Source organism: Allobosea sp. Root381 (genome assembly GCF_001429395.1).
Lineage (GTDB): Bacteria > Pseudomonadota > Alphaproteobacteria > Rhizobiales > Beijerinckiaceae > Allobosea.
Genome location: NZ_LMJT01000001.1, coordinates 110737 through 224131, shown reverse-complemented (window position 1 = coordinate 224131; position 113395 = coordinate 110737). Strand labels below are relative to the sequence as shown.

At 67.7% G+C, this 113395-nt stretch carries 106 protein-coding genes and 1 pseudogene (1 of these 107 cut by a window edge); 68 read left to right on the top strand and 39 right to left on the bottom strand.

Features of this window, described 5'->3' with window-relative positions; genetic code table 11:
- Positions 1-191: 191 nt before the first annotated feature.
- The 7 genes from ASE63_RS01080 to ASE63_RS01050 form a co-directional block, all read right to left on the bottom strand.
- The gene (locus ASE63_RS01080; RefSeq protein ID WP_056795195.1) at positions 192-1274 is read right to left on the bottom strand and encodes a BMP family ABC transporter substrate-binding protein; all 1083 of its coding nucleotides are present in this window, start codon (positions 1272-1274) and stop codon (positions 192-194) included.
- Positions 1275-1304: 30 nt separating this feature from the next.
- Entirely contained in the window at positions 1305-2216 is a 912-nt protein-coding gene (locus ASE63_RS01075) for an ABC transporter permease (protein WP_200962518.1), read from the bottom strand.
- A 268-nt stretch (positions 2217-2484) separates the two neighbouring features.
- Positions 2485-3549, bottom strand: a complete 1065-nt coding sequence (locus ASE63_RS01070; RefSeq protein ID WP_056796508.1) for an ABC transporter permease — start codon at positions 3547-3549, stop codon at positions 2485-2487.
- Entirely contained in the window at positions 3542-5101 is a 1560-nt protein-coding gene (locus ASE63_RS01065) for an ABC transporter ATP-binding protein (protein WP_056795191.1), read from the bottom strand. The genes ASE63_RS01070 and ASE63_RS01065 overlap by 8 nt, the downstream gene beginning before the upstream one ends.
- Positions 5085-5927: a xanthine dehydrogenase accessory protein XdhC gene (gene xdhC / locus ASE63_RS01060; protein ID WP_056795188.1), complete on the bottom strand. Its 843-nt coding sequence runs from the start codon at positions 5925-5927 to the stop codon at positions 5085-5087. The genes ASE63_RS01065 and xdhC overlap by 17 nt, the downstream gene beginning before the upstream one ends.
- 229 nt (positions 5928-6156) lie before the next feature.
- Positions 6157-8499: a xanthine dehydrogenase molybdopterin binding subunit gene (xdhB, locus tag ASE63_RS01055; protein ID WP_056795187.1), complete on the bottom strand. Its 2343-nt coding sequence runs from the start codon at positions 8497-8499 to the stop codon at positions 6157-6159.
- Entirely contained in the window at positions 8492-10069 is a 1578-nt protein-coding gene (locus tag ASE63_RS01050) for a xanthine dehydrogenase small subunit (RefSeq protein WP_200962516.1), read from the bottom strand. Before ASE63_RS01050 ends, xdhB begins: the two co-directional genes overlap by 8 nt.
- Positions 10070-10172: 103 nt before the next feature.
- Here ASE63_RS01050 and guaD point away from each other — a divergent pair, with 103 nt between their 5' ends.
- On the top strand, positions 10173-11498 hold the full coding sequence (gene guaD, locus ASE63_RS01045) for a guanine deaminase (protein WP_082609546.1): 1326 nt from the start codon (positions 10173-10175) through the stop codon (positions 11496-11498).
- A 60-nt stretch (positions 11499-11558) separates the two neighbouring features.
- Here guaD and ASE63_RS01040 read toward each other — a convergent pair whose 3' ends face one another.
- The 4 genes from ASE63_RS01040 to ASE63_RS01025 form a co-directional block, all read right to left on the bottom strand.
- Positions 11559-12416 (bottom strand): D-amino-acid transaminase, encoded by an 858-nt coding sequence (locus ASE63_RS01040; RefSeq protein ID WP_056795184.1) that lies wholly within the window; start codon positions 12414-12416, stop codon positions 11559-11561.
- 129 nt (positions 12417-12545) lie between these two features.
- A complete protein-coding gene (locus ASE63_RS01035; protein WP_056795182.1) occupies positions 12546-14837 on the bottom strand; it encodes an NADP-dependent malic enzyme in 2292 nt (763 codons plus the stop codon).
- 270 nt (positions 14838-15107) lie between these two features.
- Positions 15108-15344: an Lrp/AsnC ligand binding domain-containing protein gene (locus tag ASE63_RS01030; protein WP_056795177.1), complete on the bottom strand. Its 237-nt coding sequence runs from the start codon at positions 15342-15344 to the stop codon at positions 15108-15110.
- Between the two features lie 105 nt (positions 15345-15449).
- On the bottom strand, positions 15450-16274 hold the full coding sequence (locus tag ASE63_RS01025) for an alpha/beta hydrolase (RefSeq protein ID WP_056795174.1): 825 nt from the start codon (positions 16272-16274) through the stop codon (positions 15450-15452).
- 157 nt (positions 16275-16431) lie between these two features.
- Here ASE63_RS01025 and ASE63_RS01020 point away from each other — a divergent pair, with 157 nt between their 5' ends.
- Complete coding sequence (locus tag ASE63_RS01020; RefSeq protein ID WP_056796499.1) at positions 16432-17430, top strand: asparaginase; 999 nt, start codon at positions 16432-16434, stop codon at positions 17428-17430.
- A gap of 3 nt (positions 17431-17433) precedes the next feature.
- Here the strand turns inward: ASE63_RS01020 and ASE63_RS01015 are convergent, their stop codons facing one another.
- The 3 genes from ASE63_RS01015 to meaB all read right to left on the bottom strand — a co-directional run bounded on the left by ASE63_RS01015 (position 17434) and on the right by meaB (position 20501).
- Positions 17434-18807 carry a TIGR03808 family TAT-translocated repetitive protein gene (locus tag ASE63_RS01015; protein WP_162261699.1) on the bottom strand — a complete coding sequence of 458 codons (1374 nt, stop codon included), beginning with the start codon at positions 18805-18807 and terminating at the stop codon, positions 17434-17436.
- 69 nt (positions 18808-18876) lie between these two features.
- Positions 18877-19497 carry a hypothetical protein gene (locus ASE63_RS01010; protein WP_056795166.1) on the bottom strand — a complete coding sequence of 207 codons (621 nt, stop codon included), beginning with the start codon at positions 19495-19497 and terminating at the stop codon, positions 18877-18879.
- 17 nt (positions 19498-19514) lie between these two features.
- Positions 19515-20501 (bottom strand): methylmalonyl Co-A mutase-associated GTPase MeaB, encoded by a 987-nt coding sequence (gene meaB, locus ASE63_RS01005; protein WP_056795161.1) that lies wholly within the window; start codon positions 20499-20501, stop codon positions 19515-19517.
- Between the two features lie 145 nt (positions 20502-20646).
- Between meaB and ASE63_RS01000 the strand changes: the two genes are divergently transcribed.
- The 3 genes from ASE63_RS01000 (at position 20647) to ASE63_RS00990 (ending at position 23914) form a co-directional block, all read left to right on the top strand.
- Complete coding sequence (locus ASE63_RS01000; RefSeq protein WP_082609545.1) at positions 20647-21801, top strand: alpha/beta hydrolase; 1155 nt, start codon at positions 20647-20649, stop codon at positions 21799-21801.
- A 121-nt stretch (positions 21802-21922) separates the two neighbouring features.
- Positions 21923-22924, top strand: a complete 1002-nt coding sequence (locus tag ASE63_RS00995) for an alpha/beta hydrolase (RefSeq protein WP_056795155.1) — start codon at positions 21923-21925, stop codon at positions 22922-22924.
- A 96-nt stretch (positions 22925-23020) separates the two neighbouring features.
- Positions 23021-23914: a hypothetical protein gene (locus ASE63_RS00990; protein WP_056795153.1), complete on the top strand. Its 894-nt coding sequence runs from the start codon at positions 23021-23023 to the stop codon at positions 23912-23914.
- A gap of 4 nt (positions 23915-23918) precedes the next feature.
- On the opposite strand, the gene ASE63_RS00985 is transcribed toward ASE63_RS00990, so the two are convergent.
- On the bottom strand, positions 23919-24377 hold the full coding sequence (locus ASE63_RS00985; protein ID WP_056795150.1) for an Lrp/AsnC family transcriptional regulator: 459 nt from the start codon (positions 24375-24377) through the stop codon (positions 23919-23921).
- Between the two features lie 155 nt (positions 24378-24532).
- Between ASE63_RS00985 and ASE63_RS00980 the strand changes: the two genes are divergently transcribed.
- Entirely contained in the window at positions 24533-25816 is a 1284-nt protein-coding gene (locus tag ASE63_RS00980) for a cystathionine gamma-synthase family protein (RefSeq protein ID WP_056795147.1), read from the top strand.
- Positions 25813-26652, top strand: coding sequence for a lytic transglycosylase domain-containing protein (locus tag ASE63_RS00975; protein WP_156410132.1), 840 nt, complete (start codon positions 25813-25815; stop codon positions 26650-26652). Before ASE63_RS00980 ends, ASE63_RS00975 begins: the two co-directional genes overlap by 4 nt.
- A 70-nt stretch (positions 26653-26722) precedes the next feature.
- Here the strand turns inward: ASE63_RS00975 and ASE63_RS00970 are convergent, their stop codons facing one another.
- A complete protein-coding gene (locus ASE63_RS00970) occupies positions 26723-27484 on the bottom strand; it encodes a DUF3750 domain-containing protein (protein ID WP_056795144.1) in 762 nt (253 codons plus the stop codon).
- A 194-nt stretch (positions 27485-27678) separates the two neighbouring features.
- On the opposite strand from ASE63_RS00970, the gene ASE63_RS00965 reads away from it, so the two are divergent.
- From ASE63_RS00965 to ASE63_RS00945, 5 genes are all read left to right on the top strand, one after another.
- On the top strand, positions 27679-28791 hold the full coding sequence (locus ASE63_RS00965; RefSeq protein WP_056795141.1) for a polyamine ABC transporter substrate-binding protein: 1113 nt from the start codon (positions 27679-27681) through the stop codon (positions 28789-28791).
- A 37-nt stretch (positions 28792-28828) separates the two neighbouring features.
- Entirely contained in the window at positions 28829-29983 is a 1155-nt protein-coding gene (locus ASE63_RS00960; protein ID WP_056795139.1) for an ABC transporter ATP-binding protein, read from the top strand.
- Positions 29980-30882, top strand: coding sequence for an ABC transporter permease subunit (locus ASE63_RS00955; RefSeq protein WP_056795136.1), 903 nt, complete (start codon positions 29980-29982; stop codon positions 30880-30882). The genes ASE63_RS00960 and ASE63_RS00955 overlap by 4 nt, the downstream gene beginning before the upstream one ends.
- On the top strand, positions 30879-31667 hold the full coding sequence (locus ASE63_RS00950) for an ABC transporter permease subunit (protein WP_056795135.1): 789 nt from the start codon (positions 30879-30881) through the stop codon (positions 31665-31667). The genes ASE63_RS00955 and ASE63_RS00950 overlap by 4 nt, the downstream gene beginning before the upstream one ends.
- Positions 31668-31767: 100 nt before the next feature.
- The gene (locus tag ASE63_RS00945; RefSeq protein ID WP_056795134.1) at positions 31768-32037 is read left to right on the top strand and encodes a hypothetical protein; all 270 of its coding nucleotides are present in this window, start codon (positions 31768-31770) and stop codon (positions 32035-32037) included.
- 59 nt (positions 32038-32096) lie between these two features.
- Here ASE63_RS00945 and scpA read toward each other — a convergent pair whose 3' ends face one another.
- From scpA to ASE63_RS00930, 3 genes are read right to left on the bottom strand one after another with little or no spacing between them, the layout of a single operon-like run.
- Complete coding sequence (gene scpA / locus ASE63_RS00940) at positions 32097-34262, bottom strand: methylmalonyl-CoA mutase (protein WP_056795131.1); 2166 nt, start codon at positions 34260-34262, stop codon at positions 32097-32099.
- Complete coding sequence (thiD, locus tag ASE63_RS00935) at positions 34259-35083, bottom strand: bifunctional hydroxymethylpyrimidine kinase/phosphomethylpyrimidine kinase (RefSeq protein WP_056795127.1); 825 nt, start codon at positions 35081-35083, stop codon at positions 34259-34261. The genes scpA and thiD overlap by 4 nt, the downstream gene beginning before the upstream one ends.
- 13 nt (positions 35084-35096) lie before the next feature.
- The gene (locus ASE63_RS00930; protein ID WP_056795124.1) at positions 35097-37076 is read right to left on the bottom strand and encodes a methylmalonyl-CoA mutase family protein; all 1980 of its coding nucleotides are present in this window, start codon (positions 37074-37076) and stop codon (positions 35097-35099) included.
- Positions 37077-37281: 205 nt separating this feature from the next.
- Here ASE63_RS00930 and ASE63_RS00925 point away from each other — a divergent pair, with 205 nt between their 5' ends.
- A complete protein-coding gene (locus ASE63_RS00925; protein ID WP_056795121.1) occupies positions 37282-38055 on the top strand; it encodes an SDR family oxidoreductase in 774 nt (257 codons plus the stop codon).
- A gap of 15 nt (positions 38056-38070) precedes the next feature.
- Here the strand turns inward: ASE63_RS00925 and ASE63_RS00920 are convergent, their stop codons facing one another.
- Positions 38071-38349 carry an I78 family peptidase inhibitor gene (locus ASE63_RS00920; RefSeq protein WP_056795120.1) on the bottom strand — a complete coding sequence of 93 codons (279 nt, stop codon included), beginning with the start codon at positions 38347-38349 and terminating at the stop codon, positions 38071-38073.
- Between the two features lie 137 nt (positions 38350-38486).
- Positions 38487-38873, bottom strand: a complete 387-nt coding sequence (locus tag ASE63_RS00915) for a hypothetical protein (RefSeq protein WP_056796492.1) — start codon at positions 38871-38873, stop codon at positions 38487-38489.
- Positions 38874-39029: 156 nt separating this feature from the next.
- Between ASE63_RS00915 and ASE63_RS00910 the strand changes: the two genes are divergently transcribed.
- The 10 genes from ASE63_RS00910 to ASE63_RS00870 all read left to right on the top strand — a co-directional run bounded on the left by ASE63_RS00910 (position 39030) and on the right by ASE63_RS00870 (position 47984).
- Positions 39030-40568, top strand: coding sequence for a helicase HerA-like domain-containing protein (locus ASE63_RS00910; protein ID WP_056795117.1), 1539 nt, complete (start codon positions 39030-39032; stop codon positions 40566-40568).
- A 122-nt stretch (positions 40569-40690) separates the two neighbouring features.
- Complete coding sequence (locus ASE63_RS00905; protein ID WP_056795114.1) at positions 40691-42088, top strand: dipeptidase; 1398 nt, start codon at positions 40691-40693, stop codon at positions 42086-42088.
- Positions 42085-42666, top strand: a complete 582-nt coding sequence (locus tag ASE63_RS00900) for a TIGR00730 family Rossman fold protein (protein ID WP_056795112.1) — start codon at positions 42085-42087, stop codon at positions 42664-42666. Before ASE63_RS00905 ends, ASE63_RS00900 begins: the two co-directional genes overlap by 4 nt.
- Positions 42667-42825: 159 nt before the next feature.
- Complete coding sequence (locus ASE63_RS00895) at positions 42826-43230, top strand: hypothetical protein (protein ID WP_056795110.1); 405 nt, start codon at positions 42826-42828, stop codon at positions 43228-43230.
- Between the two features lie 43 nt (positions 43231-43273).
- Complete coding sequence (locus tag ASE63_RS00890; protein ID WP_244491261.1) at positions 43274-44476, top strand: terminase family protein; 1203 nt, start codon at positions 43274-43276, stop codon at positions 44474-44476.
- A 133-nt stretch (positions 44477-44609) separates the two neighbouring features.
- Complete coding sequence (locus ASE63_RS00885) at positions 44610-45794, top strand: phage portal protein (RefSeq protein WP_082609616.1); 1185 nt, start codon at positions 44610-44612, stop codon at positions 45792-45794.
- Complete coding sequence (locus ASE63_RS00880; RefSeq protein ID WP_056795107.1) at positions 45791-45991, top strand: hypothetical protein; 201 nt, start codon at positions 45791-45793, stop codon at positions 45989-45991. The genes ASE63_RS00885 and ASE63_RS00880 overlap by 4 nt, the downstream gene beginning before the upstream one ends.
- A gap of 56 nt (positions 45992-46047) precedes the next feature.
- Entirely contained in the window at positions 46048-46182 is a 135-nt protein-coding gene (locus ASE63_RS28690; protein ID WP_280137429.1) for a hypothetical protein, read from the top strand.
- Positions 46179-46715: an HK97 family phage prohead protease gene (locus ASE63_RS00875; protein ID WP_056795104.1), complete on the top strand. Its 537-nt coding sequence runs from the start codon at positions 46179-46181 to the stop codon at positions 46713-46715. Before ASE63_RS28690 ends, ASE63_RS00875 begins: the two co-directional genes overlap by 4 nt.
- A 24-nt stretch (positions 46716-46739) precedes the next feature.
- Positions 46740-47984, top strand: coding sequence for a phage major capsid protein (locus tag ASE63_RS00870; protein WP_056795101.1), 1245 nt, complete (start codon positions 46740-46742; stop codon positions 47982-47984).
- A 54-nt stretch (positions 47985-48038) separates the two neighbouring features.
- Here the strand turns inward: ASE63_RS00870 and ASE63_RS00865 are convergent, their stop codons facing one another.
- A complete protein-coding gene (locus tag ASE63_RS00865; RefSeq protein ID WP_082609543.1) occupies positions 48039-48887 on the bottom strand; it encodes a trypsin-like serine protease in 849 nt (282 codons plus the stop codon).
- A 72-nt stretch (positions 48888-48959) separates the two neighbouring features.
- Positions 48960-49733, bottom strand: a complete 774-nt coding sequence (locus tag ASE63_RS00860; protein ID WP_056795098.1) for a trypsin-like serine protease — start codon at positions 49731-49733, stop codon at positions 48960-48962.
- 71 nt (positions 49734-49804) lie between these two features.
- On the opposite strand from ASE63_RS00860, the gene ASE63_RS00855 reads away from it, so the two are divergent.
- From ASE63_RS00855 to ASE63_RS00750, 22 genes and pseudogenes are all read left to right on the top strand, one after another.
- The gene (locus ASE63_RS00855) at positions 49805-50374 is read left to right on the top strand and encodes a hypothetical protein (protein ID WP_056795095.1); all 570 of its coding nucleotides are present in this window, start codon (positions 49805-49807) and stop codon (positions 50372-50374) included.
- A 1-nt stretch (position 50375) separates the two neighbouring features.
- Positions 50376-50720: a phage head closure protein gene (locus ASE63_RS00850; RefSeq protein WP_056795092.1), complete on the top strand. Its 345-nt coding sequence runs from the start codon at positions 50376-50378 to the stop codon at positions 50718-50720.
- Complete coding sequence (locus ASE63_RS00845; RefSeq protein WP_056795088.1) at positions 50717-51127, top strand: DUF3168 domain-containing protein; 411 nt, start codon at positions 50717-50719, stop codon at positions 51125-51127. The genes ASE63_RS00850 and ASE63_RS00845 overlap by 4 nt, the downstream gene beginning before the upstream one ends.
- A 30-nt stretch (positions 51128-51157) precedes the next feature.
- Entirely contained in the window at positions 51158-51568 is a 411-nt protein-coding gene (locus ASE63_RS00840; protein WP_056795085.1) for a phage major tail protein, TP901-1 family, read from the top strand.
- A gap of 9 nt (positions 51569-51577) precedes the next feature.
- Positions 51578-51937 carry a gene transfer agent family protein gene (locus ASE63_RS00835; protein WP_056795082.1) on the top strand — a complete coding sequence of 120 codons (360 nt, stop codon included), beginning with the start codon at positions 51578-51580 and terminating at the stop codon, positions 51935-51937.
- Entirely contained in the window at positions 51934-52143 is a 210-nt protein-coding gene (locus ASE63_RS00830; RefSeq protein ID WP_056795077.1) for a phage tail assembly chaperone, read from the top strand. The genes ASE63_RS00835 and ASE63_RS00830 overlap by 4 nt, the downstream gene beginning before the upstream one ends.
- A gap of 38 nt (positions 52144-52181) precedes the next feature.
- A complete protein-coding gene (locus ASE63_RS00825) occupies positions 52182-52778 on the top strand; it encodes a phage tail tape measure protein (RefSeq protein ID WP_056795074.1) in 597 nt (198 codons plus the stop codon).
- Between the two features lie 12 nt (positions 52779-52790).
- Complete coding sequence (locus tag ASE63_RS00820; RefSeq protein WP_056795070.1) at positions 52791-53432, top strand: DUF2460 domain-containing protein; 642 nt, start codon at positions 52791-52793, stop codon at positions 53430-53432.
- Positions 53433-53442: 10 nt separating this feature from the next.
- On the top strand, positions 53443-54324 hold the full coding sequence (locus ASE63_RS00815) for a DUF2163 domain-containing protein (protein WP_056795068.1): 882 nt from the start codon (positions 53443-53445) through the stop codon (positions 54322-54324).
- Positions 54321-54764 (top strand): NlpC/P60 family protein, encoded by a 444-nt coding sequence (locus ASE63_RS00810; protein ID WP_056795065.1) that lies wholly within the window; start codon positions 54321-54323, stop codon positions 54762-54764. Before ASE63_RS00815 ends, ASE63_RS00810 begins: the two co-directional genes overlap by 4 nt.
- A complete protein-coding gene (locus ASE63_RS00805) occupies positions 54764-58681 on the top strand; it encodes a glycoside hydrolase TIM-barrel-like domain-containing protein (protein ID WP_056795063.1) in 3918 nt (1305 codons plus the stop codon). The genes ASE63_RS00810 and ASE63_RS00805 overlap by 1 nt, the downstream gene beginning before the upstream one ends.
- Positions 58682-58737: 56 nt before the next feature.
- Positions 58738-59058, top strand: coding sequence for a hypothetical protein (locus ASE63_RS00800; RefSeq protein WP_056795060.1), 321 nt, complete (start codon positions 58738-58740; stop codon positions 59056-59058).
- A gap of 42 nt (positions 59059-59100) precedes the next feature.
- Positions 59101-59769 (top strand): response regulator transcription factor, encoded by a 669-nt coding sequence (locus ASE63_RS00795; protein WP_056795057.1) that lies wholly within the window; start codon positions 59101-59103, stop codon positions 59767-59769.
- A gap of 9 nt (positions 59770-59778) precedes the next feature.
- Positions 59779-61152, top strand: a complete 1374-nt coding sequence (locus tag ASE63_RS00790) for a sensor histidine kinase (RefSeq protein WP_056795054.1) — start codon at positions 59779-59781, stop codon at positions 61150-61152.
- 77 nt (positions 61153-61229) lie between these two features.
- Complete coding sequence (gene ccmI, locus ASE63_RS00785; protein WP_056795051.1) at positions 61230-62333, top strand: c-type cytochrome biogenesis protein CcmI; 1104 nt, start codon at positions 61230-61232, stop codon at positions 62331-62333.
- A complete protein-coding gene (gene ccmE / locus ASE63_RS00780; protein WP_056795048.1) occupies positions 62330-62842 on the top strand; it encodes a cytochrome c maturation protein CcmE in 513 nt (170 codons plus the stop codon). Before ccmI ends, ccmE begins: the two co-directional genes overlap by 4 nt.
- Before the next feature lie 7 nt (positions 62843-62849).
- Positions 62850-64832, top strand: a complete 1983-nt coding sequence (locus tag ASE63_RS00775) for a heme lyase CcmF/NrfE family subunit (protein WP_056795046.1) — start codon at positions 62850-62852, stop codon at positions 64830-64832.
- A 5-nt stretch (positions 64833-64837) separates the two neighbouring features.
- A complete protein-coding gene (locus ASE63_RS00770; protein WP_056795043.1) occupies positions 64838-65317 on the top strand; it encodes a cytochrome c-type biogenesis protein in 480 nt (159 codons plus the stop codon).
- 152 nt (positions 65318-65469) lie between these two features.
- Positions 65470-66618, top strand: a pseudogene (locus ASE63_RS00765) (trypsin-like peptidase domain-containing protein); the annotation flags it as partial.
- Positions 66619-66781: 163 nt separating this feature from the next.
- Positions 66782-67465: a response regulator transcription factor gene (locus tag ASE63_RS00760; protein WP_056795037.1), complete on the top strand. Its 684-nt coding sequence runs from the start codon at positions 66782-66784 to the stop codon at positions 67463-67465.
- A gap of 40 nt (positions 67466-67505) precedes the next feature.
- Positions 67506-68963 carry a HAMP domain-containing sensor histidine kinase gene (locus tag ASE63_RS00755; RefSeq protein ID WP_082609613.1) on the top strand — a complete coding sequence of 486 codons (1458 nt, stop codon included), beginning with the start codon at positions 67506-67508 and terminating at the stop codon, positions 68961-68963.
- A gap of 46 nt (positions 68964-69009) precedes the next feature.
- Positions 69010-71964 (top strand): bifunctional [glutamine synthetase] adenylyltransferase/[glutamine synthetase]-adenylyl-L-tyrosine phosphorylase, encoded by a 2955-nt coding sequence (locus ASE63_RS00750; RefSeq protein ID WP_056796481.1) that lies wholly within the window; start codon positions 69010-69012, stop codon positions 71962-71964.
- 137 nt (positions 71965-72101) lie between these two features.
- On the opposite strand, the gene ASE63_RS00745 is transcribed toward ASE63_RS00750, so the two are convergent.
- The 3 genes from ASE63_RS00745 to ASE63_RS00735 all read right to left on the bottom strand — a co-directional run bounded on the left by ASE63_RS00745 (position 72102) and on the right by ASE63_RS00735 (position 78994).
- Positions 72102-74396, bottom strand: coding sequence for a PAS domain-containing sensor histidine kinase (locus ASE63_RS00745; protein ID WP_056795035.1), 2295 nt, complete (start codon positions 74394-74396; stop codon positions 72102-72104).
- A gap of 204 nt (positions 74397-74600) precedes the next feature.
- Positions 74601-77255, bottom strand: coding sequence for an aminopeptidase N (gene pepN / locus ASE63_RS00740; protein ID WP_056795033.1), 2655 nt, complete (start codon positions 77253-77255; stop codon positions 74601-74603).
- 293 nt (positions 77256-77548) lie between these two features.
- Positions 77549-78994 carry a cation diffusion facilitator family transporter gene (locus ASE63_RS00735; protein ID WP_056795031.1) on the bottom strand — a complete coding sequence of 482 codons (1446 nt, stop codon included), beginning with the start codon at positions 78992-78994 and terminating at the stop codon, positions 77549-77551.
- Between the two features lie 149 nt (positions 78995-79143).
- On the opposite strand from ASE63_RS00735, the gene ASE63_RS00730 reads away from it, so the two are divergent.
- The 14 genes from ASE63_RS00730 to ureG all read left to right on the top strand — a co-directional run bounded on the left by ASE63_RS00730 (position 79144) and on the right by ureG (position 89050).
- Complete coding sequence (locus ASE63_RS00730) at positions 79144-79593, top strand: VOC family protein (RefSeq protein ID WP_056795029.1); 450 nt, start codon at positions 79144-79146, stop codon at positions 79591-79593.
- A gap of 70 nt (positions 79594-79663) precedes the next feature.
- The gene (locus tag ASE63_RS00725; RefSeq protein ID WP_056795026.1) at positions 79664-79909 is read left to right on the top strand and encodes a type II toxin-antitoxin system VapB family antitoxin; all 246 of its coding nucleotides are present in this window, start codon (positions 79664-79666) and stop codon (positions 79907-79909) included.
- On the top strand, positions 79909-80340 hold the full coding sequence (locus ASE63_RS00720) for a type II toxin-antitoxin system VapC family toxin (RefSeq protein WP_056795023.1): 432 nt from the start codon (positions 79909-79911) through the stop codon (positions 80338-80340). Before ASE63_RS00725 ends, ASE63_RS00720 begins: the two co-directional genes overlap by 1 nt.
- Positions 80337-81230: a sugar kinase gene (locus tag ASE63_RS00715; RefSeq protein ID WP_056795020.1), complete on the top strand. Its 894-nt coding sequence runs from the start codon at positions 80337-80339 to the stop codon at positions 81228-81230. Before ASE63_RS00720 ends, ASE63_RS00715 begins: the two co-directional genes overlap by 4 nt.
- A 123-nt stretch (positions 81231-81353) precedes the next feature.
- Positions 81354-82208, top strand: coding sequence for an urease accessory protein UreD (locus ASE63_RS00710; protein WP_056795017.1), 855 nt, complete (start codon positions 81354-81356; stop codon positions 82206-82208).
- 10 nt (positions 82209-82218) lie between these two features.
- The gene (locus tag ASE63_RS00705; RefSeq protein ID WP_156410131.1) at positions 82219-82536 is read left to right on the top strand and encodes a hypothetical protein; all 318 of its coding nucleotides are present in this window, start codon (positions 82219-82221) and stop codon (positions 82534-82536) included.
- The gene (locus ASE63_RS00700) at positions 82533-83153 is read left to right on the top strand and encodes an urease subunit gamma (protein WP_082609540.1); all 621 of its coding nucleotides are present in this window, start codon (positions 82533-82535) and stop codon (positions 83151-83153) included. The genes ASE63_RS00705 and ASE63_RS00700 overlap by 4 nt, the downstream gene beginning before the upstream one ends.
- Positions 83154-83176: 23 nt before the next feature.
- Entirely contained in the window at positions 83177-84913 is a 1737-nt protein-coding gene (gene ureC, locus ASE63_RS00695; RefSeq protein WP_056795012.1) for an urease subunit alpha, read from the top strand.
- Between the two features lie 71 nt (positions 84914-84984).
- Positions 84985-85242, top strand: coding sequence for a hypothetical protein (locus tag ASE63_RS00690; RefSeq protein ID WP_056795009.1), 258 nt, complete (start codon positions 84985-84987; stop codon positions 85240-85242).
- Positions 85243-85317: 75 nt separating this feature from the next.
- Positions 85318-86358, top strand: coding sequence for an ABC transporter substrate-binding protein (locus tag ASE63_RS00685; protein ID WP_056795007.1), 1041 nt, complete (start codon positions 85318-85320; stop codon positions 86356-86358).
- A gap of 115 nt (positions 86359-86473) precedes the next feature.
- Positions 86474-86782: a putative quinol monooxygenase gene (locus ASE63_RS00680; RefSeq protein ID WP_056795005.1), complete on the top strand. Its 309-nt coding sequence runs from the start codon at positions 86474-86476 to the stop codon at positions 86780-86782.
- Positions 86783-86808: 26 nt separating this feature from the next.
- A complete protein-coding gene (locus tag ASE63_RS00675) occupies positions 86809-87642 on the top strand; it encodes an urease accessory protein UreE (protein WP_056795003.1) in 834 nt (277 codons plus the stop codon).
- An 11-nt stretch (positions 87643-87653) separates the two neighbouring features.
- A complete protein-coding gene (locus tag ASE63_RS00670; protein ID WP_056795002.1) occupies positions 87654-88328 on the top strand; it encodes an urease accessory UreF family protein in 675 nt (224 codons plus the stop codon).
- 89 nt (positions 88329-88417) lie between these two features.
- Complete coding sequence (gene ureG, locus ASE63_RS00665; protein WP_056795000.1) at positions 88418-89050, top strand: urease accessory protein UreG; 633 nt, start codon at positions 88418-88420, stop codon at positions 89048-89050.
- 125 nt (positions 89051-89175) lie between these two features.
- On the opposite strand, the gene uxuA is transcribed toward ureG, so the two are convergent.
- Both uxuA and ASE63_RS00655 read right to left on the bottom strand, forming a co-directional pair.
- A complete protein-coding gene (uxuA, locus tag ASE63_RS00660; RefSeq protein ID WP_056794998.1) occupies positions 89176-90372 on the bottom strand; it encodes a mannonate dehydratase in 1197 nt (398 codons plus the stop codon).
- Between the two features lie 78 nt (positions 90373-90450).
- Positions 90451-91146: a GntR family transcriptional regulator gene (locus ASE63_RS00655; RefSeq protein WP_056794995.1), complete on the bottom strand. Its 696-nt coding sequence runs from the start codon at positions 91144-91146 to the stop codon at positions 90451-90453.
- A gap of 153 nt (positions 91147-91299) precedes the next feature.
- Between ASE63_RS00655 and ASE63_RS00650 the strand changes: the two genes are divergently transcribed.
- The 5 genes from ASE63_RS00650 to ASE63_RS00630 all read left to right on the top strand — a co-directional run bounded on the left by ASE63_RS00650 (position 91300) and on the right by ASE63_RS00630 (position 96524).
- A complete protein-coding gene (locus tag ASE63_RS00650) occupies positions 91300-92487 on the top strand; it encodes an extracellular solute-binding protein (protein WP_056794993.1) in 1188 nt (395 codons plus the stop codon).
- An 89-nt stretch (positions 92488-92576) separates the two neighbouring features.
- On the top strand, positions 92577-93644 hold the full coding sequence (locus ASE63_RS00645) for an ABC transporter ATP-binding protein (RefSeq protein ID WP_056796478.1): 1068 nt from the start codon (positions 92577-92579) through the stop codon (positions 93642-93644).
- The gene (locus ASE63_RS00640) at positions 93641-94531 is read left to right on the top strand and encodes a sugar ABC transporter permease (RefSeq protein WP_056794990.1); all 891 of its coding nucleotides are present in this window, start codon (positions 93641-93643) and stop codon (positions 94529-94531) included. Before ASE63_RS00645 ends, ASE63_RS00640 begins: the two co-directional genes overlap by 4 nt.
- 4 nt (positions 94532-94535) lie before the next feature.
- Positions 94536-95366, top strand: coding sequence for an ABC transporter permease subunit (locus tag ASE63_RS00635; protein WP_056794989.1), 831 nt, complete (start codon positions 94536-94538; stop codon positions 95364-95366).
- A 123-nt stretch (positions 95367-95489) separates the two neighbouring features.
- On the top strand, positions 95490-96524 hold the full coding sequence (locus ASE63_RS00630; RefSeq protein ID WP_056794986.1) for a DNA topoisomerase IB: 1035 nt from the start codon (positions 95490-95492) through the stop codon (positions 96522-96524).
- Between the two features lie 16 nt (positions 96525-96540).
- Here ASE63_RS00630 and ASE63_RS00625 read toward each other — a convergent pair whose 3' ends face one another.
- Positions 96541-97860, bottom strand: a complete 1320-nt coding sequence (locus ASE63_RS00625; protein ID WP_056794984.1) for an NAD(P)/FAD-dependent oxidoreductase — start codon at positions 97858-97860, stop codon at positions 96541-96543.
- 136 nt (positions 97861-97996) lie between these two features.
- On the opposite strand from ASE63_RS00625, the gene dusA reads away from it, so the two are divergent.
- Both dusA and fdhD read left to right on the top strand, forming a co-directional pair.
- Complete coding sequence (gene dusA / locus ASE63_RS00620; protein ID WP_082609538.1) at positions 97997-99001, top strand: tRNA dihydrouridine(20/20a) synthase DusA; 1005 nt, start codon at positions 97997-97999, stop codon at positions 98999-99001.
- A 314-nt stretch (positions 99002-99315) separates the two neighbouring features.
- Positions 99316-100056 (top strand): formate dehydrogenase accessory sulfurtransferase FdhD, encoded by a 741-nt coding sequence (fdhD, locus tag ASE63_RS00615; protein ID WP_056794982.1) that lies wholly within the window; start codon positions 99316-99318, stop codon positions 100054-100056.
- A 136-nt stretch (positions 100057-100192) separates the two neighbouring features.
- On the opposite strand, the gene ASE63_RS00610 is transcribed toward fdhD, so the two are convergent.
- From ASE63_RS00610 to coxB, 5 genes are all read right to left on the bottom strand, one after another.
- Positions 100193-101008, bottom strand: a complete 816-nt coding sequence (locus ASE63_RS00610) for a formate/nitrite transporter family protein (RefSeq protein WP_082609536.1) — start codon at positions 101006-101008, stop codon at positions 100193-100195.
- A gap of 15 nt (positions 101009-101023) precedes the next feature.
- The gene (locus ASE63_RS00605) at positions 101024-103306 is read right to left on the bottom strand and encodes an FdhF/YdeP family oxidoreductase (RefSeq protein ID WP_056794981.1); all 2283 of its coding nucleotides are present in this window, start codon (positions 103304-103306) and stop codon (positions 101024-101026) included.
- A gap of 280 nt (positions 103307-103586) precedes the next feature.
- Positions 103587-103913: a hypothetical protein gene (locus tag ASE63_RS00600; protein ID WP_056794978.1), complete on the bottom strand. Its 327-nt coding sequence runs from the start codon at positions 103911-103913 to the stop codon at positions 103587-103589.
- Positions 103901-106402 (bottom strand): cytochrome c oxidase subunit I, encoded by a 2502-nt coding sequence (gene ctaD / locus ASE63_RS00595; RefSeq protein WP_056794976.1) that lies wholly within the window; start codon positions 106400-106402, stop codon positions 103901-103903. Before ctaD ends, ASE63_RS00600 begins: the two co-directional genes overlap by 13 nt.
- Positions 106399-107115 carry a cytochrome c oxidase subunit II gene (gene coxB, locus ASE63_RS00590; RefSeq protein WP_082609612.1) on the bottom strand — a complete coding sequence of 239 codons (717 nt, stop codon included), beginning with the start codon at positions 107113-107115 and terminating at the stop codon, positions 106399-106401. The genes ctaD and coxB overlap by 4 nt, the downstream gene beginning before the upstream one ends.
- On the opposite strand from coxB, the gene ASE63_RS00585 reads away from it, so the two are divergent.
- Positions 107062-107580: a DUF2231 domain-containing protein gene (locus tag ASE63_RS00585; protein ID WP_056794972.1), complete on the top strand. Its 519-nt coding sequence runs from the start codon at positions 107062-107064 to the stop codon at positions 107578-107580. The two genes, coxB and ASE63_RS00585, sit on opposite strands and share 54 nt — an antisense overlap.
- Here ASE63_RS00585 and ASE63_RS00580 read toward each other — a convergent pair.
- The 3 genes from ASE63_RS00580 to ASE63_RS00570 all read right to left on the bottom strand — a co-directional run bounded on the left by ASE63_RS00580 (position 107547) and on the right by ASE63_RS00570 (position 109886).
- The gene (locus tag ASE63_RS00580) at positions 107547-108041 is read right to left on the bottom strand and encodes a CopD family protein (protein WP_056794971.1); all 495 of its coding nucleotides are present in this window, start codon (positions 108039-108041) and stop codon (positions 107547-107549) included. The genes ASE63_RS00585 and ASE63_RS00580 overlap by 34 nt on opposite strands.
- Positions 108038-108676, bottom strand: coding sequence for a cytochrome c oxidase assembly protein (locus ASE63_RS00575; protein WP_200962507.1), 639 nt, complete (start codon positions 108674-108676; stop codon positions 108038-108040). Before ASE63_RS00575 ends, ASE63_RS00580 begins: the two co-directional genes overlap by 4 nt.
- A gap of 691 nt (positions 108677-109367) precedes the next feature.
- Positions 109368-109886 (bottom strand): hypothetical protein, encoded by a 519-nt coding sequence (locus ASE63_RS00570; protein ID WP_156410130.1) that lies wholly within the window; start codon positions 109884-109886, stop codon positions 109368-109370.
- 304 nt (positions 109887-110190) lie between these two features.
- Between ASE63_RS00570 and ASE63_RS00565 the strand changes: the two genes are divergently transcribed.
- On the top strand, positions 110191-111720 hold the full coding sequence (locus ASE63_RS00565; protein WP_082609534.1) for a PAS domain-containing protein: 1530 nt from the start codon (positions 110191-110193) through the stop codon (positions 111718-111720).
- A 30-nt stretch (positions 111721-111750) separates the two neighbouring features.
- On the opposite strand, the gene ASE63_RS00560 is transcribed toward ASE63_RS00565, so the two are convergent.
- Positions 111751-111996 (bottom strand): hypothetical protein, encoded by a 246-nt coding sequence (locus tag ASE63_RS00560; RefSeq protein ID WP_056794965.1) that lies wholly within the window; start codon positions 111994-111996, stop codon positions 111751-111753.
- 82 nt (positions 111997-112078) lie between these two features.
- A protein-coding gene (locus ASE63_RS00555; RefSeq protein WP_082609533.1) for a glucan biosynthesis protein crosses the window boundary here: on the bottom strand, positions 112079-113395 show its 3' portion. 291 nt of this gene lie beyond the right edge of the window; the window shows 1317 of its 1608 coding nt (coding positions 292-1608); its start codon lies off the right edge, out of view — the gene reads right to left on this strand; it ends in the stop codon at positions 112079-112081.

The following is a 113395-nucleotide window of genomic DNA, read 5'->3' as shown; positions in this document are numbered from 1 at the left end:
CTCCTTGACCGCGCGATGGGGCATATTGTTTCAAGCTTAAAATATCTGCAAGGGGCTTTGCGAGAATACGAGACGTCGAGAAAAGCGCGTCATTCTCGGGCGTAGCGAAGCGCAGACCCGAGAATCTCCTGACCGGAAGGCACTGGATCCGAGATGGTCGGGTCAAGCCCGACCATGACGCTCTTGCGACCTCAGGCCTGCACGCCATCCACATACCAGTCCATCTTGGACAGCATCTCGTCGGAAGCCGTCTCCCCGGCCTTGAGGCGCACCACGCCCTTCTGGTCCTTGAGTTCGCCGGTGAAGGGGTGGAGCGTGCCGGCCACAATGCCCTTCTGGACCTCGTCGGCCGCGGCGCGGGCCGCCGGCGTCACCGCGTCGTTGTAGGGCGCGATCTTGACCATACCGTCCTTGATGCCGCCCCAGACGTCGCCGGACTTCCAGCTGCCGTCCATGACCTCCTTGACGCGCTTGATGTAGTAACCCGACCAGTCGTCGACGATCGCGGTCAGATGCGCCTTGGGCGCGAAGGCCTTCATGTCGGAGGCCTGCCCGAAGGCGAAGACGCCGCGCTGCTCGGCCGCCTGCAGAGCGGCGGGGCTGTCGGTGTGCTGGGTGATCACGTCCGCCCCCTGGTCGATCAGCGCCTTGGCCGCGTCGGCCTCCTTGGCCGGATCGTACCAGGTCGAGGCCCAGATCACCTTGGTCTTGAAGTTGGGGTTCACCTTGCGGGCGGCCAGCGTGAAGGCGTTGATGCCCATCACCACTTCCGGGATCGGGAAGGAGGCGATGTAGCCGGCCTGGCCCGATTTCGACATGTGCCCGGCGATGGTGCCGATCACGGCGCGGCCCTCATAGAAGCGGGCATTGTAGGTCGCGAGGTTCTCGGCGCGCTGATAGCCGGTCGCATGCTCGAATTTGAGCTTCGGGAATTGCTTGGCGACCTGCACGGCCGAGTTCATGAAGCCAAAGGAGGTCGCGAAGATCAGCTGGTTGTTCGCCTGCGCCAGCTGGCGCAGCGCGCGCGCGGCGTCGGGGCCCTCGGCGACGTTCTCGATGAAGCTGGTCTTGACCTTGGCGCCGAATTCCTTCTCCAGCGCCAGCCGGCCCTGGTCATGGGTCCAGCTCCAGCCATGGTCGCCGACCGGGCCGACATAGATGAAGCCGACGCCCAGCGGCGCCTGGGCGCGCGCGCCGCTGCCGATCAGCGGCAGTGTGGCGGCCGCGGCACCGGCGCCGAAATTGAACCTGCGGCGCGTGATGATGGAGGTCATGTCGTCTCTCTCCCGCTTGCGTGGCCGGCGTCAGGACGCCGAGAAGGGTTTGCCGAGGCAGGCAGGCGCATCGGGCCGGCCGGTCCTTCGTCCTAGCGACATCATGGTCAGAACCGCAATCGTCGCAAGGTAGGGGGTCATCGCCAGGAACTCGGGCGCGAGCCAGGTCACGCCGGCGGCCTTGGCCTGAAGTTCCAGTGTCATCACGGCACCGAAGAGATAGGCGCCGAGCAGCAGCCGCCCGGGCCGCCAAGCGGCGAAGACGACGAGGGCGAGCGCGATCCAGCCGCGCCCGGCGGTGAGCCTGTCGGCCCACATCGGCGTCAGCGCCAGCGAGAAATAGGCCCCGCCGAGCCCGGCGAGCGCCCCGCCGAAGGCGACCGCGGCATAGCGGATGGCGAGCACCGGATAGCCGATCGCATGGGCCGAAGCCGCATTCTCGCCGACCGCGCGCAGGATCAGGCCGGGACGGCTGCGCCGCAGGAACAGGCTGACGGCGAGCACCAGCGCGAGCGACAGATAAACGACGATGTCGTGTCCGAAGATCGCCTTCAGGAGAGGATGCTCCGAAAGCCCTGCCGGAAACACCGGGCCGAGCCGCTCGATGGTGCGGCCGACGAAGCCGGCGCCGATCAGCGAGGAGGTCCCGATGCCGAAGATCGTCAGAGCAAGGCCCGTCGCGACCTGGTTGGCGGTGAGCGACAGCGTCAGCACGGCGAAGATCATCGCCGTCGCCACCCCGGCGGCGATCGCGGCGAGGAGGCCCAGCCCGACGCTGCCGCTGCTGAAGGCAACCGCGAAGCCCGCGACCGCGCCGCACAGCATCATGCCCTCGACGCCGAGATTGAGAACGCCGGACTTCTCGACGACGAGTTCGCCCAGCGCCGCCAGCAGCAGCGGCGTCGAGGCGGCGACGAGCGTCATGAAGATCGAGACGAGCATCTCGGGGGTCATGGGGCGCCCCCTGCCATTCCGGGGCTTCGCGAAGCGAAGAACCCGGAAGCCACGACTGGGGGAGCCCATTGCTCCTGCGTCATTCTCGCCCTTGTGGCGAGAATCCACGTCTTGAACACCGAACTGCTCAGGAGGAGGCGTGGATGGTCGGGACAAGCCCGACCATGACGGGTTTTCCGTTCCGCCCGGTCGTGGGGTCCGGGTTCGCCGCTGCGCAGCGCCCCGGAATGACAAGGCTGGGCAATCGAACGTGCTCTCATGCCGCGCGCGCCTTCCAGACGATGCGGTACTTCACCAGCACGTCGGTCGCGAGCAGCATGAACAGCAGCAGGGCCTGGAACATGCCGGTCGCGGCCTGCGGCAGCCGGACGGTCGATTGCGCGATCTCGCCGCCGACATAGGTCGCTGCCAGCACGATGCCGCCGAGCACGATGCCGAGCGGGTGCAGCCGGCCGAGGAAGGCGACGATGATCGCGGTGAAGCCGTAGCCGACCGGAAACTGCGGCGTCAGCTGGCCGAACGGGCCTGCGGCCTCGAAAAGGCCGGCGAGGCCGGCGAGCCCGCCGCTCGCGAGCAGCGTCGCCCAGGTCACCGTCCCGGCGCTAAAGCCGCCATGGCGCGCCGCGGCCGGCGCGAGGCCGACGACCTTGACGGCGTAGCCCGCGGTCGTCCGCTCCAGGACCAGCCAGGCGACGAGGGCGATCAGCAGCGCCACGGGGATGCCGAGATGGACGAGCGAGCCCTCCATCATAGCTGGCAAGGTCTGGTCGGCGGTGAACATCCGCGTCTGCGGGAAATTGAAGCCGTCCGGGTCCTTCCACGGTCCGCGGACGAGGAAATACAGCACCTGCACCGCGACATAGGTCAGCATCAGGCTGGTCAGGATCTCGCTGACCTGGAGCCGCACGCGTAGCAGGGCCGGGATCGCGGCCCAGGCCATGCCGCCGAGGACGCCGGCCAGCGCCATGGCGGGCAGGATCCACCAGCCGGTCATCTCATAGGTCGCGAGCGCGACGCCGGTGCCGGCGATCGCCCCCATGATGTACTGCCCCTCGGCACCAATGTTCCAGACATTGGCGCGGAAGCCGATGGCGAGGCCGAGCGCGATCATCACCAGCGGCGCGGCCTTCACCCCGAGATCGGCCCAGCGTTGCGGCTCCAGGAACGGCCTGAGGAAGATGCTCTCGACGCCGTGGAAGCCGTCATAGCCCATGGCGGTGAAGACGATCATGCCGAGCAGCATGGTCAGCGCAATGGCGATCACCGGGCTGAGCCAGAGCATCGCGGAAGAGGGCTCGCGGCGCCGGCGCCATTCAAGCATGGGCGGCTCCCGCAGCCGGGCCGGCTTCGCCATGGATGCCGCCCATCATCAGCCCGATCTCGTCGATGCCGTAGCTTGCCACTGCGCGCGGCGGCGAGAGGCGTCCCTCATTGATGATGCAGAGCCGGTCGGAAAGCTCGAGCAGCTCGTCGAGATCCTGCGAGATCACGACGACGGCCGAGCCCTTGGCGGCGAGGTCGACCAGCTCCTGCCGGATCGCCGCGGCCGCGCCCGCATCGACGCCCCAGGTCGGCTGGCAGACGACGAGCACGCCCGGCTCCTGGCCGATTTCGCGGCCCATGATGAATTTCTGCAGGTTGCCGCCGGAGAGGGACTGAGCCGGCGCGGCTGGGCTCGTGGTGCGGACGTCGAAGCGCTTGATGATGGCGTCGGTGAAGCGCAGCACGTCGCGGCCGCTGATCACGCCGAGTGGCGCCAGCGGCAGGCGGTGGCGCGCGGTCAGCACGGTGTTCTCGGCGAGGGAAAAATCCGGCACCGCGGCATGGCCGTTGCGCTCCTCTGGCACGCAGGCGAGGCCGAGCGCCCGGCGCGGGCCTGCGCCGAGCTGCCCGACTGGTTTGCCGTCGAGCAGGATCGCCTCCGACCGCTCCGCCAGCCGCTCGCCTGAGAGGGCCGTCAGCAGCTCCGACTGGCCGTTGCCGGCGACGCCTGCGATGCCGAGGATCTCGCCGGCGCGCGCTTCGAAGGACAATCCTTCGAGATCGGTGCCGAAGGGCGGCTCGCCGGGCAGCGAAAGGCCGGCGACGGCGAGGCGTGCCGCTCCTGCCCGGTCGCCCGCCGCGCGCTCAAGCTGGCGCAGTTCCGCGCCGATCATCAGCTCGGCCATGCGTCGCGTGGTCTCAGTTCGCGGATCGCAGCTCGCGACGACCCGGCCGCCGCGCAGGATCGTCGCGGTCTCGCAGAGCGCTTTGATCTCGTCGAGCTTGTGCGAGATGTAGAGGATGGCGCAGCCCTCGGCGGCGATCTGGCGCAAGGTGCCGAACAGCTTCTCGACCTCCTGCGGCGTCAGCACCGAGGTCGGCTCGTCCATGATCAGGAGTTTTGGCTTCTGCAGCAGGCAGCGCACGATTTCGATGCGCTGGCGCTCGCCGACCGAAAGCGTATGAACCTCGCGCTCGGGATCGAGCGGCAGCGAATAGCTGTCCAGGATTGCGGCGACGCGGGCCTTCAGCACGTCACGGTCCACGGCTTCGTCGAGGCCGAGCGCGATGTTCTCGATCACCGTCATCGCGTCGAACAGCGAGAAGTGCTGGAATACCATGCCGATGCCGAGTTGCCGCGCGGCTTTCGGGGAGGGGATCGAGACAATCTCGCCGTCCCAGGCGATCGAGCCCTCATCGGCCTGCTGGACGCCGTAGAGGATCTTGACGAGTGTCGACTTGCCGGCGCCGTTCTCGCCGAGCAGGGCGTGGATCTCGCCGCGCCCGACGCTCAGGCTGACGTCGTCATTGGCCTTCACGCCGGGAAAGCTCTTCGAGATATGGGCGAGCGCCAGCCGCGGCGGCACCTTCTGCTCATGCGGCTGGTTCATCTCGGGTCCGTCTCGACTTTGTCCGCTGCCGGATTACAAGCAAGCAACGCACCAGCTCGGCTGCCGTCAAGGCCGCGATCACCTCGGGGCGCTTGTCGTCCACATCGGAACCGCCGATCGGGCAGGTTAGGCGCTCCAGCGTCTCCGTGCGGCCGCCGGCGCGCAGGTAAGCGCTCTCGAAACGGGCGCGCTTGGTGGCGGAGCCGATCATTCCGACGTAAGCCGCATCGCCCCGTGCCAGCGCCGCCTCGGCAAGGCGGTAGTCGAGCGCGTGGCTGTGGGAGAGGACGACGAAGGCAGCGGAAGACGGTGCGGCGTCCACCGCCTCGACCGGATCGGCCATGCGGATGCATGTGATGCCGGCCGGCAAGCCAGCAAGCACATCGTCGCGGTCGTCGATCAGGCTGACCGCGAAGGGCAGGGCGGCCAGCGCCTGCGCGAGGGCGCGGCCCGTATGGCCGGCACCGAAGATCATGACGACGGGTCGCGCCGCGGCCACGGCTTTCTCCCGCGCCGCGATCATCGAGAGATCGGCGGCGGTGGCGCGACGGAGCGAGATGGCGACGCGCCCCCCGCAGCACTGGCCCATCTGCGGGCCGAGCGGAATATCGAGCGCACGCTCCCTCGCGCGCCCAGCCAGCATCTCGCGGGCGACGTCGATGCAGTGGAACTCGAGTTGCCCGCCGCCGATGGTGCCGGCGGTCGCTCTGGAGGTTACGGCCATACAGGCGCCGGTCTCCCGCGGCGTGGAGCCTTGCGCCGTCTCGATGCGGACGAGGATGACGCCCTCGTGCCGGTGCGTTTCGAGGAAGGGGGCGAGGCTCATGGCCACCTCCCGCGGCTTCTCCCCCCAGAGCGCGCGGAACCCCTCTCCTGTAAGGAGAGGGGCAGGGGTGATGTGTCGGCCCCTGGACCAGCGGCGCGCATGCCTTTCAGCGAAGCGTCGGCCAGGCCTCGCCCAAATCGTCGAACGGCCGACCCCTCACCCTGCCCTCTCCCTACGGGAGAGGGTTCCCCGCGCCCTGTTCGGGGGAAGAATGTGCTGGGGCAGCCAATCATCTCCCCGCCTCCTTCCGCACCCGCTCGACCGCCACCAGCACCCGCTCCGGGGTCGCGGGGGCGTCGAGGCGGGGGCAGACCCGATGTCCGCCGACGCTCGCCACCGCATCGGACAGGGCGTGCAAGACGGAAATCGCCAGCATCAGCGGCGGCTCCCCGACCGCCTTGGAACGATGGATCGTCGCCTCGCGATTGGGCGCGTCCTGCAGCAAGGTGACGTTGAAGATGCGCGGCCGGTCGGAGGCGACCGGGATCTTGTAGGTCGAGGGCGCATGGGTCCGCAGCCGGCCCTTCTCGTCCCAGACCAGTTCCTCGGTGGTCAGCCAGCCCATGCCCTGGATGAAGCCGCCCTCGATCTGACCCCGGTCGATCGCCGGGTTCAGCGAAGTGCCGCAATCATGCAGTATATCGACCCGTTCGATCTTGTATTCGCCGGTCAGCGTGTCGATCGCGACCTCGGCGGCAGCAGCGCCATAAGCGAAATAGTAGAACGGATGGCCGCGCCCGGCCTTGCGGTCCCAGTGGATTTTTGGCGTCGCGTAGAAGCCCGTCGCCGAAAGCTGGACGCGGCCCATATAGGCGGCTTTCACCAGCTCCGCGAAGGCGATCTCGCGTGCGCCGATTTGCACGAAGCCCTGCCGGAAGGCGATGTCCTCCGGGCGCTCCTGCCATTGCCGCGCGGCGAAGGCGACGAGCCTCGCCTTGATCGTCTCGCAGGCGTCGAGCGCCGCCATGCCGTTGAGGTCCGAGCCCGAGGAGGCGGCCGTCGCGGAAGTGTTCGGCACCTTTCCGGTGGTGGTGGCGGTGATCTTGACCTGGTCGAGCCCGATGCCGAAGGCCTGAGCCGCGACCTGCGCGACCTTGGTGTGCAGGCCCTGGCCCATTTCGGTGCCGCCATGGTTCAGCATCACCGTGCCGTCCGTATAAACATGCACCAGCGCGCCGGCCTGATTGTACCAGGTCGCGGTGAAGGAGATGCCGAACTTCACCGGCGTCAGCGCGATGCCGCGCTTGATGATCGGGCTTTCCACATTGGCCTGTCGGATCGCGGCTTGCCGCGCGCGATAGTCGCAAGCCTGCTCCAGCCGCGCGATTACCTCGACGGCGATATTGTCCTCCACGGTCTGGTGATAGGGCGTGACGTCGCGGCCGGCCTCGCCATAGAGATTGCGTCGCCGCACCTCGAGCGGATCGAGCCCCGTCGCGAAGGCGACCTCCTCGATGAAGCGCTCGGCGCCGACCATGCCCTGCGGCCCGCCGAATCCGCGAAAGGCGGTGTTCGAGACGGTATGGGTGCGCAGCGGCTCGGAGCGGGCCCGCACCGCCGGGTAGAAATAGCAGTTGTCCATGTGGAACAGGGCGCGATCGGTGACCGGGCCGGAGAGATCGGCATTCCAGCCGCAGCGCGCCGCATAGACCGCGTCGACCGCATGGATATGGCCGTCATCGTCGAAGCCGATCTCGTAATCGACGACGAAGTCGTGGCGCTTGCCGGTAACCATCATGTCGTCGTCGCGGTCCGGCCTGAGCTTCACCGGACGCTTCAGCTTGCGGGCGCAGAGCGCGGCTACGCAGGCGAACAGATTGGCCTGCGTTTCCTTGCCGCCGAAGCCGCCGCCCATGCGCCGGACCTCGACCGTTACCGCATGCGAGCCGACGCCGAGCACCTGCGCCACCATGTGCTGCACCTCACTCGGATGCTGCGTCGAGGAGAGGACCTGCATCTCCTCCTCCTCGCCGGGGATGGCGAGCGCGATCTGCCCCTCGAGATAGAAATGGTCCTGCCCGCCGATTTCCATCGAGCCCTTCAGCCGGCGCGGGCTGGCGGCGAGCGCGGCAGTGACGTCGCCGCGCTCCAGCTTGAGCGGGTCGGTGATCAACTCGCCGCCAGCAGCGCGCGCCGCAGTGACGTCGAGCAGCGGGGGGGCTTCCTCGTATTGCGCCTCGGCCAGCAGCGCCGCGCGCCGTGCCGCATCGCGCGTCTCGGCTACGACGGCGAAGAGCGGCTGGCCGTGATGCAGGATCGCGTCCGTCGCGAAGACCGGCTCGTCATGCCGATGCGTCGAGGAGATGTCGTTGATGCCGGGAATGTCGGCGGCGGTCAGCACGGCCATCACACCGGGAGCGGCCCGCACGGGATCGAGATCCAGCGAAAGCACACGGCCATGCGCGACTTCGCTGAGGCCAAGATAGGCATGCAGCAGGCCTTCGGGCGCAGCGATGTCGTCGATATAGACCGCTTCGCCCGCGACATGGCGGGCGGCGGAATCATGGCTGCGCGCCGCGCCGACCGGGCCGGCGGCGGTCTCGATGTCCAGCCGCTTGCGTGCATCAGCCATGAGCGGCCTCCGCCAGCAGGCCGGCGACGCGGGACGCGAGCTGCGGCTGCGTCGTCTCGATCAGGAAGCGTCGCAGCAGGTTGCCGGCAACCGTCAGCCGATAGCCGGCCGAGGCGCGCATGTCGCTGAGCGGCGTGAAGTCACCCGGCAGGGCGGCGATGGCGGCGGCGACCGCAGCCTCGTCCCAGACCCGCCCGACCAGCGCGGCCTCGCCCGCTGCCGCGCGCTTCGGGATGCCGGCCATGCCACCATAGGCGAGCCGCGCCTCGGCGATGCGGCCGTCCTCGCCGAGCCGGAGCAGGAAGGCGCCGCAGACGGCCGAGATGTCCTCGTCGAAGCGCTTCGAGATCTTCGAGACATGGAACAGCGCGCCATCGGGCAGCTTAGGCACGATTACGGCCTCGACGAACTCGCCTTCGCGCCGGTCCTGCTTGCGGTAGTCGAGGAAGAAGGCTTCGAGCGAGAGGGAGCGGCGTGAAAGCCCATCCCCGTTATTGCGAGCGGAGCGAAGCAATCCAGGGGCAACGGGCTCGCCCCTCTGGGTTGCGTCGTCGCTGCGCTCTTCGCAATGACGGGACCGCGCCAGCACCAGCCGCGCGCCGAGCGCAATCAGAGCCGGCGGCAGGTCGCCGATCGGCGAGCCGTTGGCGATGTTGCCGCCGATCGTCCCTACGTTGCGGACCTGCTCCCCGCCGAAGCGGCGCATCATCTCGTCGAGCTGCGGCGACAGCGCGGCGAGTGCGGTCCGGACGTCGACATGCGTCGCCATGGCGCCGATCCGCAAATGGTCGCCGCCATTCTCTATCTCCCGCAGTGCCTCGATCCGGCCGAGATGGATCACGGGGTCGAGCCGGCGCATACCCTTGGTGACCCACAATCCGACATCGGTCGCGCCTGCGACCAGAGTGGCATTCGGGTGGGCGAGCATGAGATCGGCCAGCGCCTCGACCGTCGCCGGGGCGAAGAAGCGGCCCGCGGGGCCCGCCAGCGAGAGCGTCTCGCCGCCCGCCAGGCTGCGCAGCCGCTCCGCGACAGCTTTGCGACGACCAGTGAAGCGGTCCGTGGCCTGCGGGCGATACATCCGCCGGCCCGCCGCGACGATCGGCTCATAGCCGGTGCAGCGGCAGAGATTGCCCGCCAGCGCATCCTCGATCCGCGCAACCGAGGGCGCAGGCTCGTTGAGCCAGAGCGCGAACAGGGACATCGCGATGCCCGGCGTGCAGAAGCCGCATTGCGAGCCGTGGCAGTCGACGAGCGCCTGCTGGACGGGATGAAGCGCGCCGTCGCTGCCCTTCAGATGCTCGACGGTCAGAAGCTGGCAGCCATCGAGCGTCGGCAGGAAGCGGATGCAGGCATTGATCGCCTCATAGCGCAGCCGGCCCCGGTCGAGCCTGCCGACGACGACCGTGCAGGCGCCGCAATCGCCTTCGGCGCAGCCTTCCTTGCTGCCGGTCATCCGGCGTTCCAGACGCAGCCAGTCGAGAACCGTCAGCGTCGGATCGCAGGAGGCGATCTCGATCAACTCGTCGTCGAGGAGGAAGCGAAGCACGTCGCGCATCCGGCCTGCCATATCGTGGAACACACCTCTTGCCGCGAGATTAGGCATGTCCCTGCTTGGCCGAAAGCTTTGATTTGGTGCAGATGTGATCTGAATTTCAGCCGGAGTGCCGCCGTTGAGCGAAGCGAAACCCATTCGCGCCCTGCGTGGCCGCCTGCTCTGGTTCGTCGCGGATCCGGAGGAGGCCGGCGAGAACGCTCATCGCTATGTCGAGGACGGGCTGGTCGTCATCGAAGGCGGCTTCATCCATGCCGCCGGCGAGGCGAAAGACCTGCTCACGAGCCTGCCGGCCACGGCCGATATCGTCGATCACCGCCCGCATCTGATCATGCCCGGCTTCATCGACGCGCATCTGCACATGCCGCAAACACAGGTGATCGCCTCCTATGGCGCCCAGCTGATGGACTGGCTCAACCGCTACACCTTCGTCGAGGAGCAGAAGCAGGCGCAGCAGGGCCATCCCGAGAAGCTCGCGCATTTCCTGCTCGACGAACTCCTCGCCAGCGGCACCACCACGGCGGTGATCTACTGCTCCGTCCACCCGCAATCGGCCGAGGCGCTGTTTCGCGAATCGGAGAGGCGCAACACCCGCATGATCGCGGGCAAGGTGATGATGGACCGCAATGCGCCGGACGCGCTGACCGACACCGCGGCGAGCGGCTATGCCGACAGCAAGGCCCTGATCGAGCGCTGGCACGGCAACGGCCGGCAGCTCTACGCCATAAGCCCGCGCTTCGCCGTGACCTCGACGCCGGAACAGCTGGCGGCGGCGGGATGCCTCGCCGCGGAGCATCCCGGTTGCCATGTCCAGACCCATATCAACGAGAACCGGGCCGAGATCGCCTTAGCCAACAAACTGCATCCCGAGCCCGGCGACTATGCCGGCATCTACCAGCATCACGGCCTGCTGGGTTCGCGGAGCCTCCTCGGCCACTGCATCCACATGACCGACCGCGAATGGCGGCGCTTCGCCGAGACGGGCGCGGTCGCGGTGTTCTGCCCGACTTCGAATCTCTTTCTGGGCTCCGGGCTGTTCGACTGGGCCCGCGCGCGGGCCGAGGGCGTGCCCGTCGCGGTCGCGACCGATATCGGCGGCGGCACCTCCTATTCGATGCTGCGGACGATGTCGGAAGCCTACAAGGTGCTGCAGCTTCAGGGCCAGTCGCTCTCCGCCTTCGCGGCGCTTCACGCGATCACGCTCGGCAATGCCAGGGCGCTGAAGCTCGACCATCTGATCGGTTCGTTCGAAGCGGGGAGGGAAGCTGACATCGTCGTGCTCGACCCCGGCGCGCAGCGGGCGATGGCGCACCGGCTGGAGACGGCGCGCGACCTCCCCGAGGAGCTCTTCGTGCTGGTCACGCTCGGCGACGAGCGCAATGTCGTCGCCACCTATGTGATGGGGGAGCCGGTGGTCAAACCGTCATTCTCGGGCGGAGCGTAGCGCAGACCCGAGAATCTCCGGCAAGAGATGCTCGGGCCTTCGCCCGAGCATGACGCGCGTTCAGCCGAGCGCGCCGCCCTTGCGGGCGAAATCGACATAGATCTCGCGCAGGCGCAGCGTCGCCGGCCCGGGCGCTCCGTTGTGGATGCTGTGGCCATCGATCGTCGTCACCGGCATGACGAGGCTGGTGGCGGAGGTGATGAAGGCCTCTTCCGCGTCGAGCGCTTCCTGCAGTGTGAATTCGCGCTCCTCGAAGGTGAAGCCCGCCTCGGCGATGAAAGCCAGCACGGCCTTGCGGGTGATTCCGGGCAGGACCTTGTTCGACAGGGGCCGCGAAATCAGCGTCTTGCCCTTGACGATCCAGGCGGTGGAGGAGGCGCCCTCGGTCACGACGCCGTCCTCGATCAGCCAGGCTTCCTGCGCGCCGCTTTCGGCGGCGAACTGCTTGGCGAGGACAGGCGCCAGCAGGTTGACGCTCTTGATGTCGCGGCGGGCCCAGCGCAGGTCGGGCGTGGAGACGACCTTGATGCCGGTCTTGGCCGTGGGGGCGTCGACGAAGTTGCGGGCCTGCGTGAACATGACGAGTGTCGGGGCCACGTCCTTGGGGAAGGCGAAGTCGCGATCGGCAGCGCCACGCGAGACCTGCAGGTAGATGCCGCCCTCGTCGAGCTTGTTGCGCTCGATCAGCTCCTCATGGATCGCGACCAGCTCCGCGTTGGACCAGGGCAGGGCCAGCCTGATCTCGCCGCAGGAGCGCTCGAGCCGCGCCAGATGCGCCTCGCAATCGACGAGCTTGCCGGCGATGACCGCGGAAACCTCGTAGATGCCATCGCCGAAGATGAAACCGCGGTCGAAGATCGAGATCTTCGCGTCCTCTTCCGGCAGGTAGGCGCCATTCACATAGACAATGCGGCTCATCGGTCTCGTCTCTATCGGAAGGTTGCAGGCGCTCCTTACTAGCGAAGACGCCGCAGGCGCGCGAGCGTCACTGCCGCATGGCGGAGCCCGACGCGACGCTGGAGCGCGCGGTTCCCGGCCGGCGTAGGCTCAGCCCGCCGCCGCGCGCTCCTGAGCCTCGACCACGGCGACCGCGGTCATGTTGACGACGCCGCGCGCCGTCACCGAGCCGGTCAGGATGTGCACGGGCTTGGCCGCGCCGATCAGGATCGGGCCGACCGGCAGCGCATCGGCCAGCACCTTGGCGAACTGGTAGGCGATATTGGCGGCGTCCAGATTCGGGAAGATCAGGACATTCGCCACGCCTTTCAGCGTCGAGGAGGGCAGAACGCGCTCGCGCACAAGCGGCAACAGGGCGGTGTCGGCCTCCATCTCGCCGTCGCATTCCAACTCGGGCGCCCGTTCGCGGATCAGGGCGAGCGCCTTGCGCATCTTGAGCGCGGAGGGCGTGTCGGCCGCGCCGAAATCCGAATGCGAGAGCAGGGCGATCTTGGGCTCGATGCCGAAGCGCGCGACATGGCTCGCCGCCAGCACCGTCATATCCGCGATCTCCTCGGAGGTCGGGTTGTCCTTGATATGGGTATCGGCGAGGAAGAAGGCGCCTTTGTTGGTGATGATGAGGGTCATCGCCGAGACATCCGAGACACCCGGCGCCAGTCCGATGATGTCCTTGACGTGCCGCAGCCGCGACATGAAGCGGCCTTCCAGCCCGGTGATCATCGCATCCGCCTCGCCGCGTGCCACGGCGAGCGCCGCGATGACCGTGTTGTTGGTGCGCACCAGCGCGCGCGCCGCCTCGGGCGTGACGCCGCGCCGGCCGGCGATGTCGAGATAGGTCTGGACGTAGTCGCGATAGCGCGGGTCGTCCTCGGGGTTGATCACCTCGAAATCGACGCCGGGCCTGAGCGACAGGCCGAAGCGCTTGACGCGGGTCTCGATCACGCTCGGGCGGCCGATCAGGATCGGTGTCGCGAGACCCTCTTCCAGCGCGACCTGGGCGGCGCGCAGCACGCGCTCGTCCTCGCCCTCGGCGTAGATCACGCGCTTCGGGTCGGCCTTCGCCTGGGCGAAGAGCGGCTTCATGATGAAGCCGGAGCGGAAGACGAAGCGCGACAATTCCTCGCGATAGGCCTCGATGTCGGCGAGCGGCCTGCGGGCGACACCGGTCGCCATCGCGGCTTCCGCCACGGCCGATGCGATGCGGATGATCAGGCGCGGGTCGAAGGGGTTCGGGATCAGCGAGGTCGCGCCGAAGGTCGAGGCCTCGCCGCCATAGGCGCGGGCCGCGATGTCGGAGGTTGCCTCGCGTGCCAAAGCCGCGATCGCGCGCACCGCGGCGAGCTTCATCGCCTCGTTGATCGTCGTCGCCTGCACGTCGAGCGCGCCGCGGAAGATGTAGGGGAAGCACAGGACGTTGTTGACCTGGTTCGGATAGTCCGACCGGCCGGTGCAGATCATCGCGTCGGGCCGCGCTGCGAGCGCATCCTCAGGCGTGATCTCGGGGTTCGGGTTGGCGAGCGCCAGGATCAGCGGCTTCGGCCCCATCTGCCTGGCCATCTCGGGCTTGAGCACGCCGGCCGCCGAGAGGCCGAGGAAGACGTCCGCCCCGCCGATGACCTCGGCCAGCGTGCGCGCATCGGTCTCCTGCGCGAAGACCTCCTTCCAGCGGTCCATCAGGGTGTTGCGGCCCTTGTGGACGACGCCTTCGAGGTCCGTGACCCAGATGTTCTCGCGCTTGGCGCCGAGCTCGACCAGGAGGTTGAGGCAGGCCAGCGCGGCGGCGCCGGCACCGGAGACGACGATCTTGACCTCGCCGATATGCTTGCCCGCGAGGTCGAGCCCGTTGAGGATCGCCGCCGAGACGATGATCGCGGTGCCGTGCTGGTCGTCATGGAAGACCGGGATGTTCATCCGGGCCTTGAGCTGCTCCTCGATCTCGAAGCATTCCGGGCCCTTGATGTCCTCGAGGTTGATGCCGCCGAAGGTCGGCTCCAGCGCTGCGACGACCTCGACGAACTTCTCGATGTTCTTCTGCTCGACCTCGATGTCGAAGCAGTCGATCCCGGCGAATTTCTTGAAGAGGACGGCCTTGCCCTCCATCACCGGCTTGGAGGCGAGCGGGCCGATGTCGCCGAGCCCAAGCACGGCGGTGCCGTTGGTGACGACGGCGACGAGGTTCTGCCGGGAGGTCAGCTCCGCCGCCTCGGACGGATCGTCGACGATCGCCTCGCAGGCGGCAGCGACGCCGGGCGAATAGGCCAGCGCCAGGTCGCGCTGGTTGCCGAGCGGCTTGGTTGCCTGAATCTCGATCTTACCGGGGCGGGGCAGGCGGTGATAGACGAGCGCGCCCGAGCGGAGATCGGAAGACAGGTTGCTCTTCATCGCGGCAGCTCCAGCGGCGTCGGCTCGAAATCAGGAGCTGCCGAGGTCGCGCGAATAAGGGGAGGTCGTCAAGCGCGGAACATGCATCAATCGGCCGGCATGATGCCGCTGGCGCAGGCGTGTGGCCCGGGAACTGCCGGGCGGCCCGTTGAAGCGATGCGAGAAGGCGCGGAATCGGCCTCTCAGCAAAGGCCGGCAAGTGATTCAGGCAAATCGCGAATCCGCCGGCGCGCCTGGCGGCTCTCGGCTGTGGGCGGGCAGGGTTCCCGCTCAGAACGCCTTGAAGGTGATGATCGTGTGGGTGTCGGCGATCTCGGGGATCGACTGCACCTTCTGCGCGACGAAATGGCCGATATCGACATCGCTCGCTACGTGGAACTTGGCCAGGATGTCGTAGTTGCCCGCGGTCGAATAGATCTCCGAGGCGATCTCCCGGTCGGCCAGTTCGCTGGCGACCTCATAGGTCTTGCCGAGCTTGCATTTGATCTCGACGAAGAAGGTCTGCATCGGAGGCTCCGGGTTCGTTCGCCGTCATCGGTCCTCCCGATGACGGCAGGCTCCGGTTCAGGCTGATGCTCAGGCGCTCTGGATAGAGTGTCCTGCGCGACAAGATCAAGCGCCGGCGAGCGCCGCGATCCGGCGGGGCATGGTGTTGTCGGGGTCCGCCAGTCCGGCGATCACCGTGAAATGGTTTGCGCCCTCGATCTCCTCATAGCGCGTACGCACACCTTCCAGTCCCCAGACATCCGTGATCCGGCGGCTCTGCTTGAGATATTCGTCGCTCTCCGCGCCACCGACGACGGCGTCCATGGTGAGGCGTGCCGGCGCCGGCCAGAACAGCGGGCTCTCGCGTTCGGCGGCATCCATATCGAGCTTCAGCGCGCCGTTGATGCTGGTCTCCGTCAGGGGTTTGAGATTGAAGAGGCCGGAGATGCCGTAGGCGGCCGGCACGAGTTGGTCCGGCAGTTCCGGGTCGACGTTTTTCCAGTCGGTGGCGAGCGCGCAGGCCGAAAGATGGCCGCCCGCCGAATGGCCCGTCGCGATCACGGGGAGGCGGAAGCGTTGCCAGAGCGCCGCGGCAGCCTGCTGGATCTCCCAGACGATATGGCCGAGCTCGACCTGCGGGCAGAGATCGTAACCCACCACCGCGACCGGGACGCCGAGCCGGTTCAACCCGCGCGCCATATGCGAGAAGAAGCTCGGATCGAGCGCCTGCCAGTAGCCGCCATGGACGAACATGACGAGGCTCTCGGTCCTGGCCGTCTCGGGCTTGAACAGGTCGTAGGTCTGGCGTTCGCCCGCGCCATAGCGCACGCCGAGCTCGCAGGGGGCCTGCGCACGGTAGGCGGCGGCGTCGCGCGCCCAGCCGCCGATGATCTCTGGATGCTCCGGCACGCGGGCGCGGTTATTGTACTCTGTCTCGTAGTCGGGCGACATGGCAGGCTCCAGCTGAGAACACCGGACGGCGATCTAGCGCTTGGCCGGCAGCCTTGCATGACAGTTCAGGATTGCGCCATGGCTTTTGACAGGGCGCCTTTCCGGCGCCAAAAGGCGGCGCATTTCGCGCATGGCGCAGCGCTTCCGGGAGAAGACGATGGACAACCCGATCCTTGCCGAGGTTACGCGCGGCGATACCGTCGAATCGCGCCATCGCGGCGCGGCTGTCGTCGTCGATGCGGACGGGGCCGTGGTGTTCTCGGCGGGCGATGTCGAGCGGCCGGTCTTTCCGCGCTCGGCGGTGAAGGCGATCCAGGCGCTGCCGCTGCTCGAGAGCGGTGCGGCCGATCGGTATGGGCTCACCGAGGCGGAGATCGCGCTCGCGGTGTCCTCGCATTCGGGCGAGCCGCTCCATGCCGAGACCTCGCTCGCGATGCTGAAGAAAGCGGGGCGCGAGGCGGGCTGCCTCGAATGCGGGGCGCATTGGCCGATGAACGAGGCTGCGGCGCGCGCCATCGCCAAGGCTGGCCGGGAGCCCAGCGCGCTCAACAATAACTGTTCTGGCAAGCATGCCGGCTTCGTCTGCCTAGCCTGCGGGCTCGACGAGGACCCGGCGGGCTATGTCAAACCCGGCCACGCCGTGCAGCAGGCCGTGCGCGGCGCGCTTGAAGAGGTCACGGGCGCCGTGCACTCGGCCGACCATATGGGCACGGATGGCTGCTCGATCCCGACCTATGCCGTGCCGCTGAAAGCGCTGGCGCTGGGCTTTGCCCGCGTCGGCACCGGACAGGGCTTCGGGCCCGAGCGCGCCAAGGCCGCCGCCCGTATCCGCAAGGCCGCCGCTGCCCATCCTTTCATGGTCGCAGGCACCGGGCGCTTCGATACGCGTGCGATGGAGCTGCTGCGGGAGCGCATCTTCATCAAGACCGGCGCCGAGGGCGTCTATTGCGGCTCCCTGCCTGAACTCGGCTACGGCATCGCCCTGAAATGCGACGACGGCGCCGGAAGGGCTGCCGAGGTGGCGATGGCGGCGCTGATCGCGCGCTTCGTGCCTATGAGCGAAGCCGAGCAGCGCGCATTCGCCCCGCTGCGCGAGAGCGTGATGAAGAACTGGAACGGTATCGAAGTGGGGCGGGTCAGGGCGGCGGCAGGCTGAACCTCAGCCTACCGCATTGTTCTCGATCCTGATGCCGGTGGCCCGCGCATCGGGGGCTCGCGTCAGGTCGCCGGTGACGACCTTGTCATACTCCATGCCGACGACCGCGCCGCGCGACGCCTCGGAGATGAGGTTGTTCGCGATCAGCGCGTTGCGCTGCTTCGGCACCAGCGAGACCGAGATGCCGATGCCGGTCCTGCGCACCACATTGCCGGTGGCGGCGAGGTTGCGCATGCCCCAGGACCAGCCGAGCGCGATGCCGATATCGCTCGTGCCCTCGATGACGTTGCCGGTGACGGCTGCCTCGGCCTCCACATGGACACCGGAGCCGCCCACCGGCTCCGTGACCCCAGGATAGAGCGACCTGCGGACATTGCGGATGAGGTTGTTGGCGCAGACCGCGAGCCGGCCGCCATGGTCGAAATTCGTGATGCTGATACCCTGAGCGCAATCCTCGAGCAGGTTGTTCGCGATGACTGCGCCCTCGAAGGCGAATTCGGAAAATAGCGCGGTCTCGCCGCAGCGCCGGCCCTGATTGCCGAGGATCTGCACGCCCGAGCCGGAATTGTTGCGGATGAAGGTCAGGGCGCAGTCGCGCAACTGGTTGCCCTCGACGATGACGCCACCGGCCTTGAACAAGCTGATGCCGTTGCCATTTGGGCCGTCGCCGCCGGCATCGGCGCGGATGCGGTCGAGATGGTTGCCCCTGACGATCGAGCGGTCGTCTCCGGGCGCGCCGCGCCAGAGCTGGATGCCGTTGTTGCCGCAATCCTCGATCCGGTTGCGCTCGATGGAGAGCCCGCGCGAATCCAGCGAGAACAGGGCGGATTCGCGCATCAGCCTGAAGCAGCTGGCTTCGACGCTGCCGCCGGTCCGGTGCATCACAATGCCGACGGAGCCTGCATTGACGAACTCGCAGTCGCGGACGTCGAGATCGCCGACCTCTTCCGCGTTCAGCAGGCCCTCGCGCCCGGTGGCAGGCAAGGCGAGGCCGTCCAGTACCATGCCGGAGAGCGCCGCGCGCCCGATGCCACGAGCCACGAGCAGCGGCCCGGGCCGGGCGGCGAGGAGCCGCGTCGCTCCGGGGACGCCGATGAGCCGCGCGCCTTCGGGAAGGGCGACGCGGGCGATGCGGTAGCGCCCCGGCGCGATGAGAAGCGGCGCCTCGCTGCGGGCGGCTTCGGCGAGCGCCGCCTGCAACTGGCGCGACTGGTCGTCGGGCGAACCCGGCCGCAGGCCGAACTGGGCCGCATCGAGCCCATGCTGGCCGAGTGGGCCGGCAGCCCTGCGCGCCGTCTGGCCAAGGGCCGAGTCGGCCGCAAGCGAAGCTGTGCCAAAAAGGGCCGTCGCCAGGAGCGAACGCCGGGAAAGATGCATCGAAGCCTCCGTCAGCATCGGAGGCTTCAAGTCTCGTGCCGCGTGCGGCTGTGCCGATGCGATACGCTCTCAGCGTCCCTGGCGCACCATTGCCAGGCCGATGGCGGAAAGGCTGTCGACGAGCCTCACCGCGTCGGGCCTGAACCAGGCCACCTGCGTTCTCGGGCGCTGGCCCGCTGCTGGCCGCAGCCAGGGCACATGCACGAAAAGCACGGGCGTGCCCGCGGGGCCGCTGACGGCGAGGGCAGCGGCATAGCAGGCGTCGCAGAGATAGCGCCCGGCCGAAGGCGACAGGCGGCTGCGGATGCCGCTCCTGCGCAGTGCTGCGAGCGCGACCTGGGCATTGCCGGTGGTGCGGGCGGGCAGGGCCGGCCGGCGCGGTGCGGCGCGATCCGGCGTCCCGCCGGCGACATCGGGGTGGAGCGGGCTCGCATGACCGCGCGCGAACAGCTCGACGCGCACGTTCCAGGCGCGGGCGGCGAGCCCGAGCATCAGGATCGCCTTCGGGCCCGTCGTCGTCAGGTAAGTCCTCAGCGCCGGCAGGCCGGCGCCATAGCTGGTCTCGACGACAAGCGCCTGTGCATGAAGACCGGAGCGCCGTAGCCGTGCCGCGACCGCCCGTGCCAGCACCGTCGTGGGGTTGACCCGCACCCGCGGAAAGGGGCCGAAGCCGGTGACCAGGATGTCCATCGGCGGTCCTTCCGTTCTCAAAGGCCCAGCGCCCGGGCGATTTCCTCGGCCGCCAGCGTCGGCGCGAGCCTGCCTGCCGCCACCTCGGCTTCGAGGACGGGCGTTCGCGCCTTGAGGGCCGGATCGTGCCGGAGCCGGGCCTGCAGCCGGTCCTCGACCATGGCCCACATCCATTTCACGTCCTGGCGCCGCCGCCTGTCTTCGATCAGCCCCTTCGCCTCGTGGCGGGCGCGATGGTCCTCGATCTTCGTCCAGAGCGCATCGAGACCTTCGCCGGTCAGCCCGGAGATCGTGATTACCGGCGGCGTCCACAGGCTCGATGCCGGGGCAAGGATATGCAGAGCCGATCGGTACTGCGATGCCGCGGCGCGGGCTGCGGTCGCGCCGGCGCCGTCCGCTTTGTTCACGGCGATCATGTCGGCCAGCTCGATGATGCCCTTCTTGATGCCCTGAAGCTCGTCGCCGGCATTGGGCAGCATCAGGACGAGAAAGAAGTCGGTCAGGTCGGCCACGGCGGTTTCCGACTGCCCGACGCCGACAGTCTCGACCAGGATGACGTCGAAGCCCGCCGCCTCGCAGAGCAGCATGGTCTCGCGCGTCCGGGCGGCGACGCCGCCAAGCGTGCCGGAAGACGGCGACGGGCGGATATAGGCGGCCGGATCGACGGCGAGCCTGGCCATGCGGGTCTTGTCGCCGAGGATCGAGCCGCCGCTGCGTGTCGAGGACGGATCGACGGCGAGCACCGCGACCTTGTGCCCCCTGGCGGTGAGAAAGCTCCCTAGCGCGTCGATGGCCGTCGATTTGCCGACGCCGGGTACGCCGGTGATGCCGATGCGAATCGCGCCCCCGGTCCGCGGCAGGAGATGCTGGATCAGGGCCCGCGCCTGCTCGCGATGGTCCGCCCGGCGCGATTCGGCGAGCGTGATGGCGCGCGCCAGCGCGGCGCGCTCGCCGGCGAGCAGCTTGTCGGCGAGAACCGCGACGGGATCGGGAAGAGCGCCCATGCCGTCCACCTAGCAAGGCCACAGGGCCGGCGACAAGGCTCGGCCGCGGCCCGAATCCCGGCGGCTGTGTCCTTGAGGCCTCTTGATTCTCGATCGCTTCGCCGGTCACCTGTCGTCACTGGCGTTCCAAGCGACGGTTGGGTGAATGGCATTGCGTCTTCGGGTTCTCGTCTTTGCGGTTCTCGCGCCTTTGCTGCTGGTCGCCTGTGGCACGCCGCGTGTGCTCGACCTTAGCGTGGCGCCGGCCCAGCAGGGCGCCGAGACGGTCGAGATCTTCGTCGCCACCACGCGCGAGGCTTCCGCCGAGCCGGTCTATTTCAGCGGCGAGCGCGGGCCGCGTCTCGCCTTCGCCCGGCTCCAATTCAGCGTACCGCCGAACCACAAACCCGGCGAACTCGAGCTTCCCGATTCAGGCCCGGGCGATCCGGCGAAGCACTTCACCGTCACGAAGGTGCAGCGGCTCGATCTCGCCCCGGTCGTCGCGGAGGTCCGCCGCGAGATCATGCGCAAGCCGGCCGCAGAGCGCGACGTCCTCGTCTTCGTTCACGGCTTCAACACGAATTTCGCCGATGCCGCCTATCGTTTCGCGCAGATCGTCCATGATTCCGGCTTCAAGGGCGTGCCGGTGCTGTTCACCTGGCCCTCGCGCGGGCAGCTCCTGGCCTACCCTTACGACCGCGAGAGCGCCTTCTACTCGCGCGATTTCCTGGAGCTCAACCTGCGGGCCATCGCGCGTGACCTCGGCACCACGCGGATGGATATCCTCGCCCATTCGATGGGCACGTTGCTCACGCTGGAAACGCTGCGGCAGGCCTCGATCCGTGGTGACGGCTCGTTCGGCGGCAAGCTGCGCGACGTGATGCTCGCGGCTCCCGACGTCGATCTCGACTTGTTCAAGCAGCAGATGCGGGAGATCAAGCGTCCGGTGACCGTCTTCGTCTCGGCCGACGACCGAGCGCTCGATTTCTCGCGGCGTTTCGCCGGCGACAAGACCCGTCTCGGGGCGGTCTCGGCCAAGGACACCGAGATCATCGCCGATCTGGAAAAGCTCGGCGTCAAGATCATCGACCTTTCGGCGGTCGCTTCGGGCGATAGCTTCAACCATGCCAAATTCGCGTCCTCGCCCAGGGTCGTCCAGATGATCGGCCAGCGGCTCCAGGCCGATCGAGGCATCGCGACGGCAGGGCCGCAACTCGGGGACAGGCTGGGCGATGTGGCCGGCGGCGTCGTCGGCACCGTGGGCTCGACGGTCGGGCTCGTCGTGACGGCGCCGATCACCATCCTCTCCGGCGGCCGCTGATCCGGTGCGACGATCGGTGCGCGGCTGATCGCTCGCTTCGCCGCATTATGGCCGTGTTAGGCTGTCGTTAAGGGGCTGCTGGCCAACTCGGCCGATCAACAGCCATCGGATTCCTGACACGATGCCCCTTTCGCGGCACGCTTCTTCCTGCCGCAGGGCGGCACTTTCGGCCCTGCTCGCGCTCGGGCTCGCAGCCTGCGCCCAGACTGAGGCCGCGATTTCCCCGTTCGAGGTGCCAACCCGCGCGGATGCCTCCGCGCTCGGCAAGGAACCGGAACTCCTGGTCGTGACCACGCGCAAGCCAGTGGGAGGGCAGCAGCCCTTCTTCGGCTCCGACCGTGCGTCGCTGACATTTGCCGAGGCCAGGCTATCTCCACCGGGGCGGGGCATTTCGGGCCGTGTCGCTTCGGCCGTTGCCGGAGACTGGGCGGTGCTCGGCATCGACAGCCAGACCTCGAGCAACGCGGCGCAGGCCTTCTCCGAGGCCGCGACCGGGCGCGACGTGCTGCTCTACGTGCATGGCTACAACGAGACTTTCGAATCCGCCGCGCGCAGTGCCGGGCAGCTTTCCCATTCGCTCCAGTTCCAGGGCAAGACCGCGGTCTTCTCCTGGCCCTCGGGCGGCCAGCTCTTCGACTACGCCTATGACCGCGAAAGCGCGCTTTGGTCGCGCGACGGATTCGTCAGGGCGCTGCGGGCTCTGGTCGCCAACCCGACGGTCGGCCGCATACACATCGTCGCCCATTCGATGGGCACCTTCCTGACGCTGGAAGGCCTGCGCGAGCTGCGTGATTCGCCCGAGGTTCAGGCCCGCATCGGCTCCATCGTGCTCGCGTCGCCGGACGTCGACATCGACGCCTTCGAGCAGACCGTCACCAGGCTCGGCCCGCTTGCCAAGCGCATGACGGTTATCATCGATCCGGGCGATCGCGCTCTGGCTGTTTCCGCCCGCATCGCCGGTGGCGTCGCCCGCGCCGGAGCCGCCGACCGCTCGCGCCTGGAAGCGCTGGGCGTGCGCGTGGCCGACACCTCCGGCCGCGGCTGGAGCATGCTGCGGCACGACCTCTTCCTCTCGGACAGCGAGGTCACGCAGGTGGTGCGCCGCGCGATGGATCGCGGCTAGGGCAGCTGCCCGACCTGCAGAAGAGCGGTCCGGAGCGCTTGCCGGCAAGAGCGGCCGCGCGCAGGATCGCTGCGATGGTCCAGCGGAGAAGCGGCGATGATCCGGCGGGCGACAGCGTTTGTACTGCTGAGCTGGCTCGGCCTCCATGGAGTGGCGGCTCACGACCTGACGCCGTTCCAGGAACCCGGCCGCGGCCATGTGCTGCATGAGGATGTCTCCGCAGCCGGCTCCGAGACGATCAATATCGAGACCTATGTGCCGGCGGCCTGCGCGGGGAAGCCTTGCCCGCTCGTCGTCTCGGTGCACGGGCTCAATCGCAATGCCGAGGCCGCGCGCGAGAACTGGGTGGAGGCGGCCGAGCGTTACGGGCTCCTGATCGCCGCTCCGCATTTCGACAAGGAGCGTTTCCCGACGCGGCTGTTCCAGCAGGGCGGGGTGCGCGGCGAGCCGGACCGCACCCGGTGGGTCTATTCCGTCATCGAGCGCTTCTTCGATCGCGCGTTGAAAAGTGGCCGCGTCGCGGGGGAAAGCTATCTGCTCTTCGGCCATTCGGCCGGCGCGCAGTTCGTCCATCGCATGGCACTGCTGCTGCCCGAGGCCCGCTACTCCACGGCGGTCAGCGCCAATGCGGGCTACTATACGCTCCCGGTCTGGCGCGAGGGCGCGGATGGCCGGGCCTATCCCTATTCCCTCGCGGGCACCCCGGCGACGGAAGCCACGCTCAAGGCTGCCTTCGCCAGGCCGCTCTGGGTGATGCTGGGTGACCAGGACATCGACCCCGACCATCCCCAGCTCAACAAGGGCAGGGGAGCCGAGGCGCAGGGGCCCGACCGTATGGCGCGCGGCCAGAATTTCATCGCCGTTGCCGCCAGCGAGGCCAAGCGCCTCGGCGTCGAAAGCCGCTGGCGCGAAATCATCGTGCCGGGCGTCGCACATGAGCAGCGCAAGATGGCGAATGCGGCGGCCGATGCGCTGTTCGGCGGCAAATGACGACTCAGATCGCCGGCAGGCCGATGCGCTTCTTGACGGTGGCGAGCGCGAAATTGGATTCGACCGACTGGATGCATTTCAGCCGGGTCATCTTCTGCTTCAGGAAGCGCTCATAGCCTTCGATCCCGTCGGTCAGCACGCGCAGAAGATAGTCCCGCGAGCCGGTCATCAGATAGCATTCCTGCACCTCGCCCCAGGTCTCGACGGCCTTCTCGAACTCGGTGATGTGCTCCTGCGTCTGCTGCATCAGCCGCACCGAGCAGAATACGCTGAACGGCAGGCCATAGGCCTTCGGGTCGACCACGGCCGTGTAGCCCTGGATCACGCCGGTGTCCTCCAGCCGCTTCAGCCTCCGCAGGCAGGGTGTCGGCGACAGGCCGATCTTCTGCGACAGGTCCTGATTGGTGATACGGCCATCCTCCTGAAGGACGGCGAGCATACGGCGATCGACGGCGTCGAGCATGAAGTGCCCCGGTTAGGATCATTTTTGGCAGAAAACTGCTGAAATCGGTTCATAGAGAGTTGGAGGCATCCAAGCAATCGCCGGCCTGCGGCATTATTCTTTGGTCCGGAGCGGATCTGCGCGCGCTTTTGCCGGCGCCCCGACAGGAGATCACCATGAGCGACGACAGCTATCACAAGGACCGCATCGCCAATCGCAGGCTCCATCCCGAGACGCTGATGATGGGCTTCGGCTACTCGCCGGCGATGTCGGAGGGCTCGCTCAAGCCCCCGGTCTTCCTGACCTCGACCTTCGTCTTCGCGAACGCCCAGCAGGGCAAGGATTTCTTCGACTTCACCTCCGGCCGCCGGCAGCCGAAGCCGGGCGAGAAGCCGGGCCTGGTCTATTCCCGCTTCAACCACCCGAACATGGAGATCCTCGAGGATCGCCTGGCGATCTGGGACGAGGCCGAGCGCTGCGCGGTCTTCGCCAGCGGGATGGCGGCGATCGCCACGACCTGCTTCGCCTTCCTCAGGCCCGGCGACACCATCCTGCATTCGCGCCCGCTCTATGGCGGCACGGAAACGCTGCTGAAGAACCAGATGGGCGCCTTCGGGATCACGCCCTTCGGCTTCACCGACGGCCTCGACGTCGGCCAGATGCGCGCGACCGCGAAGGCCGCCGCGGCCAAGGGCCGCGTCGGCATGATCCTGGTCGAGACCCCGGCCAACCCGACCAACGGGCTGGTCGATCTCGCCGCCTGCAAGGCGGTCGCCGACGAACTCGAGAAGAGCCAGGGGCACCGTCCACCGGTCGTGGTCGACAACACCATGCTCGGCCCGAAATACCAGAAGCCGCTGAAGCACGGCGCCGATCTCTCGCTGCTTTCGCTGACGAAATATGTCGGCGGCCATTCCGACCTCGTCGGCGGCTCGATCAGCGGCTCGGACGCGCTGGTGCGGCAGGTCAAGGGCTGGCGCGGCTCGCTCGGCACGCAACTCGACCCGAATTCCTGCTGGATGCTGATGCGTTCGCTCGAGACCCTCGACATCCGCATGAGCCGCGCCAACGAGAACGCCAAGCTGGTGGCCGAATATCTCGCGAGCCATCCGAAGATCGCGAAGGTGCATTATCTCGGTGCCCTGGCGCAGAGCGACCCGCGCAAGCCCGTCTTCGACCGGCAATGCAGTGCCGCCGGCTCGACCTTCGCCTTCGACGTCAAGGGCGGCGAGAAGGAGGCCTTCGCGCTGCTCGACAACCTGCAGATCATGAAGCTCGCGGTCAGCCTGGGCGGTACCGAGACGCTGGTCTCGCATCCTGCCGCGATGACGCATTCGGGCGTCGCCCGAGAATTGCGCGAGGAGATCGGCCTCACCGATGCCCTGATCCGCATTTCGGTCGGCATCGAGAATATCGAGGATTTGATCTCGGACCTGGCGCAGGCGCTGGAAGCGGTGTGAGACCGGCGGCGTTCGTCCTGCTCGCGATCCTGGCCATGCCCGGCATGGCCGGCCGCGCTCATGCGACCGCGCCGCAGGAGAGCATCGCCGAGACGATCTGCCGGCTGATCGAGCGCGAGGCGCGCGCGAACGAGCTGCCCGTCGCCTTCTTCACCCGGCTGATCTGGCGCGAGAGCAGCTTCCGCCCCCATGTCACCAGTTCGGCCGGGGCCCAGGGCATCGCGCAGTTCATGCCGGGCACGGCGCGCGAACGGGGCCTGGCCGATCCGTTCGACCCGGAGGCGGCCATTCCCGCATCCGCCGGTCTTCTCGCCGCGCTGAAGGCGCAGTTTGGCAATCTCGGTTTGGCCGCAGCGGCCTACAATGCCGGGCCGGCGCGGCTCTCGCGCTGGCTCGAGCGCGGCGGCTCGCTGCCGTTAGAGACGCAGGCCTACATCCGCTTCATCACTGGTCGCAGCATCGACGAGTGGCGCCCCGCGCCGGGCGAGGCGCCGCCTGCCGCGACGCTCGAACAGACCGACTGCCTGCCGACGGTCGCCGCCATCCGCCGCTATACGCCGCCTGCGCTGATCGAGGGTGTCTACGCGCCCTTCGGCGTCCAGCTTGCCGGCAACGTCTCGAAGGCGCGGGCGCTTCGCTCCTACCAGGCGCTGGCGACGCGATTCGCCTCGCTGCTGGCCGACAGGCCAACCTTGATCCTCGGCTCGCGCATCGCCGGGCGTGGACGCGCGCCGTTCTACCGCGTCCGCTTGCCGGAGCAGACGCTACGCGCGGCCAGTCTCTTTTGCGACCGGCTGCGGCGAGCGGGCGGCAGTTGCGTGGTGCTGCGGAACTAGTGGGGGCTCGTTCATTCCGGGCTCGGGCCTGCGGCCCGCCCCGGAATGACGGCGCGGCTTTGGCTGCGAGCTAAGATGTCCGCAGGACCATGGCCACCGGGTCGATCCGCCCCCAGCCCGGCAGCTTCAGCGCCGGGCTGCGCAGGTCGAAGCCCGCCACGAGACCGAGCAGATTGACCTCTACCCCTTCGACCCAGCCGATCGTAAGCCCGGCGACCCCGTAGAGCGAGGCCTGTACGCCGGTGCGGCTCGGCGTCAGCCCGGCATAGAGGCCGTCCTCGCGGAAATCCTTGCCGATCGCCGTTGGGGGCAGTGCCTGCGCCAGTTCCGGCACCTCCGCCAGCACGTGCTGGACGAAGCTGTTCGAGTTCGGGCCGGGCCAGGCAGCATAGCTGCCGGGTGTTACATAGGCATAGCTCTGCACCGCCTGCCGGATGTGTGGAATCAGCCGTTCTGCCGCATCGCCACGAAGCTCGCCGACGAGTTCCGGGACATTGCCGTACCAGCGCCCATCCGCCTCGCGGTGGTTGACCCGCACCGGCGTTCCCCAGCCGACCACGTCGAAGCGGGTATAGGCCGAGGCGCCGCGCTCCTTCACCACCACCCAGGAGTGATGCGCGAAGACGCCGCGCCAGCGGCCGACCCGTGCTGCGAAGACATGGATCGTCGCCTCGGGCTCGATCGCCGCGGCGGGCAGCAGATTCGCGCTCGACCAGTCGGCGCGACGCCAGTCCTGCGCCAGCGGCTGCCAGTACCACCAGCCGGCATGGCTGGCGACGGGCAACAGGAAAGCAAGGGTGAAGAGCAGGAGGAAACGGCGGACATGACGCATGGAGCACGATATGGGCCGACGCTCGTCGCCGGCAAGAATCGTCGCGATCACGCTCGCGTCAGCGGAAGTGGCACGGCCGCTGACGCCGGGTTCAACGAGCGATGCTGTGCGTGGCGGCGGGCCGGCGGCCTATGCCGGTTGAAGCCGAGGGGAAAGGTGTTAGCGTGCGGCCGCCAAGACGATGGAGGGGCAGATTGGGTAGCACGACCAAGCGACTGACCGGGGCGATCGCTGCCTGCGCGATCGGGTTGGGACTTTTCGCCGCGCCGGCGGCCGCGCAGGACAAGCAACTGCGCATCTTCAACTGGTCCGACTATGTCGATCCGGAGGTGCTCGACGCCTTCAAGAAGGAAACCGGCATCACGGTCGTCTACGACACCTTCGACCAGATGGAGACGGTCGAGACCAAGCTCCTCGCCGGCAAGACTGGCTACGACCTGATCGTCGTCACCGCCTCCTTCCTGCCGCGCCACATCCCGCTCGGGATCTACCAGCCGGTCGACGCCGCCAAGGCGCCTAATCTCAAGAATCGCTGGCCCGAGATCCAGACGCGGCTGTCGAAATACGATCCCGGCAACAAATACGCCGTGAACTACATGTGGGGCACCACGGCGATCGGCTACAACACCGCCAAGATCAAGGAGCGTCTCGGCCCGGACGCGACGGTCGACAGCTGGAAGATCCTGTTCGAACCCGAGCAGCTCAAGAAGCTCTCGAATTGCGGCGTCCACGTCCTCGATGCGGTCGAGGAGATGTTCCCGGCGGCGCTGCGCTATCTTGGCCTCGACCCGGACTCCAAGAAGGAGGCCGATCTGAACAAGGCCGGCGAGCTCCTGCGCAAGATCCGGCCGCACATCCAGAAGTTCCATTCGTCCGAATACATCAACGCCCTGGCGAACGGCGACATCTGCCTGGCCGTCGGCTATTCCGGCGACATCCTCCAGGCCAAGAAGCGGGCCGAGGAAGCCAAGAACGGCGTCCAGATCGCCTATTCGATCCCGAAGGAAGGCGCGCTGATGTGGTTCGACTCCTTCGTGATTCCGAACGATGCCGGCAATGTGGATGCCGCGCTGAAGTTCATAGACTTCATCAACAAGCCCGAGATGGCGGCGAAGAACTCGGACTTCATTCAGTACGCCAACGGCAACCTGGCCTCGAAGCCGCTGCTCTCGGCGGCCGTGCGCGACAATCCCGGCATCTATCCGCCGGAAGAGGTGATGGCGCGGCTCTATACGATCACGCCCTATGACCAGAAGTCGCAGCGGCTGGTCAACCGGCTCTGGACCCGCGTCAAGACCGGCAAGTGAGCCGTCGGTCGACCGGTTCGCGACAAGGGCGGCGAGCATGAAGAAGACCTCGCCCGGCAGCGTGCGCCGGGCCTTCCAGCCCTGGAGCGACCCGGCGGCCCAGCCGCTGGTTTCCTTCAAGGGCGTGACCAAGCGCTTCGGCGAAATCACCGCCGTCGGCGATCTCTCACTGTCGCTCTACCCGCGCGAGTTCTTCGCGTTGCTCGGGCCTTCGGGCTGCGGCAAGACCACGCTGATGCGCATGCTCGCCGGCTTCGAGCAGCCGGACGAGGGGCGAATCCTGCTGGATGGGCAGGACATCACGTCGGTGCCGGCGCATCTGCGGCCGATCAACATGATGTTCCAGTCCTACGCGCTGTTCCCGCATCTCAGCGTCGCCGGCAACATCGCCTATGGCCTGAAGCGCGAGGGTTTGCCGCGGGCCGAGATCGACAGCCGCGTCGCCGAGATGCTGGCCCTGGTCAAGCTCGAGGGGATGGGCGGCCGCAAGCCGCATCAGCTGTCCGGTGGCCAGCGCCAGCGCGTCGCGCTCGCCCGTTCGCTCGCCAAGCGCCCGAAGCTGCTTCTGCTGGACGAGCCGATGGCGGCGCTCGACAAGAAGCTACGCGAGCAGACCCAGTTCGAATTGATGGACCTGCAGAGCGAGCTCGGCCTGACCTTCATGGTCGTCACCCACGACCAGGACGAGGCGATGACCATGGCCGACCGCATGGCGGTGATGGATCATGGCAAGCTCGTCCAGACCGGCCCACCGGACGTGATCTACGAGGCGCCGGCCAACCGCCACGTCGCCGAGTTCGTCGGCGACATCAACATCTTCGAGGGGCGGATCGAAGCCGTCTCGGGCGATCTGGTCCGCGCGCGGCTGCCGCATGTCGGGACGGTCGAGCTCGACGAGGACGCGCCGGCGCTGAAGCCCGGCGAGGCGCTGCTCATCGGCATCCGCCCGGAGAAGATCGACATCGCGCATGACGAACCGTCCCAAGCGGCCAACAAGGTCTCCGGCGAGATCTGGGACATCGGCTATCTCGGCGACTTCACCATGATCCAGGTGATGCTCGGCGGGGAGGGCGGACAGCTCGTCAAGGTCGCGCTCGCCAATCGCACGCGCCGGCTGGCGCGCCCCTTCGCCTGGGAGGACAAGGTCTGGCTCTCCTGGGACGTCGAGGCGGGGCTGGTGCTGCCGGCATGAGCGCAACCGCCTCACTCCAGCGGCTCGGCCGGCTCGTCGTGGCTGTCCCCTATCTCTGGCTGGCGCTGTTCTTCCTCATTCCCTTCGCGATCGTGCTGCGGATGGCCCTCTCGCAGAGCGCGATGGCCTTGCCGCCCTATGCGCCGCATTTCGAGGGGCTGGCCCAACTCGGCGAATTCCTTTCGCAACTCGATCTCGAGAATTTCCGGTTGCTGGCCGACGACCCGCTCTACTGGCAGAGCTACCTCTATTCGCTGCGCATCGCGGCGCTGACGACTCTGCTGGCGCTGGCGATCGGCTACCCGCTGGCTTATGCCATGGCCTCGGCGCCGGCTCGTTGGCGCGGCATCCTCATCGTCTTCGTCATCCTGCCGTTCTGGACCTCCTTCCTGATCCGGGTCTACGCCTGGATCGGCGTCCTGCGGCCCGAAGGCCTGCTCGATGCGAGCCTCGCCTTCCTCGGGATCACGGCAGAGCCGCTGCGCCTGCTCAACACAGAGGCCGCCGTGCTGCTCGGCATGGTCTATTCCTATCTGCCCTTCATGGTGCTGCCGCTGTTCGCCACGCTGGAGAAGCTGGATCGCGGCCTGCTCGAGGCCGCCGCCGATCTCGGCGCGGCGCCGCTGACCGCCTTCCTGACTGTGACGCTGCCGCTCTCGCTGCCCGGCATCCTCGCCGGCTCGGCGCTGGTCTTCATCCCGGCCGTCGGCGAGTTCGTCATTCCCGACCTGCTCGGCGGGCCGGACACGGTGATGATCGGCAAGGTGCTGTGGGGCGAATTCTTCTCGAACCGCGACTGGCCGTTGGCCTCAGCGGTGGCTGTCGTCCTGCTCGTCGTGCTGGTGCTGCCGCTCGTCCTGCTCCAGCGGGCGCGGCTGCGGCGGGAGATGGCGACATGACCCGCCTCGGCCCCGGACTGATCCTCGCCCTCGTCGTCGGCTTCGCCTTCCTCTACCTGCCGATCCTGACACTCGTCGCCTATTCCTTCAACGCCTCGCGGCTGGTCACCGTTTGGGGCGGATTCTCGACGCATTGGTACGGCGCGTTGCTGCAGAACGAGCCGTTGCTCGATGCCGCCTGGCTCTCGATCCGCCTCGGCTTCGTCTCGGCGACGCTGGCGACCATCCTCGGCACGCTCGCCGCGCTCGCGCTGGCGCGGCATGGCCGCTTCGCCGGGCGCACCCTGTTCTCCGGCATGGTGCTGGCTCCGCTCGTGATGCCGGAGGTCGTGACGGGGCTTTCGCTGCTGCTGCTCTTCGTGGGGACGGAAGTCGAGCGCGGTTTCTGGACGGTGACGATCGCCCACGCGACCTTCAGCCTCGGCTTCGCCTGCATTGTCGTGCAGTCCAGGCTCGCCGGCTTCGACCGCTCTCTGGAAGAGGCGGCGCAGGATCTCGGCGCGACGCCCTTCGTCACCTTCTGGACCGTGACCCTGCCGCTGATCTGGCCGGCTGTGGCCGCAGCCTGGATGCTCGCCTTCACGCTCTCGCTCGACGATCTCGTCATCGCGAGCTTCACCACCGGGCCGGGCGCCACGACCCTGCCGATGCGGCTCTATTCAGCCGTGAAGCTCGGCGTTTCGCCCGAGATCAACGCCGCCTGCACGATCATGATCGCAGCGGTCGCCGTGGTCGTGATCGCAGCCTCGCTCCTGCTCAAGCGCCAGCAGGCGACGAGCGGCTAAACCGCGCGTGAACGGCGATCTCAAGCGCCGTTCAGACGTGATTTGCGAATGTCGGTGTCAGGCAAGGGGATGTCCCCGGCCACCAGACAGGACAGGGACCATGTTCCGCAAATTCGCCGGCGTCAGCCTCGCCACCTTCGTCGTCGGTGCGAGCGCCCTGGTCGCCGCAAGCTTCATGACGGCCGGTTCGGCCGAAGCGTTCGGCGGCCGTTACGAGCGCGGCTATGAACGCCCCGCCTATGGCTGGCGTCCGCCGCCGCCCGCCATGCACGGCTATTGGGGCCACCGCCGCTGGCAGCGCTACAATGAGGGCTTCCGGCCGCCGCCTCGTCACCACTACGGCTATGGCCGAGATTACGGCTGGCGCTGAGCCTGGCCAGCGGATGTGCCGATCCGGAGCAGGCGCGGCCTTCGGGCCGCGCCTGTCCGCTATTCCGCCGCGCTGCGCTGCGCGTAACCCAGCCGCCCGTTCAGATCCTCGAGCAGTTTCTCGGCCGCATCGGCGATGACGGTACCGGGTGGGAAGATTGCGGAGGCGCCGGCCTCGATCAGCGCCTCGAAATCCTGCGGCGGGACGACGCCGCCGACCACGATCATGATGTCGGGCCGGCCGGCCTTGGTCAGCGCCGCCTTCAGCTCCGGCACTAATGTCAGGTGCCCGGCTGCCAGCGATGAGACGCCTACGATATGGACGTCGTTCTCGACCGCCTGCCGTGCCGCCTCGTCCGGCGTCGCGAAGAGCGGGCCGATATCGACGTCGAAACCGAGATCGGCGAAGGCCGAGGCGATGACCTTCTGGCCGCGGTCATGCCCGTCCTGGCCCATCTTGGCGACGAGGATGCGCGGGCGGCGCCCATCCGCTTCCTCGAAGGCCTCGCACATCAGCTGGACGCGCGTGACGGCTGGATTCATCTCGCCGACCTCCCGCTTGTAGACGCCCGAGATCGCCTTGATCTCGGCCCTGTGGCGCCCGAACACCTGTTCCATCGCCAGCGAGATCTCGCCGACGGTGGCCTTGGCCCGCGCCGCCTCGACCGCGAGGTCGAGCAGGTTGGCGTCGCCGGCCGCGCCGTTGGTCAAGGCGGTCAGCGCCGCCTGCACCTTGGCCCCGCTGCGCTCGGCCTTGAGGCGCTTCAGCTTGTCGAGCTGCTGGGCGCGGACCGAGGCGTTGTCGACCTTGAGGACGTCGATCGAGGCTTCGTTGTCGGGCTTGAAGGCGTTGACGCCGATGATCGCCTGCTGGCCGGCGTCGATGCGCGCCTGCGTCTTGGCGGCGGCCTCTTCGATCCGAAGCTTCGGGATGCCGGCCTCGATCGCCTTGGCCATGCCGCCGAGCGCCTCGACCTCCTGGATATGGCCCCAGGCCTTCTTGGCCAGCTCCGCGGTCAGCCGCTCGACATAATACGAGCCGCCCCAGGGATCGATGATCCGGGTCGTGCCGCTTTCCTGCTGCAGCAGGATCTGCGTGTTGCGGGCGATGCGGGCGGAAAAATCGGTCGGCAAGGCGAGCGCCTCGTCGAGCGCGTTGGTGTGCAGCGACTGGGTGTGTCCCTGCGTCGCCGCCATCGCCTCGATCATGGTGCGCGGCACGTTGTTGAACACATCCTGCGCCGTCAGCGACCAGCCGGAGGTCTGACAATGAGTGCGCAGCGGCAGCGATTTCTCGTTGGTCGCGCCGAAATCCTTGACCAGCTTGGCCCAGATCAGCCGGCCGGCGCGCAGCTTCGCCACCTCCATGAAGAAATTCATGCCGATGGCCCAGAAGAACGACAGCCGCGGCGCAAAGACATCGACTCCGAGGCCGGCCCGCTGCCCGGCGCGGATGTATTCGACGCCGTCGGCCAGCGTGTAGCCGAGCTCGAGGTCCTGCGTCGCTCCGGCCTCCTGCATGTGATAGCCGGAGATCGAGATCGAGTTGAACTTCGGCATGTTCGCCGAGGTGTAGGAGAAGATGTCGCCGATGATCCGCATCGAGGGCGAGGGCGGGTAGATGTAGGTGTTGCGGACCATGAACTCCTTGAGGATGTCGTTCTGGATGGTCCCCGAGAGCTTCGCCGCCGGCACGCCCTGTTCTTCTGCCGCGACGATGTAGAGCGCCAGCACCGGCAGGACGGCGCCGTTCATCGTCATCGACACGCTCATCTGGTCGAGCGGGATGCCCGAGAACAGCGTGCGCATGTCGTAGATCGAATCGATCGCGACGCCGGCCATGCCGACATCGCCGCCGACGCGCGGATGGTCGGAGTCATAGCCGCGATGGGTGGCGAGATCGAAGGCGACCGACAGGCCCTTCTGTCCGGCCGCGAGGTTGCGTCGGTAGAAGGCGTTCGAATCCTCCGCCGTGGAGAAGCCGGCATATTGCCGGATCGTCCAGGGCTGGTTGACATACATCGTCGGGTAGGGACCGCGCAGATGGGGCGCGATGCCCGGCAGCGTATCGACGAAGGGCAGGCCCTCGCGATCCGCAGGGCCATATGCGGCCTTCACCGGGATGCCCTCCGGCGTCTGCCAGTCATCGCCGGCCGGGACGGTTGCGGGCGGCGCGGCATGCCCCGCGGCGAAGGAGAGTTTCGTGAAATCCGGGATCGCAGTCATGGCTTGCTCCCGTCGATCCTGTCCCACCAATGGTGGAAATGATGCACCGGGCCGTGACCGTGGCCAATGGCAACCTGATCCGCCGCGGCGATGGCAGCCGAGATATAGGTCTTGGCGTGGCCCACCGCTTCCGGCAGTGCGAGCCCCTGGGCCAGCCCCGCGGCGATGGCCGAGGACAGGGTGCAGCCGGTGCCATGGGTGTTGCGGGTTTCGAGCCGTGGCGCGTTGAACCGCTGCCGGGCGCCGCCCGCGAGCAACAGCAGGTCGCTGCTGACATCGCCGCCGCCATGCCCGCCTTTGACCAGGACATTGGCGGCACCGAGCGCCGCCAACTTCTCGGCCTGCTCGTCCACGGCCTGTTCGGTCTCGGCGACGCTGGTGCCGAGCAGGGCGGCTGCTTCCGGCAGGTTCGGGGTGATCAGCGTCGCCAGCGGGAAGAGATGCGTGCGGATCGCCTCGACCGCATCGGCCTCCAGAAGCCTTGCGCCCGAGGCGGCGATCATCACCGGGTCGAGCACGATGTTCTTGGCGCCATGCTTCCTGAGACCGGCGGCGACCGTCTCGATCAGTTCGGCGGTCGCGAGCATGCCGATCTTGACCGCGCCGACATCGAGATCCTCGAAGACGGCGTCCATCTGCTTGGCGACGAAGTCGCGCGGCACGGCATGGATGGCGCTGACACCCATCGTGTTCTGCGCAGTCAGCGCGACGATGACGCTGGCGCCATAGACCTGATGTGCAGCGAAGGTCTTCAGATCGGCCTGGATGCCGGCGCCGCCGCTGGAATCCGAGCCGGCGATGGTGAGGGCGATGGCGGTCAAGGCAGGTCTCCGGTCAGGCGATCACGATGGCCTGAGCACGCTCGAGCGTCTCGACCACATCGCAACCCATGTAGATGAACGACGAAACGCCCGCCTTGTTCAGCGCAGCCTCGCTCTCGCCCGGGTGTCCGGCGAGCCAGACCGTCGCGCCGGCTTTGGCGAGCGACTCGGTTGCGGCCGGGCCTTCTTCGGCATAGGCCGCATCCGAGCCGCACAGGCAGGCGAGCTTCGCGCCTGAATCTCGGAAAGCGGCGATGAGCGCGTCGAGATCGGTGGCGCCATTCGTGGCGAAGCCGTTCCCGCTTGGCGCGGCCAAGCCGCCGGCCTCGAACAGGTTGCGGGCGAAGGCGGCGCGAGCGGTGAAATCGGCGATCGGGCCCAGCGTCGCCAGGAAGACGATCGGCCGCTCAGTGGCGGCGTCGGCCTTGTCGCGCAAGGCCTCGAAAGGCTCGGCCAGCCGTGCCGAGGGCAGAGGCGCGGCGCGCAGGTCGTCCTCCGCGGCGCTCAGCGCGACATCGCGCGATGCGCCGGCCGCAAGCTCGCCGATGAGGCCGGCCTGATCCTGTTCCGACGCCTTGCGCAGAGGCTGCGTCGGCCGCCGGCGCGGAGGCTGCGCGACGTCGAGGACCGAGACCTTGGCTTCCGCGAGGTGCGGGAATTCGCTCGTGCCTGTGATCGGCTCTCGGCGCGTGGCGACTGCTTTGGCGCGCGCGCCGCGCTGCTTCGTCAACTCGGCCTGCAGCGTGCCGTGCACGAGGGCCGCGACGATGCCGGGCATGCCGTCGCGCGACCGGCCCTCCAGCTCTTGCAGCGCGGTCCAGGCCCGTTCACAAAGCGCCAGCGTCAGCGCCTCGAAGCTGCCGGCGCCGGCGGCCGGATCGGCGACGCGCCAGAGATTGGCCTCTTCCAGCAGGACCAGTTCGGTGTTCCGTGCGATGCGCCGGGCAAAGCCGTCGGGCAGGCCTAGCGCCGCGGTGAAAGGCTGAACGCTCAGCGAATCCGCGCCGCCGACGCCGGCCGAGAAGGCCGCGATCGTGCCGCGCAGGAGATTGACGTGAGGGTCGCGCCGGGTCAGCGAACGCCAGGCCGTTTCGGCATGCAGCACCATCGGCTTCGGCGAAAGTCCGCAAACCGCCTGGATGCGCTCCCACAGCAGCCGCGCCGCCCGGAACTTCGCGACGGTCAGGAATTCGTCGGTATCGGCGACGAGCGTGAACGAGATCGCGTCCCGCGCATCCTCCAGCGAAAGCCCGTTGGCTTCCAGCGCGCGCAGATAGGCGATGGCCGTCGCCAGCATCGCGCCGAGTTCCTGCGCCTCGCTGGCGCCGGCCTCGTGATAGGGCCGGGAATCGGCGCTGATGAAAGGCCCGGCGAAGCCACGCGCCTTCAGCACCCGGATCGTCTCGGCGAGCCTGCGACCGATCTCCGGCCAACCCGCGGCGAAGCTGCCGCTCGTGGCGAGCAGGCCGATCGGGTCCAGGCCGAAATCGACCGAGAGGCCGTCGGGCGAAAACCCGCGCTTCTCGACCAGGGCTGCCAGCAGGAGCGCGTTGACGCGGCCCTGGGGCGCGGGATCGAGCCGCAGCCGGATCAGATCGAGCATCACACCATCGAGTGCGGTGTCGAGCGCCGCGACATCGTCGGCGACGAGGCCGTAGCCGCGAGCGGCGCGCGCGCCGGACAAGCTCAAGGTCAGCGAATCCGCACCACCTTCGAGATCGGCGAGGGCGAGTTTCTGCGCTTCCGCCGGGTCCGGATGATCCAGGCGGGCCGCCACATGCCAGCGGCCGGCCTCAGCGCGTCGGGGGCGCTGGGTAGGCGTCGCTGCGGCATAGAGCGGCTCTATCCGGATGCCGTCCGCGGTGCGGCCGACAAGGCGCTTCTCGAAATCCGCGCCCTTCAGCACCTTGTCGACCGCTGCGCGCCACACCTCTTGCGTGGGCGCCGCGAAGGCGTCGAGATAGGGAAGCTCGGATGTCGATGCGGAACCCATGCGCGCTGACGCTCCTCTTATGTCCCCGTTACGACCGCGACATGCTGATTGCCACGCGCAGCCGCGCACCGCCATGCCTAGTTTGTCCAAGCCGGCGTGCGCTAACGCCGGCAGGTACTCCCGAGCGCCATTGGGTTGCCGCCGGTAGCCCCGGCTTTGTATGCAGGAGTTCGCGGCGAACAGATAAAAATTCGAAGGGGCGGCGATGACGAATAGCGCGACGGGAACTCCTTTCAGGCTGGACGGGCAGGTCGCTGCCGTCACGGGCGCCGCCCGCGGCATCGGGCGCCGGACCGCGGAACTTTTCGTCACCATGGGGGCGCGGGTCGTGCTGCTCGACCGTGATTCCGACGACGCGCAGGCCGCCGCTGCGGCGATCGGCGAAGCGGCTTCAGCCCGCGCGCTCGACGTCGCCGACGAGGCGCAGGTCGATGCTGGCTTCGCTGAGATCGTGGCGGCTCAGGGCCGGCTCGACATTCTCGTCAACAATGCCGGCATGGCGATCCGCCACCCTACGACCGAGCTCTCGCTTGCCGATTGGCAGCGCGTCATCGACGTGAACCTGACCGGCAGCTTCCTTTGCGCACGCGCTGCCGGGCGGCTGATGACGGCGCAGGGTTCGGGCGCGATCGTCAATCTCGCCTCGATCATGGGGCTCTCGGGCGGAGGGCTCTATCCGAACATCTCCTACCAGGCGAGCAAGGGCGCCGTGGTGAACCTGACGCGGGCGCTCGCGGTCGAATGGGCGGGGCAGGGGGTACGCGTCAACGCGGTCGCGCCAACCTGGGTCGATACCGAGTTCATCGCGGCGCTGAAGGCCAACGAGACGCTGATGGCCGAGGTCCGGCGCATGACACCGATGGGCCGCCTGGCCTCGACCGATGACATTGCCAACGCGATCCTCTATCTGGCGAGCCCGGCCGCGGGCATGGTCACCGGGCATATCCTCGCCGTCGACGGGGGCTTTCTGGCGCAGTAGCGTCCGATGAACGCCTCATCCGCAGGTCGCGCGCAGGATCTTGCCATCCGCGACCTCGATCGAGAGACGCCTCTCGTTGAAGTCCATCGTGACCGGATCGCCCGGCGCGATCTGGCGGACGATGCCCGCGCCGGTCATCCGCTTGAGCTCCTCCATCGGCAGCAGGGCTTTGTTGATCAGGCTGGCGGCAGCTTCCGACGAGCATTTGCCACGCGAATCCTGAGCGCCCGCCATCGACGTCAGGCCGGCGGTGAGCAGGATCGCGCCGGGGAGCGCGAGGGAGCGGATCGGCATGGCAGGGTCTCCTTGTCGAGCAATTCTCGCTGCATCCTGCACGGCAACAGCGTCATCGCGATGGCAGTCGCGTCGCCAAAAGGAAAAAGCCGCCCGTCGGGGCGGCTTCGAGGCTTGCAGCGCCTGCGAGGTCGCGCTCAGATGAACTGACCGAGCCCCGGGATGGCGCCGACGATCGCGCCCATCGCGTCCTCGCCTGCCTTCTCGCGGCCGACCGCGAACATCTCCTTCGAGACCGACTGGATCTGGCCCATCGAAAGGCCTGCGCCCATCAACTGGCCGCCGAGCGCCATGACGCCGCCATTGCTGCCCATCAGGCCACCGACCATGCCCATCATGCCGCCCTTGGCGCCGCCCTCGGTCGCCGCGAGTTCCTGCGCGCCGGGCAGCGCCGTCATCAGCTCGGAAATCTCGGTCGCCGGGCCCTCCTTCTGCAGGAAGGCGAGAATGATCCCGACCGCCTTGCGGGCAAGCTCCTCGCTGAGGCCGGAGGCCGCGATGACGCGGGCGATCAGTTCATCCATGGTGTCGGTCCTGTCGGTTGCGATATGCCGCGAGCGATAGTTCACATATCAACGGTTCGATCAAGTGGCGATCGCGTGCGGCGTCCGGGCTTCCGCCGGCCGGCGCGTTTCGCTACACCCTTGCCCTGACCCATCGATAGCACAACAGGCAGGCTCATGGCGGATGACGGCACGATTCTGATCGGCAAGAGCTGGAAGGAGGAACGTCTCCTCCTCAAGCTCGCCAACCGCCACGGCCTGGTGACGGGAGCGACCGGCACCGGCAAGACGGTGACCCTCCAGGTGCTGGCGGAAGGTTTCGCCCGCGCCGGCGTTCCGGTCTTCGCCGCGGATATCAAGGGCGATCTCTCAGGGATCGCCGCGCCCGGCGATTCCAAGCCGCCCTTCGTCAAGCGCGCCGAGGAGATCGGCGTCAAATACGAGCCCGACCAGTTCACGACCGTCTTCTGGGACGTGTTCGGCGAGCAGGGCCACCCGGTCCGCGCCACCATCTCCGAGATGGGCCCGCTGCTGCTCGCCCGCCTGCTCGATCTCAACGAGACGCAGGAGGGCGTGCTCAACATCGCCTTCCGCATCGCCGACGAGCAGAAGCTGCTACTGCTCGATCTGAAGGATCTGCGCGCGATCCTGGCCTTCATCGCCGAGAACGCGAAGGAACTGACGACGCAATACGGCAACGTCACGTCGCAGACCGTCGGCACGATTCAGCGCGCCCTGCTCGTGCTGGAGAACCAGAGGGGCGACATCTTCTTCGGCGAACCGGCGCTCGACATCGCCGACCTCATGAAGAGGGACCGCTATGGCCGCGGCATCGTCAACATCATGGCCGCCGACAAGCTGATGGCCAATCCGCGCCTCTACGCGACCTTCCTGCTCTGGCTGCTCTCTGAGCTGTTCGAGCAGCTGCCGGAGGTCGGCGACCTCGACAAGCCGAAGCTCGTCTTCTTCTTCGACGAGGCGCATCTGCTGTTCAACGGCGCGCCCAAGGCGCTGCTGACTGCGGTCGAGCAGGTCGTGCGCCTGATCCGCTCGAAGGGCGTCGGCGTCTATTTCGTGACGCAGAATCCGCTCGACATTCCCGATACGGTGCTGGCCCAGCTCGGCAACCGCGTCCAGCATGCGTTGCGCGCCTTCACGCCGCGCGACCAGAAGGCGGTCAAGGCCGCCGCCGAGACCTTCCGCCAGAACCCCAAGATCAATACGGCCGAGGCGATCATGCAGCTCGCCGTCGGCGAAGCGCTGGTTTCGATGCTGGAGGGCAAGGGCTCGCCGGAAGTGGTCGAACGTTCGCTGATCGCGCCGCCCATGGCGCAGGTCGGCCCCTGCTCGCTCCAGGTCCGGCAGCAGGCGCTGGCCGAGTCGGGGTTCAAGGGCAAGTACGACACCATGGTCGACCGCGAGTCGGCCTATGAGGTGCTGGCGAGCCGCAAGAACCTTGCGCCGGAGGGCGAGCCTGTCGAGGCCTCGACCACCGGTGGGGGCGGCATCCTCGACACGATCGGTGGCTGGCTCGGCGGCCAGACCGAGCGCCCCAAGACCGGGCCGGGCAGCCGCGGCGGCCGCATGCCGCAAAGCATGGCCGAAAAGGTCCTGACCTCGGCCGCACGCTCTGCCGCCACGACGATCGGCCGGCAGGTCGGCAGCGCGATCCTGCGCGGCGTGCTGGGCTCGATGATGGGCGGCGGCAAGCGCTGAGCGCAGGCCGGCGCGCAAGCGTCATGCCCGATCGAAGGGCTGACGCGGACGCCAAGCCTTGTCATGATGGCACGACCTGAAATGGCTCGCCGCTGATGCGGGAGCCCAGCCCGTCGAGTGCCATGTCCAAGCTGCCCGCGATCCTTTCCCGCCTCGATGCCGGTCTCGATGATTCGCTGACCAGGCTGTCCTCCTGGATCGAGATCCCGTCGATCTCGACCGATTCGGCCTTTGCGGCAGACAGCCGTCGCGCGGCGGAATGGCTGCGGGCGGACCTCGAATCGCTCGGCTTCGAGGCTTCGCTGCGCGAGACGCCCGGCCACCCGATCGTGCTGGCGCATCGGCCGAAGCCCGGCGCGCCGCATGTGCTGTTCTACGGCCATTACGACGTGCAACCGGTCGACCCGCTGCATCTCTGGGACAGCGACCCGTTCAAACCGTCGGTCAAGGAGATCGAGCCCGGGCGTAAGGTGATCACCGGCCGCGGCGCCTGCGACGACAAGGGCCAGGTCATGACCTTCGTCGAGGCGATCCGGGCGACGCTCGCCGAAACCGGCGAACTGCCGATCGGTATCACCATCATGGTCGAGGGCGAGGAGGAATCGGGTTCGGTCAGCCTGCCGGCCTTCGTCCGCGAGAATGCCGAGGAGCTGCGCGCCGATTTCGCCCTGGTCTGCGACACCGGCATGTGGGATCGCGAAACGCCGGCAATCACCGCTTCGCTGCGTGGCATGGTCTATCAGGAGCTCACGATCACCTGTGCCGACCGCGACCTGCATTCGGGCCTGTTCGGCGGCGCCGCCGCCAATCCGATCCATGTGCTGTCGAAGATCGTGGCCGCCCTGCACGACGACACCGGCCGCATCACGCTGCCGGGTTTCTATGAGGGCGTCGAGGAGCCGACCAACCAGCAGAAGGCGGACTGGGCCGATCTCGGCCTGACCGAGGAGGAATTTCTCGGCCAGATCGGCTTGCGGCATTCGGTCGGCGAGAAGGACCGCATGCTGATCGAGCAGATCCAGTCGCGCCCGACCTGCGACGTCAACGGCATCTGGGGCGGCTATATCGGCGAGGGCACCAAGACGGTGATCGCCGGCAAGGCTTCAGCGAAGATCTCCTTCCGGCTGGTCGGAAAGCAGGATCCCGACAAGATCGCGGCCAGCTTCCAGGCCTTCGTGCGCGAGCGCCTGCCGGCCGATGTCAGCGTCGAATTCACCGCGCACGGCGCTTCGCCCGCCATCGCGGTGCCGGAGGATTCCCCGGCGCTGGCCAAGGCGCGGGCGGCGCTCACCGAGGAATGGGGCCGCAAGGCCGTGACCATCGGTTCCGGCGGTTCGGTACCGGTCGTCGGCGACTTCAAGCGCCTGCTCGGCATGGACACGCTGCTCGTCGGCTTCGGGCTCGACGACGACCGCGTCCATTCGCCGAACGAGAAATACGACCTCTCCTCCTTCCACAAAGGCCAACGCTCCTGGGCGCGCATCCTGCAGGCCCTGAGCACCGAAAAGACAACCTCATGAAATCCGTCTGTGTCTTCTGCGGCTCCAACCCCGGAAATGATCCCGTCTATGCAGCCGCGGCCCGCGCGATGGGGGGAGAGATCGCGCGCCGCGGCATGGTGCTGGTCTATGGCGGCGGCGCCGTCGGGCTGATGGGCATCGTCGCCGACGCGGCACTGGCGGCCGGCGGCGAGGTCCACGGCATCATCCCCCGCGCCCTGCGCGAGAAGGAGGTCGGCCATCACGGGCTGACCCGGCTCGAAGTCGTCGAGACCATGCATATCCGCAAGGCGCGGATGGCCGAGCTGTCCGAGGGCTTCATCGCGATGCCCGGCGGGATCGGCACCTTCGAGGAGCTGTTCGAGATCTGGACCTGGGGCCAGCTCGGCATCCATGAGAAGCCGCTGGCCTTCCTGAACGTCGCGGGCTTCTACGACCCGCTGGCGAGCTTCCTCGACAACACGGTGGAGGCCGGCTTCCTGAAACAGGCCCACCGCGCCATGGCGATCACCGATACCGAGCCGGCGACCCTGCTCGACCGCATGGAGCAATATGTCCCGGCCGCGACCTACAAATGGGTCGAGAAGGAAGAGGTCTGACGCTCTCCGGCGCTGCGTTGTCGATCATAGGAATTTTATCCTTGACATCGTCACGCTGATCGGCTAGACAACAGGAACGCTCACGAAGTGTGACCAGACGAGCCAAGCCGCCGCGCCCACCAGCCGGCGGCTTTCGCATGTCCGGCACGGGAGAAATCCATGACCGATGACGAAGACGACGCGCCGGCGCTGCCGGTCGCGAAGGGAAAGCGTTTGCCTGTCGGCCGCAAGGCGGTGGTGACGAAGCTCTGGCGCGCCGCCAAGCGCCAGCTCGATGCCCATGAGGCGCGGCTCGACGGGCTGCCGGCCGGCGCTGCTGCGAGCGAGGCCGACGCCAAGGCGCTGGCGGTGCTGGCCCGCACCGTGCGCGAGCTGGTCGCACTGGAAGGGGCGACCGCTACCCGGGAGAACAAGGCGACCGATGATGCCGATCCTGCCGCTGGATTGCGCTACGCCGCCGAGCTTCGAAAGGAGCTTGCACGACGTCTTGATGCGATTGCCGACCGCGAGCTGGGCGAGGCTCATTCCGAAGCATTGCCTCCTGGATCCGGAGTTTCCGCCTGATCTGGTGACGATCCTGGGTGAGCTCTGGGGGCTTTTCGGCCGCATCGACCAGCGCCTGAGTGAGCCGCCGCAGATGCCGATCTGGCTTGTGCTCGGCGGGCGCGGTGCAGGCAAGACGCGCACCGGCGCCGAATGGGTCAAGGGCATGGCGCTGGGCGAGCCACCTTATTCCGATAAGGCGGTCGAGCGCATTGCCCTCGTCGGCGAGACGCAAGGGCAGGTGCGGGACGTGATGATCGAGGGCGTCTCCGGGCTGCTCGCAATCCATAGCAGATGGGAGCGGCCCGATTGGTCGCCGTCGCGGCGGCAGCTGCGCTGGGCCAATGGGGTGATCGCCCAAACCTTCTCGGCCGAGGACCCCGAGGCACTGCGCGGCCCGCAATTCGGTGCCGCCTGGTCCGACGAACTGGCCAAATGGCCGAACCTTCAGGAGTGCTGGGACATGCTGCAATTCGGGCTGCGTCTCGGCGAGCGACCGCGCCAGATCGTGACGACCACGCCGCGCCCGGTGCCCCTGATCAAGCGCCTGCTGGCCGATCCGCAGGTGAAGATTAGCCGGGCGACGACCCATGCCAACCGCCTCCACCTCGCGGCGGAGTTCGTCCGCAGCATCCAGGAAACCTATGGCGGCACGCGGCTCGGCCGGCAGGAGATCGACGGCGAGCTGGTCGAGGAGAGCGCCGATGCGCTCTGGACCCGTGCCATGATCGAGGATTGTCGCGAAGCCGAGGCGCCGGCCCTTGCGCGGATCGTCGTCGCGGTCGATCCGCCGGCATCGTCCTCGCAACGCGCGGATTCCTGCGGCCTGCTCGTCGCCGGCATCGACCGCGACGGCATCGGGCATGTGCTGGAAGACGGCACGGTTTCCGGCGCCCGCCCGCATGAATGGGCGCAGAAGGCCGTCGCGCTCCACCGGCGCTTCGAGGCCGATGCGCTCGTCGTGGAGGTCAACCAGGGCGGCGAGATGGCGACCTCCGTCATCCGCGAGGTCGATCCGGGCGTGCCGGTGACGGCGGTCAGGGCGACGCGGGGCAAATATCTCAGGGCCGAGCCGGTGGCTGCACTCTATGCGCAGGGGAGGGTGCGCCATGCAGGCGCCTTCCCGGCGCTGGAAGACGAGATGTGCGATTTCGGGCCGGGCGGGCTGAGTTCCGGCCGCTCGCCCGACCGGCTCGATGCGCTGGTCTGGGCCCTGACCCATCTGATGCTTGGCCCGAAGGCCCGGCCGCGGGTGAGGGGGATTTAGACACGTCATTCTCGGACGAAGCGAAGCGCAGACCCGAGAACCTCAGGACGAGAATGCACTGGTTTCAAAGATGGTCGGGTCACGCCCGACCATGACGGCCCAGCGAACACGACGCCTCAACAGCGAGACAACCATGCTCAATCTTCTACGCCACCTGCGCGGCCTCGCCGCGCCGGAACGCAAGCGCTCGCGCGTCGGGCCGCTGATCGCGCTGCACGAGGCCGGGCGGGCTGTTTGGACGCCGCGCGACTATGCGGCGCTGGCCCGCGAGGGCTATGAGCGCAACCCGGTCGTGCATCGCTGCGTCCGCCTGATCGCGGAGGCCGCGGCGCAGACGCCGCTTATAGCCAAGGTCGGCGCGCGGGAGATGCCGGAGCATCCGGCGCTCGCTCTGATCGACCGGCCCAATCCGCGCCAGGGCGGCATCGCCTTCCGCGAGATGCTGTTCGGCCACCTGCTGGTCGCCGGCAACGCCTATGTCGAGGCGGCCAGTGCCGGCCGCGAGCCGCGCGAACTCTATGCGCTGCGGCCGGACCGGATGCGGATCGTGCCCGGCCGCGACGGCTGGCCGGAGGCTTATGACTACACTGTCGGCGGCGAGACGATCCGCTTCCGGCAGGACGAGGGCGGCGTCCCGCCGATCCTGCACCTGACCCTCTTTCATCCGGTCGACGACCATTACGGCCTGTCGCCGATCGAGGCGGCGGCCTGCTCGCTCGACATCCACAACGCCGCCAGCGCCTGGCACAAGGCCCTGCTCGACAATGCTGCGAGGCCTTCCGGCGCGCTGGTCTATGACGGGCCGGACGGGGCGAGCCTCAGCGACGCCCAGTTCGAGCGGCTGAAGCAGGAGCTGGAGGACGGTTTCCAGGGCGCGCGCAATGCCGGCCGGCCGCTCCTGCTCGAAGGCGGGCTCGACTGGAAGCCGCTCTCGCTGACCCCGGCCGAGCTCGACTTCGTCGCCGCCAAGGGAGTGGCCGCGCGCGAGATCGCGCTCGCATTCGGCGTACCGCCGCTACTGCTCGGCCTGCCGGGCGACAATACCCACGCGAATTTCGTCGAGGCGAACCGCGCCTTTTGGCGCCAGACCGCGATCCCGCTGGTGCGGCGGACCGCGCAGTCGCTGGCGCAATGGCTCGGGCCCGCCTTCGGCGACGATCTCACGCTCGAGCCCGACCTCGACGCCATCGAGGCGCTGTCCGAGGAGCGGGAATCGCTTTGGCGCCGGCTCTCGGCCGCGGGCTTCCTCAGCGAGGACGAGAAACGCGAGGCGGTCGGCTATGGCCGCGCCCCCACAGGCGGAGGAGGGATCTCATGAACCTGCTCGAACAGATCGTCGGCGCCTTCATCGGCCGCGCCGATGTCGGCCATCTCGGCCTGCTGCTCTGGGCGGCCTGCGCCTCCGGCTTCGCCCATTTCGTGCTGCGCGAACTCACTGCGGCCAATCGGCGCTTAGACGAATTCGTGCGCGAACTCAATCGCTTCAACGCCCGCCATGAGGGGGACCAGACATGACGCGTTCCGGAGAGAAGAAGCCGTCTTCGCCATCCGGCGGGACCGGGCGAGCGCAAATGCCGAAGCCGCCGCGCGGCGCGGCTCAGGCGGAGACCTTCGGCCGCTTCGTCCGCAACCTCGCAAGGCTGGAGGGCGGCGCCGGCCACAGCGCCAAGGCCGGGACGGAGCGGGGCGCGGAGGGCGGCCGATGAGAGTTGCTCCATCGAACGGCCCCTTTGCGCGCGAAGCCAAGTTCCTGGCCCTGCCGCCGGCGCATGTCAGGCCCGACGGCCAGTTCGAGGGCTATGCCAGCCTCTTCGGCATCGCCGATCTCGGCAAGGACCTCGTCGAGCCCGGCGCTTTCCGCGAGAGCCTCGCCCGGCGCGGCCCGGCCGGCGTCAAGCTGCTCTGGCAGCACGATCCGGCCGAGCCGATCGGCCGCTGGATCGCGCTCGGAGAGGATGGCCGCGGGCTCTTCGTGCGCGGCCAGCTCTCGCTGGCGGTGGCGCGGGCCCGCGAAATCCACGCCCTGATGCGGGAAGGCGCGATCGACGGACTCTCGATCGGATTCCGCTCCGAAAAGGCGCGCACGGAGCCGCGCAGCGGCCTGCGCCGGCTCGAGCGCATCGACCTCTGGGAAATCTCGATCGTCACCTTCCCGATGCTGCCACAAGCCCGCGTCTCCGCCGTGAAGGCGCTGTGCGGTGCGCCGAGCTGCGCCCAACCCGCCTTCGCCCCGCTTTGAAACCGACCCACCCGAGGAAAGACCATGACCATTGCGAACCACGCTCCCGAGACCAAGGCGGCCGGTGCCGACCTGTCGCTGGCCTTCGACGACCTGCGCTACACGCTGGAAAGCTATCGCGTCAGCAATGACGAAAGGCTGGCCGAGATCGAGACCCGCCGCGGCGTCGACCCGCTGACCGAGGAGAAGATGGCGCGGATGGATGCCGCGCTCGACGATGCGATGCGCCGCATCGACCGCCTGACGCTCGATCGCAGCCGGCCGGCGCTCGGCCGCGACGAGCCGCGTGATGCGCTGGTCGGCGAGCACAAGGCCGCCTTCGCCGCCTATATCCGCAGCGGCGAAGCCGGCGGCCTGAAGCGGCTCGAGGGCAAGGCGCTGTCTGCCGGCTCGGGGCCGGATGGCGGCTATCTCGCGCCGTCCGGCGTCGAGAGCGAGATCCTGCGCCGCCTGGCGACGGTCTCGCCGATCCGCGCCATCGCGACCGTCAGGACGATCTCCTCCGGGACCTACAAGAAGGCCTACTCCACCACCGGCCCCGCGGCGGGCTGGGTCGCGGAGGCGGCGGCCCGTCCGCAGACCGGCTCGCCGACGCTGGCCGAGCTCTCCTTCCCGGCGATGGAGCTCTACGCCATGCCGGCGGCGACGCAGACCCTGCTCGACGACGCCATCGTCAATATCGACCAGTGGATCGCCGAGGAGGTCGAGAGCGCCTTCGCCGAGCAGGAGGGCGCTGCCTTCGTCAACGGCGACGGTGTCGACAAGCCGAAGGGCTTCCTGGCCTATCCGAATGTCGCGGATGCGAGCTGGAGCTGGGGCAATATCGGGGTGCTCAACACCGGTGTCGCCGGCGCCTTCGCGGCCTCGCACCCCTCCGACATCCTGGTCGATCTGGTCTATGCGCTGAAGGCCGGTTATCGCCAGAACGCGTCCTTCGTGATGAACCGCAAGACGCAAGGGCTGATCCGCAAGTTCAAGGACACGGCTGGCCAGTATCTCTGGCAGCCCCCGGCCTCGGTCGGCGCGCCCGCGACGCTACTCGGCTTCCCGGTCGTCGAGGCGGAGGACATGCCCGCCATCGCCAACAACGCGGTCTCGGTCGCCTTCGGCGACTTCCGGCGCGGCTATCTGGTGGTCGACCGGGCGGGCGTGCGCATCCTGCGCGATCCCTACTCCGCCAAGCCGCATGTGCTGTTCTACACGACCAAGCGCGTCGGCGGCGGCGTGCAGGACTTTGCCGCGATCAAGGGCCTGAAATTCGCCGTGTGAGCTGCGCGGCTTGGCCTGATCGACGCGGCAGGACGGGGCGGTCTCGCCCTGTCCTCAGCGCGAGAACCACCAGCTATAGCCTGCGGGCGGCGGCGGTTCCGGCTGCGCGAAGGGGCGTGGATTGGGGCCCATCGCCAGCAGCTGCGCCGCGGCCTCGCTGATCCAGCTGCGGTATTCGCTGACCGGAGTGATCGCGGTGAAACCGCCGCAGATGCGACGGGCACGCGTGTTCAGCGGGCCGCTTGACCAGCTGACGATGCCGACGAGGTCCCGCGAGCGCACGTCGCCGCGCAGCACGGGCCCGCCGGAATCGCCGCGGCAGGCGCCGGCGCCCGGCTTCTCGCCGCGCGCCTCGATATCGACCGCGACCTTGACCGTGTTCTGCGTGGTGTAGTTGCCGGCATTGACCAGCTTGGTCTCGCGCAGGCGCCGCGCGGTCTTCTTGTTGTCTTCCACGGAGAGGCCGAAGCCGGCCATGGTCACCGTTTCGCCCTGCCAGAGCCCGCCGCCGAGCGTGACCGGCTCAAGGTCGGACGGCAGCGGCGCGGAGAGGCGCAGCATGGCGAGATCGGCACCGGGCTGGGTGCGCGGCGTGGTGCCGGGCACGAAGGTCGGGTGCGGCAGCACCGCGATGACGGCGTGCCGGCGCGTGCGGAAGCGCGGATCGAGGCTGACCACGCTGACCGAGCCGCCGCCCATCAGGCAATGCGCGGCGGTCAGGACCAGTTCCGGCGCGATGACGGCGCCCGAGCAGAGCTCGCCCCGGCTGGTCTCGACACGCAAGGTCGAGGCCCGCGCCCCGCGCACGTCCTGCGAGGCCATGCCGCCGATGACGGCAACCGCAGGCGACGCGCCCATGACAAGGCCGGCGGCGAGAAGGAAGGCGAATGCGCGAGATTTCATGATGCGAACCAACTGCACGGACTTGACCCAATCTATGAGCTGTTGCGCTGCAGTCCAGTTTTTAAGTCGGCGTCAGTTTCGCCAGGACGCGGCCTCGCCCCATTTCGAGAGTGTGCCGTCGATCCAGCCGCGCTGTGGCGCGACCAGAACGCCCTGGCTCAAGAGGCCGCAGCTCTTGCCGGCTGGCCCGGTCGACCAACTGGTGACGGCGACGACGCCGCCATCGCCGCCGGTCATCGGGCCACCGGAATCGCCCTGGCAGGCGCCCATGCCGGGGCGCTTGCCGGCGCCTGCCGGGTCGGCGGCCCAAAGCAGGATCCGGCCCGGACCATAGGGCTCGACGGCCGTGAGGGCCGCGGAGCGATAGACGCCGGTGCTGCGGGCCTCGCCTTCGCGCGATACGCCATAGCCGGCCAGCGCAATCGCAGCTCCAGCCCGGGGCGGCTCACCGCCGACCAGCGCCGCCGGCGTGAAGCGGGCCGGCAGCGGCTCGGCGAGGCGCAGTAGTGCGAGATCGATCGAGCGCCGGCGCGAGGCCACGGCATCGGCCTTGAACTCGGGATGGAGCACCACGGCGGCCGGTGCGAACAGCACGGGCTCGCCTGAGCCGTCCTTCCAGTGGATGCGCAGGTCGGTGCCGCCTGACGCGCAATGGGCGGCGGTCAGGATTGCCCGTGCCGACAGCACGATCCCGGTGCAGACCCCGCCGCGCGCGTTGAGGACCATCAGCGTCGAGCCGGCGGCTGGTCCGCCCTCGCGGCCACCGACGACCGCCGAGGCAGGCCCTGCCGTCAATGCCAGGCCGCAGGCGAGCCCGGCGGCGGCAACCAGATTTCCGACGCGCATCGGCGCTCCTCCGTGAGGGAAGGGCTGATAGCGCGTCGTCCCGCGAAATTGAACCCCAGACCGGAGCGACCATGACGCCGCTTGCCCTGACACCGCCGGCCGAGGAGCCGGTTTCGCTTGCTGAGGCGCGAGGCTTCCTGCGCCTCGACCAGACGGCCGAGGACGAATTGCTCGGCACGTTGATCACCGCTGCCCGGCTGATGATCGAGGCCTTTTCCGGGCGGCTTCTCGTCGATCAGGCCTGGCGCATCGTCATCGATCGCTGGCCCGATGGCGGCGAGATACGCCTGCCGCTCTCGCCGGTCAGCGCCATCACCGCCGCCCGGGTCTACGACCTGCTCGGCGAGGCGCAGCCGGTCGCGGCCGGCGCCTTGCAACTTGACCCCGTCGCCGATCCGCCGGTCCTGCGGGTGGTGGGCGAGGTGCCCGAGATCGGACGGTCGCGCGGCGCGATCGAGATCGATCTCGTCGCCGGCTATGGCGCGACGGCGGCTGCGGTGCCGGCCCTGCTGCGGCAGGCGGTGCTGCGGCTGGCCGCCCGCTGGTTCGAGCGGCGCGGCGACGTCGTCGGTCAGGACGCCCAGGCGCTGCCGCCCGAGATCCTGACACTGATCGCGCCTTTCCGCCGTGTGAGGCTCTGAGATGGCGGCGTCAGCTCGGCAGGACGGCCCCGTCGGCGCGTTGCGCCTTCGGCTGCTGCTGGAGGCTCCCGTCGCGACGCCCGACGGGCTCGGCGGTGCGACCGTCAGCCATGAGACCGTCGCGGCGGTCTGGGCCCAGGTCGAGTGGCTCTCGGGCGGCGAGCATTGGCGCCGTGGCAGGCCCGAGCAGATCGCGACGCATCGGATCACGATGCGCTGGCGGGCAGGCGTCGATGCCGGCCAGCGCCTGCGCGACGGGGAGCGCGTCTTCGATATCCGCGCGGTGTTCGATCCGGACGGCAGCCGGCGCCGGCTGGTCTGCCTGGTTCAGGAGGTCTCGCCGTGACCGCGCCGGTCGTCGCCCTGCGCGCCGCGATCCAGGCGCGTCTGCAGGAGGACGCGGCCCTGACCGCCGTGATCGGTCCCGGTCGCATCCATGACGAGGCACCCCGCGCCATGCGGGGCCTCTACATCGTCCATGGCGATGTCTATGCGCGCGACTGGTCGACCGGCAGCGACAGCGGCTGCGAGCAGGATCTCGGCCTCGCCGTCTGGGCCGGCGAAAGCGGTTCCGCGCGCCAGGCACTCGAGGCTGCGGCGCTCGTCGTGGCGGCGCTCGACGATGTGCCGCTCGCGCCGGCCGGTCACCGACTGGTGAACCTGCGCTGGCGCTCCAGCCGGCTGGCGCGCGACGGCGTGACCGGGCTCGCCTGCGTCACGCTGCGCTTCCGCGCCGTGACCGAAAACCTCTGATCACTGCAACGCTCGACAAGGAGAGGCCGGATGTCGGCACAGAAGGGCAAGGATCTGCTGCTCAAGGCGGCGGATGGGGATGGCGCGTTCGTTACGGTCGCGGGCCTGCGTGCGAGGCAAATCGCCTTCAACGCCGAGACCGTCGACGTCACCCACGCGGAATCCGCCGGTCGCTGGCGGGAATTGCTGGCCGGCGCGGGCATGCGACGCGCCGCGATCAGCGGCGCCGGCATCTTCAAGGACGAGGCCTCCGACGCCCTGGTGCGGCAGCTCTTCTTCGACGGTGCGATCCGCGATTGGCAGGTGATCGTGCCTGATTTCGGCACGGTGACCGGGCCGTTCCAGCTCGCGAGCCTCGAATATCGCGGCGACCATGCCGGCGAGGTCACCTTCGACCTTTCGCTCGAATCCGCGGGCCAGCTCGCCTTCACGGCGCTCTGAGGGCCGGCCATGATCAATCGCTATCGTGGCGACACGGCCCTGATGGTCGAGGGTGAGGCGCTGCCGATGCGCCTGACGCTCGGCGCTCTCGCCGAACTGGAACAGGCCTTCAGCGTCGACAGCCTGCCCGCGCTGGGAGAGCGCTTCGCTGGTGGGAGGCTCTCGGCCCGCGACGTGACGCGCATCCTAGCGGCCGGGCTGCGCGGTGCCGGGAGTAGCCTTAGCGAGCATGAGGTTGCGGCATTGGCCTTCGATGGCGGCCTGACCGGCGCGATCTCCGCCGCGATCCGCCTGCTCGACGCGACCTTCGGCGAGCCCGCCGGGGAAAACCGAGACACTCCGCGCCCTCCGCAGCCGCCGGCGGGCTGACCCCGTCGGCGGCTGCCACTCCCTTTCCCTGGCGTGAGGTCATGGCTTTCGGGCTCGGCCGGCTCGCCTGGCCGCCCGGCGTTTTCTGGGCGGCGACGCCTCGCGAGATCGCTGCCGCGCTGCAGGCTTTCCATCCCGCTGGCTCCGACCGCGCGCCTGCTCGCGACGCGCTGAGAGCCCTGATGGCGGCCCATCCCGACGCCTGACCGGGCACGATTCTTCGACTTCAACCGAAAGGCCGGCCATGTCCGAGGACGACATCGATTTTTCATCCCGCCTCTCCGAGCTGCGGACGCTCAGCACGCTGACGCAAAATCTCGGCAAATCGGCCGACAGCTTCGGCCGGTCGATGACCAACGCCTTCGCGAGGGGCATTGTCGACGGCAAGCGCTTCGAGGACGTGCTGCGTAGCGTCGGCCGTTCGATGACCGACAGCCTGTTGAAGACGGCGCTGAAGCCGTTGCAGACAGGGGTGTCGAGCCTGCTCGGCAGTGGCGCTAAGAGCCTGACGGGGCTGTTCGGCGGAGGACTCGGACTGGGCGGCGGTGGCGGCACCGTGCCGGTCGCGCCCTTCGCGGACGGCGGTGTCATCGCCTCGCCGGCCTATTTCCCGCTGGGCCGGGGCCTCGGGCTGATGGGAGAGCGCGGCGCGGAAGCGATCCTGCCGCTGTCGCGCGGGGCCGATGGACGGCTGGGCGTACGCTCGTCCGGCGAGGCGCGCCGGCCGCTCAGCGTGGTCGTCCAGGTCGCGACGCCCGACGCCGACAGCTTCCGCCGTTCCGAGGCGCAGGTCTCTGCCGCCATCGCACGCGCCGTGGCGCGTGGCAGCCGCGCGCTCTGAGGGGCAGGTGCCATGACCGATTTCCACGAGATCCGCTTCCCCACCGACATCGCCCGTGGCTCGCGCGGCGGGCCGGAGCGTCTGACGCAGATCGTGACGCTGGCCTCGGGCCGCGAGGTCCGCAACAGCCGATGGGCCCATTCCCGCCGCCGCTACGATGCCGGGATCGGCATCCGCACGCTGGATGCGCTGGCGGCGGTCGTCGCCTTCTTCGAGGAGCGGCGCGGGCGCCTCTACGGCTTCCGCTGGCGCGACCGGCTGGACTGGAAAAGCTGTCCGCCCTCGCAGACACCCACTGCCACCGACCAGCCGCTCGGCACCGGCGATGGCGTCACCGCGACCTTCCAGCTCTGCAAGCACTATGGCACGGGTAGCGCGGTCTATCGCCGGCCGATCGCGAAACCCTTGCCCGGAGAGGTGATGGTCGCGGTCGATGGCGTCGCGATCACCGATCCCGGGCATGTCGCCTGCGACGCCACCACCGGTCTCGTCAGCTTCGCTGCCGGCCATGTCCCGGGACCGGGGGCGGCGGTGACTGCCGGCTTCCTGTTCGACGTGCCCGTGCGCTTCGACATCGACGCGATCGAGGTCGATCTCTCGGCCTTCGAGGCCGGCGAAATCCCAAAAATCCCGATCGTCGAGATCCTGCCCTGAGGCTTATCCCATGCGCGCCATCCCTTCCGCACTGCAAGACCATCTCGACCAGAATGCGACCACGCTCTGTCGCTGCTGGAGCCTGACTCGCCGCGACGGCGTCGTGCTCGGCTTCACGGACCACGACCTGCCGCTCACCTTCGACGGCATCGTTTTCGCGGCGGCGACCGGCCTCGAGGCGGCCGAGACGGCGGCCGAGCTCGGCTTCGCTATCGGTGGCGGTGAGGTCGCGGGCGCCTTCGCCGCGACCGGGCTGAACGAGGCCGACCTGACCCGCTGCCTCTATGACGATGTGCGGGTCTCGGTCTGGCTGGTGAACTGGGCAGAGGTCTCGCAGCGCCTGCTGCTCGAAACCGGCTTCGTCGGTGAGATCAGGCGCGGCGATCTCGGCTTCACGGCCGAGGTGAGGGGGCTCGCCAAGGCCTTCGACGAGGAGCGTGGCCGGCTCTACATGCGCTCCTGCTCGGCCGATCTCGGCGATGCGCGCTGCGGCGTGGGACTTTCTGCCGTGGCTGGAAACGTGGCCGCGAGCGACGGCCGCCTCGGCCTGACCGCAGCGGCGCTCGCCGGCTTTGCGGACGGGCACTTCACCGGCGGCCGGCTCGTCTTCACTGGTGGCGGGAATGTCGGCTTCGCGACCGAGGTGAAGCGCCATGCCGCTGCCGGAGGAGCGGGCGCGCTGCAGCTCTGGCAGGCTCCGCCGGCCGCGATCGCCCCCGGCGACACCTTCACCGTCTCGCCCGGCTGCGACAAAAGCTTCGCCACCTGCCGGGCAAAGTTCGGCAACGGTAGCAATTTCCGCGGCTTTCCGCATATCCCCGGCAACGATTTCATCATCGGCGGTGTCCGGCTTGGCGATGGCGGTCTCGACGGCGGGAGCCTGTTTCGATGAGCGCCGCTGTCTCGCGGGCCGACATCGTCGAGGCGGCGCGCGGCTGGCTCGGCACGCCCTATCACCATCAGGCCTCGCTGCGCGGCGTCGGTTGCGACTGCCTCGGGCTGGTGCGCGGCATCTGGCGCGAACTCTACGGCGCCGAGCCCGAAATCCCGCCACCCTATTCGCGAAGCTGGGCGGAGAGCCTCGGGGCGGAAACGCTCGCCGCCGCCGCCATGCGCCATCTTCAGCCGGTCGCCTGCGGGGCGGCGCGGCCGGGCGACGTGCTGCTGTTTCGGTGGCGGGATCATCTCCCGGCCAAGCACTGCGCCATCCTGAGCGCGCCCGACCGCATCCTGCATGCCCATGACGGCGCCGAGGTCAGCGAGGTCGCGTTCTCGCCCTGGTGGCGGCGGCATCTGAGCCATGCCTTTTCCTTTCCGGAGATCACCGACTGATGGCGACGCTTCTGCTTCAGGTGGCCGGCAATGCGCTCGGCTCGGCGCTGGGTGGCCCGGTCGGCGCCGTGATAGGCCAGGCCGTCGGCGGGGTCGCCGGCGCCATGATCGACCAGTCCCTGCTCGGCGGCGCAGGCGGAAAACGCACCGTCGAGGGGCCGCGCCTCACCGAGATCGACGGGCTCGCTTCGAGCGAGGGCGCTGCGATCCCGCGCGTCTATGGCCGTGCCCGCATCGGCGGCCAGCTGATCTGGGCAACGCGGTTCGAGGAGGAGATCAGAGTCTCCGTTACGCGCACCAAGAGCGGCGGCAAAGGCAGCCCGAGCAAGAAAACCGTCGAGACGACCTATGCCTACTACGCCAATCTCGCGATCGGCCTGTGCGAGGGCAGGCTCGCCTTCGTCCGCCGCATCTGGGTCGATGGCCGCGAACTCGATGTCAGCACCGTTACCATGCGCGTGCATGACGGCGGCGAGGCGCAGGAGCCCGACCCGCTGATCGCTGCCAAGGAGGGCGGGGCGGCCCCGGCCTATCGCGGCCTCGCCTATGTCGTGTTCGAGCGCTTTCCGCTGGCCGACTACGGCAACCGCGTGCCGCAATTCGCCTTCGAGGTCGTCTGCCCGGTGGATGGACTTTGCCGGATGATCCGGGCCGTGACCCTGATCCCGGGCGCGAGCGAGTTCGTCTACGAGACCCGCGCCGTCAGCCACGAGCCCGAACCGGGGATCAGCGAGAGCTTGAGCCGCCATCAGCTCTATGGTGGCGCCGATGTCGATACGGCGCTCGCCCATCTGACCGCGCTTTGCCCCGGTCTGCGTCGTGTCTCGCTCGTCGTCTCCTGGTTCGGCGACGATCTGCGGGCTGGCGAATGCACGCTCGCGCCGCGCGTCGAGATCGCCCAAAAGCCGACGGTCGGAGCCGAATGGTCGGTCGCGGGGCTAACCCGCCCGTCCGCGCGTGTCGTCAGCCATGTCGAGGGTCGACCGGCCTTCGGCGGCACGCCCTCCGACGAGAGCGTGATCCGCCTGATCCGCCGGCTGCGCGAGGATTACGGCCTCGAAGTCGTGCTCTATCCCTTCCTGATGATGGACATCCCGGCCGGCAACACATTGCCGGATCCTGCTACCGGCGTCCCCAGCCAGCCGCGCTACCCCTGGCGCGGGCGCATCACCTGCGATCCCGCGCCGGGACACCCCGGCACGGTCGATGGCACGGCCGCTGCGGATGCGCAGCTCGCGACCTTCCTTGGCACGGTCGGGGCGGCCGACATGTCGGCCGAGGGCGGGCAGGTCGCCTGCGCTGAGCCCGATCAATGGAGCTACAGCCGCTTCGTCATGCACCACGCCATGCTGGCGCAGCTCGCCGGCGGCGTGGATGGCTTCGTCATCGGCTCGGAGCTCGTCGGGCTTGCGCAGCTGCGCGGCGCGGCCGGCTATCCGATGGCTGCGGTGCTTTCCGGCCTTGCCGAAGAGGTCAAGGCGCTGCTGCCCGCCGCGACGCTGACCTATGCCGCTGACTGGACCGAATACGGCGCCCATGTCCGCAATGGCGGGCAGGATGTCGCCTTCCCGCTCGATCCGCTCTGGGCCTCGCCGGCGATCGGCGCGATCGGCATCGACTTCTACCCGCCGCTCTCCGACTGGCGCGACACCGCCGGCCATGCCGACGAGGCGGTCGCGAACGGCCCAAGCGATCTCGGCTATCTGCGCGCCCGGCTGAACTCCGGCGAGGCTCATGACTGGTACTATGCCGATGCCGCCGCGCGTCAGGCCCAGGCGCGGCTGCCGATCACCGACGGCGCCTATGGCAAGCCCTGGATCTACCGGCCCAAGGACCTCGTCGGCTGGTGGAGCAACCCGCATGTCGAGCGCGTCGACGGCGTCGAGACGGCGGCCACTGCCTTCGTGCCGGGCGCCAAGCCGATCTGGCTGACCGAGATCGGCGTGCCGGCGGTCGACAAGGGCGCGAATGCGCCGCATGTCTTTCCCGACGCAAAGTCGGCCGAGGGCGGCTATCCGCATTTCTCCAGCGGCGCGCGCGACGATCTGGTTCAGGCGCGCGGGCTGGAAGCGATCATCTCGGGCTTCGACCCTGCGCGCCACGGTTTCGACGCGGTGCGCAATCCGGTGCACCCCGCCACCGGCATCCGCATGGTCGATCCGGCCAATATCTTCGTCTGGAGCTATGATGCACGGCCGTTCCCAGCTTTCCCCGACCTCGGCGGCGTCTGGGCGGACGGCGCGAGCTACGATACCGGCCATTGGCTGAACGGCCGGATCGAGGGCGCGCCGGTAGACCGGCTGCTGCGGCGCGTTCTCGCCGATTTCGGCCTGCCCGATGCCGACGAGATCGTCGTCGACGGCTTCGTCGACGGCTACGTCCTGGATCGCCCGATGTCGGCGCGGCAGGCGCTCGAGCCGCTCGGTCAGGCCTTCGGTTTCGACGCGACGATGTCCTCGGGCAGGCTGCGCTTCCATGGCCGCGCCGGTTCCGTCGCGCGCCGTCTCGGCGAGGACGATCTCGTTCTCGATCGCGATGGCCGCCCCTTCGAGCTGCGCCGGATGCAGGAGAGCGAATTGCCGCTCGAATTGCGGCTCGGCTTCTGCGACGGCGAAAACGATTATCGCGCGTCGGCTGCCCGCTCGCGTCGGCTGGCGGGTGCGGCGCGCCGTGAGGTCGGTGTCGAGACGGCGATCGTCACAAGGCCCGCGGAAGGGCAGCGCCTGGCCGACCAGCGCCTGCAGGAGGTCTGGGCCGGCCGCGAGACGCTGCAACTGGAACTTTCGCCGCGCTGCCTCGATCTGGAGCCGGGTGATGTCGTAGCCCTCCCTGTGGACGGGGCAGAGCGTCTCTTTCGCCTCACCCGGATCGATGACGGGCCGACCCGCAGGGCGAGCGCACGCGCCGTCGAGCCGGCGGCCTATCGTAGCAGCGGCGTACCGGGCCTGCCCCGGCCGCCGCGACCCGCTCCGGCATTGCCGGGCAGGCCGCTGGTCGTCCCGCTTGCGCTGCCGATCGTGCTCACCCAACCGCCGCCGCTGCTGTCGCTTGCGGCCTTCGCGTCGCCCTGGCCCGGAGCGCTTGGCGTGTGGCAGGCCGACGATGCCGGCCAGTTCGAGCTGCTGCGCCTGATCGAGGCGCCCTCGATCGTCGGCGAGACGTTGACGGCCCTGTTGCCCGGCCCGACCTGGCGGACCGATCGCGATGCCATCCTGGATGTCAGGCTGCGCGGCGGTATCCTGTCCTCGGTTTCGCCCGAGGCCGCGCTCGCCGGTGCCAACGCTCTGGCGCTGCTCGAAGAGGCCGGGACGGCGGAAATCGTGACCGTCTCCAATGTCGAGCTGATCGGGCCGCGACTCTTCCGACTATCGGGTCTTCTGCGCGGAATCGGCGGTTCGGAAGCTGCTGCCGGGCGCAGCCTGCCGGCCGGCTCGCGGGTCGTGGTCCTCGATGGCGCCGCCGTCGCGCTGACCAGCGATCTCGCCGAGCTGGGCCGGGAGCGGCGCTATCGCATCGGCCCGATACAGCGCGACCCCGCCGATCCTTCAATGGCGGAGATCACGGCTGCGGCCGGTACCGCCCCGCTTCTGCCCATGGCACCGGTGCATCCCAGGGCGCGGCGCATGGCAGATGGCATCGAAATCGCTTGGATCAGGCGCACGCGCGTGGACGGCGATTCCTGGGACCTGGCCGAGGTGCCGCTCGGCGAAGAGACGGAACTCTACGAGATCGCGATTCGCGATGGCGATACTGAATTGCGGCGGGAGCGAATCGGCAAGCCTGCCTGGACCTATCCCGCCGACCTCGAACTGGCTGATTTCGGCCTGCCCCAGCCCGAGATCGAAATCGTGATTGCCCAGATCAGCGCCGTGGTGGGGCGCGGGTCCGAATGGCGTGGACGCCTGCCGGTGTGCTGACATAGTCTGATGTCTAGCAACATTCATGGCGCGTTCACGCGTGCGGGATTAGCCGAATGTCCATGATGCTCGTCGAATCCGCTCTAGCCTTGGCCCTGCTGGCGGCACCGCTGCCGATCGTGCAGATCGACAGCCAGGAGCCGATTTCCTGCCTGTCGCCGGACGAGACCCGCGATGCCGTCGCGGAAGGGCGTGTCATCCAGCCGGTGCAGGCCTCCCGCCATGCTCGCCACGCCGCACCGGGCGAGGTCGTCCGCATCCGGCTTTGCAGACAGGGCGAGGACTATGTTTATGTGGTGACGACGCTGAAGCGCGACGGACGCGTCGCCCGCGTGACGCTCGAAGGCCAGTCGGGCAAGGTTGCGACGATCCGCTGACCTTCATCCGCCTCCGCTCGATCCCAGAAGGAGCTGCCCGCCGTGAGACTGCTCGTCGTCGAGGACGACAAGGACCTTAACCGCCAGATCGTCACCGCGCTGGAGAATGCCGGCTACGCCGTCGATAAGGCATTCGACGGCGAGGAGGGACTCTATCTCGGTGAAACGGAGCCTTATGACGCGGTGATTCTCGATCTCGGCCTGCCGAAGGTCGATGGCGTCTCCGTGCTGCAGGGCTGGCGCCGCGCCGGCAAGACCATGCCGGTGCTGATCCTCACCGCGCGCGACCGCTGGAGCGACAAGGTCGGCGGCTTCGACGCCGGTGCCGACGACTATGTCACCAAGCCCTTCCATGTCGAGGAACTGCTGGCGCGGGTGCGGGCGCTGCTGCGCCGGGCTGCCGGCCATGCCACCTCAGAGCTCGTCTGCGGCCCCGTCAGGCTCGATACGCGTGCGAGCCGCGTCGTGGTGGACGGCAACCCCGTGAAGCTGACCTCGCACGAATACCGGCTGCTGGCCTATCTGATGCACCATCAGGGCCGCGTCGTCTCGCGCACCGAGCTGGTCGAGCATCTCTACGACCAGGATTTCGACCGCGATTCCAACACGATCGAGGTTTTCGTCGGCCGCCTGCGCAAGAAGCTCGGCGTCGAGGTCATCGAGACCGTCCGGGGTCTGGGCTATATCGCAGCCGCGCCGGAGAAGGTCTGATCGCCGACGATGCCGTTCAGGTCGCATCGCTATTCGCTGGGCGCGCGGCTCTTCATCTCGGCGGCGATCTGCTGCGCGTTGGTGCTGATGCTGGCCGGCACCGGCCTGACGACCTTCTATCGGCGCTCGGCCGAGCGCGGCTTCGACGAGCGCCTGAGCGTCTACATCAAGGAGCTGATCGCCGATCTGGCGGCTCCGCCCGAGACAGAGCGACAGGCCCTCGGCGACCTCGGCGAGCCGCGCTTCGACCTGCCGCTGTCGGGCTGGTACTGGCAGATCATCCGGCTCGACGGCGAACGCCCGACCATCCGCGCCTCGCGCTCGCTCGTCGGCGGCCAGTTGCCGAAGCTGCTGGACCAGGCGATCGCGCCGAATCCGCGCGGCCTGCGCGAAAGCTACATCTCCGGTCCGGACGATCGCTCTCTGCGCATCCTCGAGCGTGAGATCGATGTCGGCGAGGATGGCCGCTTCACGGTCGCGGTCGCAGCCCCATCCGACGAGATTGATGCGGACATCAGGGATTTCCGCCTGGCGCTGACGCTGACCTTCCTGCTGCTCGGCCTCGCGCTCGTCGCCTCCACCATCATCCAGGTCCGTTTCGGCCTGCGCCCGCTGGTGCGCCTCGGCTCCGCTGTCGGCATGGTCCGCACCGGCGAGACGCCGCGCATCGTCGGCCGCTATCCGCCCGACCTTGACCCGCTTGCAGGCGAGCTCAATCAGCTCATCGACGCCAATCACGAGATCCTCGACCGCGCCCGCACGCAGGTTGGCAATCTCGCTCACGCTCTCAAGACGCCGCTCAGTGTCATGCTGAACGAGGCGGAAGCCGCCGACGGCCACCTGTCCCAGACGGTGAAGACTCAAGCGGCGATCATGCGCGACCAGGTCCAGTACTATCTCGACCGCGCGCGGGCGGCGGCGCTGTCGGGAGCTCTCGGCGGCGTCACCGACATCGCCCCCTCTCTCGACGCCCTGATCCGCACCTTCACCAAGATCTCGCAGGGCAGGGGCATCGCCGCCAGCCACGCTGTGCCGGCCCGGGCCCGTTTCCGCGGCGAGAAGCAGGATTTCGAGGAAATGCTCGGAAACCTGCTCGACAACGCCTTCAAATGGGCGGGAGCGACCGTCGAAATCTCATTGGAAGAGTTGGAAGGCACGCCCGGCCGGATCGCCCTGCTGATCGACGATGACGGCCCCGGCCTGCCCGACGAGGCGATGGCCGACGTCCTCAAGCGCGGCCGGCGCCTCGACGAGACCACGCCCGGCTCCGGCCTCGGCCTGTCCATCGTCGTCGATCTCGCCAAGCTCTACGGCGGCGAGCTCTCGCTGCAACGCTCCCCGCTCGGAGGCTTGCGAGCGCGCCTCGAACTGCCTTCCGTCTGAGCCATGGCGACCCTGCGTGACCCTTTGTCGCCATCTTCGGACATGAAGCCGAGCCCGTCTTTGGCTATGAACGCCCCATGCTGATCTGGATCATCTTCGCGGTCATGACGGGCGCGGCGGTCTTCGCGCTGCTCTGGCCTCTTGGCCATGGCCGCGAGGCGGCCTTCGCTGATGCCGCCGACGCGGCGAGCCTGTACCGCGCCCAGCTTGGGGAGATCGATCGGGATCTCGCCCGCAAGCTGATCGCGCCGGCCGAGGCTGAGGCCGCGCGTGCGGAAGCCGCGCGGCGCCTGCTGCGCGCCTCGGGCAAGGATGCCGGGCCGGCGGGCGAAACCGAGTCCTCCCTGCGTCGCCGCCGCGCCAGCTCGGCGCTGGCCCTGTCCTGCGTGCCGCTGCTCGCGCTGCTGGTCTATGGCGCCTATGGCTCTCCGGGCAGCCCGGACCAGCCGCTGGCCGCCCGGCTGCAGGCCGACCCCGCCCGCCAGGATTTCGCCCTGGCGCTTGCGCGCATCGAAACCCATCTCGCGACGAATCCGTCGGATGCGAAGGGCTGGTCTGTCATTGCTCCCGTCTATATGCGGCAGGGCCGCTTCGACGACGCCGCCAACGCCTTCGCCGCAGTGATTCGCCATGGGGCGGCGAGCGCCGAGGCTCATGCCGGGCTCGGCGAAGCGCGCACGCTCGCAGCCGGTGGCGTCGTCACGGCCGAGGCCCGCCAGAGCATGACCGAGGCGCTCCGCCTCGATCCGAAGAATGCGCGGGCCCGCTTCTTCCTGGCCATCGGCAAGGAGCAGGACGGCGATATGGACGGTGCCGTCACGGATCTGCGTGCCCTGCTCGGTGATGGCGCGGCCGATGCCCCCTGGGCGCAGGCCGTTCGCCAGCGCCTCGAGCGGCTGGGCGCCGAATCCGCCGGCAGCGCCATCGCGGCCTTGCCTGCGGCCGACCGACAGGCGGCGATCCGCGCCATGGTCGACGGACTGGCCGAGCGCCTCAAGGCCGGCGGCGGCAATCTGGCGGAGTGGACGCGCCTGATCCGTTCGCAGGCCGTGCTCGACGACAAGGCGGCTGCCCGGGGTGCGCTGACGACGGCGCGCGAGCGCCTGGCGCAGGATGCTCCCGCGCTGGCACAGCTCGATGCGCTGGAAAGCGAACTCTCGCTGAAGGAGACCGCGCCATGACGGTTGCCGAGCAAACACGCCCCGTCGCCATCCGGCGACGCTCGACGCGCAAGCAGCGGCGGCTCGTGATGATCGGCGCTGCCGGCGCCCTGCTTTGCGTCGCGGCTGGATTGGTGCTCTTCGCCCTGCGCGACACGATTGTCTTCTTCTACGGCCCGACGGAGATCGTCGAAAAGGGGATCGCCCCGGGCACGCGCATGCGCGTCGGCGGGCTGGTCGAGGAAGGCTCGTTGGTGCGCGGGCCGGGCCAGCGGATCGTCTTCTCGGTCACCGACAGCCGCACTGCGATCAAGGTCAGCTATGATGGGCTGCTGCCCGATCTCTTTCGCGAGGGGCAGGGCGTCGTGACCGAAGGCGTGTTCCAGGGCGCGGGCCAGTTCCAGGCCGATTCCGTCCTCGCCAAACATGACGAGACCTATATGCCACGCGAGGTCGCCGACGCATTGAAGAAGCAGGGGCACTGGCAGCCCGACAGCACCGGCGCGACCGCGCCGAAGCCGACTCAGTGAGGCCCGCATGATCGTCGAGATCGGTCATTTCGCGCTCGCCCTCGCCCTCGGCGTCGCCGTCGTCCAGGCGCTGGTCCCGCTCTGGGGCGTGGCGCGCCACGACAAGGTGCTGGCCGGTGTCGGCCCGGCGGCGGCAGTAACCTGCTTCCTGCTGGTGGCGCTGTCCTTCGCGGCGCTGGTCTTCTCTTATGTTCGCTCCGATTTCTCGGTCGAGAACGTCGTCGCCAACTCCCATTCGACGCAGCCGCTGATCTACAAATTCACCTCCGTCTGGGGCAATCACGAAGGCTCCATGCTGCTTTGGGTGCTGATCCTGACGCTGTTCGGCGCCCTGGTCGCATTGTCGCGGCGCTCGCTGCCGGTCCGGCTTCGCGCCGGTACGCTGGCCGCCCAGGGGTTGGTCACCGTCGCCTTCCTGGCCTTCACCTTGCTGACCTCGAACCCGTTCCGGCGGATGGTGCCGGCTCCGGCCGACGGGCAGGACCTCAACCCGATCCTGCAGGACCTCGGTCTCGCGATCCATCCGCCGCTGCTCTACGTCGGCTATGTCGGCTTCTCGATCACCTATGCCTTTGCCGTCGCGGCGCTGATCGACGGGCGGATCGATGCTGTCTGGGCCCGAGCCGTCAGGCCTTGGACGCTGCTCGCCTGGGTCTTTCTGACGCTCGGCATCGCGATGGGCTCCTACTGGGCCTATTACGAGCTCGGCTGGGGCGGCTGGTGGTTCTGGGACCCGGTCGAGAACGCCTCGCTGATGCCCTGGCTCGCCGGCACGGCGCTGATCCACTCCACCGTGGTGATGGAGAAGCGCGACGCGCTCAAGGTCTGGACGATCCTGCTCGCGATCCTGACCTTCTCGCTCTCGCTGCTCGGCACCTTCATCGTCCGCTCCGGCGTGCTGACCTCGGTGCACTCCTTCGCCACCGACCCTCAGCGCGGGCTCTTCATCCTCGGAATCCTCATCATCTTCGTCGGCGGGTCGCTCGCCCTCTTCGCCTGGCGCGCGCCGCTCCTGCGGCAGGGCGGCCTCTTCGCCCCTGTGTCGCGGGAAGGCGCGCTCGTCGTCAACAACGTCTTCATCGCCACAGCCTGTGCCACCGTCTTCGTCGGCACGCTCTACCCGCTACTGCTGGAGATGGTGACCGGCGACAAGATCTCGGTCGGCCCGCCCTTCTTCAACGCGACCTTCGTGCCGCTCTTCGTGCCGCTGCTGCTGATCCTGCCTCTGGGCCAGTCGCTGGCGTGGAAGCGCGGCGACCTGCTCGGCGCTGCGCAGCGCAACGCCGCGGCCTTCGGCATCGGCATCGTCGTCGCGCTGGGCACCATCGCCCTGACGCGAGGCGGCCCCGTGGTCGCGCCCCTCGGCATCGGGCTCGGCGTCTTCCTCGTGGCGGCCGCGTTCTTCGATCTGGGCGAGCGCATCTTCAGGCGCGCGAGCGGCTGGCCGGCGATGTTCTCGCGGGCGAAGGGCCTGCCGCGCTCGGCCTGGGGCGCGGCTTTCGCCCATGCCGGCGTCGGCCTCAGCGTCATCGGTATCGCCGCTCAGGCCTGGAGCACGGAGGCGATTGGCGTCCTGAAGCCGGGCGAGCGCATCACCAGCGGCCGCTACACGGTGGTGCTGGAATCGATGCTGCCGCGCAGCGGGCCGAATTTCAGGGCCGAGGTGGCGCGCTTCCAGCTCTTCGCCGACAACCGCGAACTCGGGGTCATGGAGGCGGCCAAGCGGGTGTACACCGCCCGCGCGATGCCGACGACGGAAGCCGGCATTCGCTCCCACGGGCTGAGCCAGGCCTATGTCAGCCTCGGCGAGCCGGAGGGCAATGGCTCGATCGCCGTGCGGCTCTACGACAAGCCGCTGATCCTGCTGATCTGGATCGGCTCGATCGTGATGTCCTTCGGCGGCGCGCTCGCGCTGACCGACCGGCGCTTCCGGCTGGCCGCACCGAAACGCGCCGCGCCGGCTGGCGCCGCCGCGCTGCCGGCGGAGTGATCGCGATGGCTGCGCGCGCCACCTCCCGCATCCTGCTGGCGCTGATGCTCGGCCTAGCCGCCGCTGGCCCGGCCGCCGCCGTGCAGCCCGGCGAAATCCTACCCGACGCGGCGATGGAGCGCCGCGCCCGCGCGATCTCCGCCGAGCTGCGCTGCCTGGTCTGCCAGAACCAGTCGATCGACGATTCCGATGCGCCGCTCGCCAAGGATCTGCGTGTGCTGGTGCGCGAGCGCCTCGTGGCCGGCGACAGCGACGTTGCAGTGCGCGATTTCGTCGTGGCGCGCTATGGCGATTTCGTGTTGCTGCGGCCGCCCTTCGACACCCGCACCGTGCTGCTCTGGGCCTCGCCCTTCCTGATCCTGCTCACGGCATTGGCTTTCATGTGGCGCCGGGGCAGGGCGATGGCGGCGCCGGCGAGCGCCGCGCCGCTCACCGAGGACGAGCGCCGGCGGGTTGAGCGGCTGCTGGACGACGGCACGCCCTGAGCCGACCTTCAAGGCGCGCGGTCCCTTGTGCTCCGGCCCCTTGGTCATCTTACGAAAACGTCATCTTCGGGCGAAATCCGGGTAAGGCGCGCGGCGTCATGGTCCTCGTCACGAGCAGGGAAGGCCCTGCCGAAGATTTCGAGGTTTCCACGATGAACACCACCAAGACGAATTCGAGGTCGATCCTGAAGCGCGGCGCGCTGCTCGCCGGCGCCGCGACCCTCGGCATCGGCCTTGCGGCCGGCCTCGCCGATGGCGCGCTGAAGTTCGACCACCCCGCTTTCGCCCAGCCGATCCAGCTCTCGGGCGTCCAGCCGCAGCTACCCTCCTTCGCCGACATGGTCGACAAGGTGAAGCCCGCCGTCGTCTCCGTCCGCGTCAAGCAGAAGGTCGCCGGCGAGCTCGATGACGACCAGGGCAGCCTGGACGATCTCCCGCCCGGCCTGCGCCGCTTCTTCGAGAACCAGCAGGGCCAGCAGCGCGGCATGCGCCCCGACCGGCCGCGCCCGCCGCAGGCAATGTCGCAGGGCTCTGGCTTCTTCGTCAGCCAGGACGGCTATGTGGTGACGAACAACCACGTCGTCGACAAGGCGTCCGAGGTGCAGCTCGTTACCGATGACGGCAAGACGCTGAACGCCAAGGTCGTCGGTACCGATCCGCGCACCGATCTCGCCCTGCTGAAGGTCACCGAAAGCGGCAACTATCCCTTCGTCCAGCTTGCCGGTGGCAAGCCCCGGATCGGCGAGTGGGTGCTGGCGGTCGGCAACCCCTTCGGTCTCGGCGGCACGGTCACGGCCGGCATCGTCTCGGCCCTTGGTCGCGATATCGGCTCCGGTCCCTATGATGACTTCCTGCAGATCGACGCTGCGGTGAACCGCGGCAACTCGGGTGGTCCGACCTTCAACCAGAAGGGTGAGGTCGTCGGCGTCAACACCGCGATCTTCTCGCCCTCGGGCGGCAATGTCGGCATCGCCTTCGCCGTTCCCGCCTCGACGGTCGAGCATGTCGTCGACCAACTCAAGAAGGACGGCAGGGTCTCGCGCGGCTTCATCGGTGTGCAGATCCAGCCGGTGACCGGCGAGGTCGCCGCCGCGATCGGCCTGAAGGATGCTCACGGCGCGCTGGTTGCCGCAGCAGAGCGGGACGGTCCGGCCGCCAAGGCGGGCATCAAGCGCGGTGACACCATCCTCGCTGTGAACGGCGAGCAGGTGAAGGATGCGCGCGACCTCTCGCGCAAGATCGCCGGTTTCGCGCCGGGCACCAAGACCAAGCTCACGGTCTGGCGCGACGGTCAGGAGCGCGAGCTCAGCTTCGAGGTCGGCCGCCAGCCGGCGGCCTGACGGGGGAGGCTCGCCACTCCTGGCAGTCAGTCGCCCCCCGCTGGGAGACGAGCCTTCACCGCGGCAGGCCGGATGCGTATCTTCCGGCCTGCCGTTTTTGCGTTTCCTGGGCTAGGGTCCAACCATGCGACTGCTGATCGTCGAAGATGATGCCGAGGCTGCGGCCTATCTGACCAAGGCCTTCCGTGAGGCGGGCCATGTGGCCGACCATGCCGCCGACGGCCTCCAGGGCTATGCCATGGCCGAAGGTGGCGGCTACGACGTGCTCGTCGTTGACCGCATGCTGCCGCGGCTCGACGGCCTGTCCCTGATCCGCTCGCTGCGCGAGCAGAAGGACGCGACGCCGGCCCTGATCCTTTCGGCGCTGGCGCAGGTGGACGACCGCGTGAAGGGTTTACGCGCCGGCGGCGACGACTACCTGCCCAAGCCCTATGCCTTTTCCGAGCTCCTAGCCCGGGTCGAGGTCCTGGCGCGCCGTCGCGGCGCCCCGGCCTCCGAGCCCACGGTTTATCGCGTCGGCGATCTCGATCTCGACCGGCTGGCCCATCGCGTCAGCCGCGCGGGCACGGAAATCCTGCTCCAGCCGCGCGAATTCCGCCTGCTCGAATATCTGATGAAGCACGCCGGCCAGGTCGTGACCCGGACCATGCTGCTCGAGAATGTCTGGGATTATCACTTCGACCCCCAGACCAACGTCATCGACGTGCATGTCAGCCGCCTGCGCGCCAAGGTCGACAAGGGCTTCGAGCAGCCGATGATCCATACCATCCGCGGCGCGGGATACATGGTCCGTGACACGGCCCGCTGACGCATCCGCAGGCCCAGCCGCGCCGCGCCAGGCTCAGCGCCTGCTGCCGAACCTCTTCCGCACGACCGCCTTCAAGCTGACGGCGGTCTATCTCGTCGTCTTCGCGGTCTTTGCCGGGGTGCTGCTGGGCTACGTCGCCTGGAACGCCAAGCGCCTGCTCGACGACCAGATTCGCTCGACCATCGATGCCGAGATCCAGGGACTGGCCGAGCAGCAGCGGCTCGGCGGCATGCGGCGGCTGGTCAACGTCATCGAGCGCCGTTCCCGGGCGCCGGGCGCCTCGCTCTATCTGGTCACGACGCCCGTGGGCGAGCGCGTCGCCGGCAATGTCGAGGCCCTGCCGCCGGGCACGCTCGACCGTCCGGGCGAGTCCGAGATCGAGTATGCCCGCAGCAGCGAGGCGGTGGATCGGCCGAACCGGGCCATCGTGCGCGTCTTCGTCCTGCCCGGCGGCTTCCGACTCCTTGTCGGTCGCGACGTCGAGGAGCGCGATCGGCTCGGCATCGTGATCCGGCGGGCGGCGGGCTGGTCGCTGCTGCTCGTCTTCGTCCTCGGCTGCTTTGCGAGCTGGTTCGTGGCGCGGCGCGTGCTGAAGCGCATCGACGGCATGACCGACACGACGCAGACGATCATGGCGGGGGATCTCAAGGGCCGGCTCGCAATCGCCGGCACCGGGGACGAACTCGACCGGCTGGCGCTCAACCTCAACGCGATGCTCGACCGCATCGGCGAGCTGATGGCCGGCATGCAGCAGGTCTCGGATAACATCGCCCATGACCTCAAGACGCCGCTGACGCGCCTGCGCAACCGCGCCGAGGAGGCGCTGCGGACCGCGACCTCTCCCGACCAACTGCGCGCCGCGCTCGATGGCTCGATCGACGAGGCCGACAACCTGATCCGGATCTTCAACGCATTGCTGATGATCGCCCGGCTCGAAACCGGCCGCGTCCAGGACAGCATGGACCGGCTCGACCTTTCCGAGATCGTCTCCGGCATGGCGGAGCTCTACGAGCCGCTGGCCGAGGAGGCCGGGCTCTCGCTGGTTACCGCGGTGGCGCCCGGCCTTCGCGTCGAGGGAAACCGCGAGCTGATCGGGCAGGCTCTGGCGAACCTGATCGACAACGCCCTGAAATACGGACAGCCGGCAGCCGGGGGACAGGGCGAAGTCCGGGTTTCGGCGAACGCCCGCGACGGCGAGATCGAGCTCTCGGTCGCCGACAACGGCCCCGGCATCCCGGAACAGGATCGCGGCCGCGTCCTCGACCGCTTCGTCCGGCTCGACGCCAGTCGCAGCAAGCCGGGCTTCGGCCTCGGGCTCTCGCTTGCCGCAGGCGTGGTGCGGCTTCATGGCGGCCAGATGCGGCTCGAGGACAATGCGCCCGGCCTTAGGGTCGTCATCACCCTGCCTGCGTCGGAGCAAAGGGCCGAGCAAGCCGGCCCCGTCGATGCCAAGCCTGTGGACACGCTGGGCTCGCGGCCGCTTCCTGCCTCGACTTGACGCGCAAACCCTGCTGGCCTCCCGTGCCTTCTGAAGGGGGATGGATATGGCTGCGCGACTTTGTGACAGGCTGGAAGCGGCACCGGTCCTGCCGGCGCGCGCGCGGGCCGAGACGCTGCTCGCGCGTGACCTGATCGAGCGACTGCATGACGATGAGGCCGCCGACGCGCTGCGCGCCCATTTTGTGGAAAAGCCACGCTCGGCCGCGCTTGTTGCCGGCATCCTTGCCCATTCGCCCTTCCTGGCGCAGGTCATGCGGCAGGATCCGGCCGGGCTGCTCACCAGCCTGACGAGCGAGCCGGAGGCGCATCGCGATGCCCTGCTCGCGGGGATAGCCGAGCAGGGCACCGCCACGACCGAGACGGCCGAGCTGATGCGGCTGCTGCGACGCTTCCGCCGGGCGATGGCGCTGTTGATCGCGCTCGCCGACATCGGTGGCGTCTGGGACGTCGAGACGGTGACGGCGGCGCTGACGGACACGGCCGACATGGCCGTGCGACTGGCGACCGAGCACGCCCTGCGCCAGGCCGCCGATCTCGGCAGGATCCAACTGGCCGACGCGGCCGATCCGGGCGAGGGCTCCGGCCTCGTCGTGCTCGCGCTGGGCAAGCATGGCGCCGGCGAACTGAACTACTCCTCGGACATCGACATCGTCGTCTTCTTCGATCCGGAAACGGCAGAGGCGGCAGGCGTCGCCGAACCGACCAGCTTCTTCGTCAAGCTGACGCAGCTGGTCGCGCGCATCATCCAGGAGCGCACGCCGGACGGCTACGTCTTCCGCGTCGATCTGCGCCTGCGGCCGGACCCGGCCTCGACCCATGTCGCCGTCTCGTTGCCCTCGGCCTATGCCTATTATGAGACCGTCGGCCAGAACTGGGAACGGGCGGCGATGATCAAGGCCCGGCCGGTCGCGGGCGATTTCACGCTCGGCCGCCGTTTCATCGCCGATCTCGCCCCCTTCATTTGGCGCAAATATTTCGACTTCGCGACCATCGCTGACATCCATGCGATGAAGCGCCAGATCCAGACCGTGAAGGGCCATGAGGCCGTTGCTGTCGCCGGACATAATGTGAAGCTCGGCCGCGGTGGCATCCGCGAGATCGAGTTCTTCGTCCAGACGCAGCAACTCGTCTTCGGCGGGCGCCGCCCGAGCCTGCGCGGCCCGCGGACGCTCGAGATGCTGGGCGAACTGACGAATGAGGGCTGGATCACGCCGCAGGCACGGGACGAGCTGGCGGAATCCTATCGCTGGCTGCGCACCGTCGAGCACCGCCTGCAGATGCGCGACGATGAGCAGACCCAGACCCTGCCCAAGGCAGCGGCCGAGCTCGAGGCCTTCGCCCGCTTTTGCGGCTATCCGTCGAGCGCCGCCTTCGGCAAGGCGCTGACGGCGCATGCCAGACGCGTCGAGGGCCATTACGCGCTGCTCTTCGAGGAGGGGCCGAGCCTGGCCAGCGAGGCGGGATCGTTGAGCTTCACCGGCTCCGAGCCCGACCCGGCGACGCTGGAAACCCTGCAGAAGCTCGGCTTCCGAAGCGCTTTAACTGCCGCCGAGACGGTCCGCGGCTGGCATTTCGGCCGACGAGCCGCCGTCACCAGCGCGCGGGCCCGCGAGGTGCTGACCGAGCTGACGCCCGCGCTCCTCGTCGCGCTCGGCCGCACGGCCGATCCGGACGGCGCGCTCGCCCATCTCGACAACGCCTTCGTGCGGATGCCAGCTGCGGTCGAGCTTCTCACGCTGCTACGCTCACAGGACTCCCTGCTGACGCTCTTCGCCGAAATCCTCGGCAGCGCCCCGCGCCTCGCCAAGGTCGCGGCTCTCCACCCTCATGTCCTCGACGGCGTCATCGACCCGGCCTTCGGCAAGGCTTCGCTTGATTGCGACGCGCTGGAGCGCCGCATCCGCAGCTTCGTCGGCTCGCCACCGCCGAGCGTCGAGGACGGGCTCGACCGCCTGCGCGATGCAGCGCGGCAGGAGAATTTCCTGGTCGGCGCGCGATTGCTGTCGGGCGTCTATCCGGCGCAGGCGGCAGCGCAGGCCTATTGCACAGTCGCGGAAGCCTGCTTGCGCGTCGCCTTCGCCGACACACGCGAGGCCTTCGTCGCCGAACATGGCGCGATCGAGGGCGCTCAGAGCGTCGTGCTAGGCCTCGGACGGCTCGGGGCGGGTGAGCTGACCCCATCCTCCGACCTCGACCTGATGCTGATCTATGATCGGCCGGACGATGCCGGACCCAGCGACGGCCGCCGCAGCCTCGATCCGGTGACCTGGCATGTGCGCTTCACCCAGCGCCTTGTCGCGTCGCTGACCGTGCCGACGCGGCGCGGCACGCTCTATCAGGTCGACATGCGGCTTCGCCCCTCCGGCAACAAGAGCCCGGCCGCGACCCAGTTCGCCGGCTTCGAGGCCTATCATGCCGGCGAGGCCGAGATCTGGGAGGAGATGGCGTTGACCCGCGCCCGCGTCGTCGCGGGCGATGCCGAGCTGGCCCGGCGCGCCGAGACCTCGATCCGAACCATCCTGACCCGCCGCCGCGACCCGGCGAAGGTCGCGGCGGCCGTCGCCCAGATGCGCGCGCTGATCGCCAAGGAGAAGGGCGAGAAGAATCCCTGGGACCTTAAGCTCGCGCTCGGCGGCCTGACCGATCTTGATTTCCTCGCCCAGTTCTTCGTGCTCGCCTATGCGGCGGACCATCCCGGACTGCTGGCGCGTGATACGGCCTCCGTCTTCGCCGCGGCGCGGGCGGCTGGCGTGCTCGCGCCGGCGGATGCGGCGGCGCTGGGGGAGGCGGGGCGGCTGATCGGCGACGTTCAGCTCTGGCAGCGCTTCACCGTGGACGAGGCCTTCGACCCCGCCGCGGTGCCGGCCCGCGTGATGAACCGGATCGCGACCGCCGTCGGGCGACCCGACACCAAGGTCCTGAGGGCGGAGCTCGACGAGGTCCGGGCCGGCGTGCGAGCGATCTTCACGCGGATTCTGGGAGCTGCTCGCGGCAGGTAGGGTACGCCGGCTGCTGCGGAACCTCGCCGTCTTTCCGGGGCTTCGCGAAGCGAGGAGCCCGGAACCCAGGACCGATGCCGCCGCATCGTTCCGGGCTCAGGCCTGCGGCCTGCCCCGGAATCACGGAGCGTTTACGATCAAGCCGCCCGCGCGGTGACCCGCCCGCCGCCGGCGAGCGGCAGGTGGACCATGACAATGGTGCCGGCGCCGATGGCCGAGCGCAGCCTGAGCGAGCCGCCATGCAGCTCGGTCAGCGAGCGGGCGATGGCGAGGCCCAGCCCCGAACCACCGAAGCTGCGGATGAGGTCGCCCTCGACCTGCTCGAAGGGCCGGCCGATGCGGCCGAGCTTCTCCTTCGGGATGCCGATGCCGGTGTCCTCGATGAAGATGTTGAGCGCATCGGGAACCTGGCGGACGCGGATCGCGACCTGGCCTTCCTCGGGGGTGAACTTGACCGCGTTGTCGATGAGATTGCCGAGGATCTGGTAGAGGGCGTGCGGGTCGGCCTCGAGATGCGCGTCGCGCGCGCCTTCGACGCTGACCTGCAGGCGCTTGCGGTCGATCTCTTCCTGCGACTTGCGCACCGCTTCGTCGATGACGAGCCCGAGTGCGACGTTGGAGGTCTCGAGGCTGATCTTGCCGGATTCCAGCTTCGACATGTTGAGGATGTCGTCGATGATGCCGAGCAGGTAGTCGCCGCTCGTGCGGATATCGCGGACATAGTCGGTGTACTTCTCACCGAGCGGGCCAAACAGGCCATTCTCCATGATCTCGGAGAAGCCGATGATGGCGTTCAGCGGCGTGCGCAGCTCATGGCTCATATTGGCGAGGAATTCCGACTTGGCCCGGTTGGCGCTTTCCGCGGTCGCCTTCTGTTCGAGATAGCGCTCCGCCAGATCGGCGAGCTGCTGGGCCTGGGCCTCGAGTTTCTGGCGCGAGGCCTTGAGGTCGGTGACATGGGTCAGAAGCTGGTGCTCGGACTGCGTCAGCCGTTCTTCCTGCTGCTTCAGCTTGGAGATGTCGGTACCGACCGAGACCGAGCCGCCATCCTTGGTGCGGCGGCCGTTGATCTGCAGCCAGCGGCCGTCCGAGAGGCGGGCTTCGTAGGAGGAGGAGCCGTCGGGGCTGTGCGAGGCACGCATCGGCTCGCGGTCGATCTCCGGCTGAGCGCTCATCCGCATGATCTCGTCATGGCCGGCTCCGCCGAGGGCGAGTTCTGCGGGGATCTGGTGAAGCTGCTGGTACTTGGCGTTGCAGAGCACGAGGCGGTTGTTCGCGTCCCAGAGCACGAAGGCTTCCGAGATCGCCTCGACTGCGTCGCGCAGCCGGGCATCGGCGGTCGCTGTGCGCTCGGCCATGCGGCGCTGCTCGGAGATGTCGACGACGATGCCGACGAGGTGCTGCGCATGGGTGCGGCGATCGATGACGAGCTCGGCGCGAGCCTTGAGCCAAATCCAGTTGCCGGCGCTGTCGCGGACGCGGAACTCCCGGTCGAGATGGCTGGCTTCACCGCGGCTGATCGCGTCGGCCAGCGCGTAGAGGTCGACGTCGTCGCGGTGGATGAAGCCGCTGACTTCGCCGAATGACATGTACTGGCCCGTGCGGTCGTAGCCGAGCATGGCGTACATCGAGTCGGACCAGTAGATCCGGCCGCGTGCGAGATCCCAGTCCCACAGTCCGCAATGGCCGCGGTTGAGCGCGGTGTCGATGCGCTCGCGGACGCAGTCGCAATCCTCGTCGGCGGCGCGGGCGCGTTTCGACTGCAGGATGAAGCCGAGGGTGATCGCGGCGAGCACGACGCAGGCCGTGACGAAGAGCAGGGCGAGGCCGCTGCGGCGCTGCTGCCAGGTCGAGAGCGCACGCGAGACCGGTTGCATCACCGCGACCTGGCCGAGGGGGGCGGCGAGGTTGCGGACGCTGGCGAAAACCTCGGTGCCGCCCGGCAGTGTGATGCGCATCACGCCGGCGCGGTCACCGAAGGCGGTTAGCGGCTGCGTCTGGCCCAGGAAGTCGACGAGGGTCCGCTTGGTCTGGCCGATGACGGGTTCGCTGGCGATGACATGCCCGTCCTCGCCGCTGACATGCACGACGCGGCCGTGCGCGGCAAGGTGGCGCGAAGCCAGTGCGGCCAGGACGGCAGCCGGCGCCAACCCCGAGCGAGCGCCGTTGTCGAGTTCCCGCGCCAGCAGGGCCGAGACGAGGTCCATGTCTCCTGCGGCGTCCTGCAGCGCATCGTTGCGCATCGCCGCAGTCTGGATCGCAGCGCCAGCCGCGAGAATGACGATGAAGAGGGCGACGAGCCCGGGAATGACGATGCGGAAGGTGGGTTCGAGGCTCTCGAACCGCTGATAGAGCGGGTGCGTCAGCGATCTGGCAACGCCCAGAATCGAATCTGCGCGCGCAGTTGCGCAGCCCGCGTTGGCACGCGTCATGCCCGTCCCCCTTCGGAAATCGTACCGTGAGTAGATCGGGAGACGTGCCGCATCCCCGCGAATCAGTTTCAGTTGAATCCTCGCGGGTCTCTTTGTCTAGCCTTGAGTTGAATTCGGACGTACGAATTCGCGTCCTGGTTGTGTCGCTTTGTCGAATGAATCCTGTGCGCGTAATGAAACGTTAATCTTTTCGACAGGTGGCCGTTAACCTTGTCGGGCGAGGGCTCGCTCGGCGATGTCGGCGACGTCCCGCGAGAGGTTCGGGGTCTGCGCCACCATGGCCAGCCTGGCCTCCGCCAGAGCCTTCCGGCCGGGCTCCAGCATGCGCCAGCTCTTGAAGGAACCGAGCAGCCGCGAGGCGACCTGCGGGTTGGTCCGGTCGAGCGCGACCACAATTTCGGCCACGAACGCATAGCCCTCGCCATCGGGGCGGTTGAACTGCGTCAGGTTGGCCGCGAAGCCGCCGATCAGGGCCCGGATGCGATTGGGGTTGGAAAGCGAAAAGGCGGGATGCTGCATCAGGCGCCGGACGCGCTCCAGCGTTCCGGGCTCGGCGATCAGCGCCTGTGCCATCAACCATTTGTCCAGCACCAGCGGCTCGGTGGCATAGGTCCTGGCGAAGCGGGCGATCAGCTCCTCGCGCGCATCGCCCGGCACCAGCGTCATCGCCGCCAGCGCCGCGAGCCGGTCGGTCAGGTTGTCGCCGGCGGCGAACTGGGCCTGGGCGAGCCGGGCTCCTTCCTCGGGCGAGCCGAGGGCGATCAGCCCGAGCGCTTCGTTGCGCAGCGCACGCCGGCCGGCGGAGGTGGCGTCGGGCCGATAGGCCGTCTGCGCGTTCAAGGCTTCGTGCAGGGCGAGCAGGTCCGGGCCAAGGCTGCTGCCGATCTCGGCCGAGAGGGCGCGATGGGCGGCATGGATGGCGGTGGGATCGACATCGCGGCCGATCTCGCGGGCGATGTCGGCCTGTCCCGGCAGGCGCAGCACCTGTGCTGCGAAGGCGGGATCGGCGGGAGCCTGGTCGCGCAGGAAGCCCCGCAGGGCGTGCGACAGCTCGCCAGCGGTGGCGAGCAGCGCATTGCACCCGGCCGCGAAGCGCCCGGCGCCAACCAGCGCCCGCGTCGCGACCGTCTGAAGCGCCTGCCAGCGGTTGAACGAGTCGCTGTCGGCCGAGAACAGCCGCAGCAGTTCCGCATCGGCGAGGTCGAGCTCGAGCTTCACCGGAGCCGAGAAGCCGCGCAGAAGCGACGGGATCGGCGGCTCGGCCACGTCGCTAAAGGTGATCGACAGCGAGGGCTGGTCCAGCACGACCAGGCCGTCGCTGGCATAGGCCGTGGAGCTCGTCTTCAGCGGCAGGTCGCCGGCCTGGCCGACGAGGCCGAGCGCGACCGGCAGTACGAAGGGCTGCTTGTCCCGCTGCCCGGGCGTGGGTGCGGTGCTCTGCGCGAGGTCGAGCGTGTAGCTGCGTGCATCGGCGTCGTAGCGGCCGGAAGCGATGATCGTCGGTGTCCCGGCCTGGTCGTACCAGCGCGCGAATTGCGACAGGTCCATGCCGGAGGTTTCGGCGAAGCAGGCGAGGAAATCCTCGATCGTCGCTGCCGTCCCGTCGCAGCGCGCGAAAAACAGGTCCATTCCGGCTCGGAAGGTGTCCTCGCCGATCAGAATCTTGAGCATGCGGATCACCTCCGCGCCCTTCTCATAGACGGTCGGCGTGTAGAAGTTGTTGATTTCCTTGTAGGCGCGCGGCCGCACCGGGTGGGCGAGGGGGCCTGCATCCTCCGAGAACTGGGTCGCGCGCAGGGTGCGGACATCGGAGATGCGCTTCACCGGCCGCGAGCGTTCGTCCGACGAGAATTCCTGGTCGCGGAAGACGGTCAGGCCTTCCTTAAGGCAGAGCTGGAACCAGTCGCGGCAGGTGATGCGGTTGCCGGTCCAGTTGTGGAAGTACTCATGCGCGATGATCGCCTCGATCGAGGCATAGTCGCCGTCGGTTGCGGCCTGCGGGTCGGCGAGCACGTATTTGTCGTTGAAGATGTTGAGGCCCTTATTCTCCATGGCCCCCATGTTGAAGTCGGAGACGGCGACGACGTTGAACACGTCGAGATCGTAGTTGCGGCCATAGACACGCTCGTCCCAGCGCATGCAGCGCACCAGGCAGTCCATCGCCCAGCCGGCGCGGTCGGCCTTGCCCGGCTCGACATAGACGGCGAGCTCGACGGTGCTCCCGTCGGCGGTCACGTAGTTTTGCCTGACATGGTCGAGCGCGCCGCCGACCAGGGCGAAGAGATAGGCCGGCTTGGGGTGCGGGTCGTGCCAGACGGCGAAGTGGCGGTCCTCGCCGGGGACCTCGCCTGCCGCGACGCGGTTGCCGTTCGAGAGCAGGACGGGAGCCTCGAGCTTCGCTGCCTCGAGCCGGACCGTATAGACCGACATCACGTCGGGCCGGTCGAGGAAATAGCTGATCCGACGGAAACCGTCCGCCTCGCACTGCGTGCAATAGACCCGCGACGAGCGGTAAAGGCCCATCAGCTTGGTGTTGGCTGAGGGGTCGACCTCGGTCTCGATCATCAGCGTGAAGCGCCGGCGCGGCGGCGCATGCAGCGTCAGCTTCTGGGAGGTCGCGCTATAGGCGCCGTCCTCGATCAGCAGCCCGTCTAGCCGCAGGGCGCTGAGCGACAGCTCGTCTCCGTCTAGCACCAGCGGCGCCCCCGGGCGCCCGGCGGGATTTGGCCGCAGGCCCAGCAGCGAGCGCACCCGCGTCTTCGTGGGATGCAGGCTGATGTCGAGATCGACCGTGTCGATCAGCCAATCGGACGGGCGGTAATCCTCGAGGCGGATCAGCGGGGTGTCTTCGGCGCGCATGGGAAACTCTGGAGGGCGACGTGTCTGGAAAAGGCAGCGAGCGCCTGGGGAATGGCGTATTGCGCAGGCTAAAGACTGTGCCTTGTCTGTAGCCCGCCTCGCAATGTGCCGAAAGGGGTAGGCCTCGGCTCTGGAGCCTGCACGTTCGCTACGGCCGTCGCCGCTGAAGAGGTGGTCCCGCGAGCCTTTCGCGTTGGGATTGATTTGGGCGGTCATTCCCGGATCGGCGCCGCCGCAGGCGGCTTATCCGGGATGGCCGCCCCGGGATTCAACTTCAGCGCATCCGGCTCTATCTAGCTCGGGGCGCCCATGACGGCCGGTTCCGCATGGCTGACGAGGCGGCAAACCTGGGGGCGCGCGATCCGCACCGCCCGCTCGATCTCGTCGACCGCCGCATGGACGGAAGCGACGTCGAGCGTGGCATCGACGCGGCAATGATAGTTCACCACCAGCCCCTTGGCCGTCTGGCGCACGCGCACGCTGTGGATGTCGTGGATAGGCCCGCCAAGCTTCATCGCCTCACCCGCAAGCGCTTTGCCGATGTCCTCGACCGTCTCCCAGGCAGCGTTGTGGCCAGAGGGCTGGCCGGTCTCCATCGGCTCGATATGGGTCTCGACCTCGGTCTCGCCACCGAATTCGGCCCGGATCGCATTCTCCAGTCGCGTCGCGATCTCGTGGGCATCGCCCAGCGGCAGGGTGGCATCGACCTCCATGTCGAGGCTGACCGAGAGCTTCTCGCCGATGCTGTGCACGGTGACGTGATGCACGGGGATCTTCAGCTTGAGCGCGATCAGCAGGACGCGCTCGAGCACGGTTTCGTCGTCGACCTGCACCGGATCGGCCGTGATCGTGATCTCGGCATCGGGCTCGACCTGTAGCAGCGCAGCGGAGAGTCCGGCCTTGATAGCGGCGACGCGATCGAGCGGCAGCGTGCGCGACACGCTGATGCCGATCTCGCCGTGGATGCGGCCGCCTGCCGGCCGAACCCGAAGCCAGTTGATGCCGACGACGCCGGGCGCGTTGCGAGCCGCCTCGCGCAGCTTCTCGCTGACGCCCTCGGGCGCAGTGTCCATCAGCGTGCTGAGGACGCGCCGCGCAAGGCGATAGGCCGAGAACGCCGTATAGGCGGCGATGGCGAAGGCGGCGGCGGTATCGGCACGCTCGAAGCCGTACCAGACGCCGAGCAACCCGACGAGCACCAGCGCCGAGCCGACGAAATCGGCGGAGAAATGCGTCGCTTCGGCGGCGAGCGCCTCGCTGCCGGTCTCCCGCGCGACCTTGGTCAGCGAGCGCCAGCGGATCGCGTCGACGGTCATCGAGAGCAGCATGATGCCGATGACGAGCGGGGTCACCGAGACCTGGGAGATGACGTCCTGCCAGAGCCGGTTGCCGGCTTCCCACAGGATCGCACCCGCCAGCGTGAACAGGATGGCGGTCTCGACCAGCGCGGCCAGCGCCTCGACCTTGCCGTGGCCGTAGTGGTGCTCGTCATCCGCCGGCTTGTCGGACACGCGCACGGCGAACCAGGTGAACAGCGTCGAGCCGATATCGATCAGCCCCTGGAGCGCATCCGCCAGCAGCGCCAGCGAGCCCGATAGGATCGCGCCGATGAACTTCGCGCCCGTCAGCAGCAGTGTCGCCATCACGGAGAGAATGGCGGCGCGCTGCTTGATCTGCGCGATCTGGGCCGGGGTCGCGCGGACGGGTGCGCCGTTCGGACCGTCTTGCGTTGAGGTCATGGCCTGTCCTGCACGCCTGCGTCTTGGTACTGTGTTCGGGAGCGGCGATGCTTTCGCCCGATTCACGGGCCGGATCAACCCGATCCTGGATCCGCTATCCCCATCAAAGGACGCCGGCCCGTCCGGGCCGGCCGGAGAGGAACCCGACGATGCGCTATCTCCACACCATGGTCCGTGTCACCGATCTCGACGCTTCGCTCGACTTCTATGTGAACAAGTTCGGCTTGATCGAGACCCGCCGCATCGAGAGCGAGAAGGGCCGCTTCACGCTGGTCTTCCTCGCTGCTCCCGACGAGGTCGAGACGGTCCGCGAGCAGGGCAGCCGCGGCCGCCCGACCCTGGAGCTCACCTATAACTGGGATCCGGAAACCTACACCGGCGGCCGCAATTTCGGCCATCTCGCCTATGAGGTCGACGATATCTACGCGACCTGCGACAAGCTGATGAAGGCCGGCGTCACCATCAACCGCCCGCCGCGCGACGGCAACATGGCCTTCATCCGCTCGCCCGACGACATCTCGATCGAGTTGCTCCAGAAAGGCGAGCCCAAGGCGCCGGCCGAGCCCTGGGCCAGCATGCAGAACACCGGAAGCTGGTGACGGCGCGCCGGCGATCGTTGAGTGGATCGCTTCTCCCTGATATCATGGGTTGATATCAGGGAGAGCTTCCATGGGTATTCTGGTGAGGGATCCGAATATCGATCGCATGGTTCGTGAACTCGCCGCGAACGACGGCATCAGCCTGCAGGCGGCGATCGGTTTGGCCGTGGAGCGCGAGTTGCGAAGACGCAAGGAGCGTTTCCGGCAGATCGAGGATGCCGTGAGAGTCGCGCGAGCGATGATGGGGAACAGGCCTGTGATCGACGATGGTTTGACTCACAAGGAATTCTTCGACCGTGAATACGGCGACGCCTGATGTTCCTGGATGCCTCGGTGGTCGTAGCGCTTCTTGCCGGCGAGGCCGAGGAGTTGGCTATCCATACCGCTATCGCGGAAGCCGAAATGGCCGTGACTTCGCCGATCGCGATGTTCGAGGCATCGACGCGCCTCTCACGCCTGCTTCGCGTGTCCTTCGTCGAAGCCTATGACGGTGTTCTCGCCTTCCACTCGGCGATGAATATTCGCGTCGTCGATGTCAGCGCCGAGATTGGGCGTGAGGCTCATGTCTGTGCAGCGCGCTACCATCATCTCAACGGTCACCCGGCGAAGCTCAACATGGGCGACTGTTTCGCCTATGCTGCCGCCAGGACGTTGAAGCTGCAACTCGCCTATAAGGGCAACGATTTCCTTCATACCGATATTGATGGCCTGCGCTTCGGGCCCGATCAGCCCGGAGCACTGGCATGACCGGCGTCTTCTGTCTCGGTATCGCGACGCTCGACCATGTCTACAGTGTCGAGACCATGCCGACGCGCGGCGAAAAATACCGCTCGCGCGATCTGGCCGTCGTCGGTGGCGGCTGCGCCGGCAGCGGCTCCGTGGCCATCGCCAGGCTGGGCGGCCGCTGCTGGCTCGCGACACGCCTCGGAGACGACGCGATCGGCGACCAGATCCTCGGCGATCTCACGCGGGAGGGCGTCGACACTGCCTTCGCGCGGCGTGTCGCCGGGCGTCGCTCGCCGGTCTCGGCCATCCTGGTCGATGCCGAGGGTGAGCGCATGGTGATCTCCTATTCCGATCCCGCCATGCCGGAGGAAGCCGACTGGCTGCCCGGGTCGCTGCCGGATGGAGCCCGCGCCGTGCTCACCGATACACGCTGGGGCAATGGCGCGCTCGCCGCGCTGCAACTGGCCCGCTCCGCCGGCATTGCCGGCGTGCTGGACGGCGACCGCAAGCCGCCCCATCCCGATCTGGTCGCGACGGCGAGCCATGTCGCCTTCAGCGCCCAGGCGCTGAAGGAGGTTTCGGGCGAGGCGAATCCGCGCGTCGGCCTCGCGAAGGTGGGGCGCGAGGTGCCGACCTGGCTCGCCGTGACGCTCGGGCCGGAGGGCGTGCTCTTCGTCGAGAACGGCGAAGTCGTGCAGAGTCCGGCCTTCCCCATCGAAGCTGTCGATACGCTGGGCGCCGGCGATGTCTGGCACGGCGCCTTCGCGCTCGCACTGGCGGAAGGGCAGGGCGAGCGTGATGCGATCCGCTTCGCTTCGGCCGTGGCGGCGATCAAATGCACCCGCTTCGGCGGCCGGGCGGGTTCGCCGCGCCGCGAGGAGGTCGAAGCCTTCCTTGTCGAGTGCGGCTGACTGCCTCGGCGGAGCGCTTCCTGCCTATAATTTAGGCGAAGGCGCCAGTCGAAGCCCTTGCCCGCAACGAGGGCGCGCGGAAGATTGCAACCTTCGCAAGCCTCTCCGCCCGTTGGGACATCCATGTTCGCGCCGCCCGCACCGGCAGCCAATGACCCGCTCGTGCCGGCCTATGTCCGTGCCGCCGGCGGCGTGCGGCTGCACTTCGGCCGTGCCGGCGGGCGGACGCATCGGCTGGATGTGGCGGAGAGCGGCGGCTACCGCGCCCGTTTCCCCACGACCTATGACGCGACCTGCGAGGCCGTGCTCATCAATACCGGTGGCGGCATGGCCGGCGGCGACGCCATGCGCGTCGAGGTCATGCTGGAGCCCGGCAGCGATGCGGTGGTGACGTCGCAGGCGGCAGAGAAGATCTATCGCAGCCAGGGCGCTGATACGCGCATCGAGACGTCGTTATCGGTCGCTGGCGGCGCAAGCCTGGCCTGGCTGCCGCAGGAAAGCATCCTGTTTTCCGGCGCGCGGCTGGCCCGCAGCCTCGACGTCGAACTCGCCGCCGATTCTCGCCTCGTCGTCTCGGAGGCCGTCTTCTTCGGCCGCAGCGCCATGGGCGAGGTGATGGCGCGCGGTGCGTTGCGCGACCGCTGGCGCATCCGCCGCGAAGGAAGGCTGGTCTTCGCCGAGGATCTGCGGCTCGACGGCGCCATTTCGGAAGCGCTGGCGCGCCCTGCCATTGCCTTCGGCGCACTCGCGGCGGCCACTCTGCTCGCGGCCGGCCCCGCCCTCCAGGATGACCTCGACCGTGCCCGCGCTCTCGGCGCCGAGGAGGCTGCGAGCCCGGTCGAAATCGGTGCGGGCATCGTCGGCGATCTCCTGGTGGTCCGCCTGCTCTCCCCGGACGCGCAGGCGCTGCGTCGCGTGCTCGTCACGCTGCTCGGGCATCTGACCGGCCGTGCGCTGCCGCGCACCTGGTCAACCTGAGGAGAGCATGATGCTGTCGATCCACGGTCTGAAATGCATCTACGACACCGGCGCGCGGAGCTGGGCGATCGAACTGACGCTGAGCGGCGAGGGCGAGGACGCTGTGCGCCGCTTCGAGGTCGACAGCGCCGACGACGCCGAGATGCTGATCGACGCCTTCGAGGACTCGACTGCCAGCGCCTTCGATCCCGCCACCGGCGAGATCGTCTTCGCCTACGAATATGCCGATCTCGACCTCGATGAAGAGGATGAGGACGAAGACGAGGAAGAAGCCGGCGACGATGAGGCCGGCGAAGACGACGAGACCGGGAAGAAGGACAGGCAATGAATCTGACGCCGCGCGAAAAGGACAAGCTGCTCGTCGCCATGGCTGCCATGGTGGCGCGGCGCAGGCTGGAGCGCGGCGTCAAGCTGAACTACCCCGAGGCCGTTGCGCTGATCACCGACTTCGTCGTCGAGGGCGCGCGCGACGGCCGTTCCGTGGCCGAGCTGATGCAGGTCGGCGCCCATGTGCTCAGCGCCGATCAGGTCATGGATGGCATCGCCGAACTGATCCACGACGTCCAGGTCGAGGCGACCTTTCCGGACGGCACCAAGCTGGTCACCGTGCACGAGCCGATCCGCGGCTCGCTCGGGGCACTGAAGCCCGGCGAGGTGAAGACTCTGCCCGGCGATCTCGTGATGAACGAGGGGCGCGAGAGCCTGACCCTCACGGTTGCGAACACTGGCGACCGGCCGATCCAGATCGGCTCGCATTACCACTTCTTCGAGGCCAATCCGTCGCTCGCTTTCGAGCGCGACAAGGCGAGGGGATTCCGGCTCGACATTCCGGCCGGCACCGCCGTGCGCTTCGAGCCCGGCCAGACCCGAGAGGTCAGGCTCGTGGCGCTAGCCGGCAAGCGCGAGGTCTACGGCTTCCGCCAGGACGTGATGGGCAAGCTCTGAGCGCGGCCTGAGGAGACGAGATCATGCCCTTCAATTTCCCGCGTAACGCCTACGCCGCGATGTTCGGCCCCACCACCGGCGACACTGTGCGCCTCGGCGATACCGAACTCTGGATCAAGGTCGAGAAGGATTTCACCACCTATGGCGAGGAGGTGAAGTTCGGCGGCGGCAAGGTCATCCGCGACGGCATGGGCCAGAGCCAGGTCCGCAACGCCGACGGCGCCGTCGACACCGTCATCACCAACGCGCTGATCCTCGACCATTGGGGTATCGTGAAGGCCGATATCGGCATCAGGGCAGGGCGCATCTGCGCCATCGGCAAGGCTGGTAACCCGGACATCCAGGGCGGCTTCGGCAATTTCGACCCGGCCGAGACCATCATCGTCGGCCCGGGCACCGAGGTCATCGCCGGTGAGGGCAAGATCGTCACCGCCGGCGGCTTCGACAGCCATATCCACTATATCTGTCCGCAGCAGATCGAGGACGCGCTGATGAGCGGGCTGACCACCATGCTCGGCGGTGGCACCGGGCCGGCTCATGGCACGCTGGCGACGACCTGTACGCCCGGCCCCTGGCATCTTGGCCAGATGATCAAGGCCGCGGACGCCTTCCCGATGAACCTCGCCTTCGCCGGCAAGGGCAATGCCGCGCTGCCCGGCGCGCTGGCCGAGATGATCGAGGCCGGCGCCTGCGCCATGAAGCTGCACGAGGACTGGGGCACCACCCCGGCCGCGATCGACAACTGCCTCTCGGTCGCCGACGATTACGACGTGCAGGTGATGATCCACACCGACACGCTGAACGAGTCCGGCTTCGTCGAGGACACGATCAAGGCGTTCAAGAACCGCACCATCCACGCCTTCCACACCGAAGGCGCCGGCGGCGGCCACGCCCCCGACATCATGAAGGTTGCGGGGCTGCCCAACGTGCTGCCCTCGTCGACCAATCCGACACGGCCCTTCACGGTCAACACGCTCGACGAGCATTTGGACATGCTGATGGTCTGCCATCACCTGTCGCCCTCGATCCCCGAGGACCTCGCCTTCGCCGAAAGCCGCATCCGCAAGGAAACCATCGCGGCCGAGGACATCCTGCACGACATCGGCGCGCTCTCGATGATGTCCTCGGATTCGCAGGCGATGGGCCGTGTCGGCGAGGTCGTCACCCGCACCTGGCAGACCGCCCACAAGATGAAGGTCCAGCGGGGCGCTCTCGCCGAGGATGCCGGCACCGGCGCCGACAATTTCCGCGCCAAGCGCTATGTCGCGAAATACACGATCAACCCGGCCATCGCGCATGGAATCTCGCGCCATATCGGCTCGATCGCGATCGGCAAGCTCGCCGACATCGTGATCTGGTCGCCGGCCTTCTTCGGCGCCAAGCCGGACCTGATCATCAAGGGCGGCATGATTGCAGCCGCCCCGATGGGCGACCCCAACGCCTCGATCCCGACCCCGCAGCCGGTGCATTACCGGCCTATGTTCAGCGCCTTCGGCAAGGCCGTAACCTCGACCTCGCTGGTCTTCGTCTCGCAGGCGGCGATGGCGAACGGCCTGCGCAACCGGCTCGGCACGGAGAAGGAGATGGTCGCGGTCGAGAACACCCGCGGCGGCATCTCCAAGAAGAGCATGATCCACAACGACGCGACGCCCGATATCCAGATCGATCCGGAGACCTATGCCGTGGTGGCCGATGGCGAGCTGCTCGTCTGCGAACCGGCCAGGGAACTGCCGCTGGCGCAGCGCTACTTCCTGTTCTGAGCCTCGCCCGGCGGCGCGGAACTCCGCTCGCCGGCCGCAGTTCCTCTCCCGCCAGATCAGGGAGGTTCGCCATGGCCGATCAGAAAGCCGCCGGCCCGAAAGGCCAGCAACCCGAGGCGCTCGCCACTTTTGCCGCCAGCGCCCGCAACGACGCTCGCAAGCCGGGCAAGCTCGGGCTGACCGCGACGCCCGAAACTGCGCCGCTCGAGACCTCGTCCGAGAAGAAGGCACAGGCCGCCACAAAGGTGCTGCGCGAGGGCGTTCTCAAGCGCGACCAGGGCGCGGACGAGGCCGTCGATGCCCTGCCGGACCGGACCCGCGACAGCTGATTTCGATGCGGCATTGACAGGGCGGGAGGGGCCAGCTTTCTAGTCGGCAAAACAATGCCAGCTGGGAAGAACGCCATGAATCGACGCCCCGTTACCGGCCTTTGGGCCGCCTCCGCCACCATTGCGCTCGGTCTGTTCGCCGCACTGCCGGCCAGCGCCCAGCAGCAGGTGACCGTCTATTGCTCGATCCTCGAGGAGCAGTGCCGCGAAGGCGCTGCGATGTTCGAGAAATCGACGGGCATCAAGGTCGCAATGGTGCGCAAGAGCACCGGCGAGGTCTATGCCCAGGTCAAGGCGGAGGCCGGCAATCCGCGCGGCGACGTCTGGTGGGGCGGGCCGGGAGAGCCGCATCTGCAGGCCGCCGACGAGGGCCTGCTCGACGAATACAAATCGCCGAAGCTTCCCGAACTGCTCGACTGGGCGCAGCGCCATGCCGAGCAGGCGAAGTTCCGCACATCCGGAATCTATCTCGGCGCGCTCGGCATCGGCTACAACACCGAGCTCCTGAAGAAGCGCGGCATCGCGGCGCCGAAATGCTGGGCCGATCTGCTCAATCCGCAGTTCCGCGACGAGATCCAGATCGCCGACCCCAATTCCTCCGGCACGGCCTATGTCTTCCTGGCGACGACGGTGCAGCGCCTGGGCGAGGACAAGGGCTTCGACTACCTCAAGGCCCTGCACAAGAACATCAACCAATACACCAAGTCCGGCATCGCGCCGGTCAAGGCCACTGCGCTCGGCGAGACCACCGTCGGCATCGCCTTCATCCACGACATGCTGACGCAGAAGCTGCAGGGCGCGCCGATCGAGACGGTCGCTCCCTGCGAGGGCACCGGCTACGAGACGGGCTCGGTCTCGGTCATCAAGGGCGGCCGGAACCCGGAAGCCGCGCGCAAATTCGTTGATTTCACGCTGTCGCCCGAGGCGCAGAACATCAACGCCAAGCTCAAGATCAACTCGATCCCGTCGAACCGGAATTCGGAGCTCTCGCCCGACGCGCCGAAATTCTCCGAGATGAAGCTGATCGACTACGATACCGCGCGCTGGGGTTCGCCGGCAGAGCGCTCGCGGCTGCTCAAGAAGTTCGACGCCGAGGTGAAGTCGCAGCCGCGCTGAGCGGCTTCGGCCGGCCGGCAGCGCCCGCCGGCCACCTGATTTCCACCGCCGCTGCATCCGCCGTCATGCTGGTCGCGTATTCGGGCTTCATGTCGTCGCGTATGGAGCCTGCTTCGTGTCCGAGCCGTTCATCGTGATCTCCCGCGTCGAGATCAGCCCCGAAACCAGAAAGCTTTATGTCGCAGCGGTTACGGAATGCATCGAGGCGACGCGGCGCGAGCAGGGTTGCCTGGCCTACGAAATCCACGAAAGCCTGACGCAGCCCTGCCGTTTCGTGTCCTATGAAAGCTGGGAAACCCGTGCCGATATCGACCGGAACAGGCTCTCGCCGCATGTCGCCGCCTTTCTGGTGACGGCAAGGGCTTGCTTCGCGGCGCCTCCGGTGGTCGAAGTGGTCGAGCCGCGGTCGATCGACCGCCTCTGACCCCATTCTGTCACGGACCGAACACCATGTTCCGCGCCACCTCCGTCGTTCGCAAGGCCGCCGTCAGGCCGGATCGCATCGTCGACACGCTCACGCTGGACCACGACGACCGCAACCGCCGCCGGCTTGCCCTGAAGGGGGATGGCGGCCTCGACATCCTGCTCGACCTCGACAAGCCGACCGCGCTGGCCGATGGCGACGCGGTCAAGCTGGAGGATGGCCGGCTCGTCCTGATCAAGGCCGCACCGCAGAGCCTGCTCGAGATCCGTGCCGAGAACCCGCTGAGGCTGATGCGGGTCGCCTGGCATATCGGCAACCGCCATACCCCGGCCGAGATCACCGCTGAGGCAATCTATATCGAGGACGACCATGTCCTTGCCGAAATGGTCCGCGGCCAGGGCTGCGCGATGACCGCGGTGACGCGGCCCTTCCAGCCGGAGCGCGGCGCTTATGATCACGGCCATGCCCATGGCCACGAGCATGACGACGCTTGCGGTTGCGGTCATGACCACCACGACCATCATGGGCACGATCACGGCCACAAGCACGAGCATGGCCATGATCACGGCCATGCCCATTCTCACGCAGAGGCCGACGCCCACGCCCATTCGCATGATCACGCACATAGCGACGACTGCGGCTGCGGTCACGACCATCATCACGGCCATGACCATGCTCACAAGCATGAGTCCGCGCCGGCGCACAGTCACGGCCATGCGCACGCCCATTCCCATGCTCATGACCATGCCCATGGCGACGGCTGCGGTTGCGGGCACGGCCATCACGGCCACGAACACGACGACCATGGCCACAAGCATGGGGCCGAGCATGGTCACAAGGGCCACAGCCACGATCGCTGAACGGCCCGGCCATGACGGCCCATCTGCCCCTGATGGTCTGGCTGTCGCCGTCCTTTCCGGTCGGCGCCTTCGCCTATTCGCACGGCCTCGAATGGGCCTTCGAGAGCGGCGACCTGCACGACGCCGCGACGCTGGGTGACTGGCTCGAAGCGCTGGTCACCCAGGGCTCCCTGCGCAACGACCTCGTCCTGTTCTCCTGCGCTGCCCGGGCGGTCACGGCGGAGGACGATGCCACGCTGGCCGAGATCGCGGAACTCGCGCTCGCTTTGGCCAATTCCGCCGAGCGGCGGCTCGAAACCGCGACGCAGGGCAATGCCTTCGTCACGGCCGTGCGCGCCGCCTGGCCCTGCGCCGCGATCGAGCGCCTTCGCTCAGCCTGGAGCGGTGATGTCGCCTATCCGGTTGCCGTCGCGGCCGCCAGCGCTGGCCATGGCCTGCCATTGGCCGCCTCGCTGGAGGCGTATGGACTGGCTTTCGTCGCCAATCTGGTCTCGGCCTCGGTCCGTCTCGGCATCGTCGGGCAGACGGACGGGCAGAAGCTCACGGCCGCGCTGGTGCCGGCCATCCGGAATGCAGCGAGGGCGGCCGAGGCCGCGACGCTCGACGATCTCGGCGCCTGCACGCTGCGCTCCGACATCGCCTCGCTACGCCACGAAACCCAGTATTCGCGGCTGTTCCGGTCCTGACCGCGGCGCGTGACTTGCATCGGCCTCGCTTGCATTGTCCTGCCGCGACGGCCGGCGCCCCTGTCGTGCAACTGTAAGGAAACCTGAACATGCCGCGCTCCCCCCATGGTCCGCTCCGCGTCGGAATCGGAGGCCCCGTCGGCTCCGGCAAGACGGCGCTGATGGAGGTGCTCTGCAAGCGCATGCGCGGCACATACGACCTCTGCGCCATCACCAATGACATCTACACCAAGGAGGATGCTCGCCTTTTGACGGTGGCGGGGGCGCTTCCGCAGGAGCGCATCATGGGCGTCGAGACCGGCGGCTGCCCCCATACTGCCATCCGCGAGGACTGCTCGATCAACCTCGCGGCCGTCGAGGACATGCGGGCCAAGTTCCCGAACCTCGACCTGATCCTGATCGAATCCGGCGGCGACAATCTCGCTGCCACCTTCTCGCCTGAGCTCGCCGACCTGACGATCTACGTCATCGATGTGGCCGCCGGGGAGAAGATCCCGCGCAAGGGCGGCCCCGGCATCACGCGCTCGGACCTGCTGGTCATCAACAAGACCGATCTTGCCCCGCATGTGGGTGCGGACCTCGCGGTCATGGACCGGGATTCGAAGGCGATGCGCGGCAAACGCCCCTTCGTCTTCACCAACACCAAGGCAGGCGAGGGCGTCGACGCGGTGGTGGACTTCATCGAGACGGCCGGCGGGCTGCGGGCCGCGCCGGCGGCGTAAGAAACAACAGCCGTTTCGTCATTGCGAGCGTAGCGAAGCAATCCAGTAAGGCGTAGGGCGCTGCCGCCCCTGGATTGCTTCGCTACGCTCGCAATGACCGGAGCGGTGATGCGTTTGCCGGAAGCCTAAGCCCCGTAGCCGCGCAGCGAACTGACAGCCGTCATCACACCGCGCAGCTCCGCCAAGCCGCGCAGGCGGCCGACCGCGGGGTAGCCAGGGAAGCTGCCCTTGCCGACATCGTCGAGCAGCTCATGGCCATGGTCCGGCCGCATCGGGATCTGCCAATGAGGAGAGCCCGCCGCCTTGCGACGCTGTTCCTCGGCGAGCAACACCTCGATCAGAGCCACCATATCGGTGTCGCCGCCGAGATGCTCCGCCTCCATGAAGGAGCCGTCTTCATCCTTGGCGACGTTGCGCAGATGCGCGAACCAGATCCGATCGGCGAAGCGCCGCGCGATGCCGGGCACGTCGTTCCCGGGATTGGCGCCGAGCGAACCTGAGCACAGGGTCAGCCCGTTCGAGGGTGAATCCACCGCGCCGAGGATGAAGGCGATGTCCTCCTCGTTCGAGCAGATCCGGGGCAGGCCGAAGAGCGGGCGCGGCGGGTCGTCCGGATGGATGCACATCCGGATTCCGACTTCTTCGGCCGTCGGGATCACGGCTTCGAGGAAGCGCTTGAGATTGGCGCGCAGGCCGTCATGGCTCATGCCGCGATAGCGCTCCAGCATGCTCTTGAGGCCGGGCACGTCGTAGCGGTCATAGGCGCCCGGCAGTCCGGCCATGATGTTGGCGAGCAGCCTGTCGCGGTCGGCCTGCGAGGAGCGCTCGAACCATTCACTGGCCCGATCCATGACCTCGGCCGAATGGCCCTCCGCGGCGCCGGGCCGCTGCAGCATGAAATGGTCGAAGGCGACATATTCGTGGATGTTGAAGCGCAGCGCCGTGCCGCCGCCGGGCAGGGGGTAGGCGAGCTGCGTGCGCGTCCAGTCCAGCACCGGCATGAAGTTGTAGCAGACCACCTGGAGCCCGCAGGCGGCGAGATTGCGCAGCGATTGTCGGTAATTCGCGAAGATCGGCTCGAGATCACCTTCGCCGATCTTGACCGTCTCGTGGATCGGCAGGCTCTCGACCACGTTCCAGTGCAGGCCGAGGCTGGCGTCATCGGCGATGATCGCCTTGCGCGCCTCGATCTCCGCGACGCTCCAGACCACGCCATAGGGGATCTGGTGGAGCGCGTTGACGATGCCGCGCGCTCCGGCCTGCCGCGCCTGGGCGAGCGTCACCACGTCGTCGGGGCCGAACCAGCGCCAGCTTTGTTCCATCAGAGAGATCCGTTCCTTGGAGGCGGGGCCTCTTCGCGAGGCTTCGATTTGCTTTGAACAGGGGGCGAGCCGGGCGGCTCAGTCGAGGCGGGCGGGGGAGGCGGTTCCGGCGAAGGCGTCGACATGGTCGCGGGCGATCGTCTCGATCGCGTCGAAGACCGTGCGCAGATGCGCCCGCATCGCCGCTTCCGCCCGCGCCTCGTCGCCCCTCACCACGCAGTCCTTGATCTCGCGGTGCTGCTCGAGGATCATCCTCGGCCAGGAGGCGCTTTCCAGCGACAGGCAGCGCACGCGGTCGAGCTGCGCCTTCACCCCTTCGATCAGGCTCCAGACCGAAGGATGGCCGGCAAGCCGCGCGAGTTCGGCATGGAAGGCTTCGTCATGGCGGAAGAAGCTGGGGTGGTCGTTCGCTGCGAGATCGCGCTCCTGCTGGCGGACATTCTCCTCGAGCGCCGCCTTGCCCGCAGCATCGGCGTGCCGGGCGGCGAGCGCGACCGTTCGACATTCGAGCGTCTCGCGCACGAACTGGCTGTCATGCACCGCGGCGAGATCGATCGGGGCCACAAATGTGCCGACCTGCGGTACCACCATCAGGAAGCCTTCCTCGACAAGGCGCTTGAAAGCCTCGCGCACGGGCGTGCGGCTGACCCCGAAATGGGCGGCCATCCGCGCCTCCGACATCGCTTCCCCGGGGCGCAGCGCCGCAGCGAGGATGTCGCCGCGTAACGCCCGGTGGATCTGGTCGGTGCTTTGTCGTGCTGCAGGGATGCCCATTGCCAAGTCCTGGTCGACTAGTATACTAGGATACCGATTAATCCGGGGCCGCGTCAATCGCGCGAGTTACGGAACTGTTGAGGCGGCGTTCCGAAAGGAGCCGGCGGCTCGATCAACAACAAGGGCGCAAACGCCACATCGGAGGAAGAGATCATGGTCCAGAGCAAAATCAATCGGCGTGTCTTCATCGGTGGTGTCGCTGGCCTCGCAGGCGCGGCACATGTGCCTGCCTTCGCCCAGCAACTCAAGCTGCCGACATCCCCGGTGGTCCTCTCGATCGTCGACGTCGCCGGCAATCTCGCGCTGACGCAGAAGGCGATCGAGAACTACCGCAAGGCCAAGCCGAACCTCGTCTCGCGCATCGTCTTCACCAAGGCGCCGTCGCCCGAGCTGCCCGGCAAGATCAAGGCGCAACAGGCTGCCAACCGCGTCGATATCGACATGGTGCTGACCGGCAACGACGCGCTGGCCGCCGGCGTCGAGCAGAAGCTCTGGGTCCCGCTGCTGCCCCAGCATGCTGCCTCCCTGCCGAAGCTCGACGAGATCTATCTCGAAGGCGCCGCCAAGATGCAGGCGCTGGCGAGCGGGCAGGGCGTCGTCGTGACCTATTACCCTTCCGGCCCGCTGCTCGAATACATGCCGGCCAAGGTCAAGACCGTGCCGACAACGGCCGAGGAGCTGCTGACCTGGACGCGCGAGAACAAGCGCCGCTTCATCTATCCGCGCCCGGCCAATTCCGGCCCCGGCCGCACCTTCATGATGGGGCTGCCGTACCTGCTCGGCGACACCGATCCGAAGGACCCGGTCAAGGGTTGGGACAAGACCTGGGCCTATCTCAAGGCGCTCGGCGAGAACATCGAATACTATCCCGGCGGCACTGGCGCGGTGATGAAGGAGCTCGGCGACGGCTCCCGCGACATGACCGTCACGACCACCGGCTGGGACATCAATCCGCGCGTCCTCGGCGTCGTGCCGAAAGAGGCGAAGATCGCTGCGCTGAAGGGATTCCACTGGGTCACGGACGCGCACTACATGTGCATCCCCAGCGGCGTCTCGGACGAGAAGCTCGCCGTCCTGCTCGACCTGATGAGCTTCCTCCTCACCAAGGAGCAGCAGGCCTACACCTATGACGAAGGCTATTTCTATCCGGGCCCGGCCGTGAAGGGCGTGACGCTCGACATGGCCCCGCCGGAAAGCCAGGCCGCGATCAAGGAGTTCGGCCGGCCCGAATACGAGAAGCTGATCGCAGACAACCCGCTCGAGACGCCGCTCGACCCCGACAAGATGGTCGTCGCGTTCCGCATGTGGGACGAGCAGGTCGGCGGCGCCAAGCGCAAATAAGGCGGCACGCGTGACAAAACCGGCGGCGGCCGTCAGCGGCCGTCGCCGACCGGACCTTGATCGAGATCTCAGCAACGGTAGCCATGACGATTCACGCAGCCTCCTTCAACGAGCTCCGGCTCGACCGCCTGAGCCGTGATTTCGGCACTCACAATGCCTTGAAGGACGTCTCGCTGACGATCGGCAAGGGTGAGTTCATCGCCCTTCTCGGGCCTTCCGGCTGCGGCAAGTCGACGACGCTGAACATCATCGCCGGCCTCCTGCCCGCCACGGGCGGCGGCATCTGGCTGGACGACAAGCGCATCGACCCGCTCCGGCCGGAAGAGCGCGGCTTCGGCATGGTCTTCCAGAACTACGCGCTCTTCCCGCATATGAGCGTGACCAAGAACATCGGCTTCGGCCTCAAGATGCGCGGCACGCCCAGGGCCGAGATCGAGCGCCGCGTCGCCGAGGTGGTAGGGCTGGTGCGGCTGCAGGGGCAGACCGAGAAGCTGCCCGGCCAGCTCTCCGGCGGCCAGCAGCAGCGCGTCGCGATTGCGCGCGCCATCGTGGTGGAGCCGCCGCTGGTCTTGATGGACGAGCCGCTCTCGAACCTCGACGCCAAGCTGCGCCTCGAGATGCGGGCGGAGATCCGTCGCATCCACAACACCCTCGGAGCGACCACGATCTACGTGACCCACGACCAGGAGGAGGCGCTGTCGCTCGCCGACCGCATCGTGGTGATGCGCGACGGCCAGGTGCGCCAGGTCGGCTCTCCGGAAGACCTGTTCTCCCGGCCGGACCATCTCGACGTCGCCGAGTTCATGGGCTTCCGCAACAAGGTCGCAGGCCGTGCCGTCTCGGCAGCCGGGGAGCATGCGACGGTCGCGATCGGCGATGCCGCCGTGGTTGGCCGCACCCGCAACGCCATCGTGCCGGGGGGCGCAGCCCATATCGCGATCCGCCCGGAAGACCTGCACCCGGTGGCGGCCGGAAGCGCCGGGCTGAAGGCCCAGGTGATCTCGACCGAGTTCCGCGGCCGCGAATTCGTCGGCTTCGCTCGCATGGCCGATGGCACCGACCTGTCCTTCCTCGCCCATGACAAGCTCACGCCGGGCTCGCAGGTCACGCTGGCGGCGGAACCTGATCGCGTCCTCGTCTATGGGGATGCGGCGTGACCGGCTCCGCTCCCGCGATCCCGCTGAGCCAGAGGCTCGCCGCGCGTGGCCTCGACGGACTGACCCTGCTGGTCCTGCCCGCGGTCTTCTTCTCGCTCGCGCTGTTCATCTACCCGTTCTTCTACGGGCTGTTCCTGTCCTTCACGCCGAAGGCGGGGGGCGTATTCGCCAATTACCAGCGCTTCTTCTCGGATTCGTTTCTCTACGGCACGATCGCGACGACCCTTTGGCTCGCCTTGCCTGTCACGATCATGACGCTGCTGATGGCGATCCCGATCGCCTTCCGCGTGCGCACGATGAAGCACCAGCGCCTGCTGACGACGATCCTTGTCATCCCGATCACGCTCGGCACGGTGCTCGTCGCGCAGGGGCTGTTGAACTATCTGGGCCCGCAGGGCTGGTTCAACCGCACGCTGATCACCATCGGCCTGATCGACACCCCCGTTAAGCTCTTGCACAATTACTGGGGCGTGATGATCTCGCTGGTCATCACCGGCTTCCCCTTCACCTTCCTGTTGACGCTGTCCTATCTCTCGGGCGTCGATCCGGCGCTTGAGCAGGCGGGTGCGACGCTCGGCGCCGGTCCCTGGCAGCGCTTCAAGCATATCCTGCTGCCGCTGCTGCTGCCGGGCCTCGCCATCACCTTCTGTCTCTCCTTCGTGCAGGCCTTCTCGGTCTTTCCCTCTGCCGTCCTGCTGGGCGCGCCGGCCGGGCCGACGCGGGTGATCTCGATCGCCGCCTATCAGGCTGCCTTCGAGGAGTACGATTATTCGATGGCCTCGGCGGTTGCGATGATCATGGGCGTCGTCCAGCTCTCGATCGTCGTCGCCGTACTGGCCGCGCGCGGCCTTTTGTATCGCGGCCCTGCCGGCGGCGGAAAGGGCTGATCCGATGGTCAAGGACAACCGCCTCTCGGCCCGGCTCTGGGCCTTCGCCAACTGGGCCGTGATCGCCTTCTTCATCCTGAACCTGTTCGGGATGATCGCGACCGTGGTGACCAGCTCCTTCGCCACGCGCTGGCTCGGCACCTGGCTGCCGGCCGGCTGGACGACGCGCTGGTACTCCTCGGCCTGGGCCGAGTTCCAGCTCTACGACGTGCTCTCCGTCACCTTCCAGATCGTCTTTCTCGTGGTCTTTCTGTCGGGGCTGATCGGCGTGCCGGCGGCCTATGCACTGGCGCGGCGGGACTTTCCCGGCAAGAAGCTGATCATGCTGCTCTTCCTGCTGCCGCTGTTGGTGCCGCCGATCACCTTCGGCATCCCGCTGGCGACGGTGCTCTACAGGGCAGGGCTCGCCGGGCAGATGTCAGGCGTGGTGCTGGCCAATCTGGTGCCGACGGTGCCCTTCGTCATCCTGGTGATGATCCCCTTCATCGAGCAGATCGACACCAAGATCGAGGCCGCCGCGCGCGTCTTCGGCGCCAACACCTTCAAGCTCTTCATCTATATCCTGCTGCCCTTGCTCGCTCCGGGCATCCTGGCGGCGCTTCTGCTGGTGCTGGTCCGCACCATCGCGATGTTCGAGCTGACCTTCCTCACCGCCGGCCCGACCAGCCAGACGCTGGTTGTCGCGCTCTACTATGCGGTGTTCGCGGCAGGCGTGCGCGCGGTGCAGTCGATCGACGCGATGGCGGTGATCTACATGGTCACGACGCTGGTCTGGCTCCTGATTGCCCTGCGCTTCGTCAACCCCACGCAGATCGTGGCGCGCGCCAAGCGCTGAAGCATCAGCCCGTAAAGCGTCGCAAAGAAACGCGGCCCCGTCCGGAACAGGACGGGGCCGTTCGCGATTGAATCCGGCAGCGCCGGTCGGGTTGGACCGATCCGCGCACCGGGAGCAGCCATCATGGCGCGGGTGATCTTCGACGAAACCGATCCGGGGCCGGCGCCGAGCGGGCGGCGCCTCAAGCACAGCTCGGCAGCCAGGCTGACCATAACCCGCCGCCGGGCCGGAAAGGGCTTCACCTATCTCGATGGCGAGGGCCACCGGATCACCGAGGCGGCAACGCTGAAGCGCATCCGCTCTCTCGCCATCCCGCCGGCCTATGTCGATGTCAGAATCGCGGCCGATCCGCGCGCCCATCTCCAGGCTGTCGGGCATGACGAGGCTGGCCGCATCCAGCATCGCTACCATCCCGACTGGGAGAAGGTCCGCGAGCGCCGCAAGCTCTCTCGCCTGAAGCGCCTGCTCGACGCCTTGCCGAAACTGCGGGCAGCCATCGCGCGGGACCTGAAGGATCGGCGCCTGAGCCGCGACAAGGCTCTGGCCTGCGCCGGGGCGATTATCGATCGCTGCCATATCCGAGTCGGCAACGAGAGCTATGCGCGTGAGAACGGCAGCTACGGCGCCTCGACGCTGCTCAAGCGCCATGTCTCCATCACCGGTTCCCGGGTCTGTCTGGCCTTCAAAGGCAAGAGCGGCAAGCAGATCAGCTGCGCCGCGGAGGATCCGGCGCTCGCGCGCGCGCTCACCCGGATCATGACGCTGCCCGGCCGGCGGCTGCTGCATTACCGTCGCGAGGACGGTTCGGTCGGAGAGGTGAGGGCGGGCGACATAAACGATTATCTCAAGCGCGTCAGCGGACTTCCGATCAGCAGCAAGGATCTGCGCATGCTCGCCGCCAATGCCGCCGCGGCCGAATTGCTGCTCGCGGGCGAGGTCGTCGTCACCGAAACCGGCAAGAAGCGCCAGCTCGCCGACATCATGCGCGCCATCTCGGAACGGCTGGTCAACACTCCGGCCGTCGTGCGCAAGAGCTATGTCCACCAGATCGTGCTGAACGCTTATGCCAGCGGCCGCCTCAAGCGCTGCTACGACAAGGCCAGAAGCCGGGGTGCCTGCTCGCGCATCGAGCGCACTCTCGGCCTCCTCGCGGCCTAAGGCGACTCGCCCCGGCTCAGGCCGGAGGCCGGTCAGGGTCCGGCGGCCGCGCCGACGCGTCGGTCCATTTCCGCCCCTGCGTGATCAGCCTTGCGCTGTGCTGTCCGGAGGCGAAGGTCCAGAACCAGCTCCAGGCCACCGCGACGCGGCTGCGCGCGCCGATCAGGAAGAAGATGTGGGCGATGCCCCAGAACCACCAGGCGATCCAGCCGCGCAACTGTAGCCAGCCGAAATCCACCACCGCCGCGCTCTTGCCGATCGTCGCCAGATTGCCCTGGTGGCGGTAGCGGAATGGGGAAGGCGCTGGCTTGCCGGCAAGCCTCGCCCGGATGACCTGCGCGACATGGGCGCCTTGCTGCTTGGCCGCCGGCGCGATGCCGGGCACCGGCTTGCCGTTGGGTGTCGTCACCGCGGCGGTGTCGCCGACAATGAAGATCTCGGGATGGCCCGGTGCATTCAGCTGCCCATCGACCAGCGCGCGCCCGGCCTTGTCGGCTCCGATATCCAGCCATTCCGCGGCTGGAGATGCGGCGACGCCCGCAGCCCAGATGATCGTTCGGCAGGCGACGAATTCCTCGCCGATCGTCACCCCCTCCTCGGCGATCTCCGAGACCGGCTTGCCGAGCAACACCTCGACCCCAAGCTTGGCGAGCGCCTGCTTCGCATAGGCCGAAAGCGGCTCGGGAAAGGCGGGAAGCACGCGTGCCCCGGCCTCGATCAGCAGGATCCGGGCCCCACGCGTATCGATCCGGCGGAATTCCTGCCACAGGATCTGCTTGGCGAGCTCGGCGATGATGCCGGCGAGCTCGACGCCGGTCGGCCCGGCGCCGATGACCGCGAAGGTCAGCAATGCGCGCCGCGCCTCGGGGTCGGTCTCGCGTTCGGCCCGTTCGAAGGCGAGCAGCATTCTGCGGCGGATCGTCGTCGCGTCCTCGAGCGTCTTGAGGCCGGGCGCATGCGGCTCCCACTCGTCATGGCCGAAATAGGAATGCCGCGCCCCGGTCGCGAGCACCAGGGTGTCGTAGCCGACGCTCGAGCCGTCTTCGAGCAGCACGCGCCGGCCGGCCTTGTCGACGCCGGTGACCTCTCCAAGCAGCGTCGTGACGTCTGCCCGTTCGCGGAACAGCCGCCGGATCGGCCAGGCGATCTCGGAGGCAGCGAGGATCGTGGTCGCCACCTGGTAGAGCAGCGGCTGGAAGAGATGGTGGTTGCGCTGGTCGATCAGCGTGATCCGCAGAGTCGCACCCTTGAGGTCGTGCACCAGCTGCAGGCCGCCGAAGCCCGCGCCGACAACGACCAGATGCGGCGCTTCGCGGGAGTGCTGGGTCTCGGCCATGGTGTGCTGCGTCCCTGCTCGTCGGCTCGGCCACCAGGCCGCGCGCTTCGAAACTGGCCCTCACCTCGGGCCGGCGCAACCCGGGCAGGCTCGGGGCAGGGATGCGCGAAGCGGCTTTTTGAGCTAGTCAGCAGCGATGTCTGCCCTTTCGCCCGAACTGATGCGCTTTTCCGTCGCGCCGATGATGGACTGGACCGATAGCGCCTGTCGCGTCGTCCACCGCCTGATGTCGCGCCGTGCCCGGCTCTATACGGAGATGGTGACGGCGCAGGCCGTGATCCGCGGCGATCGGCAGCGGCTGATCGGCTTCGACGCGATGGAACACCCGATCGCGCTTCAGCTCGGCGGCAACGATCCGCAACTCCTGGCCGAGGCCGCACGGATCGGCGCCGATTTCGGCTATGACGAGATCAACCTCAATTGCGGCTGCCCGTCCGACCGCGTCCAGGGCGGGGCCTTCGGCGCCTGCCTGATGCGCGAGCCGGCGCTGGTCGGTGATTGCGTTGCGGCGATGAAGGCGGCCGTCTCGATCCCGGTCACGGTGAAATGCCGCATCGGGGTCGACGACCAGGACCCCGAGGCCGCGCTCGATGCCCTGACAGCTGCGGTGCGGCAGGCCGGCGTCGATGCGCTGATCGTCCACGCCCGCAAGGCCTGGCTGCAGGGCCTCTCGCCCAAGGAAAACCGCGAAATCCCGCCGCTCGACTATGAGCGCGCCTATCGCCTCAAGGCCGCCAATCCGGAGCTGGTCGTCGCGATCAATGGCGGCATCCGTGCGCCTGAGGAATGGGATGCCCATCTCGCCCGGCTCGATGGCGTCATGATCGGCCGTGAGGCCTATCAGAACCCCGAGATCCTGCTCCGGGTCGATCCGCTGCTGTTCGGAGAGGAAGCGCCGGTCGCCAACGCCTTCGCCATGCTGGAGGCGCTCGAGCCGCATCTGGCGAAGCATCTCGAAGCCGGCGGGCGGCTGCATGCCTTCACGCGCCATCTCGTCGGGCTCTTCCCGGGGCGGCCGGGCGCGCGCCAGTTCCGCCGTCATCTGGCCGAGCATTGCGTCGCGGCCGGAGCCGGGATCGCCGATCTGCGCGCCGCGGTCGCGCATGTCGCGCGCCATGATGGCGCCCGCGCGGCCGCCTAATCGAAGCTCTACGCGATGATAAAGGCGACGCTGATGGCCATTGCTGGCCGGGACGGCGAGAGCCGAGTACGCGGTCTGACGATTGCTCCGGCATAGGCGTTTGGCCGCGGCAACTGCGAAGAGGACCGAACCTTCCGAGCTTCCAAGCGTTTCTGCAGCTTAGAGGCATGGAAAGCAAATCGCTATGACAACGGTGGCTCCCGACTTGCGCATTGGTCTCGTTGAGCCCGAATATTATGGGTCCTAGACCCCTCTCCGGAGCGACTTCGCGTTCCGTCGGCGCTCTGGCATTTTCGTTCGCCGATGAAAGTGCAATGGCTTTTGCCTCGGAAGTCGCGATCGAGATCCCGATCAGCATTCGTTACTGCTCGTTGCCGCATGCGGTGATGATGGGAACGCCGGCGGATCTTGAGGATTTTGCCGTAGGCTTCAGCCTCAGCGAGGGGATCATCGAAACGCCTGCCGATATTCGCCATCTCGAAGTCAGCATGGATGCGACAGAAGCGACGATCGATATCGGCTTGATACCTGACGTCCTGCGCCGGAAGCTCGCCCGCAAGCGCAGCCTGTCGGGTCGTTCCTCTTGCGGTGTCTGCGGAATAGAGGACTCCAAGCATCTTGAGATTGCCCGGCCGTCGGTTGCGGAGCCAGGCAGGCCGATCGAACCCCGCGCGATCGCGGCCGGATTGGCCGATTTGCGGCGGTTCCAACCTCTGCATGGCCGGACGCGATGCGTCCATGGCGCTGCCTGGTGCGATATCTCCGGGGCGATCCAGATCGCCCGCGAAGATGTTGGCCGTCACAACGCCTTGGACAAGCTGATCGGCGCCACCCTGCATGCCGGTCTTGACATTTCCCGAGGCTTTATCCTGGTTACGAGCCGCGCATCCTTCGAGATGGTCGAGAAGGCAGCCGTTTTGGGGGCGCATACGCTCGCCGCGGTGTCAGCTCCGACGTCCCTCGCGATTTCGCGCGCCGAGAAGCTGGGGCTGACTTTGGTGACTACCGCCCGTGCGGAGAGTTGCGTCGTCCACGCCGGCCGTCTCGCGCAGTGATCTCGCATCCATTGCTCCGGGCGGCGCGCTTAGCTGTGCTCTCGCCCCTTGCCGAACTTGGGCGTAGCAATGTCGTCACGAGACCATCGCGACAAGCAGCTCCAGCACGCGTGGCGTGTTACACGGGGCCTTGGGATCAACCACCCTTGTGCTTGGTGGCTCCGTACACCGTCCAATAGGCAACGGCGACGAATGCGCCGCCCATGATGTTGCCGATCGTCGCCGGAACCAGGTTTCCGAGGATGCCAGCAAAGGTCAGTTGGCCGGCCGCGCCTTCGGTTACGCCCTGCACCATGAGGGCATATGGCAAAAGATACATGTTCGCGACCGAGTGCTCGAGCCCTGCCGCCACGAAGGCCGCGACCGGCAGCGTCAGTCCAGCGAGCTTCTGGCTGGTGGTTTGGCCTGCATAGGCCGACCAGACGGCAAGGCAGACCAGCATATTGGCCAGGATGCCGCTGGCCAGTATGTTCATAAAGCTGCCCTCAGTCTTGGTGAGGCCGAGTTCTAGAGCCGCGCGGCCGAACGCACCGTCGTTCGCGCCATGCACGCCGGCACCTAGCACAAGCCCTGCAAGAAGCAGGGAACCGACGAAATTGGCGGCATAGACGACCGCCAACGCTTTCACCGCCTGGAACGCGGTGATTTTTCGCGCCAGGACTGCCCCGGTCATCATCGTGTTTCCGGTGAAAAGCTCCGCCCCGGCAATGATCACCAGGCCGAGGCCGGTCGCGAAAACCAGCCCCGCCAGCACTTGGCCAACACCATATGGTAGCGCATCGGCTCCGGTCAGCGCCACGGTCGCGAACAATCCGCCGATACCGATGTAGATGCCGGCGAGCATGCCTAACAGGAACATGGAAGACGTCGGCAGAGTCGCCTTTTCCCGCAGCGCGAGGAAGACCGTCTTTTGCAGCTCGGCCGCTTCCGGCATCGTTGCCCGGTCAGACATTACATAACTCCGCGGTCATTCGGCGGTGACGGTGACCGGCACCGACTTCGCTGCGGGAGTCTTGCTCTCCTCGGCGAACTGCCAGAGCGGAATCAGGACGTTGCACTCCGGGAAATAGGCTGCGCAGGTTCCTGGCGGGATGTCGTAGTCGATGACCTCGAGCCCGCCGATGCTCCGCACGATGCCGTCGTTCACCGCGGTGGTAAGGCGTGCCTTGCCCTTGTCGGGGATGCCGAAGCGGATCCGGTCGTCGCGGTTCATCATCACGATCAGGCGCGAGCCGTGGATTCCGCGCAACCGGTCCGCATAGCCGTATACCGTGGTGTTGAACTGGTCGTTGGAGCGCAGCGTGATCAGCCGCAGCACGTTGGCGTCGCGGCCGTCATCGAAGCTCGCGGACAACGCCTTCGGCACCTTGAAGTTGGCCTTTCCTGTGTCGGTCTCCCATTTGCGCTCCCGCGCGGCGACAGGGCGCGGGAAACCGCCCGGCGTGTCGAGGCGCTGGTTGAAGTCGCGGAACTGGTCCGGGTAGGTCTGCTCGATCGCATCCCGCACCATGGCGTAATCCGCGACCCATTCGTCCCATGGCACCTTCGGGTTCGGCGTGAGTGCGGCCTTGGCCAGTTCGGCGACGATCCTCGGTTCGGAAAGCAAGGTTTTGCTCGCCGGAGCCCATTTGCCGCGCGAGGCATGGATGCAGGTGGTGGAATCCTCCATGGTCACGATCTGCTCGCCGCCGGCCTGTTCGTCGATCTCGGACCGGACCAGTGTGGGGAGGAGATAGGTGGTCGCGCCCGTGATCAGATGCGACCTGTTGAGTTTGGTCGCGATCTGGACGGAGAGGTCGAGCCCCCGCCACTTCTCCTCCATCAGCTCGCGTTCCGGGATCGCGCGGATGAAGTTGCCGCCGAGCCCCAGGAACGCCTGGACCTTGCCGGCGACGATCGCCTCGCAGGCTTCGACGGTCGCCATGCCGTCCTCCTGTGGCGGCTCGAAGCCGAACTGCTCGGCCAGTTTGTCGAGCGGTACGAGCTCGACCTTCTCGGCGATTCCGACCGTGCGCTGACCCTGGACGTTGGAGTGCCCTCGCACGGGGCAGATGCCAGCGCCCGGATTGCCGATCTGCCCGCGCATCAGCAGCAGGTTGACCAGCATCTGGACGTTGTCGACGCCGCGGCGATGCTGGGTCAGGCCCATTCCGTAGACGGCGATGATCGAGGTCGCGTTGGCGAAGGTTTGGGCGGCAGCCTCGATCGCCGCGCGAGTCAGGCCGGACTCATCGGTGATCTCTGCCCAGCTCGTTCCACGCAGCTTCGTCTCCAGCGCCGCGAAGCCCTCGGTATGCTCGGCGATGAAGGCCGCATCGAGCACGCGCTCGCCGCCTTCGCTGCGGGCGGCGTCGTCAAGGGCGAGCAGCGCCTTGCCGATCCCGATCATCGCCGCGATGTCGCCGCCGGCGCGCACCTGATAATACTGTGTCGCGATCTGCGTCGGGTTGTTGGTCAGCATCTCGCCGACCCGCTGGGGATTGACGAATTCTTCCCAGCCGCGCTCGCGCAACGGGTTGAACACGACGATCGGCACGTCGCGCTCTCGCGCTTCCTGCAGGCTGTGCAGCAGCCGCGGCGAGTTCGTCCCGACGTTCTGCCCGAACGCGAATATGCAATCCGTCTTGTCGAAGTCCTCGAGCAGCACCGTGCCGACCGGCGTGCCGATGCTCTGCGGCAAGGCCACGGACGTCGTCTCGTGGCACATATTCGAGCTGTCGGGCAGGTTGTTGTGCCCGTAGAGACGGGCGAAAAGCGCGTACATATAGGAGGTTTCGAGCGAGGCGCGGCCCGAAGCGTAGAATACGGTGCGTTTCGGTTCGTAGCCCTTGAGCTTCGTTCCGATATCCGCGAACGCTTCCTCCCAGGCCACCTCGACATATTTGTCGCTGGAGGCGTCGTATCGCATCGGGTGCGTCAGGCGGCCCTGGTTCTCGAGTTCGAAATCCGACCAGTTCATCAGTTCGGACACGGTGTGCTGGGCGAAGAAGTCCGGGCCGGTGCGCTTGGAGGTGAGGTCCCAGAAGGTCGCCTTGGCGCCGTTCTCGCAAAACTCCGCCGCATGCGGCTCGCCCGGCTTGGCCCAGGCACAGCTGGTGCACATGTAGCCGCCGACCTTGTTGTGATGGCGCAGCAGCCCGGTGACGCTGCCGACGGCATGCTGCTCGGTGGAATGCTTGACCAGCGATGCGACGGAGCCCCAGCCCCCGGTCGGCTGGTCGTACTCTTCGTGCCGCGATCGGCGGGCCATGGCGTTTCTCCCTCGTTCTGCGTGAGCGTTCTCTCTCCGAAACAAGCCGCCTGGACCTATAAAGTTCCTGGTGTGGCGAAAGTGTCGCGATGCATAGTTGATGATGAGAGCGCGAATTGACGATGCGCCGTTGGATCAGCGCGAGCGCACATAGAAATTAATTGAAATCTGCGCGGCTTCTAATCTTGGTAATATTCGCGGTACCGATCGCTCTTCGACGCGCTGACGAGCAGATCGCTGTGCCCCGCGATGCCAGCGTCTATTGCGCCGGCTGGCGCCGCTAGACGCAATGGGCCGACAGCAGGACCGGCGCTCCGGTGAAGAACAGGCCGGCGAGACCCGCCCAGGCCGAGACCAGCTGCGTCCGGCTCAGCACGGTGTCGCCGTCGCGGGAATAGGCTCGCGTCGCCATGCGGACGATCCATCCCGCACTCCCGAGCAGGAGCAACCAGATGAATAGGAGACCAAGATTGAGCGCGGTGAAATATCCCGGCGGCTCCCCGCTGCCCCAGCCCAGCCCGCAGCCGAGCCCGTGGAGCGCATAGAGCAGCGAGAAGCCCGCTGCCCAGAGCAGTAGGCCGCCGAGGGTGCGCATCACCAGCGCCATGACGCGATCCCGGGCAGGCTGACGACGACCAGCATGATCAGATTGGCGACGACTGCGTAGCGCAGCCAGAGGTTCGCGATGCGCGGCTCCAGCAGGCGCGCCGGCGACACATAGCCCTGAAGCAGGCGACGCCACACGAAGGCGAGCATCACCAAAGCGATGACGAGGTGGACGCCGCCATAGGCAACGAGCACCCAGACGACGGCGCCATAGGCATGGATCCGGGGGGAGGGCAGTCCAAGCCAGCCGAATGCGATCAAGGCCGCCAGCGCTACCGTGACTGCGGCCAGCGCTATCCCGAGGCCGAGCCTTGCGCGTCGCGCCATCCCGGCCTGCATGGCGGCGAAGCCGGCGCGCTCCGCCCACCATGCGAGGAGGGTGGCGGCGACGAGCGTTCCGCCTGCCAGCAGCGAGGGCTCGACGAGGGAAGGTGGTGGCCAGCCCGGCGCGACCGTCGCCAGGAAGGCGTAGCCGAACAGCAGCGACATGAAGAAGGTCGCATCCGCCGTCAGCGCGAAGACGCTGCCCCACCAGCCGGGCGCTTCCTTCATCTCGTGATGGGCGGGAGCCCGCTCGCCGCGCCCGGCATCGATGGGGCCCAGATCGGCGCGGCTGCCGAGCGAGCCGGCCCAGTGCCAGGCCAGGACGATCACAGCGATCAGCGCGACCGGAGCGAGCCAGTAGAACCCGAACAGCATCGCCAGGAAGAAGCAGCCGGTCACGGCGGCGGTGACGATCGGCAGCCAGGAATTGCCCGGCAGCACGACGATCTCGCTCAACCGCCCCGACGCAATCGCGACGCCGGTCGTCTCGCGCAGGCCGGACCGGACGCGCCCGAGATAGCCGTCGCCGACCGCGAGCGCCGCGGCAAGATCGTGGCGCCGGTCGAGCGGGTCGGACGTCTCGACCTGCGGCAGGCTCGCGAGATTGTAGCTCGGCACCGGGGTCGGCAGCGCCCATTCGAGGGTGGACGCACGCCAGGGATTGCGCGGCGAGCGACGCCCGAAGGCCACGGCCAGCACGATGTCGATCAGGGCCGCGGCGAAGCCGATGGTCAGGACGAAGGAGCCGAGCGACGAGATCAGGTTCGGCCAGTCCCAGCCCATGCCGGCATCGTAGGTGTAGACGCGGCGCGGCATGCCGAGCAGGCCGGTGAGATGCATCACCAGGAAGGTCAGGTTGAAGCCGACGAAGGTCAGCCAGAAGCCGAGGCGTCCGAGCAGGGGATGCGACATCCGCCCCGTCAGCCGCGGCAGCCAGTAATAGAGGCCTGCCATCATCGGGAAGATGAAGCCACCGATCAGGACATAGTGGAGATGGGCGGTCACGAAGGCGGTGTCGTGGACCTGCCAGTTGAATGGCACCATGGCGAGCATCACGCCGGTCAGCCCGCCGAGCAGGAAGATGAAGAAGAAGCCCGAGATGTAGAGCATCGGCAGGCGCATCTGCGGCCGCCCAGCCCACATCGTCGCGAGCCAGGCGAAGATCTGCACCACGGTCGGCACCGCGACCAGCGCCGAGGCGGCCGAGAAGAAGGCGAGCGCCAGGTGAGGGATGCCCGTCGCGAACATGTGGTGGACCCACAGGCCGAAGCTGAAGAAGCCGAGCGCCAGGATCGAGCCGACGACCCAGCCATAGCCGATCAGCGGGTGCCGGACCATGACGGGCAGCACGGTCGAGACCACCCCGGCCGCGGGCAGGAAGATGATGTAGACCTCGGGGTGGCCGAACAGCCAGAACAGGTGCTGCCAGAGCAGCGGGTGCCCGCCGCGTGTCGGGTCGAAGAACGGCCAACCGAAGGCGCGCTCGACCTCGAGCAGGGTCGAGGCGAGGATCAGCGGCGGAAAGCCGATCACCATCATCAGCGCCGTGACGAGGATGTACCAGGCGAAGATCGGCATGCGCCCGAGCGACATCCCCGGCGCGCGCAGCTTCAGGATGCTGACGGTCAGCTCGATCGAGGCGCAGACCGCCGAGATCTCGACGAAGGTGATCCCCAGCAGCCAGACATCGGCGTTGATGCCGGGCGTATAGGTCTTCGATGCCAGCGGCGTATACATGAACCAGCCGCCATCGGGCGCGAGCCCGAGCACCATCGCGACGATCAGGATGAAGCCGCCGAAGAGATAGCACCACCAGCCGAAGGCCGAGAGACGCGGAAAGGCCAGGTCGCGCGAGCCGAGCAGCTTCGGCAGCATGTACATGGCGAGCCCCTCGAAGAAGGGGATCGCGAACATGAACATCATCAGGCTGCCATGCATGGTGAACAGCTGATTGAAGATCTCGGGCCCGACGAAGGCCGAGCGCGGCGTCGCCAGCTGCGCCCGGATCAGCATGGCGAGCACGCCGCCGATGGCGAAGTACACAGTTGCCGCGATCATGAAGCGCAGGCCGAGATCGCTGTGGTTGACGTTGGTCAGGATGCCTTTCCAGGTCCGGGGCGTGCGCCAGACCGCGTCGAGCTCGGCATGCAGTCTCAGCGCCTTCATGGCAGAACATCTTTGTCGTGGGCGGCCCAGCCATCGGCATCATGCGCGACGACGGAGAAGTTCATGGCGGTATGGCCGGTGCCGCAGAACTCGGCGCAGACGCCGTTGTATCGTCCCGGGATGTCGGCCCGGAGCAGGATGCGGTTGCGCATGCCGGGAATCGCATCGATCTTGCCGGCCAGGCGCGGCACCCAGAAGCTGTGGATCACGTCGCTGCTGGTGACGATCACCTCGACGGTCCGGCCGGCGGGAATGTGCAGGACATTCGGCCGCGTCACGGAACCTCGCCCCGTCTGGCGGGTAAACTGCCAGTGCCAGCGCTCCGCCCGCGCCTCGACGGTGAGGGAAGGGGAGGTGCGGGCGCCGGTGATGCGCTCCCCGAGCGCCACCCCGTAGACGGTGGCGATCGTGAGCAGGACGAGCGGGAAGACGAGGCCGCCGCCGATCAGGAACAGCCGCAGCCGGACCTTGCGGCTCCGGTCGCGGCGCCAGGCCAGGATGAAGATGCCGAAGATGACGATGAAAGACAGCGCCGACAGCCCGAGCAGCACGAGGAACAGCGTGACGATGCTGTCCGCAGCAGGTCCTGCCGGAGCCAGGGCCGAAAGCGGACCGCTGCAACCGCCAAGCACCGCGAAGAACCCGATGGGCAGCAGCCGATGAGCCGTGCCGACTCCGGCGAAGACGCCGGCCCGAACCTCGATCCGCTCCATGCGCCGAAGGTCTTCGACGACACCGACACGCGGATCGCGATCGCCGGCCATCCGCTTCACGCCATGCTGGTCGCGTTCCCGATCGCGCTGACGGTCTGCACGCTCGGCGCCGACCTGCTCTATTGGTGGACGGGCGATGGCTTCTGGGCGCGCGTCGGCCTGTGGGCGATCGGCACCGGCTTCCTGATGGGCCTGCTCGCCGGGCTGACAGGCACGGTGGAACTGCTGCTGGTTCCCGGAATCCGCTCGCGCCCCGCGAGCTGGACGCATTTCGTGATCGCGGTCGCGCTGCTGAGCATGCTCGGCGCCAATTTCGGGCTGCGCCTGTCGGGCTACGAGGACGCTGTCCTGCCGTTCGGCATTCTGCTTTCGGGCCTCTGTGTCGGTTTCACGGCGCTGACGGGCTGGCATGGCGGGAAGCTCGTCTTCGATTATCGGCTGGGCACGGGCGGTAGCGCGAGCTGACCGCCGACCGGCACGCGGAGCCAGTCGGGCATGATCTCGGGCCCGAGCGCGGGTTTGGCGAGGACGACGAACAGGATCGCGGCCATGGTCGACAGGCCGGCTGCGACCAGCACGGCGGGCGGCACCAGCGGGCGGACATAGCCCTCCTCTCCGAGGCGGGCGACGCAGTGGCCGATATAGGTATGCAGCACCACCATCATGCCGATCAGGCCGAGCTTGGCGAACATCCAGGGCTCGAACACCCATCGAGCGAAGAGCAGGGCGCCGCCCGCGACGGTCGTCACGACGGCAGCCGGGCTGACACCGAAATTATAGGCGTAATGCGCGAAGATGCGCATCCGCGACGCCTCGCCGGCGCGCACCGGGTTGTCGGCGCGCGCGAGCAGGAGCGGCAGGATCAGCAAGCCCGCGCACCACGTCGCCAGGCCGGCGATATGAATGAATTTCAGGCCGACGATCACGTCAGGGACGCTCTGGCGAAACCCCGGCGCGCCGCGAGGATGGCGAAGAGGCCGTAGACGAAGAAGGCGGGCACCCACATCAGCAGCCCACCCAACTGCTGGTCACTGAGCGGATCCAGCCCCCAGGACAGCGATGCAAGGCCGTGAACCTCATAGAGCGGGCGTGGGGCGAAGGTCAGCAGCGCGGCGAGGAGACCCATTTGCCCCGCGCCCGCACCAATGAGCATGATTGCGGAGAGCGGGGAGGCGACAGCCGACAGAACCGCTCGCCAGAACCAGACGAAGCTTGCCAGGAGACCGATCTGCAGAGCCCAGTATGCAGCATGATTTTCGTACGCGAGCGTGTAGAGGGCCGGCCAGTGCCACAACCAGAGCACGCCCGAAGAAGTCAGCAAAGCCGCAAGCCCGTAGGCACGGCCTCTTGCCGGAAAGGCCGCGGCTAGCAGCGGAGCAGCCACGGCGGCCAGCAGCAGATGATGGAAAGAACGAGCGGCGAAAAGCGCCGATCCGAGGGCGCAGAGCGGAGAAACGAATACGATCGCCACGACGGAACAACCGGCGATCCAATATGTCCGGCGAACGGAGCGCGGCATAAGCACTGCCGTCGCACAAGCGCAGGCGAGTGCTGCGATCAACAGCGGATCCGTGTTCCAGCTCGTCCAGATTTCGGAGGGGACGGGCGCTCGCCCACAATATGGAACCGCCTCCATGTGTCGCCTCAACCCTCGCTCAGCTCTACCAACGTATTCGATGGCTGTCTCGAGACATCACAGAACAACGTCAGCATCATCAGGATTGTTCCTGGTTTCCTAAGAATTTTGTGTCCCAGATTCAGATATGTCGGTCATCTCGTTCGGGCCGTCTGCGCTTAGTGTTTTTGGAGCTACGTATTCCCGGCCGATCGCTCAAGATATGACCTAAATAAGGGGTGCGCGCTATTCAGTGAGCGGAATGGAATTTAAATTCTTGATTTGGTGACCAGCTAACTGCTCCGCCCGCGAACGATGTGGCAGCCCATTAGTGTTTCAGATTGGGTTGATTTATGCTCCCTGCGCGACTGGTCTGCCGTGCAGTTGCTCCACAGCCCGCTACTCGCGCTCAAGCCCGGCGACGGTGACCGCGCCCGAAGATGCGATCGTAAGCCAGACGATCTCCGCTACCATCCCTGTCGCGGGCAGGAACCCCGTGGTCACTCCCGTCAGGCCCGTTACAAAAACCGTTGCCGCCACTACCATTTCGAGGCCCTCCGTTTGTACCTGAACGGAGATGAGCGGCAGTTGTTTCTTCCCGCGGCGCCTTGTCGCCCCGTGATGCTGGCTCGGCGGCTCAAGAGACGGCCTTCGACAGGTTCTCGGCAGCCGGCTGCGACGGTTCGTCGGTCGTGAGGGGCGCTCGGACTGGCATCCCTGCATCCATAATGGCGATCACCCGATCGATCTCCGGACCTTGCGCGCGAACTGAAAGAACGGACCGGCCGAGTTCGTGGTCGGCGGCAAAACTCTCCGCCTCTTGCTTTGGTACATCCGCGTCAATCAGAGCGCCGAGTACCCCGCCAGCCAAGGCACCCGCAGCAGCGCCAGAGAGGAACCACCCAGCGGCGAAAATCGGGCCTATACCTGGCACCAACAGTGCGCCGATCCCGAGAACGAGGCCAGTGGCTGCGCCGGTTGCCGCGCCCGCCGCCGCGCCGACAGCGGCATTTTCATCTCCGACGGCTTGCTGCCCGAGCAGCCCAATCCTGTCGGACGAAATCCCAGCCTCGGCCAAGCGCGCCATGACGTTGCGTGCGTCTTCGAAAGATCCATACGAGCGCGTAATGGTTGTGAGCTGCGGTGAATCGGTCATCGGGTGGCCCTCGCGTCGTTCGATCCTGAATTGCTAACCTGCTCGCGACATCATCGTTCCCGCATTTTGGGAACTCGCTCAGGGCCGGCAGATTCACCTGCGAAGGAGAATGTCCGAGTCGAACGGGGTGTTCGGCTGCAAGAGGCGGTAGAGCTTGCCGTCATGAACGACCGCGAGCGGCCGGCAGATTTCCTTCCCTTAGATCATGGCCTGCCATCGACCTCGCTTCACGCGAATAAAGGAACCAAACGATATGTCCCGCCATTACTTTAGGCCGAGGAGCATTTTAGGATTTTAGGATTGCATGAGCGTCGAGACCGAGCACGACCGTATCGACGCTGAGATCATCAAGGTCCAGAAGTCTACCGATCCGTTCGCAGCCGCGGTTCGCGCAACCCGGATGCCTATGCTGATTACGGACCCCAACCTTCCCGACAATCCGATCGTCTTCGCGAACGACGCGTTCCTGCGGCTGACGGGCTACTCACGCGAGGAAGTTGTCGGACACAACTGCCGCTTTCTCCAGGGTCCCAAGACGGACCCGGCCGACGTGAATAGGCTTAGGGACTCGATCGCCCGGCGAGCGCAGATCGAGATGGAACTCATCAATCACAGGAAGGACGGCACGCCGTTCCACAATCGCGTGCTGATTTCGCCCGTCTACGATGAAAACGGACACCTCTCCTACTTCTTCGCCTCTCAGTTCGACGTCACCCTCGAGCGCGACCGATTGGTCCGCCTTCAAAAGGAGCACGACAAGCTGGAGAAGGAGGTCGAGCGCCGGACCCGGGAGCTCCGCCAGTCGGAGGAGCAGCTCCGTTTCACGATGCGAGCGGCGAGGCTCGGGTCATGGACGCTCGATCTCGTCGACATGCGCCTGGCTTGCTCGGACATCTGCAAGCAAAACTTCGGCAGGAGCCCGGGCGAGCCGTTCACCTATGAAGATCTCGTCGCGTCGATCGTTCCGACCGAGCGCGAAGGGGTGCAGATTTCGGTGAAAGAGGCGGTCGAGGGCCACACCGACTACGAACATGAATACCGGATCGTCACGCCGTCCGGCGAGAGCCGCTGGATCATGGCGCGAGGTTGTCCGCATTACGGCGCCGACGACAGGCCGATCAGCATGTCGGGCGTCACGCTCGACATGACTGAGAACCGCCGAAACGAGGAACAGCGCTTGCTTCTGACCGCGGAGCTGAAGCATCGCGTCAAGAACTCGATGGCGACGATCCAGTCCATCGCAACGCAGACGATGCGCAACGCGACGTCGCTGAAGCAGGCGACTGAGGTGCTGACCGCGCGGATGCAATCGCTTGCTTCAGCGCACGACCTGCTGACGCGCGAGCAATGGCAGAGCGCGACGATCGCGGAAAGCGTGGCCATCGCCCTCGAATCGTTCGACGCGCCCGGTTCCAAGCGCTTCCAGGTTGGTGGCCCGCGGGTCAGTCTCGGGCCTCGTGCAGCCATGGCCATGGTGCTGGCCCTGCATGAACTCTGCACGAACGCGGTGAAGTACGGCGCCCTGTCAACGCCGTCGGGACATGTGACGATTGATTGGCTGGCCTCGAGGCACGGCGCCGATCAGATGATCGAGTTCCGTTGGCAGGAGGTCGGTGGCCCCGCCGTGACCGGCCGGCCGTCGCGCAGTGGATTTGGCACGCGCCTGATCGAGAAGGTCCTGGCGGCCGAACTGAACGGTCGCGGAAGGATTCAGTACCTGCCGTCCGGCCTCGTGTTCACCATCCTCGCGCCGCTGCCCGATCAGGACAAGATCAGCGGCACGCCGGACGATGAAGAAATCTTCCGGCGCAACATCGGCTCATTCGTCGACTGACCCGCCGTCACCATTCGGTCCAATGGCATATCAGGCCCGGCGGACGGCCATCCAATCGGCACGGTCTGCGTACTCGACTTCAAGGCGCGGCCGCTGACTGCCGTCCAGGACAAGACGCTCCGCATCCTTGCCCGTCAGGTCGAGCGCCAGTTGGAACTGCGTAGGGCGCTCCGTGAGCGCGACAAGGCCACGGAGCAGCAGGACGTCCTTAACAAGGCGATCCTGCAGCGCATGAAGAACACGCTGGCGATGGTGCAGGCCGTTGCAGGTCACCACGCCCTGGAGGATGCGGCGTGCGGGTTAGCGGAAGCCCTCGGCGCAGCGCGGGCAACCGCAATGATACGTGATCCCGGATAGATCAGGGTCGCTTGGGGGAGGGTTCGTTCCTCGGAGGGGTCGATGGCGATGGGCCCTGCGGAACCGACCAGGTGGCGGTCCACGTCTCGCTCAATGTTCGCGTCCGCGCCCTGATGAACATTCTGAGTTCGGCCGATTGGCCATCGGGAAGCGTCGCGTCGACGATCGCCCTGACGCCCTTCGTCTTCGCGTTAAACGTCAGAATCCTGGTCGTGATAGAGCCGCCGGTCGTCGTCACTACGAGCTCAAGGCGCTCCGGATCGTTCTGGTAATAGGCCAGATCGCCGCCCGCGAAGTCCACGATGAAACGCTTCGTGCCGTGCCCGTCGACGATCCCATCTTCGATGTCGGAGCCGTTGAAGGAGTTCTGGACTTGCGCATAGGGATGCAGATGCCAGGTCGTCGATATGGACGAGATGCGATACCCAATCTCCGTAGCTTCACCCGCGGCCAAAGGCTTGTTGGGCGTCCAGCAGGCCACGACGTTGTCGAACGCTTCGTTGTCGGTTGGAATTTCGATGAGGTCGACCCGACCTTCTCCCCACTCGCCCTGAGGCTCTACCCAATAGCCCGGGCGAGCGTCGTATCGGGCCTCGAGATCCTGGTAGCTCCCGAAGTCGCGGTCTCGCTGCATCAGGCCGAAGCCGCGCGGGTTCTTGTCGCCGAAGCTCGAGATGCGCAGGGCCTTCGGGTTGCGAATGGGACGCCAGATCCATTCGCCATTGCCGGACTGCATCATCAGCCCATCGGAGTCGTGAATTTCAGGCCGGAAATCGGTTCGCTGGCTGAGGTCACCTTCACCGGCCTGGAACATCGAGGTCAGCGGTGCGATGCCGAGACGAGGGATCTCCTTGCGCGGGATGATCGTTGCCGTGACATCCACATAGGTTTCCTGTCCCGGGTTGACGACGAACCGATAGGCCCCCGCGACGGACGGGGAATCGAGCAGCGCATAGATGATGAGCTGAGAGGTGTCCCGAGATGGTTCCTCTACCCAGAGCGCCCGCATGAACGGAAACTCCTCCGGCTGCTCGCCTCCGACGTCCAATGCCAGCGAGCGTGCCGACAGGCCGTAGCGATGTCCTCTTCCAATGATCCGGAAATAGCTCGCCCCCAGAAACGAGATGACCTCGTCCTGCACCTTCGGGTCATTGAGGGTTGTCGTGACTGCAAAGCCCGCGAAACCAAGCGACGGCGAGAGGCCCTTGGGCACGGGGACCTTCCCGTATTCGAACAGGCTGGTCGTGAACGGGATCGGGATCGCGTTGCCGTGATTGATGTTGTGGATCTGGACCGGCCGGTTGTGAAGGAAGCCCAG

Bases quoted from the DNA above. Each gene is read 5' to 3' on its own strand.
- ASE63_RS00920 (WP_056795120.1), bottom strand. From the start codon at position 38,349: ATGCCGATCCGCTCCCTCGCGCTCCCCGGCGCGATCCTGCTCACCGCC.
- ASE63_RS00885 (WP_082609616.1), top strand. From the start codon at position 44,610: ATGCTCAATCTTCTACGCCACCTGCGCGGCCTCGCCGCGCCGGAACGC.
- ASE63_RS00750 (WP_056796481.1), top strand. From the start codon at position 69,010: ATGGCTGCGCGACTTTGTGACAGGCTGGAAGCGGCACCGGTCCTGCCG.
- ASE63_RS00835 (WP_056795082.1), top strand. From the start codon at position 51,578: ATGATCAATCGCTATCGTGGCGACACGGCCCTGATGGTCGAGGGTGAG.
- ASE63_RS00760 (WP_056795037.1), top strand. From the start codon at position 66,782: ATGCGACTGCTGATCGTCGAAGATGATGCCGAGGCTGCGGCCTATCTG.
- ASE63_RS00735 (WP_056795031.1), bottom strand. From the start codon at position 78,994: ATGACCTCAACGCAAGACGGTCCGAACGGCGCACCCGTCCGCGCGACC.
- ctaD (WP_056794976.1), bottom strand. From the start codon at position 106,402: ATGAAGGCGCTGAGACTGCATGCCGAGCTCGACGCGGTCTGGCGCACG.
- ccmE (WP_056795048.1), top strand. From the start codon at position 62,330: ATGACGGTTGCCGAGCAAACACGCCCCGTCGCCATCCGGCGACGCTCG.
- ASE63_RS01020 (WP_056796499.1), top strand. From the start codon at position 16,432: ATGGACAACCCGATCCTTGCCGAGGTTACGCGCGGCGATACCGTCGAA.
- ASE63_RS00860 (WP_056795098.1), bottom strand. From the start codon at position 49,733: ATGCGCGTCGGAAATCTGGTTGCCGCCGCCGGGCTCGCCTGCGGCCTG.
- ASE63_RS00910 (WP_056795117.1), top strand. From the start codon at position 39,030: ATGGCGGATGACGGCACGATTCTGATCGGCAAGAGCTGGAAGGAGGAA.
- fdhD (WP_056794982.1), top strand. From the start codon at position 99,316: ATGGCTTTTGCCTCGGAAGTCGCGATCGAGATCCCGATCAGCATTCGT.
- ASE63_RS00570 (WP_156410130.1), bottom strand. From the start codon at position 109,886: ATGACCGATTCACCGCAGCTCACAACCATTACGCGCTCGTATGGATCT.
- ASE63_RS00840 (WP_056795085.1), top strand. From the start codon at position 51,158: ATGTCGGCACAGAAGGGCAAGGATCTGCTGCTCAAGGCGGCGGATGGG.
- ASE63_RS01040 (WP_056795184.1), bottom strand. From the start codon at position 12,416: ATGAGCCGCATTGTCTATGTGAATGGCGCCTACCTGCCGGAAGAGGAC.
- ASE63_RS00585 (WP_056794972.1), top strand. From the start codon at position 107,062: ATGAGCCGTGCCGACTCCGGCGAAGACGCCGGCCCGAACCTCGATCCG.
- ASE63_RS00610 (WP_082609536.1), bottom strand. From the start codon at position 101,008: ATGTCTGACCGGGCAACGATGCCGGAAGCGGCCGAGCTGCAAAAGACG.
- xdhC (WP_056795188.1), bottom strand. From the start codon at position 5,927: ATGAGCCTCGCCCCCTTCCTCGAAACGCACCGGCACGAGGGCGTCATC.
- ASE63_RS00825 (WP_056795074.1), top strand. From the start codon at position 52,182: ATGTCCGAGGACGACATCGATTTTTCATCCCGCCTCTCCGAGCTGCGG.
- ASE63_RS00915 (WP_056796492.1), bottom strand. From the start codon at position 38,873: ATGGATGAACTGATCGCCCGCGTCATCGCGGCCTCCGGCCTCAGCGAG.
- ASE63_RS00700 (WP_082609540.1), top strand. From the start codon at position 82,533: ATGAATCTGACGCCGCGCGAAAAGGACAAGCTGCTCGTCGCCATGGCT.
- ASE63_RS00960 (WP_056795139.1), top strand. From the start codon at position 28,829: ATGAAGAAGACCTCGCCCGGCAGCGTGCGCCGGGCCTTCCAGCCCTGG.
- ASE63_RS00745 (WP_056795035.1), bottom strand. From the start codon at position 74,396: ATGACGCGTGCCAACGCGGGCTGCGCAACTGCGCGCGCAGATTCGATT.
- ASE63_RS00565 (WP_082609534.1), top strand. From the start codon at position 110,191: ATGAGCGTCGAGACCGAGCACGACCGTATCGACGCTGAGATCATCAAG.
- ASE63_RS01080 (WP_056795195.1), bottom strand. From the start codon at position 1,274: ATGACCTCCATCATCACGCGCCGCAGGTTCAATTTCGGCGCCGGTGCC.
- coxB (WP_082609612.1), bottom strand. From the start codon at position 107,115: ATGGAGCGGATCGAGGTTCGGGCCGGCGTCTTCGCCGGAGTCGGCACG.
- ASE63_RS01010 (WP_056795166.1), bottom strand. From the start codon at position 19,497: ATGGACATCCTGGTCACCGGCTTCGGCCCCTTTCCGCGGGTGCGGGTC.
- ASE63_RS00635 (WP_056794989.1), top strand. From the start codon at position 94,536: ATGGTCAAGGACAACCGCCTCTCGGCCCGGCTCTGGGCCTTCGCCAAC.
- ASE63_RS00970 (WP_056795144.1), bottom strand. From the start codon at position 27,484: ATGCGTCATGTCCGCCGTTTCCTCCTGCTCTTCACCCTTGCTTTCCTG.
- ASE63_RS00710 (WP_056795017.1), top strand. From the start codon at position 81,354: ATGTTCGCGCCGCCCGCACCGGCAGCCAATGACCCGCTCGTGCCGGCC.
- ASE63_RS00650 (WP_056794993.1), top strand. From the start codon at position 91,300: ATGGTCCAGAGCAAAATCAATCGGCGTGTCTTCATCGGTGGTGTCGCT.
- ASE63_RS00725 (WP_056795026.1), top strand. From the start codon at position 79,664: ATGGGTATTCTGGTGAGGGATCCGAATATCGATCGCATGGTTCGTGAA.
- ASE63_RS00705 (WP_156410131.1), top strand. From the start codon at position 82,219: ATGCTGTCGATCCACGGTCTGAAATGCATCTACGACACCGGCGCGCGG.
- ASE63_RS00865 (WP_082609543.1), bottom strand. From the start codon at position 48,887: ATGAAATCTCGCGCATTCGCCTTCCTTCTCGCCGCCGGCCTTGTCATG.
- ureC (WP_056795012.1), top strand. From the start codon at position 83,177: ATGCCCTTCAATTTCCCGCGTAACGCCTACGCCGCGATGTTCGGCCCC.
- ASE63_RS00925 (WP_056795121.1), top strand. From the start codon at position 37,282: ATGACGAATAGCGCGACGGGAACTCCTTTCAGGCTGGACGGGCAGGTC.
- ASE63_RS01000 (WP_082609545.1), top strand. From the start codon at position 20,647: ATGGCATTGCGTCTTCGGGTTCTCGTCTTTGCGGTTCTCGCGCCTTTG.
- ureG (WP_056795000.1), top strand. From the start codon at position 88,418: ATGCCGCGCTCCCCCCATGGTCCGCTCCGCGTCGGAATCGGAGGCCCC.
- uxuA (WP_056794998.1), bottom strand. From the start codon at position 90,372: ATGGAACAAAGCTGGCGCTGGTTCGGCCCCGACGACGTGGTGACGCTC.
- ASE63_RS00670 (WP_056795002.1), top strand. From the start codon at position 87,654: ATGACGGCCCATCTGCCCCTGATGGTCTGGCTGTCGCCGTCCTTTCCG.
- ASE63_RS00955 (WP_056795136.1), top strand. From the start codon at position 29,980: ATGAGCGCAACCGCCTCACTCCAGCGGCTCGGCCGGCTCGTCGTGGCT.
- ASE63_RS00730 (WP_056795029.1), top strand. From the start codon at position 79,144: ATGCGCTATCTCCACACCATGGTCCGTGTCACCGATCTCGACGCTTCG.
- ASE63_RS00630 (WP_056794986.1), top strand. From the start codon at position 95,490: ATGGCGCGGGTGATCTTCGACGAAACCGATCCGGGGCCGGCGCCGAGC.
- ASE63_RS00930 (WP_056795124.1), bottom strand. From the start codon at position 37,076: ATGGGTTCCGCATCGACATCCGAGCTTCCCTATCTCGACGCCTTCGCG.
- xdhB (WP_056795187.1), bottom strand. From the start codon at position 8,499: ATGGCTGATGCACGCAAGCGGCTGGACATCGAGACCGCCGCCGGCCCG.
- scpA (WP_056795131.1), bottom strand. From the start codon at position 34,262: ATGACTGCGATCCCGGATTTCACGAAACTCTCCTTCGCCGCGGGGCAT.
- dusA (WP_082609538.1), top strand. From the start codon at position 97,997: ATGTCTGCCCTTTCGCCCGAACTGATGCGCTTTTCCGTCGCGCCGATG.
- ASE63_RS00820 (WP_056795070.1), top strand. From the start codon at position 52,791: ATGACCGATTTCCACGAGATCCGCTTCCCCACCGACATCGCCCGTGGC.
- pepN (WP_056795033.1), bottom strand. From the start codon at position 77,255: ATGCGCGCCGAAGACACCCCGCTGATCCGCCTCGAGGATTACCGCCCG.
- ASE63_RS00715 (WP_056795020.1), top strand. From the start codon at position 80,337: ATGACCGGCGTCTTCTGTCTCGGTATCGCGACGCTCGACCATGTCTAC.
- ASE63_RS01065 (WP_056795191.1), bottom strand. From the start codon at position 5,101: ATGAACCAGCCGCATGAGCAGAAGGTGCCGCCGCGGCTGGCGCTCGCC.
- ASE63_RS01030 (WP_056795177.1), bottom strand. From the start codon at position 15,344: ATGCAGACCTTCTTCGTCGAGATCAAATGCAAGCTCGGCAAGACCTAT.
- ASE63_RS00675 (WP_056795003.1), top strand. From the start codon at position 86,809: ATGTTCCGCGCCACCTCCGTCGTTCGCAAGGCCGCCGTCAGGCCGGAT.
- ASE63_RS01015 (WP_162261699.1), bottom strand. From the start codon at position 18,807: ATGCATCTTTCCCGGCGTTCGCTCCTGGCGACGGCCCTTTTTGGCACA.
- ASE63_RS00815 (WP_056795068.1), top strand. From the start codon at position 53,443: ATGCGCGCCATCCCTTCCGCACTGCAAGACCATCTCGACCAGAATGCG.
- ASE63_RS01050 (WP_200962516.1), bottom strand. From the start codon at position 10,069: ATGGCAGGCCGGATGCGCGACGTGCTTCGCTTCCTCCTCGACGACGAG.
- ASE63_RS00685 (WP_056795007.1), top strand. From the start codon at position 85,318: ATGAATCGACGCCCCGTTACCGGCCTTTGGGCCGCCTCCGCCACCATT.
- ASE63_RS00990 (WP_056795153.1), top strand. From the start codon at position 23,021: ATGATCCGGCGGGCGACAGCGTTTGTACTGCTGAGCTGGCTCGGCCTC.
- ASE63_RS00655 (WP_056794995.1), bottom strand. From the start codon at position 91,146: ATGGGCATCCCTGCAGCACGACAAAGCACCGACCAGATCCACCGGGCG.
- ASE63_RS01035 (WP_056795182.1), bottom strand. From the start codon at position 14,837: ATGAAGAGCAACCTGTCTTCCGATCTCCGCTCGGGCGCGCTCGTCTAT.
- ASE63_RS01025 (WP_056795174.1), bottom strand. From the start codon at position 16,274: ATGTCGCCCGACTACGAGACAGAGTACAATAACCGCGCCCGCGTGCCG.
- ASE63_RS00805 (WP_056795063.1), top strand. From the start codon at position 54,764: ATGGCGACGCTTCTGCTTCAGGTGGCCGGCAATGCGCTCGGCTCGGCG.
- ASE63_RS28690 (WP_280137429.1), top strand. From the start codon at position 46,048: ATGCCGAAGCCGCCGCGCGGCGCGGCTCAGGCGGAGACCTTCGGCCGC.
- ASE63_RS00625 (WP_056794984.1), bottom strand. From the start codon at position 97,860: ATGGCCGAGACCCAGCACTCCCGCGAAGCGCCGCATCTGGTCGTTGTC.
- ASE63_RS00900 (WP_056795112.1), top strand. From the start codon at position 42,085: ATGAAATCCGTCTGTGTCTTCTGCGGCTCCAACCCCGGAAATGATCCC.
- ASE63_RS01075 (WP_200962518.1), bottom strand. From the start codon at position 2,216: ATGCTCGTCTCGATCTTCATGACGCTCGTCGCCGCCTCGACGCCGCTG.
- ASE63_RS00855 (WP_056795095.1), top strand. From the start codon at position 49,805: ATGACGCCGCTTGCCCTGACACCGCCGGCCGAGGAGCCGGTTTCGCTT.
- ASE63_RS00985 (WP_056795150.1), bottom strand. From the start codon at position 24,377: ATGCTCGACGCCGTCGATCGCCGTATGCTCGCCGTCCTTCAGGAGGAT.
- ASE63_RS00775 (WP_056795046.1), top strand. From the start codon at position 62,850: ATGATCGTCGAGATCGGTCATTTCGCGCTCGCCCTCGCCCTCGGCGTC.
- ASE63_RS00810 (WP_056795065.1), top strand. From the start codon at position 54,321: ATGAGCGCCGCTGTCTCGCGGGCCGACATCGTCGAGGCGGCGCGCGGC.
- ASE63_RS00790 (WP_056795054.1), top strand. From the start codon at position 59,779: ATGCCGTTCAGGTCGCATCGCTATTCGCTGGGCGCGCGGCTCTTCATC.
- ccmI (WP_056795051.1), top strand. From the start codon at position 61,230: ATGCTGATCTGGATCATCTTCGCGGTCATGACGGGCGCGGCGGTCTTC.
- ASE63_RS00945 (WP_056795134.1), top strand. From the start codon at position 31,768: ATGTTCCGCAAATTCGCCGGCGTCAGCCTCGCCACCTTCGTCGTCGGT.
- ASE63_RS00995 (WP_056795155.1), top strand. From the start codon at position 21,923: ATGCCCCTTTCGCGGCACGCTTCTTCCTGCCGCAGGGCGGCACTTTCG.
- ASE63_RS00850 (WP_056795092.1), top strand. From the start codon at position 50,376: ATGGCGGCGTCAGCTCGGCAGGACGGCCCCGTCGGCGCGTTGCGCCTT.
- ASE63_RS00870 (WP_056795101.1), top strand. From the start codon at position 46,740: ATGACCATTGCGAACCACGCTCCCGAGACCAAGGCGGCCGGTGCCGAC.
- ASE63_RS00720 (WP_056795023.1), top strand. From the start codon at position 79,909: ATGTTCCTGGATGCCTCGGTGGTCGTAGCGCTTCTTGCCGGCGAGGCC.
- ASE63_RS00980 (WP_056795147.1), top strand. From the start codon at position 24,533: ATGAGCGACGACAGCTATCACAAGGACCGCATCGCCAATCGCAGGCTC.
- meaB (WP_056795161.1), bottom strand. From the start codon at position 20,501: ATGGGCGCTCTTCCCGATCCCGTCGCGGTTCTCGCCGACAAGCTGCTC.
- ASE63_RS00605 (WP_056794981.1), bottom strand. From the start codon at position 103,306: ATGGCCCGCCGATCGCGGCACGAAGAGTACGACCAGCCGACCGGGGGC.
- ASE63_RS00875 (WP_056795104.1), top strand. From the start codon at position 46,179: ATGAGAGTTGCTCCATCGAACGGCCCCTTTGCGCGCGAAGCCAAGTTC.
- ASE63_RS00905 (WP_056795114.1), top strand. From the start codon at position 40,691: ATGTCCAAGCTGCCCGCGATCCTTTCCCGCCTCGATGCCGGTCTCGAT.
- ASE63_RS00600 (WP_056794978.1), bottom strand. From the start codon at position 103,913: ATGGCGCTGGTGATGCGCACCCTCGGCGGCCTACTGCTCTGGGCAGCG.
- ASE63_RS00800 (WP_056795060.1), top strand. From the start codon at position 58,738: ATGTCCATGATGCTCGTCGAATCCGCTCTAGCCTTGGCCCTGCTGGCG.
- ASE63_RS01070 (WP_056796508.1), bottom strand. From the start codon at position 3,549: ATGCTTGAATGGCGCCGGCGCCGCGAGCCCTCTTCCGCGATGCTCTGG.
- ASE63_RS00950 (WP_056795135.1), top strand. From the start codon at position 30,879: ATGACCCGCCTCGGCCCCGGACTGATCCTCGCCCTCGTCGTCGGCTTC.
- ASE63_RS00690 (WP_056795009.1), top strand. From the start codon at position 84,985: ATGGCCGATCAGAAAGCCGCCGGCCCGAAAGGCCAGCAACCCGAGGCG.
- ASE63_RS00880 (WP_056795107.1), top strand. From the start codon at position 45,791: ATGAACCTGCTCGAACAGATCGTCGGCGCCTTCATCGGCCGCGCCGAT.
- ASE63_RS00770 (WP_056795043.1), top strand. From the start codon at position 64,838: ATGGCTGCGCGCGCCACCTCCCGCATCCTGCTGGCGCTGATGCTCGGC.
- ASE63_RS00895 (WP_056795110.1), top strand. From the start codon at position 42,826: ATGACCGATGACGAAGACGACGCGCCGGCGCTGCCGGTCGCGAAGGGA.